74 protein-coding genes, 1 pseudogene and 1 riboswitch are annotated in these 89,913 nt (G+C 74.9%); of the genes and pseudogenes, 29 read left to right on the top strand and 46 right to left on the bottom strand.

All coding sequences use genetic code 11. The annotated features are described in order from the left end of the window. On the top strand, positions 1–857 hold an 857-nt coding region (locus LWC33_RS20955), incomplete at its 5' end, for an NAD(+)/NADH kinase (RefSeq protein WP_233306120.1). Here the strand turns inward: LWC33_RS20955 and LWC33_RS20950 are convergent. From LWC33_RS20950 to LWC33_RS20940, 3 genes are all read right to left on the bottom strand, one after another. Beyond that, on the bottom strand, positions 854–1,969 hold the full coding sequence (locus LWC33_RS20950) for an NDMA-dependent alcohol dehydrogenase (RefSeq protein ID WP_233306119.1): 1,116 nt from the start codon (positions 1,967–1,969) through the stop codon (positions 854–856). The genes LWC33_RS20955 and LWC33_RS20950 overlap by 4 nt on opposite strands. Positions 1,970–2,094: 125 nt before the next feature. Then, positions 2,095–2,835 carry a decaprenylphospho-beta-D-erythro-pentofuranosid-2-ulose 2-reductase gene (gene dprE2, locus LWC33_RS20945; protein WP_233306118.1) on the bottom strand — a complete coding sequence of 247 codons (741 nt, stop codon included), beginning with the start codon at positions 2,833–2,835 and terminating at the stop codon, positions 2,095–2,097. Between the two features lie 23 nt (positions 2,836–2,858). Beyond that, on the bottom strand, positions 2,859–3,575 hold the full coding sequence (locus LWC33_RS20940) for a hypothetical protein (protein ID WP_233306117.1): 717 nt from the start codon (positions 3,573–3,575) through the stop codon (positions 2,859–2,861). A 156-nt stretch (positions 3,576–3,731) separates the two neighbouring features. Between LWC33_RS20940 and LWC33_RS20935 the strand changes: the two genes are divergently transcribed. The 4 genes from LWC33_RS20935 to LWC33_RS20920 all read left to right on the top strand — a co-directional run bounded on the left by LWC33_RS20935 (position 3,732) and on the right by LWC33_RS20920 (position 7,472). Further along, entirely contained in the window at positions 3,732–4,583 is an 852-nt protein-coding gene (locus LWC33_RS20935; RefSeq protein WP_233306116.1) for a shikimate dehydrogenase, read from the top strand. A 151-nt stretch (positions 4,584–4,734) separates the two neighbouring features. Continuing rightward, positions 4,735–4,977, top strand: a complete 243-nt coding sequence (locus LWC33_RS20930) for a DUF3253 domain-containing protein (protein WP_233306115.1) — start codon at positions 4,735–4,737, stop codon at positions 4,975–4,977. After that, a complete protein-coding gene (locus LWC33_RS20925; protein ID WP_233306114.1) occupies positions 4,978–5,763 on the top strand; it encodes a methyltransferase domain-containing protein in 786 nt (261 codons plus the stop codon). Between the two features lie 92 nt (positions 5,764–5,855). Further along, on the top strand, positions 5,856–7,472 hold the full coding sequence (locus LWC33_RS20920; RefSeq protein WP_233306113.1) for a flavin-containing monooxygenase: 1,617 nt from the start codon (positions 5,856–5,858) through the stop codon (positions 7,470–7,472). Here LWC33_RS20920 and LWC33_RS20915 read toward each other — a convergent pair. The 3 genes and pseudogenes from LWC33_RS20915 to shbA all read right to left on the bottom strand — a co-directional run bounded on the left by LWC33_RS20915 (position 7,439) and on the right by shbA (position 10,523). Next, positions 7,439–8,014, bottom strand: a complete 576-nt coding sequence (locus LWC33_RS20915; RefSeq protein ID WP_233306112.1) for a class I SAM-dependent methyltransferase — start codon at positions 8,012–8,014, stop codon at positions 7,439–7,441. The two genes, LWC33_RS20920 and LWC33_RS20915, sit on opposite strands and share 34 nt — an antisense overlap. 1,039 nt (positions 8,015–9,053) lie before the next feature. Further along, positions 9,054–9,818 (bottom strand): annotated as a pseudogene (locus tag LWC33_RS20910) (maleate cis-trans isomerase family protein); the annotation flags it as partial. Between the two features lie 120 nt (positions 9,819–9,938). Then, positions 9,939–10,523, bottom strand: coding sequence for an RNA polymerase sigma factor ShbA (shbA, locus tag LWC33_RS20905; protein ID WP_233306111.1), 585 nt, complete (start codon positions 10,521–10,523; stop codon positions 9,939–9,941). 181 nt (positions 10,524–10,704) lie between these two features. Between shbA and LWC33_RS20900 the strand changes: the two genes are divergently transcribed. Next, entirely contained in the window at positions 10,705–11,358 is a 654-nt protein-coding gene (locus LWC33_RS20900; protein WP_233306110.1) for a DsbA family oxidoreductase, read from the top strand. A 64-nt stretch (positions 11,359–11,422) separates the two neighbouring features. Here the strand turns inward: LWC33_RS20900 and LWC33_RS20895 are convergent, their stop codons facing one another. Further along, positions 11,423–12,202 carry a hypothetical protein gene (locus LWC33_RS20895; protein ID WP_233306109.1) on the bottom strand — a complete coding sequence of 260 codons (780 nt, stop codon included), beginning with the start codon at positions 12,200–12,202 and terminating at the stop codon, positions 11,423–11,425. Positions 12,203–12,233: 31 nt separating this feature from the next. Then, a complete protein-coding gene (gene ilvD / locus LWC33_RS20890) occupies positions 12,234–13,913 on the bottom strand; it encodes a dihydroxy-acid dehydratase (protein WP_233306108.1) in 1,680 nt (559 codons plus the stop codon). 263 nt (positions 13,914–14,176) lie between these two features. Here ilvD and LWC33_RS20885 point away from each other — a divergent pair, with 263 nt between their 5' ends. Then, the gene (locus tag LWC33_RS20885; RefSeq protein WP_233306107.1) at positions 14,177–14,680 is read left to right on the top strand and encodes a L,D-transpeptidase; all 504 of its coding nucleotides are present in this window, start codon (positions 14,177–14,179) and stop codon (positions 14,678–14,680) included. Positions 14,681–14,774: 94 nt separating this feature from the next. On the opposite strand, the gene LWC33_RS20880 is transcribed toward LWC33_RS20885, so the two are convergent. Continuing rightward, on the bottom strand, positions 14,775–16,625 hold the full coding sequence (locus tag LWC33_RS20880) for a DEAD/DEAH box helicase (RefSeq protein WP_372476662.1): 1,851 nt from the start codon (positions 16,623–16,625) through the stop codon (positions 14,775–14,777). A gap of 324 nt (positions 16,626–16,949) precedes the next feature. Here LWC33_RS20880 and LWC33_RS20875 point away from each other — a divergent pair, with 324 nt between their 5' ends. Continuing rightward, entirely contained in the window at positions 16,950–17,519 is a 570-nt protein-coding gene (locus tag LWC33_RS20875; protein WP_308190978.1) for a tyrosine-protein phosphatase, read from the top strand. A gap of 61 nt (positions 17,520–17,580) precedes the next feature. Here the strand turns inward: LWC33_RS20875 and LWC33_RS20870 are convergent, their stop codons facing one another. Next, the gene (locus LWC33_RS20870) at positions 17,581–19,998 is read right to left on the bottom strand and encodes a Tex family protein (protein ID WP_233306123.1); all 2,418 of its coding nucleotides are present in this window, start codon (positions 19,996–19,998) and stop codon (positions 17,581–17,583) included. A gap of 281 nt (positions 19,999–20,279) precedes the next feature. On the opposite strand from LWC33_RS20870, the gene LWC33_RS20865 reads away from it, so the two are divergent. Further along, entirely contained in the window at positions 20,280–21,815 is a 1,536-nt protein-coding gene (locus LWC33_RS20865) for an alpha/beta hydrolase (RefSeq protein ID WP_233306105.1), read from the top strand. A 26-nt stretch (positions 21,816–21,841) separates the two neighbouring features. On the opposite strand, the gene LWC33_RS20860 is transcribed toward LWC33_RS20865, so the two are convergent. From LWC33_RS20860 to LWC33_RS20850, 3 genes are read right to left on the bottom strand one after another with little or no spacing between them, the layout of a single operon-like run. Next, positions 21,842–22,711, bottom strand: a complete 870-nt coding sequence (locus tag LWC33_RS20860) for an HTD2 family dehydratase (RefSeq protein ID WP_233306104.1) — start codon at positions 22,709–22,711, stop codon at positions 21,842–21,844. Positions 22,712–22,741: 30 nt separating this feature from the next. Continuing rightward, positions 22,742–23,953, bottom strand: coding sequence for a class I SAM-dependent RNA methyltransferase (locus LWC33_RS20855; RefSeq protein ID WP_233306103.1), 1,212 nt, complete (start codon positions 23,951–23,953; stop codon positions 22,742–22,744). Next, complete coding sequence (locus LWC33_RS20850; RefSeq protein WP_233306102.1) at positions 23,937–26,033, bottom strand: APC family permease; 2,097 nt, start codon at positions 26,031–26,033, stop codon at positions 23,937–23,939. Before LWC33_RS20850 ends, LWC33_RS20855 begins: the two co-directional genes overlap by 17 nt. Before the next feature lie 126 nt (positions 26,034–26,159). Here LWC33_RS20850 and LWC33_RS20845 point away from each other — a divergent pair, with 126 nt between their 5' ends. Beyond that, complete coding sequence (locus LWC33_RS20845; RefSeq protein WP_233306101.1) at positions 26,160–26,822, top strand: potassium channel family protein; 663 nt, start codon at positions 26,160–26,162, stop codon at positions 26,820–26,822. A gap of 22 nt (positions 26,823–26,844) precedes the next feature. Further along, positions 26,845–27,504: a potassium channel family protein gene (locus LWC33_RS20840; protein WP_233306100.1), complete on the top strand. Its 660-nt coding sequence runs from the start codon at positions 26,845–26,847 to the stop codon at positions 27,502–27,504. Between the two features lie 58 nt (positions 27,505–27,562). Here the strand turns inward: LWC33_RS20840 and LWC33_RS20835 are convergent, their stop codons facing one another. From LWC33_RS20835 to dut, 4 genes are all read right to left on the bottom strand, one after another. Continuing rightward, positions 27,563–28,348, bottom strand: coding sequence for a DUF3159 domain-containing protein (locus tag LWC33_RS20835; protein WP_233306099.1), 786 nt, complete (start codon positions 28,346–28,348; stop codon positions 27,563–27,565). Continuing rightward, positions 28,345–28,725 carry an OB-fold nucleic acid binding domain-containing protein gene (locus tag LWC33_RS20830; RefSeq protein ID WP_037051928.1) on the bottom strand — a complete coding sequence of 127 codons (381 nt, stop codon included), beginning with the start codon at positions 28,723–28,725 and terminating at the stop codon, positions 28,345–28,347. The genes LWC33_RS20835 and LWC33_RS20830 overlap by 4 nt, the downstream gene beginning before the upstream one ends. 757 nt (positions 28,726–29,482) lie before the next feature. Then, the gene (locus LWC33_RS35645; protein ID WP_308190977.1) at positions 29,483–32,950 is read right to left on the bottom strand and encodes a DUF3710 domain-containing protein; all 3,468 of its coding nucleotides are present in this window, start codon (positions 32,948–32,950) and stop codon (positions 29,483–29,485) included. Beyond that, complete coding sequence (gene dut / locus LWC33_RS20815; protein ID WP_308190976.1) at positions 32,947–33,459, bottom strand: dUTP diphosphatase; 513 nt, start codon at positions 33,457–33,459, stop codon at positions 32,947–32,949. Before dut ends, LWC33_RS35645 begins: the two co-directional genes overlap by 4 nt. Before the next feature lie 26 nt (positions 33,460–33,485). Here dut and LWC33_RS20810 point away from each other — a divergent pair, with 26 nt between their 5' ends. Next, positions 33,486–33,974: a DUF3093 domain-containing protein gene (locus tag LWC33_RS20810; RefSeq protein WP_233306097.1), complete on the top strand. Its 489-nt coding sequence runs from the start codon at positions 33,486–33,488 to the stop codon at positions 33,972–33,974. Positions 33,975–34,094: 120 nt separating this feature from the next. Here the strand turns inward: LWC33_RS20810 and LWC33_RS20805 are convergent, their stop codons facing one another. Beyond that, positions 34,095–34,397, bottom strand: a complete 303-nt coding sequence (locus LWC33_RS20805; protein WP_037051919.1) for a DUF4193 domain-containing protein — start codon at positions 34,395–34,397, stop codon at positions 34,095–34,097. A 327-nt stretch (positions 34,398–34,724) separates the two neighbouring features. Here LWC33_RS20805 and cei point away from each other — a divergent pair, with 327 nt between their 5' ends. Next, positions 34,725–35,366 (top strand): envelope integrity protein Cei, encoded by a 642-nt coding sequence (gene cei, locus LWC33_RS20800; RefSeq protein ID WP_233306096.1) that lies wholly within the window; start codon positions 34,725–34,727, stop codon positions 35,364–35,366. A gap of 124 nt (positions 35,367–35,490) precedes the next feature. On the opposite strand, the gene LWC33_RS20795 is transcribed toward cei, so the two are convergent. Then, positions 35,491–36,372, bottom strand: a complete 882-nt coding sequence (locus LWC33_RS20795; RefSeq protein WP_233306095.1) for an inositol monophosphatase family protein — start codon at positions 36,370–36,372, stop codon at positions 35,491–35,493. Positions 36,373–36,707: 335 nt separating this feature from the next. On the opposite strand from LWC33_RS20795, the gene LWC33_RS20790 reads away from it, so the two are divergent. The 4 genes from LWC33_RS20790 to LWC33_RS36595 all read left to right on the top strand — a co-directional run bounded on the left by LWC33_RS20790 (position 36,708) and on the right by LWC33_RS36595 (position 41,251). Continuing rightward, on the top strand, positions 36,708–38,084 hold the full coding sequence (locus tag LWC33_RS20790) for an RNA polymerase sigma factor (protein WP_308190975.1): 1,377 nt from the start codon (positions 36,708–36,710) through the stop codon (positions 38,082–38,084). 1,037 nt (positions 38,085–39,121) lie between these two features. Beyond that, the gene (locus LWC33_RS20785) at positions 39,122–40,534 is read left to right on the top strand and encodes an FAD-binding oxidoreductase (RefSeq protein WP_233306093.1); all 1,413 of its coding nucleotides are present in this window, start codon (positions 39,122–39,124) and stop codon (positions 40,532–40,534) included. Beyond that, positions 40,534–40,821, top strand: a complete 288-nt coding sequence (locus LWC33_RS20780; protein WP_233306092.1) for a hypothetical protein — start codon at positions 40,534–40,536, stop codon at positions 40,819–40,821. Before LWC33_RS20785 ends, LWC33_RS20780 begins: the two co-directional genes overlap by 1 nt. Further along, the gene (locus tag LWC33_RS36595; RefSeq protein WP_372476664.1) at positions 40,703–41,251 is read left to right on the top strand and encodes an aromatic-ring hydroxylase C-terminal domain-containing protein; all 549 of its coding nucleotides are present in this window, start codon (positions 40,703–40,705) and stop codon (positions 41,249–41,251) included. Before LWC33_RS20780 ends, LWC33_RS36595 begins: the two co-directional genes overlap by 119 nt. Before the next feature lie 36 nt (positions 41,252–41,287). On the opposite strand, the gene LWC33_RS20770 is transcribed toward LWC33_RS36595, so the two are convergent. Beyond that, a complete protein-coding gene (locus LWC33_RS20770) occupies positions 41,288–42,319 on the bottom strand; it encodes a tellurite resistance/C4-dicarboxylate transporter family protein (protein WP_233306090.1) in 1,032 nt (343 codons plus the stop codon). Between the two features lie 188 nt (positions 42,320–42,507). Here LWC33_RS20770 and LWC33_RS20765 point away from each other — a divergent pair, with 188 nt between their 5' ends. Continuing rightward, positions 42,508–43,752: an MFS transporter gene (locus tag LWC33_RS20765; RefSeq protein ID WP_233306089.1), complete on the top strand. Its 1,245-nt coding sequence runs from the start codon at positions 42,508–42,510 to the stop codon at positions 43,750–43,752. Here the strand turns inward: LWC33_RS20765 and LWC33_RS20760 are convergent. Next, positions 43,725–45,347, bottom strand: a complete 1,623-nt coding sequence (locus LWC33_RS20760) for a flavin-containing monooxygenase (protein WP_233306088.1) — start codon at positions 45,345–45,347, stop codon at positions 43,725–43,727. The genes LWC33_RS20765 and LWC33_RS20760 overlap by 28 nt on opposite strands. A gap of 122 nt (positions 45,348–45,469) precedes the next feature. Between LWC33_RS20760 and LWC33_RS20755 the strand changes: the two genes are divergently transcribed. Beyond that, positions 45,470–46,528 (top strand): tartrate dehydrogenase, encoded by a 1,059-nt coding sequence (locus LWC33_RS20755; protein ID WP_233306087.1) that lies wholly within the window; start codon positions 45,470–45,472, stop codon positions 46,526–46,528. A gap of 61 nt (positions 46,529–46,589) precedes the next feature. Here LWC33_RS20755 and LWC33_RS20750 read toward each other — a convergent pair whose 3' ends face one another. The 6 genes from LWC33_RS20750 to LWC33_RS20725 form a co-directional block, all read right to left on the bottom strand. Beyond that, complete coding sequence (locus LWC33_RS20750; protein WP_233306086.1) at positions 46,590–47,999, bottom strand: FAD-binding oxidoreductase; 1,410 nt, start codon at positions 47,997–47,999, stop codon at positions 46,590–46,592. Between the two features lie 100 nt (positions 48,000–48,099). Then, complete coding sequence (locus LWC33_RS20745; protein ID WP_233306085.1) at positions 48,100–51,198, bottom strand: ATP-binding protein; 3,099 nt, start codon at positions 51,196–51,198, stop codon at positions 48,100–48,102. A 154-nt stretch (positions 51,199–51,352) separates the two neighbouring features. Continuing rightward, entirely contained in the window at positions 51,353–51,847 is a 495-nt protein-coding gene (locus LWC33_RS20740) for a GNAT family N-acetyltransferase (RefSeq protein WP_233306084.1), read from the bottom strand. Next, on the bottom strand, positions 51,844–52,158 hold the full coding sequence (locus tag LWC33_RS20735) for an AzlD domain-containing protein (protein WP_233306083.1): 315 nt from the start codon (positions 52,156–52,158) through the stop codon (positions 51,844–51,846). The genes LWC33_RS20740 and LWC33_RS20735 overlap by 4 nt, the downstream gene beginning before the upstream one ends. Beyond that, a complete protein-coding gene (locus LWC33_RS20730; RefSeq protein WP_233306082.1) occupies positions 52,151–52,909 on the bottom strand; it encodes an AzlC family ABC transporter permease in 759 nt (252 codons plus the stop codon). Before LWC33_RS20730 ends, LWC33_RS20735 begins: the two co-directional genes overlap by 8 nt. Continuing rightward, on the bottom strand, positions 52,906–53,703 hold the full coding sequence (locus tag LWC33_RS20725) for a PIG-L deacetylase family protein (RefSeq protein WP_233306081.1): 798 nt from the start codon (positions 53,701–53,703) through the stop codon (positions 52,906–52,908). The genes LWC33_RS20730 and LWC33_RS20725 overlap by 4 nt, the downstream gene beginning before the upstream one ends. Positions 53,704–53,884: 181 nt before the next feature. Between LWC33_RS20725 and LWC33_RS20720 the strand changes: the two genes are divergently transcribed. Further along, positions 53,885–54,781, top strand: a complete 897-nt coding sequence (locus tag LWC33_RS20720; protein ID WP_233306080.1) for an MFS transporter — start codon at positions 53,885–53,887, stop codon at positions 54,779–54,781. Positions 54,782–54,836: 55 nt separating this feature from the next. Continuing rightward, complete coding sequence (locus tag LWC33_RS20715) at positions 54,837–56,498, top strand: RecQ family ATP-dependent DNA helicase (protein WP_233306079.1); 1,662 nt, start codon at positions 54,837–54,839, stop codon at positions 56,496–56,498. Position 56,499: 1 nt separating this feature from the next. Here LWC33_RS20715 and LWC33_RS20710 read toward each other — a convergent pair whose 3' ends face one another. The 4 genes from LWC33_RS20710 to LWC33_RS20695 are packed head-to-tail and all read right to left on the bottom strand — an operon-like array spanning position 56,500 to position 60,234. Then, complete coding sequence (locus tag LWC33_RS20710) at positions 56,500–57,528, bottom strand: alpha/beta fold hydrolase (RefSeq protein WP_308190974.1); 1,029 nt, start codon at positions 57,526–57,528, stop codon at positions 56,500–56,502. Further along, complete coding sequence (gene fmdA, locus LWC33_RS20705) at positions 57,525–58,772, bottom strand: formamidase (protein ID WP_233306078.1); 1,248 nt, start codon at positions 58,770–58,772, stop codon at positions 57,525–57,527. The genes LWC33_RS20710 and fmdA overlap by 4 nt, the downstream gene beginning before the upstream one ends. Positions 58,773–58,814: 42 nt before the next feature. Continuing rightward, positions 58,815–59,099 (bottom strand): FmdB family zinc ribbon protein, encoded by a 285-nt coding sequence (locus LWC33_RS20700; protein WP_233306077.1) that lies wholly within the window; start codon positions 59,097–59,099, stop codon positions 58,815–58,817. A gap of 49 nt (positions 59,100–59,148) precedes the next feature. Continuing rightward, the gene (locus LWC33_RS20695; RefSeq protein WP_233306076.1) at positions 59,149–60,234 is read right to left on the bottom strand and encodes a substrate-binding domain-containing protein; all 1,086 of its coding nucleotides are present in this window, start codon (positions 60,232–60,234) and stop codon (positions 59,149–59,151) included. A 102-nt stretch (positions 60,235–60,336) separates the two neighbouring features. Here LWC33_RS20695 and LWC33_RS20690 point away from each other — a divergent pair, with 102 nt between their 5' ends. Both LWC33_RS20690 and LWC33_RS20685 read left to right on the top strand, forming a co-directional pair. Next, positions 60,337–60,762 carry a MarR family winged helix-turn-helix transcriptional regulator gene (locus LWC33_RS20690; RefSeq protein ID WP_233306075.1) on the top strand — a complete coding sequence of 142 codons (426 nt, stop codon included), beginning with the start codon at positions 60,337–60,339 and terminating at the stop codon, positions 60,760–60,762. Positions 60,763–60,867: 105 nt separating this feature from the next. Continuing rightward, complete coding sequence (locus LWC33_RS20685) at positions 60,868–62,373, top strand: MFS transporter (protein WP_233306074.1); 1,506 nt, start codon at positions 60,868–60,870, stop codon at positions 62,371–62,373. A 13-nt stretch (positions 62,374–62,386) separates the two neighbouring features. Here the strand turns inward: LWC33_RS20685 and LWC33_RS20680 are convergent, their stop codons facing one another. Both LWC33_RS20680 and cobN read right to left on the bottom strand, forming a co-directional pair. Continuing rightward, a complete protein-coding gene (locus LWC33_RS20680; RefSeq protein ID WP_233306073.1) occupies positions 62,387–63,118 on the bottom strand; it encodes an oxygen-binding di-iron domain-containing protein in 732 nt (243 codons plus the stop codon). A 190-nt stretch (positions 63,119–63,308) separates the two neighbouring features. After that, positions 63,309–67,040, bottom strand: a complete 3,732-nt coding sequence (gene cobN, locus LWC33_RS20675) for a cobaltochelatase subunit CobN (RefSeq protein WP_233306072.1) — start codon at positions 67,038–67,040, stop codon at positions 63,309–63,311. A 41-nt stretch (positions 67,041–67,081) separates the two neighbouring features. After that, positions 67,082–67,274, bottom strand: a riboswitch (cobalamin riboswitch). 43 nt (positions 67,275–67,317) lie between these two features. Here cobN and cobG point away from each other — a divergent pair. The 3 genes from cobG to cobJ are packed head-to-tail and all read left to right on the top strand — an operon-like array spanning position 67,318 to position 70,849. Beyond that, positions 67,318–68,625 (top strand): precorrin-3B synthase, encoded by a 1,308-nt coding sequence (gene cobG, locus LWC33_RS20670; RefSeq protein WP_233306071.1) that lies wholly within the window; start codon positions 67,318–67,320, stop codon positions 68,623–68,625. Further along, entirely contained in the window at positions 68,622–69,257 is a 636-nt protein-coding gene (locus tag LWC33_RS20665; RefSeq protein ID WP_233306070.1) for a precorrin-8X methylmutase, read from the top strand. Before cobG ends, LWC33_RS20665 begins: the two co-directional genes overlap by 4 nt. After that, on the top strand, positions 69,254–70,849 hold the full coding sequence (gene cobJ, locus LWC33_RS20660; RefSeq protein WP_233306069.1) for a precorrin-3B C(17)-methyltransferase: 1,596 nt from the start codon (positions 69,254–69,256) through the stop codon (positions 70,847–70,849). Before LWC33_RS20665 ends, cobJ begins: the two co-directional genes overlap by 4 nt. 45 nt (positions 70,850–70,894) lie before the next feature. Here cobJ and LWC33_RS20655 read toward each other — a convergent pair whose 3' ends face one another. From LWC33_RS20655 to cbiE, 3 genes are read right to left on the bottom strand one after another with little or no spacing between them, the layout of a single operon-like run. Further along, a complete protein-coding gene (locus LWC33_RS20655; protein WP_233306068.1) occupies positions 70,895–71,629 on the bottom strand; it encodes a cobalt-precorrin-6A reductase in 735 nt (244 codons plus the stop codon). Beyond that, positions 71,611–72,360 (bottom strand): precorrin-4 C(11)-methyltransferase, encoded by a 750-nt coding sequence (cobM, locus tag LWC33_RS20650; protein WP_233306067.1) that lies wholly within the window; start codon positions 72,358–72,360, stop codon positions 71,611–71,613. Before cobM ends, LWC33_RS20655 begins: the two co-directional genes overlap by 19 nt. 60 nt (positions 72,361–72,420) lie before the next feature. Further along, positions 72,421–73,647 (bottom strand): precorrin-6y C5,15-methyltransferase (decarboxylating) subunit CbiE, encoded by a 1,227-nt coding sequence (gene cbiE / locus LWC33_RS20645; RefSeq protein WP_233306066.1) that lies wholly within the window; start codon positions 73,645–73,647, stop codon positions 72,421–72,423. Positions 73,648–73,740: 93 nt separating this feature from the next. Between cbiE and LWC33_RS20640 the strand changes: the two genes are divergently transcribed. Both LWC33_RS20640 and LWC33_RS20635 read left to right on the top strand, forming a co-directional pair. Next, on the top strand, positions 73,741–74,397 hold the full coding sequence (locus LWC33_RS20640; protein ID WP_233306065.1) for a haloacid dehalogenase type II: 657 nt from the start codon (positions 73,741–73,743) through the stop codon (positions 74,395–74,397). A 370-nt stretch (positions 74,398–74,767) separates the two neighbouring features. After that, positions 74,768–75,673, top strand: a complete 906-nt coding sequence (locus LWC33_RS20635) for an IniB N-terminal domain-containing protein (protein WP_233306064.1) — start codon at positions 74,768–74,770, stop codon at positions 75,671–75,673. Between the two features lie 209 nt (positions 75,674–75,882). Here LWC33_RS20635 and LWC33_RS20630 read toward each other — a convergent pair whose 3' ends face one another. The 10 genes from LWC33_RS20630 to LWC33_RS20585 form a co-directional block, all read right to left on the bottom strand. Continuing rightward, positions 75,883–76,128, bottom strand: a complete 246-nt coding sequence (locus LWC33_RS20630) for a hypothetical protein (protein WP_233306063.1) — start codon at positions 76,126–76,128, stop codon at positions 75,883–75,885. Positions 76,129–76,171: 43 nt separating this feature from the next. Beyond that, complete coding sequence (locus LWC33_RS20625) at positions 76,172–76,924, bottom strand: ABC transporter ATP-binding protein (protein ID WP_233306062.1); 753 nt, start codon at positions 76,922–76,924, stop codon at positions 76,172–76,174. Continuing rightward, a complete protein-coding gene (locus tag LWC33_RS20620) occupies positions 76,921–77,832 on the bottom strand; it encodes an ABC transporter permease (protein WP_233306061.1) in 912 nt (303 codons plus the stop codon). The genes LWC33_RS20625 and LWC33_RS20620 overlap by 4 nt, the downstream gene beginning before the upstream one ends. Next, positions 77,829–78,878 (bottom strand): ABC transporter substrate-binding protein, encoded by a 1,050-nt coding sequence (locus LWC33_RS20615; RefSeq protein WP_233306060.1) that lies wholly within the window; start codon positions 78,876–78,878, stop codon positions 77,829–77,831. Before LWC33_RS20615 ends, LWC33_RS20620 begins: the two co-directional genes overlap by 4 nt. A 313-nt stretch (positions 78,879–79,191) precedes the next feature. Further along, positions 79,192–81,021 (bottom strand): GAF domain-containing protein, encoded by a 1,830-nt coding sequence (locus tag LWC33_RS20610; RefSeq protein ID WP_233306059.1) that lies wholly within the window; start codon positions 81,019–81,021, stop codon positions 79,192–79,194. Positions 81,022–81,148: 127 nt separating this feature from the next. Further along, positions 81,149–82,180 (bottom strand): Ldh family oxidoreductase, encoded by a 1,032-nt coding sequence (locus LWC33_RS20605; RefSeq protein ID WP_233306058.1) that lies wholly within the window; start codon positions 82,178–82,180, stop codon positions 81,149–81,151. 10 nt (positions 82,181–82,190) lie between these two features. After that, entirely contained in the window at positions 82,191–85,613 is a 3,423-nt protein-coding gene (locus LWC33_RS36170; RefSeq protein WP_233306057.1) for an ATP-binding protein, read from the bottom strand. After that, a complete protein-coding gene (locus LWC33_RS20595) occupies positions 85,610–86,932 on the bottom strand; it encodes a sensor histidine kinase (RefSeq protein ID WP_233306056.1) in 1,323 nt (440 codons plus the stop codon). The genes LWC33_RS36170 and LWC33_RS20595 overlap by 4 nt, the downstream gene beginning before the upstream one ends. 9 nt (positions 86,933–86,941) lie before the next feature. Beyond that, positions 86,942–87,607: a response regulator transcription factor gene (locus tag LWC33_RS20590; RefSeq protein ID WP_233306055.1), complete on the bottom strand. Its 666-nt coding sequence runs from the start codon at positions 87,605–87,607 to the stop codon at positions 86,942–86,944. After that, positions 87,598–88,266: a sensor histidine kinase gene (locus LWC33_RS20585; RefSeq protein WP_233306054.1), complete on the bottom strand. Its 669-nt coding sequence runs from the start codon at positions 88,264–88,266 to the stop codon at positions 87,598–87,600. The genes LWC33_RS20590 and LWC33_RS20585 overlap by 10 nt, the downstream gene beginning before the upstream one ends. 197 nt (positions 88,267–88,463) lie before the next feature. On the opposite strand from LWC33_RS20585, the gene LWC33_RS20580 reads away from it, so the two are divergent. Beyond that, the coding region (locus tag LWC33_RS20580; protein ID WP_233306053.1) for an Hsp70 family protein at positions 88,464–89,913 on the top strand (1,450 nt) is incomplete at its 3' end.

Genomic DNA, 89,913 nt, shown 5'->3' with positions numbered 1-89,913 from the left:
CCGAACGCGTCGTCGGCCTCGCCAACGCCCACGGCGTCGAGGTACTGGTGCGCGCCGTCGACGCACGCCGGGTGCCCGGGGCGGTCCCGGTCGGTGCGGACGACCTCGCGGCGGAGGCCGACGGCGTGGTCAGCCTGGGCGGCGACGGCACCATGCTCGGCGCCCTGCGGCTCGTGGCCGACCGGCCCGTCCCGGTGCTCGGCGTGCACCTCGGCAACCTGGGCTTCCTCGTCGAGGTCCACCCGTCGGAGCTGGATTCCGCGCTGGCGCGCCTGCTCGCCGGGGACTTCGTGGAGGAGCCGCACAGCGCCCTGCGGATCACCGCCGGCGAGCGGCGGTCCGTGGCGTTCAACGACCTGGCGCTGGCCCGGCACCCCGGGCGCGGCACGGTCGACGCCACCCTGGCCGTGAGCGGCCTGCGCTACGGCTACTACCGGTGCGACGCGCTGGTCGTGGCCACGGCGGCGGGCTCGTCGGCGTACAGCTACGCGGCGGGCGGGCCGTTGGTGTCGCCCTCGGTGGGCGGGATCGTGGTCACGCCCTCGGCGCCGATGTCGGGGATCTCCCGGCCGCTGGTGCTGTCCGAATCGGACACCCTGCGGCTGGAGCTCAACCCGCGGTGCGGGGCGCTCGCCCTGGAGGCCGACGGGATCGGCCAGGGCGAGGTGGGGGCCGGCGACCGGGTGGAGATCGCCGTCCAGGCCGCGGCGGGGCGCGTCGTCCGGCTGGATCCGGACGTCCACGCCCAGCGCAGCCGGGTCAAGCTGAGCCTGCTGGACCTCCCCCTCCTCCCCGAGCAGCTGCGCGAGCTGCTGCCCGGGGAGGTGCGGGAACGGCTGGAGGCCCGCAGCGGCTAGTAGAGGATCACGCCGCGGATGTTCTTGCCGTCGTGCATGTCCTGGTAGCCCTGCTGGATCTCGTCGAGCGAGTAGGTCTTGGTGACCAGCTCGTCGAGCTTGAGGTGCCCCTGCTGGTACATCTCCAGCTGGCGCAGGATGCCGAAGCTCGGCGCCGAGGCGCCGAACAGCGAGCCCTGCAGGCGCTTCTGGAACAGGGTGAGCTCGGAGATCGCGATCGGCACGCCGACCTCGGAGATGTCGCCCAGGCCGGTGACGACCGCGGTGCCGGCCTTGCGGATCGCGGCGAAGGCCTGCCCGACGTGCTCGGGCTTGGTCACGCCCACGGTCACGATCGCCGAGTCGGCGCCCTGGCCGTTGGTGAACTGCTTGGCGAGCTCGGTGGCCTCGTCCATCGAGTCGACCGCGTGCGTGGCACCCAGCTCCTGCGCCTTCTCGCGCTTGAACGCCACCGGGTCCACGGCGATGATGTTCGACGCGCCGGCGTGCCGGGCGCCCTGCACGGCGTTGATGCCGATGCCGCCGATGCCCATGACGATCACGGTGTCGCCGGGCTGGACCTCCGCGGAGTTCACCGCCGAGCCCCACCCGGTGCCGACGCCGCAGCCGACCAGGCAGGCCTTGTCGAGCGGGATGTCGTCCGGCACCACGACGGCGGAGTCGATCGCGACCGTGGTGGTCTCGCAGAAGGTCGAGATGCCGCACATCTGGCCGACCGGCTGGCCGTCGAGGTGCAGCCGGAAGCTCTCCGGGTCGTCCCAGCGCGACCCCTGCAGCAGGGTCGAGCCGAGGTCGCACAGGTTCTGCCGGCCGGTGGCGCACCAGCGACAGCGGCCGCAGCCGGGCAGGAACGAGAAGACGACGTGGTCGCCCTCCTTGTAGCCCCGCGTGCCCGGGCCGACCTTCGTCACGATGCCCGCGCCCTCGTGGCCGCCCGCGAACGGGTAGCAGCCGACCGGGATGTCCCCGGTGGCGATGTGGTCGTCCGAGTGGCACATGCCGGACGCGACCATCTGGACCTGGATCTCGCCGTTCTGCGGGTCGTCGAGTTCGAGATCGACCACCTCGTACTTGCCGGGCGCCTGCCGAATCACTGCTCCGCGGGTCTGCACTTCGTGTTCCTCCTGGGACACCGTCGTCACATGGGGAGATGCGCACCCGACCCTATGACCGGGGTCACGGAAGGGGAAGGGGGACGTGGTTTCCCGTCACCGATCTGTCGACTGTCGGTGAAGGTTCAACGGGGCATGCGGCGCCAGAGCGCGCGGGGCGCGTGGCGGAGCAGGGCGAAGACCGGCTGCAGGACCCGCGGCACCCACACCTCGTCGCGCCCGGCACGCAGCGCGGCGACCGTGGCCTCGGCGACCTGGTCGGGGGTGCTGGAGAAGGGCGCCGGCCGCATCCCCTCGGTCATCCGTCCGAGCACGAAGCCCGGCCGCACCAGGACGAGGCGGACTCCCGAGCCGTGCAGGGCGTCGGCCAGGCCGGAGGCGAACCCGTCGAGCCCGGCCTTGGCGCTGCCGTAGACGTAGTTGGCGCGGCGCACCCGGGCCCCCGCCACGGACGAGAACACGACGATCGTGCCGCTCCCGTGCGCCCGCATGACCTGCGCGAGCTCGGTGAGGACCTGCACGTGCGCGACGTAGTCGGTGTGCACGATCTGCACGGCGTGCGCGGGCTCGGCCTCCGCGCGCGCCTGGTCGCCGAGCAGGCCGAACGCGACGACCGCGAGGTCGATGCCGCCGTGCCGGGCCACCACGTCGTCGAGCAGCGGGCGGTGGGTGGCGAGGGCGTCGGCGTCGAACTCGACGCGCTCGACCGCCGCCCCCTGCTCCCGGATCGCCTTCTCCTCGGCGTCGAGGTCACCGCTGCGGCGGGCGGCGAGCACGACGGTCGACGCCTCGCGCCCCGCCAGTCGCCGCGCCACCGCGACCCCGATCTCGCTCCGCCCACCCAGCACCAGCAGCGTCCCGGCCATGGGCGGGAGTCTGGCAGGGGCGGTCAGTCGCCGAGCGAGAGGCCGAGGCCGGAGCGGAGCTCGTCGGCGGTGCAGGTGAGCGTGCCGCGGTGCGAGACGGTGACCTGGTAGAAGTCCTCGCCGGCCGGCACGTCCGGCACCGTGAAGGCGAAGTCGCAGGTGGTCGAGCTGCTCGCGCGCCCGGTGGACAGCGCGCCGGTGGCGATCACGGCGCCGGAGGCGTTCGCGATCATCACGCCGGTGCCGGCGTGGATGTCGGAGTAGCCACCGCTGCCCGAGCACACGGACCCGGTCGTGAACGAGCCGGAGCGGTAGCCGCCGAAGCCGTAGCCGGCGTCGGTGAGCCGGAAGGTGCCGGTGACCTCCATCGCCGAGGCCGCCGACAGGGCCGTCGCCACCCCGATGACCAGCCCGAGGGCCGCCACTCCCGCCGCGATCCCGCCGAAGAACACGCCCTTGCGGGAGCGTGCGGGGACGCCGGCCGCCACGGGTGTCCCGAACATCGGCGCGCCGTAGGGCAGCGCGCCGTAGCCCGGGGGCGGCGCCACGGGCCCGAGCCCGGCGGGCGGGCCGTACGGGTCCGCGACCGGCCGCGGGTGGGGCGGCGGGACCGGCACGTACTGCCGCGGCACCACCGGGATCGCGATCGTCGGGTCCTCGGCCACCTCACCCCGGACGACGTCGTCGGGCAGCACCCCGGCCGGATCGGCGGTCGGGCGCTCGGGGTGGGTGGCGGTCATCGGGGTCCTCTCCGGCGGCGATCTCGGACACCCGGCACATCGCCGCCCGCACCTGGACCATGAACAACAGCGCAGCCGTTTCATCACGATGAGGTACACGGCGTGGGGCGACACCGGCGTTCCGGCGCCGAGGAGGCGCTGGACCATACTGGCCCGGTGACCGGCGAACGACGGGCCGCGGTGCTCGGCTCCCCCATCCGCCACTCGCTGTCCCCGGTGCTGCACCGCGCGGCCTACGACGCGCTCGGGCTGGCCGGCTGGTGCTACACCGCACACGAGGTCGACGAGGCCGGGCTGCCGGAATTCGTCGACGGGCTCGACGGGAGCTGGGCCGGGCTCTCGCTCACCATGCCGCTCAAGCGGGTCGCCCTGGAGGTCGCCGACCGGGTCAGCCCGCTCGCCGCCGCCACGGGCGCGGCGAACACGCTGGTCCTCGGGCCGGAGGGGCGGCTGGCCGACAACACCGACGTGGCCGGGATCGTCCGGGCCCTGCAGGCGGCGGGCGTCCGGGCGGTCGACCGGGCCGTGGTGCTCGGTGCGGGCGGCACTGCCCAGGCCGCGCTCGCGGCGCTGCGCGAGCTGGGCACGAAGGATCCGGTCGTCCTCGTGCGCAACGCCGGCCGGACCGGCGAGCTGGCGGACGCCGCCGAGCGCCTCGAGGTCCATCCCGAGATCCGGGCGCTGCTGACCCGTGCGGACGCGGACCTCGCGGCCGCGTCGGACCTGCTGACCGGGGCCGACGTCGTCGTCTCGACCCTGCCCGCGGGCGCGGCCGACGACCTCGGCGGGCTGCGCTGGAACCCCGCCACCGTCGTCCTCGACGTGATCTACGCGCCCTGGCCCACCGCCCTCGGTGCGGGCGCGGCCGCGGCGGGCTGCCGGGTCGCGAGCGGGCTGGACATGCTGCTGCAGCAGGCGGTCGCGCAGGTCGAGCTGATGACGGGCCGCCCGGGTCCGGTCGACGCCATGCGGACCGCGCTCGACCAGGCCGTCCTCGCCCGCTCCTGAACGCAGTACGGATCTGAATCCCCGGCCTCGGACGCAGTATGGATCCACAACGCGCTCCGGCACCGGCTCCGGGCGCAGTATGGATCCACAACGCGCTCCGGCACCGGCTCCGGGCGCAGTATGGATCCACGATGCGGCAGGAGGTGGGTCCGTGAGCGTCGACACCGAGCTGGAGGCGGCGATCGAGGAGCTGCTCGCCTCCCGCTCCGGCACCACCTGCCCGTCCGACGCCGCCCGCCGGGTCTCGCCCTCGGACTGGCGCGACCTGATGGAACCGGCCCGCGCGGCCGCCCGCCGGCTCGTGGCGGCCGGGAAGGTGGAGATCACGCAGAGGGGCGAGGTCGTCGACCCGGACACCGCCCGCGGGCCGATCCGGATCCGTAGGGTCCGCTGAGTGAGCGACACCTACACCCACGGCCATCACGACTCCGTCCTGCGCTCGCACCGCAACCGGACCGTCGAGAACTCGGCCGCGTACCTCGCCCCGCTGCTCCGGCCGGGGCTCGACCTGCTCGACGTCGGCTGCGGGCCCGGCACCATCACCCACGACCTGGCGGCGCGCGTCGCGCCGGGCCGGGTCCGCGGGATCGACATCGTCGAGGCACCCCTCGTCGAGGCGCGCGCGGCGGGCGACGGCGTCGAGTTCGCCGTCGACGACGTCTACGGGCTGGCCGACCCGGACGACTCCTACGACGTCGTCCACGCCCACCAGGTCCTGCAGCACCTCTCCGACCCGGTCGCGGCGCTGCGCGAGATGCGGCGGGTCGCCCGGCCCGGCGGGGTCGTCGCCGCCCGGGACGCGGACTACGCGGCCTTCACCTGGTTCCCGCACGACGACCGTCTCGACGCCTGGCTCGCCCTCTACCGCGGCGTCGCGCACGGCAACCGCGCCGAGCCCGACGCCGGCCGCCGCCTGCTCTCCTGGGCCCGCGCCGCCGGGTTCACCGAGATCACCCCGTCCGCCTCGGTGTGGTGCTACGCCACCCCGGAGACCCGCGCCTGGTGGGGCGGGCTGTGGGCGGAGCGGATCCTGTCGTCGTCGATCGCCGGGCAGGCGGTCGAGCGCGGCCTCGCCACCCGCGCCGATCTGGAGGACATGTCCGCGGGCTGGCGGGCCTGGGCCGCGAACGACGACGGGTGGTTCCTCCTCCCCCACGGCGAGATCCTCGCGCGGGCCTGAACGACCGTTCGGCGATTCGTACTGAACGAACGCTCAGCATTTCCCGGCGGAATCCTGCAAGCTGACGTGACCGCCGACACGAGGGAGTGCTGATGGTCGACACCGACGTCGTCATCGTGGGGGCCGGGTTCGCCGGCCTGTACCAGCTGCACCGGGTGCGCGGGCTGGGCCTGCGCGCACGGGTGTTCGAGGCCGGCAGCGGCGTCGGCGGCACCTGGTACTGGAACCGGTATCCCGGCGCGCGCTGCGACGTCGAGAGCCTCGAGTACTCCTACTCCTTCTCCCCCGAGCTGGAGCAGGAGTGGGACTGGACCGAGCGCTACCCCGCCCAGCCGGAGATCCTGCGCTACGCCGAGCACGTCGCCGACCGCTTCGACCTGGGGCGCGACATCACGTTCGGCACCCGGGTCACGGCCGCGACCTGGCGCGACGACCACTGGGAGGTCGAGACCGACGCTGCGTCGACGGTCGGCTCCGCGAGCTCCGCCGCCGAGCGGATCACCGCCACGTACTGCGTGTTCGCCACCGGCTGCCTGTCCAAGCCCAAGGAGCTCGACCTGCCGGGGGTCGAGACCTTCGGCGGCCCGACCTATCTCACGTCGAGCTGGCCCCACGAGGGCGTCGACTTCACCGGGCGCCGCGTGGCGGTGATCGGGACGGGCTCCTCCGGTGTGCAGTCCATCCCGGTGATCGCCGAGCAGGCCGCGCAGCTCACGGTCTTCCAACGCACGCCGAACTACGTCGTCCCGGCGCGGAACGCGCCCATGGACCCGGAGGCGCAGCGGGCGCGCAAGGCGGACTACCGGCGCTTCCGGGAGGAGGCGAAGCACACGCTCGGCGGGCTGCTCGGCACGCCGTCGACCGTCTCCGCACTGTCGGTGGACGAGGACACCCGGCGGACCGCCTACGAGCGGGCCTGGGCCCAGGGCGGGCTCACGGCCTTCCGCCAGACCTACGGCGACATCGCGCTGGACCTGGCCGCCAACGACACCGCCGCCGAGTTCATCCGGTCGAAGATCCGCGAGGTCGTCCACGACCCGGACACCGCCGCGGCGCTCGGGCCCACGAACCACCCGTTCGGCGCCAAGCGGCCGTGCCTGGACACCGGCTACTTCCAGACCTACAACAAGCCGACCGTCCGGCTCGTCGACCTGCAGAAGACGCCGCTCACCGAGATCGTCCCGAACGGGGTGCGCACCACCGAGGAGCTCGTCGAGGTCGACGACCTGGTGCTCGCCACCGGGTTCGACGCGATGACGGGCGCGCTGCTCGCGGTCGACATCCGGGGCCGGGACGGGGTCCGCCTGGCCGACGCCTGGGCGGACGGGCCACACACCTACCTCGGCCTGGGCGTGGCCGGGTTCCCGAACCTGTTCACGATCACCGGGCCGGGCAGCCCGTCCGTGCTCTGCAACATGATGGTGGCGATCGAGCAGCACGTGGACTGGATCACCGACTGCCTCGCGGCGCTGGACGGGCGGACCATCGAGCCCGAGGAGACGGCGCAGGAGCGCTGGACGGCGCACGTGGCCGAGGCCGGCACGAAGTCCATGATCATGCGCGGCAACTCCTGGTACCTGGGCGCGAACGTGCCCGGCAAGCCGCGGGTCTTCCTGCCCTACGTCGGCGGGCTCGGGCCCTACCGGGACACCTGCGACGACGTCGCCGCCAAGGGCTACGCAGGCTTCCGGCTCACCGAGACCGCGTAGCCGCCGCCGGTGTAGGGCTCGCGGTCCCAGGTCGCGAAGCGGTCCTCGGCCGCGAGCCCGGCGGCGGCGCACCAGCCGTCGTACTCGTCGAGGCCGGGCCAGCCCACCTGCAGGCTGAACCCGGCGATCAGCCGGCCACCCGGCGCGAGGTGCCGGGCGCTGCCGGCGACGACCCCCGCGCGCTCCCGCGCGTAGGGGATCACGTTGCCGGCCAGCACCACGACGTCGAACCGGTCGGGGATGTCCAGGTCCTCCAGCCCGCACCGGATCCAGCGCAGCTCCGGGGCCCTCGCCGTGGCGGAGGCGATCATGTCCGGGTCGGGGTCGACGCCGACCACCGCGATCCCGCGGCGGGCGAGCTCGATCCCGACGCGCCCGGTGCCGCAGCCGCCGTCGAGCACCGAGCCCGGGGAGTACGCGGCGACGAGATCGGCCTCGCCGTGCACGTTCCTGCCGGCGGCGGCAAGGGCCTCCCACCGCGCGTCGTAACGGCCGACCTCGACCGTGTCCTTCCACTGCGACCAGTTCTTCGGGAGCGGCACGCCCCCAACCCTAGGATGCGGTCACAGCGCCGCGCGCGGTGAGCCGTCTGCGCAGCCACCGGCCGAGCCGCAGGCCGCGGTGGTCCGGGTGCACCAGCAGGACCAGCTCCCCGTCGCCGCCCGGTGCCGGCCCCTCCAGCACCGCGCCGAGCCCGACGAGCGCGCCGGCCTCGTCCCGCACGAGGAGGGCCGGGCCCCGGGGGGTGACGAGGAGGTCGCGCAGCTCGCGGTCCGTCCAGCCGACGGCGTGGCTCTCCCCCGGTCCCAGCGCGGCGAGGCAGGCGCAGAGCAGGTCCTCGACGGCACCCACCTCGTCGCCCGTGGCGGGCTGGGCGACGAGCTCGTCGCCGGAGAGCAGCACGATGTCCCAGCGCGGCCGGACGGGCTCGACGGCCGCCGCGCGCAGGAACGCCTCCGCGCGGGCGTGCTCGGTGACGGTGAACGGCGCCCAGTCGCGCCGCGCGACCAGCCAGCCGCCGTTCGGCGCGGGCACCGCGAGGACGTGCGGGTGGTGCGGGGGTTCGGTCGGCCGGAGCCGGACGTCGTCGGCGTGCACCAGCGCGCCCAGACCCCTGGCCAGCGCGGAGCGGTCCCCCGCGGCCGCCCCGCCGACGGCCTGCACCGCGAGGTCGAGGGCGCGGGTGGGCGCGTCGACCAGGTCGTGCGGGTCGGCCGGGGTGACGAGCACGGCGCCGGGGTCGGTCGTGCCGAGCCCCTCGCGGAGGGCGCGGGCGAGCTCGTCGGCGCCCCGCGTGGAGCCGACGAACATCTCGTCGACCACCGAGCGCGAGTCCTGCCCGTGCACGGCGAGCCCGAGGATGTTGCCCTCGGCGCGGGCGACCGCCTCGGTGAGCCGCGCGAGTGCGCCGGACTCGTCGGGCAGCCGGACGCGGACCTTGTGCAGCACCGGCGGGTCGCCGGGCCCGCCGGGACCACGGCCGCCGGGCTCGGTGTCGGTGCCGGCGTCGTCGCGCGGCGCCGGCTGGTCCGGCACCACGCGCAGGTGCGGTGGCGGGGTGGACCCGGCCGTGCCGTGGATCAGCGACTGCCCGGGCCCGACGGCGCGGTGCCCGACGGCCCGCAGCGCGGCCCACATCGTCACCTGGTTCGCCGTGATCACCGGCTTGCCGAGCAGCCGCTCCAGCGGGGCGATCACGTCGTAGGTGGACAGGTTGGTGCAGCTGATGAACACGGCCTCGGCTTCGGGCCGGTCGGCGGCGCGGACCGCGCGCACGACCTCCTCGTAGGACACCCGCCAGATCTGGCCGAGCAGCCCCAGCCCGACGCTCGCGACCGTCGCGACCCCGTGGGCGGCGAGGAACTCCTCGAGCCGGCGGGTGAGGTCGTCGACGTACGGCGTGACGACGGCGACCCGGTCCACCTCGAGCGACCGCAGGCCCTCGACGAGCGCCCCGGCCGTGGTGAGCGCGTGCGGCGCGCCCGCCTCGCGGATCACCCCGGTCAGCGCGATCTCCCCCGCGGCGCCGTCGACGAAGCTGCCGGAGGTGCAGGCGTAGGCGACCACTCCGGGCTCCGGGACCAGCACGTCCCGGGTGGCGCGGCGCACCGGTTCCGGGTCGGAGATCGCCCGCGCCATCTCGGCGGTGACCGGCGACGGCACGAACGGCGTGCGCGTGACGTGCAGCGCGGCGTCGTCGGGCACCCAGCGCCAGAGCTCACGGTCGAGCGCGAAGTCGAACGGCACGATCACCCCGACGCCCGAGGTCGGCGACGGGCCGGCCGCGGCCAGGGCTTCCCCCGCGTGCTCACGGCCACCCACGGGGCCTGCGACGCTCTCCTGCATACCGCCACGGTGGATCTCCCGTGTGTCGGCACCGCATCCGGCGTGTTGCCGGCAGGTAAGGGGGCCGGACATCCCGGCGCGCCGCAGCTCAGCCGGCTGTGATCTCCGTGATCTCCGTGGTCACCCCGCTGATCGAGCCCGGGACCGGGCCGGGATCGCGCCGGAGGCACCCGGGGTGATCCCCTCCGCCTCCGCGTGCCGGCGCAACGTGTTCAGTGCACGGTGCTGCATCGCCCGGACCGCACCCGGCGTGCTGCCCACGACCTGCGCGGTCTCGTCGGCGGAGAGACCCAGCGCGACCCGCAGCACGAGGACCTCGCGGGCCGCCGCGCTCAGCCGGTCGAGGGCCGGGCGCAGCCGCACGAGGTCGTCGTGCACCAGGGCCCGTTCCTCCGGCCCGGCGGCGTGGTCCGGCCGGTCCGGGACGAGATCGGCCAGCTCCGGGCTGCGCGCGGCGGCGCGGTAGGCGTCGCCCACCTCGTGCACGGCGATCCGGTGCACCAGCGCCAGGAACGGCCGGCCGCGGTCCTCGTACCGGGGCAGCGCCCCGAGCACGCCGATGCAGACCTGCTGGGCCAGGTCCTCGGCCGCCAGGCCCGGCAGCGCCGTCCCCATCCGCGCGCGGCAGTAGCGCAGCGCGAACGGCCGCACGATCCGCAGGACCTCCTCGATCGCCGTCGAGTCCCCTGCCGACGCCCGGGCCACGATGTCCCGGTCCGGCCCCTCCGGCCGCCTCGCACGCTCCCCTGTTCCCCGTCTCCCCCTCAACACCACTCCTCGACCTTGGACCGAACCGCTCGCGAAGCGGTAGGACGGCGCTGAGAGGACCCTGTGAGCCGGACGGCGGAATCGCGTTGACTCCTTCCGGGTTCGACGGAGGGTGAAGGTGGAGATCTGGTCCGACGTCGTCTGCCCGTGGTGCGCCCTCGGCCGGCGCCGGTTCGCCGCGGCGCTCGCCCGCTTCCCGCACGCCGACGAGGTCGAGGTGCGCTACCGCAGCTACGAGCTGGACCCCGGGGCGCCGCGGCGGCACGAGGGCGACCGCGAGGAGCGGCTCGCCGCGAAGTTCGGCAGCGACCGCGCGCAGGTCCGCGCGATGCACGACCGCATGACGGCGATGGGGGCCGCCGAGGGCGTCGAGTTCCGGTTCGACGACGCGCAGGACGGCTCGACGGTCGACGCCCACCGCCTGCTGCACCTGGCCTGGGACGCCGGCGGCGCGGCGCTGCAGGAGACGCTGAAGGAGCGGCTGCAGCGCGGGTACTTCACCGAGGGCGAGCCGATCGGCGAGCCGGAGGCCCTGCGCCGCCTCGCCGTCGACGCCGGGCTGCCGACCGCGGCCGTCGACCGCGTCCTGGGCTCCGACGAGTACCTCGACGCGGTGCGCTCCGACGAGGACCAGGCCCGCCGCTACGGCATCACGGGCGTCCCCTTCTTCGCGGTCGACGCGACCTACGGCGCCTCCGGCGCCCAACCCGCCGACACCCTCCTGCAGCTGCTGGAGAAGGCGTGGGAGGAGGGCCGGGCGCGCTCGGCCTGACGGGCAGGGTCGTGCGATGAGCACCAGCGCTGTCCGGGGCCGTCCGAGAGCACTGGTGCTGATCTCACCCCTCGGCGGCGGGCGTGGGCAGGTAGTCGTCGACGGAGCCCTCGCCGTAGAGGGCGACCAGGCCGGCGGAGATCCACATGAGGGCGGCGAGGTAGTCGTCGCCCAGCTCCTCGGCCACCGGGCCGATCGCCTCCGCCCGGTCGGCGTCCGAGCCGACGATGCCGATCACGCGGTCGACCGCGGAGGCCGGTCCGTCGCCGAGGGTCGAACGGACCCATTCCGGCACCCGGGTGCGGGCGGACGCCGGGATCGGGCGCGGGCCGCTGTTGGCGAGCCAGCCGAGCAGCACGGCGAAGGCGAGGGCCTGGGCGGGGGCGCCGCCGGGGTCGCCCGGGGCCAGGTCGGGCGGGGCGATCTCGCCGTCCGACGCCACGAGGCAGCGGACCTCCTCGCGGGCCGGCTCCGGCGAGGAGGAGGCGAGGGTGTCCCCGACGGCCCGCCGCACCCGGTCGTCGATGATCTCGACGACCAGGTCGTCCTCCCCCGCCCCGGCGAGGGCGTCGACGTTGGCCTCCATGACCTCGAGCCACTCGGGGTTGCCGTCGTACGGCCCGACCGCGCGCACCGTGCGGATCTCCGCCACGGCGTAGCGCATCTCGTCGACGGGCTGCAGCTCCTCGACCCGGGCGGGGTCGTGGTCGTCGAGGCCGTACTGATCGACGCCGGGCAGGGTCACGACGGGACGCAGCGGCTCGGGAGACCGCCTGACCTTCTTCCGCCGCGCCGCGACCTTCGCCGCCCGCTTCTGGCCCCGCGCCTGCTGCTTCTTGCCCACACCGCTCCTCGTCCGCGTTCCGGCGCGGCGGTCAGTCCTGGGAGCAGACCGCACCCTGCGCCGCCGACCCCACGAGTCTCGCGTACTTCGCCAGCACGCCCCGACGCCGCCCCGGGTCGCGCGGGGTCCAGCCCGCCCGCCGCTTCTCCAGCTCCTCCTCACCGACGTCGAGGTCGAGCGTCTTCGTGGCCATGTTCAACACGATCGAGTCGCCGTCCTGCACCAGTGCGATGGTGCCGCCGTCGGTCGCCTCGGGTGCGACGTGGCCGATGCACAGCCCGGTCGTCGCCCCGGAGAACCGGCCGTCGGTGACCAGCAGCACCTCCTTGCCCAGCCCGGCGCCCTTGATCATCCCGGTGACGGCGAGCATCTCCCGCATCCCGGGCCCGCCGCGCGGGCCCTCGTACCGGATCACCACGACGTCGCCCGGGACGACCGTGCCGTCCGCGACGGCGTCGAGCGCACCCTGCTCGCCGTCGAACACCCGGGCCCGCCCGCGGAACTCGGCGGCGTCGAAGCCCGCGGACTTGACCACGGCGCCGTCCGGGGCCAGCGAGCCGCGCAGGATGGTGAGCCCGCCCGTCGGGTGGATGGGGTCGCTCAGGGCGCGGATCACCGTGCCGTCGAGTCCCGGCGGGTCGATCTCCGCGAGGTTCTCGGCGACGGTGCGCCCGGTGACGGTGAGGGCGTCGCCGTGCAGGAGGCCGGCGTCGAGCAGTGCCTTCATCACGACGGGCACGCCGCCGACCTGGTCGACCGTGCTCATCACGTGTGCGCCGAAGGGTTTGACGTCGGCGAGGTGCGGGACGCGGTCGCCGATCCGGTTGAAGTCGTCGAGCTCGAGCGGCACGCCCGCTTCGGCGGCGATCGCGAGCAGGTGCAGGACGGCGTTGGTCGACCCGCCGAACGCCAGGACGACGGCGATCGCGTTCTCGAACGCCTCGCGGGTCAGGATCTGCCGGGCGGTGATCCCCCGCTCCAGCAGCCCGATCACGGCCTCCCCGGAGGCCCGGGCGATGCCGTCGCGCCGGCGGTCGACGGCGGGCGGGCTGGCCGAGCCCGGCAGCGCCATGCCGAGCGCCTCGGCGGCGCTGGCCATCGTGTTCGCCGTGTACATGCCTCCGCACGCGCCCTCGCCGGGACAGATGGCCCGCTCGATCTCGGTCAGCTCCTCGCGGCTGATCAGGCCGCGCGCGCACGCCCCGACGGCCTCGAAGGCGTCGGCGATGTTGACCTCGCGGCCGTCGACGTGTCCCGGCAGGATCGACCCGGCGTAGACGAACACGCCGGCCAGGTCGAGCCGGGCGGCGGCCATCAGCATCCCGGGCAGGGACTTGTCGCAGCCGGCGAGCAGGACGGTGCCGTCGAGCCGCTCGGCCTCCACGACGGTCTCCACGGAGTCGGCGATGATCTCGCGGCTGACCAGCGAGTAGTGCATGCCGACGTGCCCCATGGAGATGCCGTCGGACACCGAGATCGTGCCGAACTCCATCGGGTAGCCGCCCGCGCGGTGCACGCCCTCCTTCGCCGCCTGCGCCAGGCGTTGCAGGGACAGGTTGCAGGGGGTGATCTCGTTCCAGCTCGACGCGATGCCGATCTGCGGCTTGGCGAAGTCCGCGTCGCGCATCCCGACGGCGCGGAGCATGCCGCGGGCGGCCGTGCGCTCGATGCCGTCGGTGACCTGGCGGGACCGGGGCTTCAGATCGGGCATGGCAGGCGCTCCTCGTCGATCGCGGTGTGGTGGGCTCGGTGTGGTGGGGCTCGGTGTGGTCCGGCTCGGTGTGGTCCGGCTCGGTGGTGATCCGCCGCTCATGGTGCTCCTTCGCGCCCGTCTCGGCAGGCCTCACGAGGACCGGGACCGGCGGGGACGATCCGGACTCCGGGCGCGTCCGGTCGAGTTGCGGTCACGGCCCGTCACCTGTACCGCGCGCGGTCGTTGCGGCCTTCGGGAACGGGCGAAGGGACGACGAGAAGATGGCACGACACGCCTGGCGCGCCGAGGGCGGCCGGCGACGCATCACGGGGCTCGCCGCGGCCGGCGCGCTCACCGCGCTGCTCGGCGGCGCGGCCCTCACCGGCGCGGCGTTCGCCGACGACGGGCACGGCGGGCACTGGAACCAGACCGACGGCACGCCGTGCTCCAAGCAGGCCCGGGCCTGCGTCGACCTCGCCCACAACCAGGCCTGGCTGATCCACGACGGGAAGATCACCCGCGGCCCCGTCGGCATCTCGCACGGCGGGCAGGGCAAGGAGACCCCCACCGGGGACTTCGAGGTTCAGTGGAAGGACATGAACCACAGGTCGGCGGAGTTCAACAACGCCGCGATGCCCTACTCGGTGTTCTTCGCCGACGGCGGCATCGCCTTCCACGAGGGCAACCCGCAGAACCCGTCCGCGGGCTGCGTGCACCTCGCCCACGACGACGCCGTGGCCTGGTACGACGACCTGGAGGTCGGCGACCCGGTGGAGATCCACTAGGGAACGCCCGGAACGCGGAAGGGCCCCGCACCTCGACCGAGGTGCGGGGCCCTTCGCCGTGCGCGGGTCAGTCCGTGGCGCCCGCGGGGGGCGCTCAGTTCGTGGCGCGGTCCCGGCGGACGTTGGCCCGCCGGCCCTTCAGCGTGGTGACGCCCCGCAGCGAGCGCAACACGTCGTCGGCCGCGTGCTCGGGGATCTCGACCAGCGAGTGCCGCTCGTGGATCTGGATGGCCCCGATGTCCCGGCCGGACAGCCGCGACTCGTTGGCCAGCGCGCCCACGATGTCCTGCGGGCGGATGCCCGCGGCCCGGCCCGCGGAGACGAACAGCCGCGTGGCGCCGGCCCTCGGCGGGCGGGCACCCTGGCCCCGGCCGCCCGGACGGCCCTCGCGCGGACCGCGGTCACGGTCGCGGGGACCGCGGCCCTCGCGGGGCGCGGACAGCGTCGGGATGTCGATCTCGTCGTCCGCGGTCGTGCTGCCGGCGCGGGCGATCCGCACCGCGGCGGCGGCCACGTCGAGCGCGTCGAACTCCCCGGCCAGCGACTCGACCATGGCCCGGACGCCGTCCGGGTCCGCGTCGCCCGAGTTCAGTGTCACAGGGGCGCGCAGGTCCGCCACGAGCTGCTCGCGCAGCTCGGTGCGGGTGCGCTCGAGGCGGGCCTGCTTGAGGTCCGCGACGGTGGGCACCGGGGCGACCGGCACGCTCTTGCCGATCAGCCGCTCGATGTTGCGCAGGTGGCGGATCGCACCGGAGGGCACCAGCGTGATCGCGACGCCCTCGCGACCCGCCCGGCCGACCCGGCCGATGCGGTGCACGTAGGCCTCGGGCGACTTCGGCACGTCGTGGTTGACCACGTGCGTGAGCTGCTCGATGTCCAGCCCGCGGGCCGCGACGTCCGTCGCGACCAGCAGGTCCGTGCGACCCGAGCGCAGCCGCTCGACGACGCGGGTGCGGTGCTCCTGGTCCATGCCGCCGTGCAGGGCCTCGGCCCGCAGGCCGCGGGCGGTGAGGGTCTCGGTGACGGCGTCGACGTCCGCCCGGGTGCGGCAGAACACGATGGCGGCGGTGGGCCGCTCGAGCTCCAGGATCCGGCCGAGCGCGGTGGTGGTGTGGGTGCGCGGCACCATGTAGGCGGTCTGCCGCACGCGCGGCGCCTCGCCCGCCGGAACCTCCTCGCGCGCGATGCGCACGGTCACCGGGTTCTGCAGGTACTCGCGGGCCAGCGACTCGATCCGGCGCGGCATGGTGGCGGAGAACAGCACCGCCTGCCGGTCCGCCGGGGTGGCCTGCAGGATCGTCTCGATGTCCTCGGCGAAGCCCATGTCGAGCATCTCGTCGGCCTCGTCGAGGACGACGGTCGCGAGGGCGTCGAGGGAGAGCGCGCCGCGGTTCATCAGGTCGATCGCGCGGCCCGGGGTGGCCACGACGACGTCGACGCCGCGCTTGAGCGCGCCGAGCTGCGGGCCGATCGGGGCGCCCCCGTACACGGCCAGCACGCGCGCGCCGATCGCGGAGCCGTAGCGGGTGATCGCCTCGTTGACCTGCATGGCCAGCTCGCGGGTGGGGGCGAGGACCAGGCCGTAGGGGCGGCGCTCGCCGCCGCGGTCGGTCTCGCTCAGGCGCTGCAGCAGCGGCAGCCCGAACGCGGCGGTCTTGCCGGTGCCGGTGGCGGCCTGACCCAGCAGGTCGCGCCCCTCGATCAGCGAGGGGATCGCCTCGGCCTGGATCGGGCTGGGGCTCTCGTAGCCGAGCTCGGCGAGCACGCCGAGGATGCCGGGCGCGAGGCCCAGCTCGGCGAAGCCGGCGCCGGTGTCGTCCGCGGTGTCGTTGTCGGTGTCGTTCTCGGCGGCGTCCTGCGTCTCGTCGCCGTCCTCACGCCCGGAGGCGAGGTCGTTCTCGAAGTCGTCGAAGTCGTTCTCGGGCAGGTCCAGCAGAGTGCTCACTCATGTCCTCGTCGCAGCGGGGTGGCCGACCGACATCCGGACGGACGGCGCACCCGCGGGGAAGCCCGCGGGCCCGGAGCGGCTCGGTACCGCCGAAAAGGACCATGGGGCTCTCGGCTGACGTCATCGCTGACAGCCGACGGCACCCATTGTCACACGGTGGGTCGCGGGAGATCGCAGCGGGCCGGGGTCCTGCCCGCCTACAGGGGGATCAACACACGTCGGCGCCCACGTGTTCCCGGTTCGTTCACCCTGTTCACGGCCGTGATCGGGCCGCCACGGTGATCCGCAGGGAACCGGACGTGCCTCCGGTCACCATTCCACCTGGCGTTCACCGACCGCGGGGACCCTCGGTCGGGTGAGCATCTCGCTGCCCTGGAACTGCGCACCCCGGCCAACCCCCGCGACGTCGGCGGCCTGCCGACCACCGACGGGCGCCGCGTGCGCGCCGGCGAGTACCTCCGCAGCGACGCCCCGCAGCCCGGCGACCGCGCGACGTTCGTCCCCCGCACGGTCGTCGACCTGCGCTCGCGCGACGAGACCCGCGGCCTCGACCACCCGCTCGCCGCGGTCGCCGAGGTGCACGAGGTGCCGCTCGGCGTCTCGCTCGCGCCCGACGTCGTGGCCGCGACCCCGGCCGGCGAGCGGGACCTCGCCTGGGCCTACCGGCTGCTCGTGACCGAGGCCGCCAGGGCCGGTTCGGGGTCGACCGCGCGGCCCTGGAGGCGGTGCTCGACGACATGGAGGCCCACCCGGGCGGCCTGCGCGGGCACCTGCTGGCCCACGGCACCGACCCGGACGACCTCGACCTGCTCACCCGCCGCCTCGTCGGCTGATCCGGCGGCGGTGACGACAGCGACGACAGCGACGACCGTGACGACGGTGACGCGGTGACGGCGGCGACGACAGTGACAGCGGCGGCCGCCGGAGCGACCGCCGCCGTCGGGCCGTCCGCCTACTTGAAGCCGGCGCGCTTCAGGGCATCGGCCATGGCGTTGTTCAGCGGGGCCGGCTTGTCCTGCCGGTTGCGCTGCCCGCCCTGCCGGCCCTGGCCGCCCTTGCCACCCTGGCCGCTCTTGCCACCCTGACCGCCCTGCCGGTCGCGGCCCTTGCCGCCGCCCTGGCGGTCGCGCGGGCCCCGGTCCCCGCGGTCGCCCCGATCCCCGCCACCGCGGTTCTGCCGGCCGCCGGCGCCACCCTTGCCGGGCTCGTCGTCGAGGCGCAGGGTGAGCGAGATCCGCTTCCGGTCCTCGTCGACGTCGAGCACCTTGACCTTGACGACGTCGCCGGACTTCACGACCTCGCGCGGGTCCGACACGAACTGGCTGGACATCGCCGAGACGTGCACGAGCCCGTCCTGGTGGACGCCGACGTCGACGAACGCGCCGAAGGCCGCCACGTTGGTGACCACGCCCTCGAGAACCATGCCCGGCCGCAGGTCCGCGATCTTGTGCACGCCCTCGGCGAAGGTCGCGGTGCGGAAGGCCGGGCGCGGGTCGCGGCCCGGCTTCTCCAGCTCGGCGAGGATGTCGCTGACCGTCGGCAGCCCGAACCGGTCGTCGACGAACCGCTGCGGCTGCAGGTTCTTCAGCTTCGTGGTGTTGCCGAGCAGCTCGTCGATGCCGACCTTCGCGGCCTCGACCATCTTCCGGACGACCGGGTACGACTCGGGGTGCACGCCGGAGACGTCGAGCGGCTCGTCGCCGCCGCGGATCCGGAGGAAGCCGGCGCACTGCTCGAAGGCCTTCGGGCCCAGCCGCGGGACGTCGGCCAGCGCGGTCCGGGTGCGGAAGGGGCCGTTGGCGTCCCGGTGGGACACGATCGCGGCGGCCAGCGACTCGCTGATGCCCGACACCCGGCGCAGCAGCGGCGCCGAGGCCGAGTTCAGGTCCACCCCGACGGCGTTCACACAGTCCTCGACCACCGCGTCGAGCGAGCGGGACAGCGACGTCTCGGGCAGGTCGTGCTGGTACTGCCCGACGCCGATCGACTTCGGGTCGATCTTCACGAGCTCGGCGAGCGGGTCCTGCAGCCGGCGCGCGATGGAGACCGCGCCGCGCAGCGAGACGTCGAGCTCCGGCAGCTCGGCCGACGCGTACGCCGAGGCCGAGTAGACCGACGCGCCCGCCTCGCTGACCATCACCTTGGTCATCTTGAGCCCGGGGTTCATCGCCACGAGCTCGCCGGCCAGCTTGTCCGTCTCGCGGGAGGCGGTGCCGTTGCCGATGGCGATCAGGTCCACGGAGTGCTCGGTGGCCAGCTTGGTGAGCGTGACCAGCGCGCCGTTCCAGTCCTTGCGCGGCTCGTGCGGGTAGATCGTGTCCGTGGCGACGACCTTGCCGGTCCCGTCGACCACCGCGACCTTCACGCCGGTGCGCAGGCCCGGGTCGAGGCCCATCGTCGCCCGGGTCCCGGCGGGCGCGGCGAGCAGCAGGTCGCGCAGGTTGGACGCGAAGACGCCGATCGCGCCCTCCTCCGCGGCGGTGCGCAGCCGCACCCGGATGTCGATGCCCAGGTGCAGCAGGATGCGCGTGCGCCAGGTCCAGCGCACGACGTCGTTGAGCCACCGGTCGGCGGGCCGGCCCTCGTCGGAGATGCCGACGTGCGCGGCGATCAGGGTCTCCCAGTCGGTCCGGACGCCCGGCTCGGCCGGCTCGGTGTCGGGCTCCAGCGAGACGTCGAGGACCTCCTCCTTCTCGCCGCGGAAGACGGCGAGGATGCGGTGGCTCGGCAGCGAGGTGAAGGGCTCGGAGAAGTCGAAGTAGTCCGCGAACTTGGCGGCCGCGATGTCACCGGCCTCCCTGCCCGGGCGGACCTTCGACACCAGCACGCCGCGGCTCCACATCCGCTCGCGCAGGCCGCCGATGAGGTCCGGCTCCTCGGAGAAGCGCTCGACGAGGATCGCGCGGGCGCCCTCGAGCGCGGCGGCGGCGTCGGCGACGTTCTCGCCGAGGTACTTCGCCGCCTCCTCCTCGGGGGTCAGCGAGGGGTCGGCGAGCAGGGCGTCGGCGAGCGGCTCGAGGCCGTTCTCCCGGGCGATCATGGCCTTGGTGCGGCGCTTGGGCTTGTAGGGCAGGTAGACGTCCTCGAGCCGGGCCTTCGACTCGGCGGCCAGCACCTGCTGCTCCAGCTCGGGGGTGAGCTTGCCCTGCTTGCGGATCTCCTCGAGCACGGCGGTCCGCCGCTCCTCCAGCTCGCGCAGGTAGCGCAGCCGCTCCTCGAGGGTGCGGAGCTGGGCGTCGTCGAGCCCGCCCGTGGCCTCCTTCCGGTAGCGGGCCACGAACGGCACGGTCGACCCCTCGTCGAGGAGGTCGACGGCCGAGGCGACCTGGTGCCGGCGCACGCCCAGCTCGTCGGCGATGCGCTGCTCGATCGACGGCTGGGGGGTGGTCTGGGCCGAGGACTGCGGAGCCGACGCCGCCCCGGTGGGGGCCGCGGGGGCCGCTGCGGGAACCGAACCTGTCACTCCCCCATCCTCCCCGGACGGCCCCCCGGCGGGTACGGGTGGGGTGGGGTGGGGTCGCGCGAACCGGAGGCCGTCGCCGGCGGTGCGGGAGGGAACCGCCCCGGCGGGTACGCGATCCGGCGCCGATTCACAGCGGGTCCACAGCCTTCTCCGGGCTCGTCCCCAGCCGGCGCGGCAACGGTGCCCGGGTGGGTCACTACGGCCACGGCCTGTCCCTGCTGACCGGCTGGCTCCCTGTCGCGATCCCGGCGGTCACGGCCGCCGTCCTGCTCGCGGTCCTGGTGCGCCGCGCCGGGCGGCGGTGGTACCTGGTGTGGCTGCCGGTGGCCGCGGTGGTCGGCCTCGGAGCGAGCCTGCTGGTCCGCGAGCAGGTCACCGCCGACGGGCTGACGGACGACCCGGCGCCCGTCGTGCTCTGGATCTGGATCGGCGTGACGGTCGGCGCGGCCGTCGTCGCGGTCGCCGGCTGGCGGCGGACGCCCTGGTGGCGGCGGGCGCTGTCGATCATCGCGGTGCCGCTCGCGGTGCTCTGCGTCGCCTCGGTCCTCAACCAGTGGGTCGGCTACTACCCCACCGTGCAGGAGGCCTGGGGCGCCGCGACCGCCGGTCCGCTGCCGGACGAGGTCGACGACGCGCAGCTGGCGAGCCTCGCCGCCGCACCGACGCCGCCCGCGCACGGCGCCCTGGTCGGCGTGGACATCCCCGCCACGGCCAGCGGGTTCACGCACCGCGAGGAGTATGTCTACCTGCCGCCGGCCTGGTTCACCGGGAGCGACCACCATCCCGCCCTGCCGGCGCTGATGATGGTCGGGGGCGAGTTCAACACCCCCGCGGACTGGATCCGCACCGGCAACGCCCTGGACGTCGTGGACGGGTACGCGGCCGCGCACGGGGGCCTCACGCCGATCCTCGTCTTCGTCGACTCGGGCGGGTCGTTCAACAACGACACCCAGTGCGTGAACGGGCCCCGGGGCAACTCCGCCGACCACCTGACCGAGGACGTCCGGCCCTACGTCGTGTCCCGCTTCGGCGCCTCCGCCGGACCCGCGAGCTGGGGGGTCGTGGGGTGGTCGATGGGCGGGACCTGCGCCGTGGACCTCGCCGTGATGCACCCCGAGCTCTTCGGCACCTTCGAGGACATCGCGGGTGACCTCGGCCCGGCCGTCGGCGGCAAGGACGAGACGATCAGCCGATTGTACGGCGGGAACGCGGCGGCGTGGGCCCGGTTCGACCCGCTCACCGTGCTGGCGGCGCACGGCCGCTACGCCGACACCGCCGGCTGGTTCGAGAACTCCTCCGGCGGCGGACCGGGGTTCGGGCCCGGCGGACGGGCCGGCTTCGCGTTCCGCGGCGGACCGCGCCTCCCGACCGGCTCCGGGTTCGGCGGGCAGGCCGACCCGGGCGCGGACGGGAGCGAGCCCCAGGAGGCGGCGCAGCTCTGCACCGCGATGACGGCGCAGGGCATCGCCTGCACGCAGCACACCACGCCGGGCGGCCACACCTGGCAGGTGGCCGCGACCTCCTTCGCCGACGCCTTCCCCTGGCTGGTGGACCGGGTGCAGGGCGGCACCGCGCCGGGGACGTCCACGGCCGCCGCTACGCCCGCCACCACCGCTCCGTCCGCGGCCGCGGGGGTGACCCCGGCCGCGGCGAGGGCTCCGGCCGCCGGGGTGGCTCCGGCCGCGGCGGTGGCTCCGGCCCCCACCGGGCGCACGACGTCCTGAGGCCCGTCCGCCGACGGCCCGCGCGATCAGGCGAAGGTGACCTGACCGGTGATGCTCGGGTCGGCCCCGGGCACCCCGCAGACGAGGTCGGAGCCGTCGGGCTTGCCCGTCGCCACCACCGGCGCGCCGGCGAAGGCCGGCCGGCGCAGGCGGTAGGAGAACCCGGCGACCTGGCGGTCCGGCGCGAACCGGCGGGGCAGCTCGAGCAGCATCAGCGCGAGCAGCGGCCCGTGCACCACGAGCCCGGGGAAGCCCTCGACGTCGCGGGTGTAGGGCAGGTCGTGGTGGATCCGGTGGGCGTTGTAGGTCAGCGCGCTCATCCGGAACAGCAGCACCTCGTCGGGACGCAGCACCGCCTGCCACTCCCCCGGCGCCGCCGGCTCGGGCTCGCGCGGCTCCGGGGCCGTCGGCGTCGCGGCGCGCGCCGCCCCGGGCTCCTGCTCCCGGTAGACGACGTCGTGCTCCTCGACCTGGGCCACCTCGCCGTCGCGCAGGTACTCGTGGGACAGGGTGACGAACAGCATGTCACCGGACCGCCCGGACTTCGGGGTGATCGAGCTCAGCGCACTGCGCCGGGTCACCTCGTCGCCCACGCGCAGCGGCGCGCGCACGGTGAGCCGGCCGCCGGCGAACATCCGCCGGCGGTTCGGGATCGGCGGCAGGAAGTGCCCCTCGCGGGGGTGTCCGTCCTCGCCGAGCTCGGAGGTGGCGGGCCGCTCGAGGAAGTGGAAGGCCGTCCACAGCGGCGGGAGCGCGGTCGACCCCTGCCCGGTCGCGTCGATCGGCGAGGGCTGGTCGAGCAGGCCGGCGAACGAGTCCGACGGGACGCGGTCCAGGACCTCCCGCACCTCGACCGCTCCGGGCTCCCACCCCTCGACGTACTCGGCGATGCCCATGGTCCTCCTGTCTGCCGTCGTTCGTGCGGATCAGCTGCGGTCGCGCTCGGGTTCGAAGAGCGCGACCGACTCCATGTGGTGCGTCATCGGGAAGGCGTCGAAGGACCGCAGCGCGGTGAGCGCGTAGCCCCGCGCGGCGAAGAGCCTCACGTCGCGGCCCAGCGCCGCCGGGTCGCAGGCCACGTAGACGACCCGCTCCGGGCCCCGCCCGCACAGCTCCTCGACCATCGCCTTGCCGAGCCCCTTGCGCGGCGGGTCGGCGACGACGACGGCCGGGTCGGGCAGCCCGGCGACCACGCGTTCGACCCGACCGGACCGGAAGGTCACCTGCGGCAGGTCCCGCAGTGCCCGCTCGCCGTCGGCCACGGCCTGCCGCGCCGACTCGACGACCGTCACCGAACCCGTCGGCCCCACCTGCCTGGCCAGCACCGCGGCGAACAGCCCGACCCCGCCGTAGAGGTCCCAGGCCGCGCCGCCCGCGGGCGCCGCCGCCCACTCCCCCACGAGCCCGGCGAGCGTGTCGGCCAGCTCCGGGTGCACCTGCCAGAAGGCGCCCGGCGAGAGCTCCCAGTCGCGGCCGGCCGCGTGCTGCACCGAGGCGCTGCGCTCCGCCGGCGGCACGCCCGAGCCGAGGTGCCGCTCGCCCCGGGCGTCGACGGCCACCTCGATCTCGTCGCCGGGGCGCCAGTGCCGCCGGAGCAGGTCGTCGAGCAGCCCGGCGGGCGCGAGCAGGCAGTCCGAGATCGGGACGACCTCGTGGCTGTGGTGGGCGCGCAGCCCGGCCCGGCCCTCGTCGTCGACCGCGAGGCGCAGGCGCTGCCGCCAGCCGAGCGGGCCGCCGGGGAGCTCCTCGACCTCGACCGAGGCGGCGAGCCCGCCGGTCAGGCCGCCGAGGCGGGTGAGCTGCTCGCGCAGCACGGTGGTCTTGAGGGCGCGCTGCGCGGGCGGCGCGACGTGCTGGAAGTCGCAGCCGCCGCAGCCGCCGGCACGCGCCCACGGGCACGGCGCCGGCACGCGGTCCGGCGAGGGCTCCGGCACCGAGATCGTGTCGGCCAGGCAGAACGACCCGCCCTGGTCCTCGGTCACCACCGCCCGGACCCGCTCGCCGGGCAGCGCGTGCCGGACGAAGAGCACGCGGCCCTCGTGCCGGGCCACGCAGTGCCCGCCGTGGGCGACCGGGCCGACCTCCAGCTCGAGCACGCGGTCGGTCCAGTCGAGGGTGCGCTCAGCGGACCGGGTCACCGCTGTCCTTCCGGGTGTCGGAGCCGGGTGTGGTGCGGGTGCCCGCGCTGCGGGTGGCGGTGGCGCTCGGGGTCTGGTCGCCGGGCAGCTGCTCCATCGAGGGGTAGCCGCGGCGCGAGGCGCCCGGGGCGAAGTGCGGCGAGAGCGGCTGGGCGGCGGCCGAGGAGGCCAGCTGCCAGGGCACGCTCGTGACCATCACCCCCGGCTGGAACAGCAGCCGGCTCTTCAGCCGCAGCGCGGACTGGTTGTGCAGCAGCTGCTCCCACCAGTGCCCCACGACGTACTCCGGGATGTAGACCGTCACGACGTCCCGCGGGGTGTTCGAGCGGATGCGCTTCACGTAGTCCAGGACCGGTCGCGTGATCTCCCGGTACGGGGACTCGACGACCTTGAGCTTGACCGGGATCTTCCGCTTGCCCCAGTCCGTGATCAGTCTCTTGGTGTCCGCATCGTCGACGTTGACGGTGAGCGCCTCCAGCACGTCCGGCCGTGTCGCCCGGGCGTAGGCGAGGGCGCGCAGCGTGGGCTTGTGCAGGGTCGACACGAGCACGACGGCGTGGTTGCGGCTCGGCAGCACGGCGTCGGACTCGCCGGCCTGCAGCTCCGCCGACACCCGGTCGTAGTGCTTCTGGATCGCGACCATCAGCACGAAGAACCCGGCCATCGCCACGATGGTGATCCACGCGCCGAGCACGAACTTGGTGACCAGGACCGTGAGCAGGACGAGCCCGGTCATGATCGCGCCGAACCCGTTGATCGTCTGCGAGCGGCGCATCCGGCGCCGCTCTCTCGGGTCGGTCACCGTCCTCAGCTCGCGGTTCCAGTGCCGCACCATGCCGGTCTGGCTCAGCGTGAACGACACGAACACGCCCACCGTGTACAGCGGGATCAGGCGGGTGACCTCCGCCTGGAAACCGATCACCAGCACGACGGCGAAGGCCGCGAGGATCAGGATGCCGTTGGAGAAGGCGAGCCGGTCGCCGCGGGTGTGCAGCTGGCGGGGCAGGAAGCGGTCCTGGGAGAGGATCGAGCCCAGCACCGGGAAGCCGTTGAACGCCGTGTTCGCCGCGAGCGCCAGGATCAGCGCCGTCATGATCACCACGAAGAAGAACCCGGGCCGGAAGCCGGAGAAGACGGCGTCGGCCAGCTGGGCGACCATCGTCTGCTGCTGGTAGCCCGGGGGCGCGTCGGGGAACTGGGTGGCGGGGTCCCCGGCGATCTGGACCCCGGTGAGCCGACCCAGGGCGAGCAGGCCCAGGAACATGGACACCGAGATCACGCCCATGATCAGCAGCGTGGTGGCGGCGTTGCGGGACTTGGGCTTGCGGAAGGCCGGCACGCCGTTGGAGATCGCCTCGACACCGGTCAGCGCCGCCGCGCCCTGGGTGAAGCTGCGCAGGATCAGCAGCACCAGAGCCAGCCCGGTGAAGGTGTCGCCCTCGGCCACGAGGTGCAGGTTCGTGCTGGCCGTCACGACGTCCTGGCCCAGGACCAGCACCCGGGTCAGACCCCAGAGGATCATCGAGCCGATGCCGATCATGAACAGGTACACCGGCACCGCGAAGGCGGCGCCCGCCTCCCGGATCCCCCGCAGGTTGATCGCCGTGAGCACGACGATCGCCAGCACGGCGAACAGCACCTTGTGCTCGGCCACGAAGGGCACCAGCGCGCCGATGTTCGCCGCGGCCGCGGAGATCGACACCGCGACGGTGAGCGTGTAGTCGACGAGCAGCGCGCTCGCCACGGTGAGCCCCGCCTTGCGCCCGAGGTTGACGGTCGCCACCTCGTAGTCGCCGCCGCCCGACGGGTACGCGTGCACGTTCTGCCGGTAGCTCGCCACCACCGTGAGCAGCACGATCGCCACGGCGACGCCGATCCATGGGGACAGCGCGTAGGAGGTGACGCCCGCGACCGACAGGGTCAGGAAGATCTCCTCCGGCGCGTACGCGACCGACGACATGGCGTCGGAGGCGAAGACCGGCAGCGCGATCCGCTTGGTCAGGAGCGTGCTGTGCAGCCGGTCGCTGCGCTGTGGTCGACCGACGAGAATGCGCTTGACGGCGACGCCGAGCTTGGACACGTCGGAAGCCTATGCTCTCCGTGGTGGACCCACGCGATAGCGTGCGCCGACGACGAGCCCGGCCCCGTTCGCAGGCGCCGCGGCCGTCGGAACGTGAGACCGACCGAGCCCGGGAGGGCCCATCCGATGTACGTCGTGATCATGGGATGCGGCCGCGTCGGCGCGTCCCTCGCCGCAGGGCTCGAACGCCTCGGCCACGAGGTCTCCGTCGTCGACCGGGACGTGCAGGCCTTCCGCCGGCTCGGCACGGACTTCCGCGGCCGCCAGGTCGTCGGGTTCGGGTTCCACCGCGAGGTGCTCATCGAGGCCGGGATCGAGAAGGCCGACGCGTTCGCCGCCGTCTCGTCCGGTGACAACTCCAACATCCTTTCCGCGCGGGTCGCCCGGGAGACGTTCGGCGTGGAGCGGGTGGTCGCCCGGATCTACGACGCCAAGCGCGCCGCCGTCTACGAGCGGCTCGGCATCCCCACCGTCGCCACGGTGCCGTGGACCACGGACCGCTTCATGCGGATGGTGCTGCCCGACGGCGTCGCGACGGCCTGGCGCGAGCCCGCCGGGACCGTCGCGATCCTGCCCCTGCCGCTGCACGAGGACTGGGTCGGGCGCCCCATCCGCGAGCTGGAGGAGGCCACCGGATCCCGGGTGGCGTTCCTCGTCCGGTTCGGCACCGGCGTGCTGCCCACCCGCGAGACGGCCGTGCAGGCCGACGACACCGTCTACGTGGCGGCGGTCTCGGGCACGGTCTCCGACGTCACGGCCGCGGCGGCCGCGCCGCCCGCCGACTCCTGAGAACCCGAGAGGGCGTGAGGTCATGAGGGTCGCCATCGCCGGGGCCGGAGCCGTCGGCCGCTCCATCGCGCGGGAGCTCGTGGAGAACCAGCACCAGGTCATGCTCATCGAGCGCGACCTCAGCCACATCGACCCCGCCGCCGTCGAGGAGGCGGAGTGGGTGCACGCCGACGCCTGCGAGCTGCAGACGCTCGAGGACGCCGGCATCGAGAGCTGCGACGTCGTGATCGCCGCGACCGGCGACGACAAGGTCAACCTCGTCGTCTCGCTGCTGGCCAAGACCGAGTTCGCGGTGCGCCGGGTGGTCGCGCGGGTCAACGACCCCCGCAACGAGTGGCTGTTCGGCGAGAACTGGGGCGTCGACGTCTCGGTCTCCACCCCGCGGCTGCTCGCGGCCCTGGTCGAGGAGGCCGTGGCCGTCGGCGACCTGGTCCGGCTGCTCACCCTGCGGCAGGGTCAGGCGAACCTCGTCGAGGTCACCCTGCCCACGCACACACCGCTGGCCGGACGCCCGGTGCGGGACCTGGCGCTGCCGCCGGACTCCGCGCTGGTCACGATCCTGCGCGGCGGCCGGGTGCTCGTCCCGCAGGCCGACGACGCGCTGGAGCCGGGCGACGAGCTGCTCTTCGTCGCCACCGCGGCCGTCGAGGAGGAGATCCGGGCGGCGGTCGTCGACGCCTGAGGCCGGCTCCGGGACGCGCCGCGCCTCGGCCCGGCGGCCCGTCCGCGGCGTGCGGCCGTCAGCTCGGGGCGGGGGTGCGCTCGGCGCGGCGGACGGCGACGACCGTCCCGACGATCGCGAGGCCGAGCAGCGGGTAGCCCATGCCCAGGCGGGCGATGCCGAGCCAGGTCTCCTCGTCGGCGTTGTACAGCCAGCCCTGCACCACGAGGCGGGCGGCGAACACGAGCGCCCAGAGCGCGCTGGCCCAGCCGTACGCCCTCAGCATGCGGGGGTTGCGGCGCCAGTCCTGGCCGTGCCCGTTGACGGCGTGCCAGATCACCCCGGCGAGCGGCCACCGCACGACGATCGAGACGAGGAACGCGAGCCCGAGCGCGGCGCTGTAGAGCAGGCCGGGCAGGTAGAACCCGCGGGCCTCGCCGGTGCGGTAGGCGATGAACGCGCAGACCGCCACGCCGAACAGCCCGGAGATCGCGGGCTGCAGCGGCTGCCTGCGGGCGATGCGGAAGAGCGCCACCAGCACGCCGGCCACGACTGCGGCGATCAGGGCGGGCTTGAGCGAGAACAGGACGTTGGCGACGACGAACACCGCGACCGGGACCGTCGAGGCGATGATGCCGGGGATGCCGCCCATCTGCTCGAGGAGCGTGGGGCGGCGCTCGGACTCCGCGGGGTCGTCGTCCGGGTCCCCGTCCGGGTCCCCGTCGGTCTCCCCGGCGGCGCCGCGTGCGGTCTCCTCGACCGGGACGCGCGGGATCGGCCCCGTGGCCGAGTCGTGGTCCGCCGGCTCGCCGGCCACCCGCGGGATCCGGGTGGTCGGCTGGTCCCCCTCGGGACCCGGCGTCACTGGGCCTGGCAGATCTCGTAGTACGGGTTGTACAGGACCTTCCGCCCGTCGCGGACCGAGATCCTGCCGCGCACCCGCATCGTCCGGCCGGGCTCGATGCCCGGGATCCGGCGTCGACCCATCCAGACCAGCGTCACTCCCTCGGTGCCGTCGTACAGCTCCGCCTGGAGCTGCGCGCTGCTGTCGTCCTCGGGGCAGAACTCCACACTCCTGAGACGACCCAGCATGGTCACCTCCTGGCCGCACGCACACTCGCTCGCGCGCTGCGCGCCGGAACGCTCGGAATCCTCGGACAGGTCGTCCGCGTCCAGGACGTCGACGTCGCTGGTGAGCTTGCGAAGCATGCGGCGGAACGCCCCACCGTCCGTGCTGCCCATCTCTCTCCTCGGCTGCTCGGGCGCGGGCCGTCTCTGCTGATCCGGCCGCTGCCCGTGCAAGGGTAACGCGGGGGAAACCGGAAGTGTGCCCCGGACGAGCGGGTTCATGCGCCCGGGGGCGGTCCCGATCTTCTCCGTCGGTGAGCGGCGCGATCACCGCGCCGACACGCAGCCGCCCGGACGGGTGAAGCCCCCTTCCACACCCGGATCCTGCCGATCTGCCCGGATTCTGGGACCGGGGTCCCGTTCGGCGTCTCGGCGGGTGGTCGTGACGCTGCTCGCATGCCGTTCGGCGTGCCGGTGGCCGAGATACCGCCGCCCCATTTTCGGGGTCCGCCCGGTGGGGCTTCGCCTCCGCACAGCTCATCGGCACTTCGCACACATGCTCTGCGGTGTGCGGGGAGCGGGGCGTGGGTGCGGGCGAGCTCGTGGATGCGGCAGCGGGGTTCGCTGGTGCCGGGGTCCCTCCGTGCACCGGGGTCGTTCCCGCTCGTGAGGGGAGAGGGAAGCGGAGCGGACTCGGGCGCGCGGGAGGGGCGTCGAGGCGGAGGGGCGCCGAGGCGGAGGGGCGCCGGGGCGGAAGTGGCGTCGAGGGGCCGGAGCAGCGTCGGGCGGAAGCGGCGGCCCGGCCCCCGGAGCGGTGTCGGACGCGCGGGTCGCACAACCGAGGGAGCGCGGCACATCCCGTCGACGGGGTGTGCCGCGCTCCTCGGTCGTGAGCCGGCCGGTCGCCACGGCTGTGGCGGACCGGTGCGGCCTACTCGGGCCGGCGGTGGCGGCCGCGGTCGGGGTCGCCGCCGTTCAGCGGGTCGCCGTCGAGGAACGACAGCGCCGGCCGGGCGCTCGACCCCTCGCGGTGGCGGCGGTATCCACCGGGACCGGGCTCGCCCTGTCCGGGAGTCGTGCCGGGCTCGGGCGCGCCATCGCCGTTCGGGCCGCCGTAGCCGCCGGGGCTGTTCGGGCCGGCGTACCCGCTTCGGCCGGTCGCGCCGCCGTAATCGTTCTGGCCGTTAGGCACGCCATGCCCGTTCTGGCCGTTCGGGCCGGCGTAACCGTTCTGGCTGTTCGGGCCGCCGTAGCCGTTCTGGCCGTTCGGGCGGCCGTAGCCGTCCGGAGCGCCGTGCCCGTCCGGAGCGCCGTGACCGTTGGGGGCGCCCTGACCATTGGGGGCACCGTGACCGGTAGGGGCGCCGTGGCCATTGGGGCCCCCGTGGTCGTTGGTAGCGCCGTAGCCATTCGGAGCGCCGTAGCCGTTGGAGCCACCGACACCGGGGGCGCCGAAGCCGTTCGGCCTGCCGGGGCCGTGACCGTTCGGGCCACCCCAGCCGTTGGAGCCACCCCTGCCACTGGAGCCGCCCGAGCCGTTCGGACCGCCGTGACCGTTCACGCTCCCGTGGACGGCGTGTCCGTTGAGCGGGCCCTGGCCGTTGACCGGGCCGTGTCCGTCGGGCGAGCCGTTGCGGGGGGCGGAACCGTGCTCCGCGGCGCGGTCGGACGACTCGGCCATGAGCGCGTCGAACAGGCTGGTCGGGACGTCGGCCGGCGACCCGGGGCCCGTGCGGACCCCAGCGAACCCGGTCATCTGGCGACCGCCACTGTGCGCCGACCAGCCCGACGCGGTGTACCCGTACTGCGGCAGCCGGCCCGAGTCGCGGTCGACGGTCTCGTAGCCCGGACCGGGCGGCTGGTGCACGGTCGGCGTCCAGCCGTCCGGCCGGCCGTCGGCGGTGGGACCGCCGTGCGGCGCCCCGTACAGGTCCTCCCGGGATCCGTGACCGCCCTGCTGCTCCGGCGTCCCGGCCGGCTGCCCGGCGGCGTCCGCCCAGCCGCCGCTCGGCTGCTCGGAGGCCCAGGCCGGACGCGGTGCATCCGGTCCCGGGAACTGCGGGTCGGGTCCGGGACGGGCCGATTCCGCCGACCCGGTCGCCCAGCCGTTCTGCCGGTCGGCCCAGCCCGAGGGCGCCGGGTCTGCGCTGCGGCCGCCGGTCGCCCACGTACCACTTGCCTGGTCGGCCCGCGGCTCCGCGTGGCGTGCACCGCCGGTCGACGCACGCGGCGCCGATTTCGGCCCACGATCGGCCGGCTCCTCGTCGGACCAGTCGGGTCGGTATTCCGCTGTCGCCCAACCACCGCCGTGCGGGGCGGACCGCGGAGCGGACGGGGAAGCGGCGTCGACGGCATGGTCGGCCCGCGGCTCGGCTCCGGCCGCGCCCGTTCCGACGATGGGCAGGGCCCGTGTCTCGCCGGCGCTCGCCGGGCCGCCCCGGCCTGCGCCCGCGGCGTCCGTGGGCGACGGGGCACCACCCGGTGCGAACCCGCCCGGGCCCGCGTACGCACCCGTCGAGGGCGCGGCGGGGCCACCGAAGAGCGGGTCCGGGCCGGCACCCTGGGAGCCCCGCTCGCCCGACTCTCCGGGCTGGCGGCCCGCGCCGTCGGGTGCGGACGGCGAATCGATCGCGAAGGAGCTGCCGGTACCGGGGCCGTACGCGCCGGACCAGCCGGTCGCGGGAGCACCACCCGGAGCACCGGGCGCGCCGCCCGGCTCGGCCCCGGGCCCGAAGCCGCCACCGGGCCCGAAGCCCCCACCGGGCACCGCTCCACCGGGGACGCCGTACCGGCCGCTCGGGCCGCCGAACGTGCCGGGCCCGCCGGCACCAGGGGCGGGCGCGCGCCCGCCCGGGCCGGCCGGGCCGCCGAACGGCGCGGGGCCCGCCGGGCCGCCGAACGCCGCGGCGCCCGTGCCCGGGCCACCGAACGCCGCGGCACCCGTGCCCGGGCCGCCGAAGCCGCCCGACGCCTGGCCACCTGCTATGGGGCCACCGGTTCCGTGGCCACCAGGACCGCCGAGCACCGGGCCGCCGAAGGTGGGCCCGCCAGCAGCCGGGCCACCGCCCGCGGGGCCGACCGGACCGCCCGCTCCCGGGCCATCGGCCGAGGGCGCACCGAAGCCGTGCCCACCGAAGCCGGGTCCACCCGCGCCAGGCCCGCCCGGGCCGTGCCCACCGAAGCCAGGTCCACCCACGCCGGGACCATCCACGCCGGGACCGCCGAAGCCGCGACCATCCGTCCCGGGTCCACCGAAGCCACCCCCGGGCATACCGAAGCGACCGCTCCCGGGCCCACCGCCCGCGGGGCCGCCGAACTCCGGACCACCGAACTCCGGACCACCGGGCTGCGGACCCCGCACGCCGGGCTGCGGCGCACCCGCCGCACCGGTACCACCGGGTCCACCGACGCCCGGCCCACCGAGACCAGGTCCACCGAAACCAGGCCCACCGAGACCAGGCCCGCCGGCACCGGCTGCACCGTGACCAGGCCCACCAACACCAGGCCCACCAGGACCAGGCCCACCAACACCAGGCCCATCGGCAGCGGGCGCGCCCTGCGCCCCCGCCGAGGCCGCCGGCGCCATGGGCCGGGCGCCGCCCGGAGCGCCGACCTGCCCGGCCCCGGCAGGAGCCGAAGCGGTCGCAGGGTCGGGCTCCGCTCCGACCGACTCCCCCGCCTCCCCGGTGGGGGTGACCGAGCGGGTCCGCAGGGTGAGCGTGGCCTTGGGCTGCGGGGCCTCGGCGTCGGGATCGGGGGCCTCGTCGACCGCCGACGGGAGCGTCAGGGGCAGCACCGTCCGCGGCGGGTACGGCGACTTGCCGCGCACCACGATCGTGCCGCGCAGCATCCGCCGCATCTCGGCGTCGAGCCGCTCCGCCTGCTCCTCCGGGCCCGCCGCGACGCCGTAGACCATCCAGCGCTCGCCGTCGATGCCCACGAACACCGAGGAGGCGATCTGCGTGGTCGCGCGCAGCTCCCGGCCCCACTCGCCGGTGTAGGAGCGCACGGTCGCGCCGCCCTCGCGCAGCGACTCCGCGATCTCTTCGCAGAGGTCCTTCCACAGCCCGCCGGAGCGGGGCGCGGCGAGGGCGGACAGCGACAGCCGCCCACCACCCGGCATCGAAATGTGCACCGCGGACAGCCGCGCGCCGTCCTCCGGCTCGACGACGCTGCCCTGCGGCGGGATCGGCACCTGCACGGCGCCGAAGTCCATCCGCGTGAGCGCGTCGGTCATCTCGGGATCGAGCTTGGCCACGTCGAACGGGCCGAAGTCCGGCCCGTCGTAGTCGCTGTCGTACTCCTCGTCGAACTCACCGTCGTACTCGCCGTAGAACCCGGGTTCCACCGAGCCGTCGGCCTCCAGGTCCTCGAGGTCCTCGCCGTAGCGGACGCTCACGGTCCGTCCCCTCCTGCCAGCCGGTCGTGCCCGCCCGTCGAGCCGTGGCCGCCCGGTCCCCGGTCGGAGGCCGGGAGCTCGGACACCTCGACGAAGCGCGCGTACTCCACCTTCTGAACGACCAACTGGGCGATCCGGTCACCCCTGCGCAGCGAGATCTCCTCGCGAGGGTCGTGATTGATCAGACACACCTTGATCTCACCGCGGTATCCGGCGTCGATCGTGCCCGGCGCGTTGACGACCGACAGCCCCGCGCGGGCGGCCAGCCCGGAGCGCGGGTGCACGAAGCCGGCGTAGCCCATGGGCAGCGCGATCGCGACCCCCGTCCCGACGACGGCGCGCTCGCCGGGGGCGAGGACGAGGTCGGACGTGGTCGCGAGGTCCGCCCCCGCGTCGCCGGGCCGGGCGTACGCGGGCAGGGGCATCTCGGGGTCGAGGCGGGTCAGCAGCACGTCGACGAGCGGCGTGACCGTCGGCTCGTGCGGGGGAGCATCGATCGGGCCGGGCACAACGGGCGACGTTACAGTGGGTCGTCGTGAGTGAGCACCCGTCCAGCACCGGCCCTGCGACGTCCGGCCGTCCTGGGTTCGACGAGCGGTTGAGTACGCCGCTCTGGTGGTTCCTGTTCGCCGGCGGCGTCGCCGTGCTGCTGGGCGCCGAGATCCACATGGGCTATCCGGGAGTGCGCTCCTGGATCGGCTACGTCGTGCTGATCCCGCTGGCCCTGCTGGTGGTGTGGCGGCTCGGCAGCGTCCGGGTCCGGGTGACCGGCACCGAGCTGGTCGCCGGCGACGAACGGATCGCGCTGGAGCACATCGGCCGTACGCAGATCGTGTCCAAGAAGGACAAGCAGCAGGCGCTGGGCCCCGAGCTGGACCCCGTCGCCTACGTCCTGCACCGCGGCTGGATCGGTTCGGTCGTGCGGATCGAGACGCGCGACCCCGCGAGCCCGGTGCCGTACTGGGTGGTCAGCAGCCGCCGCCCGGAGGAGCTGGTGGCCGCGCTGAGCGCCGCGCGGACCTGACCGGCCCCGAGAACGCCGAAAGGGGCGTCCCGGGCACCCGGGACGCCCTCGTCGGTCCGCGTCACATCCGTGCGCCGGATGTGTGTCGTGTCGCTCCGGTCGGGCCGGCGGCGCCGTCCGTCAGGCCGCGCAGTCGCGGCAGATGAACAGGTTGCCGCGGGTCTCGGCCAGCCGGCTGCGGTGGTGCACCAGGAAGCAGCTGCCACAGGTGAACTCGTCCGCCTGCTTCGGCAGGACCTTGACCGTGAGCTCCTCGCCCGAGAGGTCCGCCCCCGGGAGCTCGAAGCTCTCCGCCGTGTCCGACTCGTCGACGTCGACCGCGGACGACTGCGCCTCGTTCCGACGGGCCTTGAGCTCGTCGAGCGAGTCCTCCGCCATGTCGTCGGCCTCGTTGCGCCGCGGTGCGTCGTAGTCGGTAGCCATCGTTCCCACCCTCAGTACTGTTCGTCTTCGGTCGTGCCGCTGCACAACGTCCCGGCCACGGGCGTTTGTGCCCGGCGCCGGAGTGACGCCGGTCTCACCCGTTTGCGGAAGAGCGCAGGCCGGTCGGGACCCTGCGCGGACCCGCCTTCCCGGCCCGCGGCCGGGCCCCGCGAAACGTCGTGGCTCCCCCGTCGGCGCGCAGAGGGTAGCCGAGCGGTCAAGCCCCCGGCATCGGGCCCACCCGTGTCGTCCACCCGTCGCCGCCCGCCGGGGGCGTTAGGGTTCCGCCGTGCTGATCCACGGGGTGTCTACGGCTGGGGTGGGCGCGTGAGCGCGGGGCTGCGTCCCTACCGGCGGCGCCGGCCCCGGCCGGTCGCGATCACGGTCGGCGCGCTCGCCGTCGCGGCCCTGGTGACCTGGACGATCGTGTTCGTCAACTCCTCCGCCGACTCCGGCCTCGCCGCGTGCAACGCGCCGGCCTCGGGGTCTGCGGGCAGCGTGCTCGACGCCGACGCCCTGGCCTCGGCCGCCCCGACACCGCCCGCGAACGTCCGGGCGACCGTGCTCAACGCCGGCGGCCAGCGCGGCCAGGCCAACCTGGTGGCCGCGCAACTCGGCGACCTCGGCTTCGGCGAAGCCCGCCAGCCGGACAACGACTCGCTCTACCCGACCGGCAATCTCGACTGCCACGGCCAGCTGCGGTTCGGGCAGTCGGGCCAGGGTGCCGCGGCCACCCTGCAGCTCGTCCTCCCCTGCCTCGAGCTGGTCCAGGACGAGCGCGGCGACGACTCGGTCGACGTCGCCGTCGGCACTGCCTTCACCGACGTCAACCCCGTCCGCGCCGTGCGCGACGCGCTGGAGCAGCTGGGCGCCCCGGGTTCCGGGGAGACGGGCGAGGGCCAGCAGGTGGCCACGCCGCAGCTCGACCCGCAGGTCCTGGCCGAGGCGCGCGACGCCGCGCGCTGCTGACCCCGACCGCCCGGGACGGTCGGTGCCGGCCGCCCCGTGCGGCCAGGTCGGACCCAGCGGCCAGGTCGGGCCGAGCGGCCACGTCGGACCCAGCGGCCAGGACGGACCGCCCCGAGCAGCCGGGTCAGACCTCGGCCGCACCCGCCTCGCGCAGGAGCTCCGCGAAGGCCGCCGCGACCCCGGGCGCGGCGGCGACCGTCACGTCCTCCCCCAGTTCCCTGCCGTCCGTGCGGGGCCGGCCGGGCGCGGGCCGCACCTGGACGACGGCCCCGGCCTCCCGCGCGACGAGTGCCGCGGCCGCCCAGTCCCACCAGTGGATGCCGTGCTCGACGTAGGCGTCGAGCTGTCCGGCGGCGAGCCCGCACAGGTCCAGCGCCGCCGACCCGGTCCGCCGCAGGTCACGGACCCGCGGGAGCACCGCCGCCATCATCGCGGCCTGACGGGCGCGGCGGCCCGCGTCGTAGGAGAAGCCGCAGGCGACCAGCGCCTGGGAGAGCTCCGTCTCCGTGGTCACCCCCAGCGGCACGCCGTCGCAGGTGGCGCCGGCCCCGGCCGCCGCGCTCCACACCCGCCCCGACGCCGGCTCGACGACCGCCCCCGCCAGCGACACCCCGTCGCGCACCGCGGCGACCGAGACGGCGTACCAGGGCATCCCGTAGAGGTAGTTCACGGTGCCGTCGATGGGGTCGACGACCCAGCGCGCGGCCGCGGCGTCGCCCGCGGCCTCCTCGCCGTACACCGGCTCGCTCGGCCGCAGCTGCGCCAGGCGGTCCCGGACGAGGCGCTCGAGGGCCTGGTCCGACTCCGTGACGACGTCGGTGGGTGTGCTCTTGGTGTCGACCGCGCCGGTCTCCCGGGGCGCGGGCAGCGTGCGCAGGTGCGCCGCCGCCTCCCCCGCCACCTGCTCCGCGACACGCCGGAGCTCGGCGAGCTCCGCGGCGTCCGGAAGGGTGGTCGTGTCCGTGCCGGGTACTCCGGCCGTACCGGGAGGGCTGCTGGGGACCATGTCCCCCATCCGACCACAGCCCGCAGGTCGGCGAGGGGTTCGGCAGGGGTTCCGCCCGGCCCTCCGGGTGCCGCCCGGCGCAGCGGGGCGTCCGTCCGGCCCGCCCGGGCCCTCTCTGAACCGATGCGGGTGCTCTGAAGAGGGCTCGACCGACGAGCACCTGGCCGGGGCGCAGTTACAATGGCTGAGAACTTCACCCCCGGGACGCGCGCCGACCCCACGAGAAACGGCGGCGACCGGCGAGGCGAAGTCACTCGAAGCCAGCCGGACCGGAGCGCCCGCCGCGTTCTCGGCAGCTCCGGCGGACCGCAAGCGCACGCAGCGAGAGGGCCTAGGTGGCAGCCGCAGACTCCGCAACCCGAACCGACTCGACCGTGGACGAGACGGCGGCCGCACCCGCCCGTCGTGGCCGCGGGGCGGGTACCGCGACGAAGTCCCGGCCGGCGCGCCCACGTGGGGGCGCGAAGTCCGGCCCGAAGACGTCGGCCAAGAAGAAGGCGACCTCGCCCGAGGGTGACGAGGAGGCCGTCGAGCTCGACGACGCCGAGCTCGGTGAGGACGTCGAGCTGGAGGACGTCGAGATCGACGAGGTCGAGGAGGACACGGCCGAGGCGGCCGACGACTCCGCCGACGACGAGGACGAGGACGACGAGGAGGAGGAGCCGGCCAACACCGGCGCCAACCGTCGCGCCCCGACCACCCGCTCGTCCCAGCAGAAGTCGACCGAGTTCGTCTGGGACGAGGAGGAGTCCGAGGCCCTGCGCCAGGCGCGCAAGGACGCCGAGCTCACCGCCTCGGCCGACTCGGTCCGCGCCTACCTCAAGCAGATCGGCAAGGTCGCGCTGCTCAACGCGGAGGAGGAGGTCGAGCTCGCCAAGCGGATCGAGGCCGGCCTCTACGCCGCCGAGCGGCTGCGCCGGGCTATCGAGGCCTCGGAGAAGCTCTCCCCCCAGCTGCGCCGCGACCTGCGCTGGATCGTGCGCGACGGGGAGCGGGCCAAGAACCACCTGCTCGAGGCGAACCTGCGCCTCGTCGTCTCGCTGGCCAAGCGCTACACCGGCCGCGGAATGGCGTTCCTGGACCTGATCCAGGAGGGCAACCTGGGCCTGATCCGCGCGGTCGAGAAGTTCGACTACACGAAGGGCTACAAGTTCTCGACGTACGCGACGTGGTGGATCCGCCAGGCCATCACCCGCGCGATGGCCGACCAGGCCCGCACCATCCGCATCCCGGTGCACATGGTCGAGGTCATCAACAAGCTCGGCCGCATCCAGCGCGAGCTGCTCCAGGACCTGGGCCGCGAGCCCACCCCGGAGGAGCTGGCCAAGGAGATGGACATCACCCCGGAGAAGGTGCTGGAGATCCAGCAGTACGCCCGGGAGCCCATCTCGCTGGACCAGACCATCGGCGACGAGGGCGACTCGCAGCTCGGTGACTTCATCGAGGACTCCGAGGCCGTCGTCGCGGTCGACGCGGTGAGCTTCACGCTGCTGCAGGACCAGCTGCAGTCGGTGCTGGCCACGCTGTCCGAGCGCGAGGCGGGCGTCGTCCGGCTGCGGTTCGGCCTCACCGACGGCCAGCCCCGCACGCTCGACGAGATCGGCCAGGTCTACGGCGTGACCCGGGAGCGGATCCGCCAGATCGAGTCGAAGACCATGTCCAAGCTGCGCCACCCCTCGCGGTCCCAGGTCCTGCGCGACTACCTGGACTGAGACGGATCACTTTCGGGCCTGTGACCTGCACGTATGCGGGTCGCAGGCCCGAACTTCGGACAAGCACGCCGGTCCCGCGCGTGGACGTCCGTGAGGAGATTGCGTCGACGTGCCGTTGGGGTGCCAGGCCGGGCAGTATCGCCGCCGGGGATCAGACCCCGGCGGTGAACGTGACCGTGACGAAGCCCGGCGGGGTCGCCCGGATGCCTCCTCTCTCGGTCATGATCATTGGTCGTGGACCGGCACGGTCGTATTCCGACCCTGCGCGTCCATGACGGCTGATCAAGCGACCCGGCTCTGGACATGATCATTGGTCGTGGACCGGCACCGTCGGATTCCGACCCTGCGCGTCCACGACAGCTGATCAAGCGACCCGGCTCTGGACATGATCATTGGTCGTGGACCGGCACGGTCGTATTCCGACCCTGCGCGTCCATGACGGCTGATCAAGCGACCCGGCTCTGGCATGATCATTGGTCGTGGACCGGCACGGTCGGATTTCGACGCTTCGCCTCCATGAAAAGTGATCTTGTGGGCCACGTTCTCCTGTCGTGAGCCGAGGGCCGGAGCCCGCGCCGTTGATCAGCTGTCTCGGACCCGTACAGGTTGATCACCTGTGATGGACCGGCAAGCTCCGGCTCGTCCACGGCAGCGGCGTAGGTCTGCATCCCGGGCGCGGCGCTGACTGCGTCGGCGGGTCCGCGCCGTTCGCACGCGATCGTGGTCGAAGAGCGGCCGTAACGCCGACCCTCTCCCGATCGAGCGGTTCGACAGAGCTCCGCGAACGTTCGACAGCGGCCCTTCCCGGACAGGACACAGTCCTCGATCTCCACGTGCTCGGCGGACCAGACCCTTCCCGACGCGCGGCCCCGGGCCCTCCGCCCGGGGCCGTCGTCGTTCTCGGAGTAGGCCGCGGGGCGGTACGTACGCACCTGCCCGCGCCGCAGCCCGTCCCCAGCTTTGACGACGGGCGTTAACGGGACCCCTGATCCATACGTGCTCGATCACGGACGATCGATCACGCACAGGAGCAGCGCATGAGCCTCACCACGGACATCCCCGAGCTCGGCTCGTTGGTCACGGGCGCGGTGCTCGCGCCCGCCGACCAGGGCTACGCCGACGCCGCCGTCGGCTTCAACCTCGCGACCGAGCACCGCCCGGACTACGTGGTCCGCGCGGCCGACGCGCAGGACGTCGTCGCGACCGTCGGGTACGCCCGCGCCACGGGCCGACGGGTGGCGGTGCAGGCCACGGGGCACGGGGCCGCGGCCGCAGGGCCCGGGACGGTGCTGGTCGTCACCTCCGACCTCGACACGCTCACCGTGGACCCCGCGTCCCGGACCGCCACCCTCGGCGCCGGGGTGCGCTGGCAGCAGGTCCTCGACGCCGCGGCCCCGCACGGCCTCGGCGGGTTGTGCGGCTCCTCGCCGGGCGCCGGTGTCGTCGGCTACACCCTCGGCGGCGGGCTGAGCCCGATCGGCCGGACCTTCGGCTGGGCGGCGGACAACGTCCGGTCGATCGACGTCGTGACGCCCGACGGCGTACTGCGCACCGTCGACGCCGGGCACGATCCCGAGCTGTTCTGGGCCCTGCGCGGCGGCGGCGCGGCGTTCGGGATCGTCACCGCGATGACCATCGACCTCGTCGAGGTGCCCGCGCTGTACGGGGGCGGGATCTTCGTCGACGCCACGACGGCCGACGTCCCGCGCGTCCTGCGGATCTGGCGGGACTGGGCGGAGGCGCTGCCCGAGACCGCCAACCCCTCCGTCGCCCGGCTCAACCTGCCGGACCTGCCGATGGTGCCGGAGCCGTTGCGCGGCAAGGCCGTGGTGCACGTCCGGTTCGCGTTCGTCGGCGACGTCGCCGAGGGCGAGCGGCTGATCGCGCCCCTGCGCGCCGCGCTGCCCGAGCCCCTGCTCGACGCGGTCGGTCCGCTGCCGGTCCCCGCGTTCGCCGCGATCCATGCCGACCCGGTCGACCCGATGCCGTTCGTCGACCGCGGGGTCCTGCTGGCAAAGCTGCCCGACGCGGCCCTCGACGCGTTCGCCGAGGCCACCTCCCCCGCCGCCGGCCTGCCGTTCGTGCTGAGCGAGATCCGGTTGCTGGGCGCGGCCTTCGCCCGGCCGCCGGCGGTGCCCAACGCGGTGGCCGGGCGGAGCGCGCCGTACTTCCTGGACTCCGTCGGGATGCTGGTGCCGCCGATCGCGGAGCACGTGTCCGGCGCCCTCGCCACCATCGTCGAGCGGATGCTGCCGTGGTCGACCGGCGGCACGACGACGAACATCGCCGGGGGCGTCGACCCGGAGGCGGTCGAGCGGTTGCGGGCCGGGTTCGGCCCGGAGACCGTCGCCCGGCTCGACGCGCTGCGGGCCGAGGTCGACCCGGACGGCCTGCTCGACCCGGCCGCCCGCTGGACCAGCCCGCCGCTGCTGCCGCTCCACGGCGTCTGATGGCGCCCGGCCCGGGCGTGGCCGCGTCGAACGCCGAGCAGTGGGCGCAGTGGGGCGGGGACCTGGGGCCGCTGTGGGCGGCCCGGGCCGCGCAGTTCGAGGCGTCCGCCGCCGGCTACGACGCGGCGCTGCTCGAGGCCGCCGCGCTCGGCCCGGGCCTGCCCGGCGCTGCGGTCGAGGAAGCCGACGCCGGTCAGGGCCGAGGAGCGCGAGCCGGTCGGGCGGGCGCGGGCCCTGCGTTCGCTGCGCCCGGGTGGGCCCGACCCGATCGACGGGCTGACCGGTGACCTCGGGCTGGCCTACCGGTCGTGCACGGTCGCCACCGACGCCGCCGACGGCGCCGTCCACGTCGGGACCGGGTCCGCTCGGCCCGGCGAGCGCCTCCCGCACGTCTGGGTGCGCGACGAGGGCGGCCGCCGCGCCGCCCTGGACCTGCTGGGGCCCGGGTTCACGCTGTTCACCGGAGCGGGGGACGCCGACTGGCGCACCGCGGCCGCGCACCTGCCGGTGCCCGTCACGGTCCCGGCCGTCGGCGACCGGATCGCCCGTCGCTGCGGGCTCGGGCCGCGCTCGGCGCTGCTGGTGCGGCCGGACGGCGTGATCGCCTGGCGGCACGACGCCGTCGCGCGGGAGACCGCCGGCGACCACGCCCGGGCGCTGGCCCGCGCCGTCGGCCGGGCGGTCGGCCTGGAGCCCGCCGTGGCGTCCGCCGCCTGACGGCCGCATCGGCGGGCGCGTAGCGCGAGGGAAGGGTCAGCGGAGGTCGGGTCGTGCCGCCCGCCTGATGCGGAGCAGGCGGTCGGCGCCCTGGTGGAGGAGCCCGCCCGCCACGATGGCCCAGAGCGCCAGCGCGTTCCAGAACATCACCAGCGACAGGGTGGTGAGCGGCGCGAGCGGCCAGGTGCGGGCGGTCGCGGCCGAGGCGGCGGAGAACATGCCGAGCGGGAACACGGCCGCCCACCAGGACCCCCGGTAGGACAGGAAGCCCGGGATCCTTCCCGCCGTCCACACCTCGGCGACGAGCAGCGGGACGATCCACGCCATCGCCGCGATCTGCGCGGCCACGGTGAGCCCGTGCGCGGCGGCCGCGCCCGGGGTGGCGCCGAACGCGGCCAGGGCCGCCTGCACGTGGTTGCCGGTCAGGGCGCTGATCGCGAGCGCGCCCATCAGCACCCAGCTGTCCGGGGTGACCTCGTCCGGCGTCAGCGGTTCGCTGGTCAGCCGCCAGATCACCAGGGCCACGAGCAGCAGGTAGAGCAGGACGGCGAGGATCCACAGCGCCGCGGCGGCGGCGACCAGCACGCGGACGTGCAGACGCACGGCGAGGTCCGCGGCGGCCGTGGCGAGCCCCGACGTGCCGACGGAGACGAGCAGCCACGCGCCGTGCACCTGGTCGCGCAGCTCCTGCAGCCGCCGCGCCCGCACGTCGGACACCGCGAGCGGCAGCAGGACCAGCCAGACGGCGAACCCCGCCGCCGCGAGCAGCTCCACCGCCCAACCCGGGCCGCCGAAGAGCTGTTGCACGGCCGCCGCGAGCACCGTCGCCCCCGCCACGAAGGTGAACGACCGCAGCGCCACGTCCGGCGTACGCGCCTCCTGCCTGAGCCGTCGCGCCCCGCCGGGCGCACCGACGGCGACCCAGCCGAGCAGCACGACGAACGCGGCCGCCGCGATCCAGAACAGGACCAGCGCGAAGGGCCGGTAGCGCTGCGCGGTCGCGGCGACGGCGAGGATCCCGGTGGCCATCACCACCGCGAACGCGTCCGGCGGGGGTCCGTGCCGCATCACGTCACGAGCAGCGCCCGTGGCGCCCTCCGCTGCGGGGTACCGACCCGGTCGGTCATGGTTCCGGGCTACCCCCTCACCTGGTCTCGAAGCGGCCTCGAGGCGACAGGAACCCCGCCGTGACGTCCGCCGCCCCACCGCCGAACCGGCAGGCGGAACCCCCGTCCCGTTCCGTACGCTTCCTCCCGATGGCGAGCGGCACGACCGGGGACACCGGCACGACGAGACCGGGGCGGACGGAGCGGCGGGCGCGGATCGCGGTCGCCGCCGTCTTCCTCACCAACGGGGCGGTCTTCGCGAACCTGCTGCCCCGCTACCCCGAGATCAAGGCCTCGCTCGACCTGAGCAACGCGCAGCTGGGCACGGCCGTGGCCGCCTTCCCGCTCGGGGCCCTGCTGGCGGGGCTGACGGCGTCGGCCCTGGTCCGGCGGTTCCGCTCTTCGCGGGTGGCGAGCTTCGGCATGGTCGTGGTGGCCGTCGGCATCCTGCTCGCCGGGCTGGCCCCGAGCTGGGGCCTGCTGGCCGGGGCGCTGTTCGTGGCGGGAGCGGCGGACGCGGTGGTCGACGTCGGGCAGAACGCGCACGCCCTGCGCGTCCAGCGCCGCTACGGCCGCTCGATCTTCAACTCCTTCCACGCCACCTGGAGCGCCGGATCGGTACTGGGCGGGCTGATGGGGTCCGCGGCGGCCGGGCTGGCGCTCCCCCTCGGCCTGCACCTGGGCGTCTCCGCCGCGGTCTTCGTGACGGTCGCGCTGGTCGCGTACCGCTTCCTGCTCCCCGGCGCGGACGACGCCGAACGCGAGCCCGCCGCGTCGCCGGCGCGCCTGAGGTCCCGAGCGGGCGGGCGCGCCCTGCTGGTCGTGCTGGTCCTCGGGGTGATCGCCTCGGCCGGCGCCCTGGTCGAGGACTCCGGCGCCTCCTGGGCGGCCGTCTACCTGTCCGGCAGCCTCGGCGCGGCCGCCGCGGTCGCGGGCCTCGGGTTCGTGGCCCTGCAGGCGCTGGAGTTCCTCGGCCGGGTGGTCGGCGACCGGCTCGTCGACCGCTTCGGCCAGCGGGCGGTGGCGCGGGGCGGCGCGGCGATCGTGGTCGTGGCGATGGGGCTGGCCCTGGCCTTCCCGACGGTCCCGGGCACCATCGTCGGGTTCGGCCTGGCCGGGCTCGGGGTCGCGACGCTGATCCCCGCCGCCATGCACGCGGCCGACGAGCTGCCGGGGCTGCCCACCGGGGCCGGCCTGACGGTCGTCAGCTGGCTGCTGCGGATCGGGTTCCTGGTGGCGCCGCCGGTCGTCGGGCTGGTGGCCGACGCGACCTCGCTGCGCGCCGGCCTGCTCGTCGTCCCCCTCGCCGGGCTGGTGATCATCGCGGGCGCCGCGGCGCTCCCCACGAGAACGCCGCGCCGCGCCGATCAGGCGGAGAGCACGAAGCCCTCGTAGCCGTTCTCCGCGACCTCCGCGCAGGTCCGTGCGTAGGCCGCGAACCCGCCCGCGTAGGGCATGAACACCCGCGGCTTGCCGGGGACGTTCGCCCCCAGGTACCACGACGTCGACGCCTGCGGCAGCAACGTCCGGTGCGCCACCTCGTTGACGTGCGCCACCCAGTCCCGCTCGGCCTCCTCCGTGGTCTCCATGCGGGAGATCCCCTTCTCCCGCAGGTGCATGAGGCAGTCCGCGATCCACTCCACGTGCTGCTCGATCGCGGTCGGCATGTTGCACAGCACCGACGGGCTGCCCGGCCCGGTGATCGTGAACAGGTTGGGGAAGCCGGCGACCTGCAGCCCGAGGTGCGTCACCGGGCCCGCGGACCACTTGTCCCGCAGCGGGATCCCACCCGCGCCGCGGATGTCGAACCCGAGCAGCGGGCCCGTCATCGCGTCGAAGCCCGTGGCGAAGATGATCACGTCGAGCGGGTGCTCCTCGCTCGTGCGGATCCCGGCCGGGGTGATCTCGCGGATCGGGTCGGCGCGCACGTCGACCAGGGAGACGTTCGGCCGGTTGTAGGCCTCGAAGTAGTCCGTGTCGATCGGTGGGCGCTTGGTGGCGAAGCCGTGGTCGCGCGGGGTGAGCTTCTCCGCCGTCCCCGGGTCGCGGACGACCGCGCGGATCTTGTCCCGGATGAAGTCCGACGCCGTGTCGTTGGCCTCCCGGCTGGTCAGCAGGTCGGCGAAGGAGGCCCGGAACTTCAGGCTCCCTCGCTCCCAGGCCTGCTCGTAGATCGCGGTCCGCTCGGCGTCGTCGACCTCGAGCGCCGAGACCTCGCTGATCAGGAACGGGTGGCCGTTCGTCGACTCCCGCTGGATCCGCCGGATCTCGTCGTAGCGCGCCTTCACCTCGGCCCGCTCCGCGGCGGAGACGGGGCCGTTGCGGGCGGGGATGCTGTAGTTCGCGGTGCGCTGGAACACGGTCAGGTGCGCGGCCTGCTCCGCGACCACCGGCACCGCCTGGATCCCCGTCGAGCCGGTCCCGACGATCCCGACCCGCTTCCCGGCGAGGTCCACGCCCTCGTGCGGCCAGCGCCCGGTGTGGAACCACTCGCCGGCGAAGGTGTCCAGCCCGGGGATGTCCGGGACGTTCGCCGTGGACAGGCAGCCCACGGCCGTGACCAGGAACCGGCAGGTCAGCGTGCGCTCACCGGTGCGCACCGTCCACGTGGTGGTGGCGTCGTCGAACTCCGCGGACTCGACCCGGGTGTGCAGGTCGATGTCGCGGTACAGGTCGAAGCGCTCGGCGACGTGCTCCAGGTAGGCACGGATCTCGAAGTGTTCCGGATACCGCTCCGTCCACTCCCATTCCTTCTGGAGCTCCTCGTCGAACGAGTACGAGTAGTAGTAGCTCTCGGAGTCGCACCGCGCGCCCGGGTACCGGTTCCAGTACCACGTGCCGCCGACCCCGCCGCCCTGCTCGAGCAGCCGTACCCGGAAGCCCTCGCCGCGCAGCCGGTGCAGGGCGTAGAGGCCGGAGAACCCCGCGCCGATCACCACCACGTCGAGCTGCGTGTCCGGGTCCGTCCCCGAACCGTTGCGAAACGTCATCGTTCCCTCCCGACACCCCACTCTGCGCGACGCCGCGGTGATCCGCCAGATGCACCTGCCTCAAAGCCGAGGTGCGGTCGGCTCCCCCAGCGCGGCGGGGGGCGGGCTGCCAAGGTGAGGGCATGGCGGGAACGACCTACCGGATCGCGCTCATCCCCGGCGACGGAATCGGGCAGGAGGTGCTCCCGCCGGCGACCGCCGTGCTCGACGCCGTCGGCCGCCGGCACGGGATCTCCTTCGCCTACGACGGGTTCGACTGGTCCTGCGAGCGCTACGCGCACGAGGGCGCGATGATGCCGGCCGACGGCCTCGACCGGATCCGGTCGCACGACGCGATCCTGCTCGGAGCGGTCGGCTGGCCCGGCGTCCCGGACCACGTGTCGCTGTGGGGCCTGCTGATCCCGATCCGCCGCGCGTTCGCGCAGTACGTCAACCTGCGGCCGATCGCGGTGCTCGACGGCGTGCCGTCCCCGCTGTCCGGCGCGAAGTCCGGCGAGGTCGACTTCGTGGTCGTCCGGGAGAACGCCGAGGGCGAGTACTCCGAGATCGGCGGCCGGATGAACCGCGGCCTGGCCTCGGAGCTGGCCGTGCAGGAGGCGGTGTTCACGCGGGCCGGGATCACCCGGATCGCCGACTACGCCTTCGGCCTGGCCGAGTCCCGGCGCGGGCACGTGACCTCGGCGACCAAGTCCAACGGCATCGTGCACACCATGCCGTTCTGGGACGAGGTGGTGGCCGAGCGGGCGGCCGCGCACCCCGGGGTCGCGCTGCGCAGCGAGCACATCGACGCCCTCGCCGCCAAGCTGGTGCTCCGGCCCGCGGACTTCGACGTGATCGTGGCCTCGAACCTGTTCGGCGACATCCTGTCCGACCTCGCCGCCGCGGTCGCGGGCTCCATCGGGATCGCGCCGTCGGGCAACCTGAACCCGGAGCGGGAGTTCCCGTCGATGTTCGAGCCGGTACACGGCTCCGCCCCGGACATCGCCGGCAAGGACCTCGCGAACCCGTTGGGCGCCATCTGGTCCGCCGCGATGCTGCTCGACCACCTGGGGCACCCGGAGGCGGGCGCCGAGGTGGTCGGCGCCATGCGGGCCCAGCTCGCCGACGGCGTCCGCACCCGGGACCTCGGCGGCGCGGCCGGCACCGCGGAGTTCACCCGCGCCCTCCTCGACCGGCTCTGACCCGGCTCCGAACGGCGGGCGGGACCCCTCGCCCCGCCCGCCGCAGCGGCCGACGGGCCGGTCAGGCGTCCGTGGCGGGCGCGATGTTCTGGTTGAGGTGGAAGACGTTGCCCGGGTCGTAGCGCCGCTTGACCCGCGCGAGCCGGTCGTGGTTGCCCCGGTAGGACGCGCGCACCCGGTCCTCGCCCTCCTCCATGAGGAAGTTGACGTAGGCGCCGCCCGCGGAGGTCGGGTGCAGCTCCTCCCAGTACTCGCGGGTCCACCGGGTGATCGCCTCGGCGTTGGCCGGGTCCGGGTCGACCCCGACGATGATCCCGGCCCACCCGCCGTCGCGGTAGGCGAAGGCGGTCTCGTCCTCGCCGACGCGCGCCGCGGCGCCGTCGATCGGGTACAGGTGCATCGTGGAGTGCCCGGTGGGCAGCCGCGGCCCGAACTTCTCGTGCACGGCGATGCCGGCGTCGGAGATCTCGTCGAAGAAGTCCGCCCGCCAGTACCACTGCAGACCGGGCGGGTAGAGGCCGTCGAAGGTGCTCTGCAGGACCGTGAACGGCATGGGCTGCAGGCCGACGAGCAGCGGCGAGCCGAACTCCCGGACCGGGGCCAGCACCTCGTCCGCCCGGTCGTGCGGGCCGGTGTAGCACCAGACGATGCCGCAGGCCTTGCGACCCCACAGCTCCTCCGGGAAGGGCGGGGCGGGCGGGACGGTGAGCAGCGCGAACCAGCCGCTCAGCTCCTCCGGCAGGGACGGCACGACGGTGCCGTACCACCGCAGCACCTCGGCGGTGTCGGCGATGTCGTAGAACACCGGGCCGGCGACGACGGTCCCGCGGTCGCCGATCTCGTGGCAGCGGAAGGTGAAGGAGGTGACGATCCCGAAGTTGCCGCCGCCGCCGCGCAAGGCCCAGAACAGGTCCGGGTGCGAGGTGGCGCTCGCCGTCACCACGCGCCCGTCGGCGAGCACGACCTCGGCGGAGACGAGGTTGTCGACCGTGAGGCCGAACCGGCGCGTGAGGTAGCCGATGCCCCCGCCGAGCGCCAGGCCGGCGACGCCGGTCGAGGCGATGAAGCCCGACGGCGTGGCCATGCCGACGGCCACCGTGGCCTGGTCGACATCGCCCCACGTGCATCCGGCGTCGACCCGGACCGTGTGACCGCCGGCGTCCACGGTGGTGCTCCGCATCGCCGACAGGTCGATCGTCAGCGCGCCGTCCCGCACTCCGAGGCCGGCGGCGTGGTGCCCGCCGCTGCGGACGGCGATCTCCAGGTCGTGGGCGCGGGCGAACCGCACCGCCGCGACGACGTCGGTGGTGTCGTGGCACCGGGCGATGGCCGCCGGCCGCTGGTCGATCATGCCGTTGTAGACGGCGCGGGCGGCGTCGTAGCCCGGATCGCCGGGCAGGATCAGCTCGCCGCGCAGGGCGGCCGCGAGGTCGGGATACGGGGCGGTGGTGCGCGCAGGCGTGGTGGTCACGCTGGCTCCTTCTCGATCGGTGCCTCCGACGTGCTCGGACGCGACACCCACCGATGCTCCGACTGTGCCGTTCACCCTCCGTTCGGGCCGCGCGCCGGGCTCAGGTGGCCGGGCGAACGCCGAACGCCGCGGCCGGAACGCCGCGCGCCTCGAGGTCGGCGCGGCACCGCGCGAGCAGGGCGACGCTCCCCTGCTCGGCGGCCAGGTCGGCCGCGGCCCGCAGGCGCGCGACGCCGCGCACGGCACCGTTCCCGCGGTCGTCGTACGCCGCCCGCCTCCGCATCACCTCGGGGGTCCACCACAGGTCGTCGTGGGCCCGGCCGGCCGCGAGGGCGGCGTCGAGGGTGGCCACGGCCTCGTCGCGCCGGCCGTCCCGGTCGTAGCGGTCGGCGAGCAGCGAGAGCCAGTACGGCATCCGCGCGAAGGCGTCGTGCGCCTCGAGGCTGGCGATCCCGGCGCGCACGAGCTCGGTGCCGGAGGCGTCGGTCCGCGACCACCCGTCGAGCACCAGGCCCCAGTCGCCGTAGTAGGCGAACCCGTAGCGGTCGCACAGCCCCCGCAGCTCGTCGACGACGCGGTCGAGCTCCGCCCGGTCGTCGCGGAGCTGGTGGGTGATGGCCCCGTAGGCCAGCGCGACGGCGAGGACGTAGGCGTTGCCGGTCGTGCGGGCCAGCGCGATCGCGTCCGCGCTGCTGGTCAGGGCGGCATCGGGCTCGCCGAGCAGCCAGTGGGCGTGCGCCGCGAACGCCCGCCCGTGCACGTCGGAGCGGGTGCCGATGCTGAGCGGGTGGAACCCGCCGAACCCGGCGGACAGGGTGAGGTGCTCGAGGGCCTCGGCGGGCCGGCCCAGGCTGAGCACCGAGCCCCCGTAGGCGAAGTGCGCGGGCCCGCTCAGCTCGGAGCCGGGCTCGACCAGGGTCAGCGCGCGCCCGGCCGCCCGGTGCGCCTCCTCGGTGTCGCCGTGCACGAAGAGCGAGGCCCACAGCCCCACCAGCCCGTTGAGCAGGGAGTCCCGGCGGCCGAGCGCCTCGGCCCGGTCGATCGCCTCCTCGAGGGTCGCACGCACCCGCGGCGCGGAGTACCCGAGCTGCGCGTTCAGCGGGGCGGCCAGCGCCTCCAGCAGGGTCAGCTCGCGCCGGGTACGGTCCCCGCCCTCGGGCAGGGCGCGCACGATCGCCAGCGCCTCGTCCAGCAGCCGGACGGCCTCGCAGTGCGCGAACATCCCGGCCGCGACGTCGGCGGCGCGCCGGTAGCACGCGACGGCCCGCTCGCTGTTCCCGCTGCGGGCGTACTGCTCGGCGAGCTGGGCCGAGATCCCGTCGGGATCGGCGGCGTGCAGGATCTCCAGACCCTGCGCGACCCGCCGGTGCAGCAGCCACCGCCGGGGCGGGCTGACCTGGGCGTACGCGGCGTCGCGCAGGAGGTCGTGGGAGAAGTCGTACCCGTCGGCCGTCTCGCGCAGGATCCGCGCACGCCAGAGCTCGTCGACGGCCCCGACCACGGCGTCGGCGTCGTGGTCGGCGGCCTCGGCGAGCAGGTCGAGGGTGAAGTCCCGGCCGACCGCCGCCGCCAGCCCGGCGATCTCGCGGGCGGCCTGGCTCGTCTGCGCCAGCCGCCGGACGAGCACGGCGGTGACCCGGCCGTCCGGGGCCGCGCCGGACCCGTCGCCGGCCCGCGCCGTCTCGACGATGTAGAGCGGGAACCCACCCGTGGTGGCCTGCAGCAGCGCCGCGGCGCCGGGCTCCGGGGCCCGCCCGGTGATCGCCTCGACGAGCGTCGCGGTGTCGGCGGCGTCGAACGGCGGCACCCGGATCTCCGTGAGGAGACCGGTCGCCCGCATGCGGGTGATCCACTGCGCGAGGCCCGGTTCGTGGTCGTCCGGGTCGTCGCGGACCGTGGCGACCACGAGGATCGGGGCGTCCGGGGTCAGCGCGAGGCAGAACGTGACGAACGCGAGGGTCTCCGGGTCGCACCAGTGCAGGTTGTCGATGGTCAGCAGGACCGGGCGGCCGAGGTGCAGCAGGGCGCGGGTGATGCCCTCGTGGAACCGGTGCCGCTGCCAGGCGTCGACCATGGCCGGCGGCCCGGGGTCGGCCCGCGTCCGCGTCGCCGGGACCAGCCGTTCCACCTCCGTGCGCCAGACGTCGTCGAGGCCGGTCAGCGCCGACCGGATCGCCGGGGTGCGCAGCCAGTCCGCCACCGGTGCGAGCGCCAGCCGGCCCGCGGTCCCGAAGCACTGTGCGCCGGTGACCACGCCGCCGCCGCGACGGACGCGGTCGGACAGCTCGGTCATCAGGCGCGTCTTGCCCACCCCGGCGTCGCCGTGCAGGAGGACCAGGCCCGGGTGGCCGGCCGCGGCCGCGCGCCAGCGGTCCTGCAGGAGCCGCAGCTCCCGGACCCGCCCGACGAGCTGGGTGCCGGCCCGGCCGGCGCGCGCGGGGGCCGTGGTCGGTGCCGGTGCGGGGCCGCCGCGGGCCAGCACCCGGTTGAGCGTGGTGCGGGTGAGCGGGTCGGGCGACACGCCGAGCTCGCGCTCGAGGACCGACGCGCAGCGGTGGTAGGTGCCCACCGCCCCGGCCCGGTCCCCCGCCTCGGCCTGCAACGCCATGAGCGTCCGGTAGCCGGCCTCCTCCAGTGGCCGCAGCTGCACCCGGCGCTTCGCCGGCCCGACGGCCTCGGCGGGGTCGCCGGAGCGGGCCCGCACCTCCACTACGCGGTCGAGCAGCTCCACGCACTGCTCCTCGAGCGCCGCGCGCGCCTCCAGCACCCAGTCCTCCGTGCCGCCGGGCAGGAACTCGCCGCGGTACCGGTCGAGGGCGGTGCCGGCGTGGGCGAGGAACTCGTCGGTGTCGCCCCGCGCCCGTGCGGCCAGCGCGGCGGTCCGCGACCGGGCGAACTCCCGGACGTCGACCCGGCAGTCGGGGGCGTCCTGCCAACAGAGGTCCCGGGGGGTCACCACCAACGACGCCCCGTCGTCGAGCAGGCTGCGCAGATGGTGGAGCTCGCGCCGCAGGTTGGTCAGCGCCTGGTCGTCCGTCGAGTCCGGCCAGAACAGCGGGGCGATCCGCTGCCGGGGCTGCGGGGAGCCCGCGTGCACGACGAGGAACGCGACCAGCAGCAGGCTGCGCGACGACCGGACCCGGACCGCGCCTCCGGTGTCCCGGACGACCTGCTCGCCCAGGAGGGTGACCTGCAGCATCGCGGCGTCACCTCCGCACGGCCGACCGAGCCGGGCACCTGCCCGTCAGCGTCCCGGCCGGGCCCGGCCGATGTCAGGGCCGGGCGGACGACCGGACGACGACCGAACGGGCCAGCGAGGGCCTGGGCGGGACATATCGGACAGACAAGACGGTTCAGGCCGCACACGGCACCCGCGGGCCCGCCAGCTCCGCCGCGAAGCCGACCTCGTGCGCGCCCGACACGGCGATCGCCGCCGGGAACACGGTGAAGAACAGCGCCTGGGCCGCGACGTTCTCCGCGAGCACGTCGGCGTGCACCGCCCGGTGCCCGGCCGCGCGGCCGAGCTCGACCACGCTCCGCACCAGCCGCGCGCCGATCCCCTGCCCCTGCCACTCGTCGACGACCTCGACGGCGAGATCGGAGGGGCCGTCGGCGACGGCGACCAACCGGGCGATCCCGACCGGCCGGCCGTCCTCGGTGAAGGCCGCGACGGCGATGTGCGAGCGCCCGTCGACCGCCGCGAGCGCCTCCCGCACGTCCGGGGTCGGCCGCGGGGCCGGCGTGTGGAAGCGGAGGTAGCGGCTCGTCGGCGACAGCGCCTCGAGGACGGCGTCGAGCACGTCGAACCGGCCGGGCCCCAGCTCGGTGATCCGGACCCCGGCGTTCACCGGAACACCGCCGTGGTCAGCAGGGCCAGGGCGAGGGCCCCGAACAGGGCGATCGGCAGGTTCCGCGTCCGGCGCCACAGCACCCAGGCCCCGGCCGCGGCCACGAGGGCCGGCACCGTCCCGGCGACGGTGACCGCCCCGTGCGGGGCGAGCAGCGCCGGCACGACGATGGCGCCCAGGACCGCGGGGCCGACGTGCAGCAGCACCCGCGCGAGCGGCGCCGGCGGCTCGGGCCGGGCCAGCACCAGGAACGCCGTCCGCATCACGTAGGTCCCCGCGCCGATCGCGACGAGGACGAGCAGCTCACGCATCACGCACTCCCTTCGGTCGTGACGTCCGCGCGCGCCACGCGTCGACCGCGACGCCCGCGGCGATGCCCGCCGTGGCCCCGACGACCAGGCCGAGACCGAGGGGCAGGGTCATGGCGCTCACCGCGGCCGCGCCGGCGGCCGCCGCGGCGGCGTACGCGGCGCGGCCGGTGAGCATCGGCAGCAGCAGGAGCAGGAAGGTCAGCGGCGCGGCGAGCTCGACGTGCAGCCACTCGGGCAGCAGGCCGCCGAGCAGCACCCCGGCCCCGGTCATCAGCTGCCACGCCGTGCAGAGCGTGACGCCGACGGTGAGGTAGTAGACGAGCCGCTCGCGCGACCCGCCGCCGCGGTCCGGGCGGCCGAAACGCCCGATCGCCAGGGCGTACACCGGATCGGTCAGCACGTACCCGCCGATCCACCGCCAGCGGCGCGGCCACTCCGCCGCGTACGGGGCGAGCGAGGCCGCGTACAGCAGCATCCGCGCGCTGACCACCAGCGCCCCGAGCACCACGACGACGGCTCCGGCGCCGCCGTCGAGCAGGGTGACCGCCACGAGCTGGGCCGCCCCGTTGAACAGCAGCGGCGAGGAGGCCCAGGCCACCCACGCGGGCAGCTTCGTGGCGGCCAGCGTGGCGCCCAGCGTCAGGCCGAACGGGAGGTAGGCCACGATCACCGCGGCGCAGTCCGTCAGGGCCCGCCGGGCCGGCGACGTCCCGGCCTCCGCGGTCGCGGGTTCGCTCCGGCAGGTGCTCATGCCGCCACCCGCCAGGTTCCCCACTCGCGGGCCCGGGCGGACACGGACTCGGCGGCCACGAACGCCTCGGTCGACCACCACTGCCGGAACCGCTCCTCGCCGACGGCGGCGATCAGCCCGCCGGTCTGGGACGCCTGGGCCCGCAGCGCGACGATCTTGCGGTCCACCTCCGCGGGCGTGAGGCGGAGCTCGGCGGCCAGCGCCGAGGCCGGGGTGCGCAGCGGCAGGCCGTCGACGAGGAAGACGTCGAAGGCCTCCCGCGCCGGCTCCCAGCGCTGCACGAACTCCTCGGTGGTGGTCGCGTACAGCAGCCGGGCCCGGGGCGCGGCGAGCGCGCGGGCCTCGGTCGCCCACGCCGAGACCGTCTGGTGGTCCTCGTGCCCGGTCATGCCGTCCGGGCCGAACGTCACGATCGTGTCCGGGGCGACGGCGCCGACGATGCCGGCGAGCCGCCACACCAGGGCGTCGTGCGGCTGGGCGGCGCAGGTCCCGTCGACGAGGCCCAGCAGGTGGTGCTCCGTGACGCCCGCGACGGCCAGTGACGCCCGCAGCTCGTGCGCGCGGACCGCGGCCAGCCGCTCCGGGGGCCAGCGCTCCGGCTCGGCGGTGCCGTGCTCGCCGAGCGTGGCGGTCACGCAGACCACCCGGTTGCCGGCCTCCGTCGCCGCGGCCATCAGGCCGGCCGAGAGGAAGGCCTCGTCGTCGGGATGGGCCCAGACGCCGAGCACGGTGCCGAGGTCGGCGGCGTCGGTGATCGCCGGGGCCGGGCGGAGGGAGGACGGCGTGCGCGACATGTCTGCTCCTGGGAGGTCGAGGGTGGACCGGTGTCCGAGCGAGTACGGACCCGACGCTAGGAACGGCCCGTTCGGCTCTCGTTCGGCAGCGTTCGGCGGTGGGGTTCGGCGGTGGAGCGGGTGCCGAACGCCCGGGAATCCCGCTTGACCTCGACCGCGGTTCAGCGTGCAAGGTCGCGTCGTGACCACGCCGCCCAACCCGCTGCCGGGCCCGGCCCCGACCGTCCGCGACGAGCTGTTCGGGCCCCGCCGGCGGGCGGTGACCCTCGGGATCGTGCTGCTGATCAGCCTCGTCGCGTTCGAGCAGATGGGCGTCGGCACCGCGATGCCGGCCGTGGTGGCCGACCTCGGCACCCTCGCCGACTACGCCTGGCCCTTCGTCGCCTTCATCGCGCCGACGGTCGTGGGCACCGTCCTCGGCGGCCGGTGGAGCGACGCCCGCGGTCCCCGGCTGGTGCTGCTGCTCGCCCCGGCCGTGTTCGGGCTGGGCCTGCTCGTGGCGGGCACCGTGGCGGCGGCGCTGGGCGTGGCCGCGCTGAGCTGGGCCGGCCAGCACCCGACCGTCCTCGGCGCGCTGCTCGCGGTGGCGGCGCTGGTCGTGCTCGTCCCCGCGCTGCGGCGGCTGGTCCCGACGGGGACCGTCCGGGCGCGGCGCGGGATCGCCGCCGTGGTCGCCGGGCGCGGGCTGATCGCCGGGGCGTACTTCACGGTGACCGCCTTCCTGCCGCTGATGCTGACGGCGACGCACGGCTGGTCGCTGTCCGCGGCCGGGCTGCCGCTGATCGTCGGCTCACTGGGTTGGTCCGGGGCGGCCGCGTGGCAGGGCCGGCGGCCGGACCTCCCACGGCCCCGTCTGCTGCGGGTCGGGATGCTGCTGATCGCGGCCGGGACCGCCGGGCTGCTGGTCGTGGCCCCGGCCTGGGGTGTCGCCTGGGCGGCGCTGCCGCTCTGGCTGGTCGCCGGGGTGGGCATGGGCCTGGGCTTCTCGTCGCTCTCGGCGCTGCTCCTGGTCGTGCTCGCCCTGACCGGGGCGGCGATCGCGCCCCGTACGGCGCCGCACCCGGCGTGCGATCGGTGATCTCCCGGGTCATGCGACCGGGTTGCGACGACGGGGCCGTGGGTAGCACCCGCCGGTGACGACAGCACGTGAGCGGCTCCAGCAGGCAGCAGCGGACCGGTTCGACTTCCCCGAGCTGCACCCCGACCAGCTCGAGGGCATGGAGCACCTCCTCGCGGGCCGCGACGTCCTCGCCGTGCTGCCCACCGGCGCCGGCAAGTCCGCGATCTACCAGGTGCCGGCCGTGCTCCTCGACGGCCCGACCGTCGTCGTGTCGCCGCTGATCGCGCTGCAGCACGACCAGCAGCAGGGACTCGCCGAGCGGGACGTCCCCGAGGCCGTCACCGTGAACTCCGCCCAGCCCGCCGCGCGCACGGACCACGCCTGGGAGGCGCTGGCCACGGGCGAGGCCGAGTACCTGTTCCTCGCGCCCGAGCAGCTCGCCAAGGACGACGTCGTGGAGCGGCTGATCGAGGCGGGGACCAGCCTCTTCGTGGTCGACGAGGCGCACTGCGTCTCCGAGTGGGGCCACGACTTCCGCCCCGACTACCTGCGCATCGGCGCGACGATCGCGCGCCTCGGCCACCCGCCCGTGGTGGCCCTGACCGCCACCGCCGCGCCGCCCGTGCGCGCGGACATCGTGGAACGTCTGGGCCTGCACGAACCGCGCGAGGTCGTCGCGAGTTTCGACCGGCCCGAGCTGCACCTCACCGTGCACGTCTACGCGGACGACGACCTCCGCCACCGCGAGATCGTCGAGCGGGTGCGCGAGCTGCCGAAGCCCGGCCTGGTCTACGTCGCCACGCGCAAGGAGGCCGAGCGCTACTCCGAGGCCCTGTCCGCCCTCGACCTCCGGGCCGCGCCCTACCACGCGGGTCTGAACCGGACCCGGCGCGAGGAGGTCCACGACGGGTTCCTCGACGGCACCGTCGACGTCGTCGTCGCCACCTCGGCGTTCGGGATGGGCATCGACAAGCCGGACGTGCGGTTCGTGCTGCACGCCGCCTCACCCGGCTCGCTCGATGCCTACTACCAGCAGATCGGGCGGGCCGGCCGGGACGGCGAGCCCGCCACGGTCGAGCTGCACCACCACCACGACCTGCGCCTGCAGCGGTTCCTGGTCGCGCGCCGCCCCAAGCCGGAGGCGTTGCGCGCGGTGCTGAGAGCCCTGGAGCAGGGTCCGGCCACCGGGAAGGAGCTCGGCGAGCGCTCCGAGCTGTCCCCCCAGCGCCGGACCAACGCGGTCAACCTGCTCGAGCAGGTCGGCGCGGTGCGGGTGGAGGAGGGCCGGGTCTCCCGCGCCGACCTGTCGGCGCAGGAGGCGGTCGACGCCGCCATGGAGGCCGCCGAGCGGCACCGCAGGCTCGTCCGCTCCCGCATCGACCTGGTGCGCGAGTACGCGGAGACCGGCGGGTGCCGGCGCCGCTATCTGCTCGGCTACTTCGGTGAGGAGATGAAGCTCGCGGAACCGACCATCGGCGAGCGGCTCGGCGGGCCGTGCGGGAACTGCGACACGTGCGACTCGGGGTCGGCCGGCGAGCACGTGCCGGCCGACGTCGGGGACGAGGATGCGGAGCTCACGCCCAGCACCCCCGTCCGACACCCCGAGTGGGGCGACGGCGTGGTGCTCGCCACCGAGGCCGACCGGCTCACCGTGCTGTTCGACGAGCGCGGTTACACCACGCTCTCCCGGGAGGCCGTGGAGGACAACGATCTCCTCGACGTCCGCGAGGCGTGACTCACCGGTCGAGCAGCTCCTTCACCGCGGCGTCGATGAACGCCGTGTCCACCGGGTTCGCCCCGCCGCCCGCGAAGTGCCCCCACACCCCGGGGATCACCCGCAGCTCGGCGTCCTGCATGTGCGAGACGGCCCACTCCTCGTCCTCCGGCGGGAAGTACAGGTCCTTCTCCGCCGGCATCACGATCGCCTTCGCCTGGATCGAGCCGAGGGCCTCCTCGGTCGAGGAGAACCCCCCCGTCTTGCCCACGTCGCCGTTCCACCAGGTGTCGAGCATCGTGAGCAGGTTGTTCGGGTCCCGGCCGTCGAGGAAGAACCTCTCCCAGAAGTCGACGACGAAGTCCTCCAGCGAGGAGTGGCCCAGCTCCCGCCACACCTCGTTCCAGTAGAAGGCCTGCGAGAAGCCCCAGCCCGCGTAGATCCGGGCGAAGGCCCGCAGCCCGCCGACGGGCCACTCGTCCGGCGGGTACCAGCCGCCGTCGAAGCCCACCGACGTGGTCAGCGCCGCGCGCAGCGAGTCCAGGAAGACCTTGTTGTGCGGGGCGGTCCGCGGCGAGCCGCAGAAGGGCAGCATGCGCTGCACCATCTCCGGGTGGCTGACCGCCCACTGGTAGGTCTGCCCGGCGCCCATCGACCAGCCGAGCACCAGCGGCAGCGTGTCGACACCGAACACCTCGGTGACCAGCCGGTACTGCGCCTCGACGTTGTCCCGGACGTTGATCTTCGGGAACCGGGCCCGGTCCCACGGCGGCGGGGTGTTCGACGGCGACGACGACAGCCCGTTGCCCAGCATGTTCGGCACCACGATGAACCATCGGGCCGGGTCGAGCGCCATTCCCTCGCCGATGAGCCACTCGTTGTCCCAGTGCCGCCCCGAGTACCAGGTCGGGTACAGGACCAGGTTGCTGCGGGCGGCGTTCAGCTCGCCGTAGGTCTGGTAGGCGATCCGGGCCGGCCGCAGCGTCACGTCCATCTCGAGCGGCAGCTCCGGGATCTCGTGGACCTCGTACGAGGCGTCCGGCCCCGTCACGAGCTCACCGCACAGCTCCCCCGGTCCTTGCGCACCGGGCCACTCGCCGACGGCCGCACGTCGTCGTCGAAGATCGCGGTCGGCAGGTAGAGCGAGCAACAGGCGTTCGGGATGTCGACGACGCCGGAGACGCGGCCCTCGATCGGCGCCGACCCCAGCAGCAGGTAGGCCTGGGGGCCGGAGTAGCCGAACTTCTCCAGGTAGGTGACCGCGTTGAGGCAGGCGTTGCGGTAGGCCTCGGTGGCGTCGTTGTAGAGCTGGGTGTCGGTCTCGTGCTGCACGCCGATGCCGATGAAGGTGAGGAACTCGGAGTACCGCGGCTCGACGTTGCCCGGCATCAGGATCGGGTTGGTCGTCACGCCGTAGGTCTCCATGCCGCCCTTGATCAGGTCGACGTGGAAGTCGATGAACCCGCCCATCTCGATGGCGCCGCAGAAGGTGATCTCGCCGTCGCCCTGGGAGAAGTGCAGGTCGCCGCCGGAGAACAGGGCGCCCGGCACGTGCACCGGGTAGAAGACGCGGCTGCCGCGGGTGAAGTTCTTGATGTCGTGGTTGCCGCCGTTCTCGCGGGCGGGCACCGTGCGGGCGCCGTCGCGGGCGATCTCGCGGAGGACGTCGCCGGTCGCGCTGCCGCCGAGGGTGGCCTCCTCCAGCGGGGGCAGGGCCAGCGGCGGGACGCGGTCCGGGTCGGTGGCGATGAGCGCCCGTTCCCGGGCGTTCCACCGGTTGAGCAGCTCGTGGCTGGGCGCGGTGCCGAACAGGCCGGGGTGGGTGATGCCGGTGTACTTCACGCCCGGGAGGTGGCGGGACGTCGCGACCTGCCCGGAGAAGTCCCAGATCGCCTTGTAGGCGTCGGGGAAGCGGTCGGTGAGGAAGCCGCCACCGTTCTGCTTCGAGAAGATGCCGGTGTAGCCCCAGCCCTGGCCGGGCGCCGGGCCCGTCTCCTGGGGCACCGGGCCGAGGTCGAGGATGTCGACGACGAGCAGGTCGCCCGGCTCCGCACCCTCGATCGCGATCGGTCCGGAGAGCATGTGGGCGCAGGTCAGGTCGACGTCCCGGACGTCGTTCGCCGAGTCGTTGTTGCCGATCTGGGCGTCCGTCCACTCCCGGCACTCGACGCGGATCGACGAGTCGGGGGCGACGGTCACCGCCGGCGGGATGCTCGGGTGCCAGCGGTTGTGGCCGGGTGCCTTCTGGTCGCGCATGGACTTCGCCTGGTCCACGGTGAAGACGACGTCGGGCATGGCGGTACCTCCTGGTCGGCGGTGCGTTGAGCCGGACTTGCGTCAGGGACGGGGCAGCCGGGCGTGCCGCGGGTCCCGGCTGATCGGGGTGGCCTTCGGGTTGCGGCCGGGCAGCGAGGAGACGACGGCGGGTTCGTCGGCGCTGCGCTCGGAGGCGTCGAGGGCGCGGCGCATCGCCGGATTCCCCGCGCGCAGCGCCGGCGACTCGAAGACCCGCCGGGCCGCGGTGCCGCACTCGGGGCAGGTGGCGGGTGCCCCCGCCTCGCGCATCGGCCGGATCACGTCGAACCCTCCGCAATGGGGGCAGCGGAACGCATAGGTGGGCACGGACACCTCCCCGATTACTGTCATGTGAAACTATGTCGAGCGACAGCAATCAGGTCAAGCGGGCCAGCACGTCGAACTCGAGACCGTCGGCCCGAGCCAGGTAGACGTCCTGCCGGAGGTGGTTGTGCACCAGCGCGACGTCGCCGCGCGGGCTCTCGTAGGCGATCCCCTCCCCCGCCCCCGACACGGCGTCGACGTCGAGCGAGCGGGCCCGCTCGGCCAGCCGCGCCAGCAACGTGAGGCCCTCGAAGCAGGACTCGGCGAGCGCGCCGGGCACCGGGGCACGGGGCCCGAAGCGCTCGACGTAGCGACGCGAGAAGTCCAGCCCGGCCGCCGTCGGCAGGCTCTCGAACCAGGCCGCGGCGGAGTACAGCTCGCGCGAGGGGCCGCTCGCGAGCAGCATGTTCTCCTCCATCAGCGGGCTGAACCGAACGCACCGGCGGTCGGCGCCCGCCGCGGCGAAGGCCCGGTTGAAGCGCACCGCGTCCGAGCCCACCAGGAACATCAGCACGCCCTGGGCGCCGGAGCGCAGCACCCGCTCGAGCGCGGCCGCGAAGTCCTCGGTGCCGAGCGGGACGAAGACCTGGTCGAGGATCCGCACATCGGGCGTGGTCCGCGCCCAGGTCCGGGCGGCCCGCGCGGACACACGGGGCCACACGTAGTCGTCGCCGACGATGCACCAGGTCCGTACGCCCAGCTCGGCGGCCATCCAGCGCAGCCCGGGCAGCACCTGCCGGTCGGGGGTCTCGCCGGCGAGGAACACCCCGGGGGTGCGCTCGCCGCCCTCGTAGAGCGGGGCGTAGACGTAGGGCACCCGGCCGCTGACCCGCGGCGCGATCTCCTGCCGGACGGCCGAGATGTGCCAGCCGGACACGGCCTGCACGGAGCCCGCCTCGACCAGCGCCCCCACGTCCGCGGCGACCTGGGCCGGCTCCCGGCCGCCGTCGACCGCACGGAGCCGGACCTCGCGGCCGAGCACGCCGCCGGCCGCGTTCAGCTCGGCCGCCGCCAGGGCACCGCAGGACTCGCAGGCGGGGCCGAACAGCCCCGCGGGACCGCTGCGGGGCACGACGAAGGCGACGTCCACGACGTCACCGATCTCGCTGCGGTCCCCGCCCCTGCCGGCCGTGCGCATCGCGGACCTCCCCGGTCGCGTCCGCCGTCGGAGTCCTCCCCGTGAGAGTCTTGACCAGGACGCCCCTCCCCGTCACCCCTCCCCGCAGGAAGTGGACCCGCCGTGAGCACTGCACCACCGTCGGTCACGGACACCGGCCTCCTCGACGCGCTCGCCGGCGCCGCGCACCGGGTGGAGCGGCGGATCGAGGAAGCCCTCGGCCCCGACGGCCCCGGCCTCGACCGCTGGCGCGTGCTCGATCTGCTGGCCGACGGCGAGGGGCACCCGATGAGCGGGATCGCCGCGGCCGTCCGGGTCCCCGCCCCGACCCTGACCAAGATCGTCGACCGGCTCATCGACCAGGGTGTCGTGTACCGGCGGGTCGACGAGACCGACCGCCGCCGCGTGCTCGTCCTCCTGTCGGACCGCGGGCGGGAGCTGCACGGGCAGCTGGCGCCGGCGGTGCGGGAGGTCGAGGCGTCGCTGGTGCGCGAGCTCGGGCCCGCGGCGGGCGAGCTGCGTCGGCACCTCGGAGGGCTGGCGCGCTGAGCCGTTCGGGCGGTCGGAACCGGATGTTCGGGACGCACCGCACGCGCGTTGCATAGCGCAATGACCTTTCGGGTAGCGCGGTGATCGCACTCCGAGGAGGTTCTCGTGACGATCGCCGACAGGCCCGCGGGCACGGTCCGTAGCCTCATCCCGGCCCGGATCGACCGGCTGCCGTGGTCGCCCTTCCACACCCGCATGGTGATCGCGCTCGGCGTCGCGTGGATCCTCGACGGCCTCGAGATCACGGTGGCCAGTGCGATCACGGACGTGCTGACCGAGCCGAACACCCTGCACCTGTCCTCGGCCGCGGCCGGCGCGATCGCGTCGGTCTACCTGGGCGGCGAGGTCGTGGGCGCGCTCTTCTTCGGCCGGCTCTCGGACAAGCTCGGCCGCCGCAACCTGTTCATGATCACCCTGGCCGTCTACCTCGTCGGCAGCGGGCTCACCGCGCTCACCCTGGGCTCGGGCGCGGGCTGGGTGGCCTTCCTCTACGCGACCCGCTTCGTCGCGGGCATGGGCATCGGCGGCGAGTACGCGGCGATCAACTCCGCGATCGACGAGCTGATCCCGGCGCGCTACCGCGGTCGCGTCGACATCGCCGTCAACGGCACCTACTGGGCCGGCTCCCTGATCGGGACGCTGGGCACGCTCCTGCTGCTGCACGTGCTCGACGTCGGCATCGGCTGGCGGATCGGCTTCCTGCTCGGCCCGGTGCTCGGACTGATCATCCTGGTGGTGCGGCGGCACCTGCCGGAGAGCCCGCGCTGGCAGATCATGAACGGCCGTGCCGAGGAGGCCGAGCAGTCGATCTCCTACATCGAGCACGAGGTCGAGCAGAGCGGCCGGACGCTCGAGAAGGTCCCGGACAGCAAGGCGATCGACCTCACCCCCGCCTCGCAGATCGGCTACCTCGCGCTGACCCGGGTGCTGTTCAAGCAGTACCCGTCCCGGGCGATCCTCGGCGCCACGCTGATGATCACCCAGTCCTTCCTCTACAACGCGATCTTCTTCACCTACACGCTCGTCCTGGGCAAGTTCTTCGGGGTGCCGTCGGCGTCGCAGCCGATCTACCTCATCGCCTTCGCGGTCGGCAACCTCGCCGGGCCGCTGGTGCTCGGCCGCCTCTTCGACACCGTCGGCCGCCGGAAGATGATCTTCTCGACGTACGGCGTCTCCGGCGTCCTGCTCGCGATCACCGCGTGGCTGTTCGAGGCGGGGGTGCTCAACGCGGTGACCCAGACGATCGCCTGGGGCGTCGTGTTCTTCTTCGCCTCGGCCGGCGCGAGCTCGGCCTACCTCACGGTCAGCGAGAGCTTCCCGCTCGAGGTGCGCGCCAAGGCGATCGCGGTCTTCTTCGCCATCGCCCAGTGCTTCGGCGTGCTCGGGCCGGTGATCTACGGCGGCCTGATCGGCGACGGTTCGGAGCCGATCCGGCTGTTCTGGGGCTACATCCTCGGGGCCGCGGTGATGGTCGTGGGCGGCATCGTGGCCTGGTTCCTCGGGATCGACGCCGAGGGGAAGTCGCTCGAGGACGTCGCCAGCCCGCTGGCCGCCGCCGGCCGGCGCGGCACCACCCGGGCGGAGGGCGCCGCCCGCCCCGCCAGCCCGTAGGGTCCCTCGCCGCTCACACCGGTGCCCGCGCGGCCAGCGCCTCGTCGAGCAGCTGGTCGTAGGAGGCGGCCAGTCCGGTCAGCGCCGCGGTCGTGTCCCCGCGGAACGCCGGGCCGTGCATGAGGCCGAGCGCCTCGGGACGCAGGTCGGCCAGCGCCCGGATCGCCGGCCCGGTGGCCGGGGTCAGAGCGGTCGCGTGGAACATCGACTCGGCCGCGAGGGCCGGCCCCACCGGGTCGGCCTCGGTCAGGGCGGGTGTCCGGCCCGTCGCGGTGAACAGGTCCCCGCAGAGCAACGTCCCGGTCGTCTCCTCGTAGAGCAGCCCGGACTCCCAGCCGTGCGGGACGTGCGACGTGTCGATCCACCGCACCCGCCGCCCGCCGAGCTCGAGCGTCTCGCCGTCGGCGAGGGCCCGCGGCGGGCGGTCGGCGAGGTCGTTCAGCGAGACCATCACGCCGAGGATGCCGTGCACGACCTCGGCCCGCGGGGCCGCCGCGAGCCAGTCGTTCATCGACCCGCACTCGTCGGACTCGACGTGCCCGAAGGAGATCCAGCGCAGCCGATCGACCGGGAGCACTCGCGCCACTGCCCCGCTGACCAGCGGGAACATCTGCCGCGGGCCGCAATGGAAGAGCAGCGGGTCCTCCCCCGCCACCAGGTACTGGTTGAAGGGGAGATTCACCGGCTCCACATAGGTGGACAGCCGGTAGAGGTCGGGCGCGATCTCGTCGACGACGGTCTCCATCGGTGGCCTCCTCGGGACGCGGGACCCGAGTGTCCGGCCGGCGACGGGCGAGGGTCGATACGTAGTTCGGGTACCGCTCAGGGAGCGGCCCCGCCACGTTATGGATCCATAACGCGCTCCAAGATCCGCCCCGCAGGCGTTATGGATCCATGACGCGCTCGACGCCCCAGCGGTCGGGCGCCGCCGTCGGTCACTCGGCCTCGAGGTCGCCCTCGGTCTCCAGGTAGGCCTGCCGCAGGGCGTCGAGCGTGGCCTGCTCCGGAGCCTCCCAGAGCCCGCGCTCCACCGCCTCGAGCAGCCGCTCGGCCATGCCGTGCAACGCCCACGGGTTCGACTCGGACAGGAACTTCCGGTTGTCGGGGTCGAGTACGTAGGACTCGGTGAGCTTCTCGTACTGCCAGTCCGCCACCACGCCGGTCGTCGCGTCCCACCCGAACAGGTAGTCGACGGTCGCGGCCATCTCGAACGCGCCCTTGTACCCGTGCCGGCGCATGGCCTCGATCCAGCGCGGGTTGACCACGCGGGCGCGGAAGACGCGGGCGGTCTCCTCGTGCAGCGTGCGGGTCCGGACGGCCTCGGGCCGGGTCGAGTCCCCGACGTACGCCTCGGGCGCGGTGCCGGTCAGCGCGCGGACGGTCGCGACCATGCCGCCGTGGTACTGGTAGTAGTCGTCCGAGTCGGCGATGTCGTGCTCGCGGGTGTCGGTGTTCTTGGCCGCCACCGCGATCCGCCGGTAGGCCGTCTCCATGTCGTCGCGCGCGGGGGCGCCGTCGAGCCCGCGGCCGTAGGCGTAGCCGCCCCAGGTCGTGTAGACCTCGGCGAGGTCGGCGTCGTCGCGCCAGTTCTTGGAGTCGACGAGCTGGAGCAGGCCCGCGCCGTAGGTGCCGGGCTTGGAGCCGAAGATCCGCGTGGTGGCGCGGCGCCGGTCGCCGGTGCGCTGCTCGTCGGCCGTGACGTGCGCGCGCACGAAGTTCTGCTCGGCGGTCTCGTCCAGGTCGCTGACGAGCTGGACGGCGTCGTCGAGCAGGGCCAGGACGTGCGGGAACGCGTCCCGGAAGAAGCCGGAGATGCGGACGGTGACGTCGATGCGGGGCCGGCCGAGCTCCTCGAGGTCGATCACCTCCAGCTTCGTGACACGCCGGGACATCTCGTCCCACACCGGCCGGACGCCGAGGAGCGCGAAGACCTCCGCGATGTCGTCGCCGCTGGTGCGCATGGCGCTGGTACCCCAGACGGACAGCCCGACGGAGCGGGGGTACTCGCCGTCGTGGTCGCGGCGGTAGCGGTCCACGAGCGACTCCGCCATCGCCTGCCCGGTCTCCCAGGCCAGCCGCGACGGGACGGCCTTGGGGTCGACCGAGTAGAAGTTCCGGCCGGTCGGGAGCACGTTGATCAGCCCGCGCAGAGGGCTTCCCGACGGCCCTGCCGGAATGAAGCCCCCGTTCAGCGCGTGCAGGATCCGGTCGATCTCGTGCGCGGTCTCCGCCAGCCGCGGCACGATCTCGCTCGCCGCGAACCGAAGGATCTTCTCGACGGTCTCGTGCTGAAGCTCAGAGCGCGACTCACCGGAGCCCACACCCCGACTCGCGGGATCGGGGGTGCCTGTTCCGCGAGTCGCGCTCTCGGCTTCGGTGAGTCGCGCCGTGGGCTTCGGGATCCGCGTGGCGACGACGCCCGACGCGGCGTCGGGGTCCCAGCCCGCAGCCTCCATGTCGGCGACCAGGGCCTGAGCCAGCTGCTCGACCTCGTCGACCCGGGCCTTCTGCTCGGAGCCGTCCTCGACCAGACCGAGGGCTTCGCGCAGGCCGGGGACGCTCTGCTCGCCGCCCCACATCTGTCGGGCCCGCACCATCGCGAGCACCAGGTCGACCCGGGTGTCCCCCTCCGGAGCGGCGGCGAGCACGTGCAGGCCGTCCCGGATCTGCACGTCCTTGATCTCGCACAGCCAGCCGTCGACGTGCAGGAGCATGTCGTCGAACTCGGCCTCGTGCGGGCGCTCGTCGAGCCCGAGGTCGTGGTCCATCTTCGCCGCGGTCATCAGCGTCCAGATCTGCTGGCGGATCGCGGGGAGCTTGGCCGGGTCGAGCGCGGAGACGTTCGCGTGCTCGTCGAGCAGCTGCTCGAGGCGGGAGATGTCGCCGTAGGACTCGGCGCGGGCCATCGGCGGGATCAGGTGGTCGACGAGCGTGGCGTGCGCCCGGCGCTTGGCCTGCGTGCCCTCGCCCGGGTCGTTGACCAGGAAGGGGTAGATCAGCGGGAGGTCGCCGAGGGCAGCGTCCGTGCCGCACGACGCGGACATGCCGAGGGTCTTGCCCGGCAGCCACTCCAGGTTCCCGTGCTTCCCGATGTGGACGACCGCGTGCGCGCCGAACCCCCCGTCGCTCTCCTGGGCGGCGAGCCACCGGTAGGCGGCCAGGTAGTGGTGCGACGGCGGCAGGTCCGGATCGTGGTAGATCGCGACCGGGTTCTCGCCGAAGCCGCGGGGCGGCTGGACGATCAGCGTGACGTTCCCGGACCGCAGCGCCGCGACGACGATGTCGCCGTCCTGCACGTAGTGCTCACCCGGCGGCTGCCCCCAGTGCTCGACCACACCGGAACGGAAGTCCTCCGGCAGGGTGTCGAACCACTGCCGGTACCGCGCGGCGGAGATGCGGATCGGGTTGCCCGCCAGCTTCTCCTCGGTCAGCCAGTCCGGGTCCTGGCCCCCGGCCTCGATGAGGGCGTGGATGAGCGCGTCGCCGTCGCCCGCCACCACGCCGGGGAACTCGCCGACGTCGTAGCCCGCGCGGTCCATGGCCTGAAGCAGGGCGACCGTCGAGGCGGGGGTGTCGAGGCCGACCGCGTTGCCGATCCGCGCGTGCTTGGTCGGGTACGCGGACAGCATCAGCACGATCTTCTTGTCCGCGTTGGGGATCCGCCGCAGGTCGGCGTGCCGCACCGCGATCCCGGCGACCCGGGCCGCGCGCTCCTCGTCCGGGACGTAGACGGACAGGCCGTCCGCGTCGACCTCCTTGAAGGAGAACGGGACCGTGATCAACCGGCCGTCGAACTCGGGCACGGCGACCTGGGTGGCGACGTCGAGCGGGGACAGCCCGTCGTCGTTCTCGTCCCAGGCGGCGCGGCTGGAGGTGAGGCAGAGGCCCTGCAGGATCGGGACGTCGAGCGCGGCGAGCTCCGCGACGTCCCACTCCTCGTCCTCGCCGCCCGCCTGCGCGTGCGCGGGTTTGGTGCCGCCGGCCGCGAGCACGGTGACCACCATGGCGTCGGCCTGCTCCAGCGTCTCCAGGAGCTCGGCCGGGGCCTGCCGCAGCGAGGCGCAGAAGATCGGCAGCGGGGTGGCGCCCTGGGCCTCGATCGCCCGACAGAGGGCCTCGACGTACGCGGTGTTCCCGGCGATCTGCTGGGCGCGGTAGTAGAGCACCGCGACGGTGGGCCCCTGGACGGGGGCGGCGTTGTCGGTTCGGGGACGCTCCAGCACTCCCCATTCGGGCAGGGCGACCGGCGGCGCGAATCCCTCCCCGGTGAGCAGCACCGTGTCGGACAGGAAGGCGTGCAGCTGGCGGAGGTTGTCGGCCCCGCCCTGCGCGAAGTAGGTGTGCGCCTCGGCCGCGACGCCGGCGGGGACGGTGGACAGCTCCATCATCTCGGCGTCGGGCGCCATCTCGCCGCCGAGCGCTACGAGCGGTGTCCCGGAGGCGCGCAGGAGGTCCAGGCCCTCCTCCCAGTACCGGTAGCCGCCCAGCACCCGGACCACGACGACGGCCGCGTCGGCGACCATCGCCGCCAGCTCGTCGAGCAGGACGCGGTTGGGGTTGGCCAGGCGGAAGTCGGCGCCGGAGGCCCGGGCGGAGAGCAGGTCGGTGTCGGAGGTCGAGAGCAGCAGGATCCGCCCCGGGCCGCCGGAGGTCGGGGCAGCAGTCATCGATCGTCCTCTCCTGCGGGATCCGCGTCCCGGGTCGGTGGGTGGTGCGCGGCGTGCGGGTCAGTGTCCTGGCTCCCGGATCCGCGCTCGCCCCGGCCTTCCAGGTCTCCCCGTGGCCTCCGTGCGGGGTCTGCTCCCCGGTGACAGTGGCGGGACCGCGCCGGACTCGCACCGGTCTTCCTGGGTCCCGCTCGCCGTATGCGGTTGTCTCGGGCCCACTCTCCGCAACGGGATCACTCCGCGTCAAGCCGCCCGGTTCGTGTTTACAGTGCCTGCTGTGCCCACCCCTCCTCCGGCCGCCCGCACGCGCGCCGACGCCTGCCCCGGCGTGCTCGCCCCGCACGACGCGGCCGACGGCGCGCTGGCCCGCGTCCGCCTGCCCGGCGGGGTGGTCGCGTCGGCCCAGCTGCGGGTTCTCGCGGCGTGCGCCGAGGAGCTCGGCGACGGCGCCGTGCACCTGACCTCACGGGGGAACCTGCAGCTCAGGGGCCTCGACCGGGAGGATCCGCGGCTCGTCGCGCGGCTCGCCGCCACCGGCCTGATCCCGGCGCCGACGCACGAGCGGGTGCGCAACGTCCTGGCCTCGCCACTGTCCGGCCTGACCGGTGGACGGGCCGACGTCCGGGGCCTGGCCCGCGCCCTCGACGAGGCCCTCTGCGCCCGGCCCGCGCTCGCGGACCTGCCCGGCCGGTTCCTGTTCGCCCTGGACGACGGGAGAGGTGACGTCGCGGCCGAGCGGCCGGACCTCTGCTGGGTCGCCACCGCTGCCGGCGAGGGGTTCCTGCAGGTCGCCGGGGTGCCGACGCCCGTCGCGTGCCCCCCCGCCGTCGCCCCCGCCCTGCTCGTCGCGGCCGCTGAGGTGTTTCTCACGCTCCGCGCGCAGGAGCAGGCCGGCTGCGCCGGGGCCTGGCGCGCCGCCGAGGTCGCGGACGCCCCCGCCCGGCTCGCCGCCGCCCTCCTGTCCCGCGAGTCGGGAGTTCCGGCAGCGCGGGTCGCGAGCTCCGACGCGAGTCGCGAGCTCCGGCGCGAGTCGGGAGCTTCCGCACCGCGAGTCGCGAGCTCCGGCAGCGCGAGTCGCGAGCTCCCGCACCCCGGGTCGCGCGCTCCGATCGGCCCGATCCCCCGCGACGACGGCGGCGAGGCCCTCGGCGTCGCCCCCGTCCTGGGTGAGCTCTCGGCCGCGCAGCTGCGCGGGCTCGCGGCCGCGGCGCCCGAGACGGTCGTGACGCCCTGGCGCACGCTGGTGCTGCCCGATCCCGCGCCCGACGCCCGGCAACGCCTGCGCGCCCACGGTCTCGTGCTCGCAGCCGATGCGCCCGCCCTCGCCGTAAGCGCCTGCGCCGGGCGCCCCGGGTGCGCGAAGTCGCACGCCGACGTCCGGGCCGACGTCCGGGCCGTGCTCGCGGAGGCCGGTCCCCTCCCCCGCGCCCACGTCGTCGGCTGCGAGCGACGGTGCGGGGCACCGCACGAGGCGCACCTCGACGTCGTCGCCCTGCCCGACGGCACCTACCGCCTCGACGACCGGACCGTCCCCGACCTCTCCACCGCCCTCACGCTGACCCCCGCAGGAGACACCCCCGCATGACCAGCGACTACATCCGCGACGGCGCGGAGATCTACCGGCGCAGCTTCGCCACGATCCGGGCCGAGGCCGACCTGTCGGCCTTCCCGCCCGAGGTGGCGTACGTGGTGGTCCGGATGATCCACGCGTGCGGCCAGGTCGACCTGACCGGCGACGTCGGCTTCTCCCCCGCCGTCGTGACGGCCGTGCGCAAGGCCCTGCAGGACGGCGCCCCGATCCTCTGCGACGCGATGATGGTCGCCTCCGGCGTCACCCGGGCGCGGCTTCCGAAGGACAACGAGGTCGTCTGCACCCTGCGGGATCCGCGGGTGCCGGACCTGGCCCGCGAGCTGGGCGACACCCGCTCCGCCGCGGCGCTGGAGCTGTGGCGCGACAAGCTCGACGGCGCCGTGGTCGCGATCGGGAACGCGCCGACCGCGCTGTTCCACCTCCTCGACATGATCGACGCCGGCGCGCCGCGCCCCGCCGCGATCCTCGGCATCCCCGTCGGCTTCATCGGCGCCGCGGAGTCCAAGGAGGCGCTCGCCGCCCGCACCGACCTCGAGTACCTGGTGGTCCACGGCCGCCGCGGCGGCTCGGCCATCACCGCGGCGGCCCTGAACGCCCTCGCCAGTGAGCAGGAGATCCAGGCATGAGCCAGCTCGCAAGCGAATCCTCGGTCCGGCCCGGGACCCTCTACGGGGTGGGCCTCGGCCCCGGCGACCCCGACCTCGTCACGATCAAGGCCGCCCGGCTCATCGGTGCCGCCGACGTGATCGCCTACCACTCGGCCCGGCACGGCCGCTCGATCGCACGGCGCATCGCCGAGCCGCACCTGCGCGGCGACCAGATCGAGGAGGCGCTGGTCTACCCGGTCACGACCGAGACCGTCGAGCACCCGGGCGGCTACCAGGGTGCGATCGACAAGTTCTACGCCGAGGCCGCCGAACGGCTGGCCGCGCACCTCGGGGCCGGCCGGGACGTGGTGCTGCTGGCCGAGGGCGACCCGCTCTTCTACGGCTCCTACATGCACATGCACAAGCGCCTCGCGGGCCGGTTCCGCGCCGAGGTGGTGCCGGGGGTGACCTCGGTGAGCGCCGCCGCGGCCGCGCTCGGGCAGCCGCTGGTGGAGCGCGACGAGGTCCTCACGGTCCTGCCCGGCACGCTGCCCCGCGAGGTCCTGGCCGAGCGCCTGCGCGCCACCGACTCCGCGGCCGTCATGAAGCTGGGCCGGACCTTCGGGAACGTCCGCGGGGCGTTCGCGGACGCCGGGAAGCTCGACCGCGCCCAGTTCGTCGAGCGGGCCACGATGGACGGGCAGCGCACCGGCGCGCTCGCCGACATCGACCCCGGGTCGGTGCCGTACTTCTCGATCGCGGTGCTGCCCGGCGAGGTCGCGGCGAGCATCCCGGACGACGCCGACCTCCGGGCCGACCAGGGCGCCGACGCGGAGACCGGGATGGGGACCGAGCCCGGGACCGAGCAGGAGGAGCGGGTCATCGGGCGCGGCGAGGTCGTCGTCGTCGGGACCGGGCCGGCGGGGCGGGACTGGCTGACCCCGCAGGTCGCGGCCGCCCTCGCCGCCGCCGACGACCTCGTCGGCTACGGCCCCTACCTGGACCGGGTCCCGCCGAACCCGCGCCAGACCCGGCACGCCAGCGACAACCGCGTCGAGGCCGAGCGGGCCGCGCACGCGCTCGACCTCGCCGCGTCGGGTCGGAACGTGGCCGTGGTCAGCGCGGGCGACCCGGGGGTCTTCGCGATGGCCACCGCCGTGCTCGAGGTGGCCTCGGAGCAGAAGTACCTCGACGTCCCGGTGCGCGTGCTGCCCGGACTGACCGCCGCCCAGGCCGTCGCCGCGGCGGTCGGCGCGCCGCTCGGCCACGACTACGCGATGATCTCGCTCTCCGACCGGCTCAAGCCGTGGGAGACGGTCGTCGACCGGCTCGTCCACGCCGCCCGGGCCGACCTGGCGATCGCGATCTACAACCCGCGGTCCAAGGCGCGGCCGTGGCAGGTCGGCGCCGCCCGGGACGTCCTGCTGGAGCACCGGGCGCCGGACACCCCCGTCGTGCTCGGTCGCGACGTCGGCGGCTCCGGCGAGCGCCTCACGATCACCACCCTCGGCGAGCTCGACCCCGAGCAGGTCGACATGCGCACGCTGGTGATCATCGGCTCGTCGACCACGCGGGTCGTGGTGCGCGGCGGCCGCCCGACGGTCTTCACCCCGCGGCACTACGGCGGCTGAACCCCAGGGCGCAACTCACCGAAGCCCACAGCCCGACTCGCGGCATCAGAGGCGGGCGGCGGCCTCCGCGGGCGTCGCCACCACGGGGACGCCGGGCGGGAGTGCGGGCCGGTCCACCATCACCACGGGCACGCCCAAGGTGCGCGCGGCCACGAGCTTGGCCGCGGTGTCAGCGCCGCCCGAGTCCTTGGTCACCAGCACGTCGACCGCGTGGTCGCGCAGGATCGCCGTCTCGCCGTCGACGGTGAACGGGCCGCGCGCCAGGATCGAGCGCATCCGCCGCGGCACCGGCGGGTCGGGCGGATCGACGGACCGGACGAGGAACCACAGGTCCAGGCCGGCGAACGCCGCCAGGTCCTGCCGTCCGGTCGTCAGGAACGCCCGCGAGCCCACCTGCGGCAGCACCCCTGCTGCCTCCACCAGGGACGCCACGCGGTGCCACCGGTCCCCGGACCGCTCGGTCCAGCCGGGGCGGCGCAGGATCGTCAGCGGCACGCCGGTCTGCGCGCAGGCCGCCGCGGCGTGCGCCGTCATGCCGGCGGCGAAGGGGTGCGTGGCGTCGACGACGTGCGTGACCGCCTCGTCCCGCAGGTAGGAGACCAGCCCGGCGATCCCGCCGAACCCGCCGATCCGCACCTCGCCGGGGGGCAGCCGGGGCGAGCGGACCCGCCCGGCCAGGGACGAGACGACCGACATCGACGGCCCGATCGCGGGCCGGAGGAGCTCCGCCAACGCCCGGCCGTCGGACGTCCCGCCCAGGATCAGGACCCGGCGCGGCACCTGGTGTCCGAGTACAGGTGGCTGTCCGGGAACTGCTCGGCGGCGAGCGCGGGCCCGACGATGATCACCGCCGTGCGCTGTATGCCGGCCTCGTGCACCGCGTGGGCGATGTCGTCGAGCCGCCCGCGCAGCACGATCTCGTGCTCCCGGCTGGCGTGGGCGACCACGGCGGCCGGGCAGTCGGCGCCGTACGACGGGGCCAGCTCCTTCACCACCTCGTCGATGCGGTGCACGGCCAGGTGCAGCACCAGCGTGCCGCCCGCGGTGCCCAGCGCCTCGAGGGACTCCCCCTCGGGCATCGGGGTGGCGCGGGCCGCGATCCGGGTCAGCGTGACGGTCTGGGCGACCGTCGGGACCGTCAGCTCGCGCTTGAGCGCGGCCGCCGCGGCGGCGTAGGCCGGCACCCCGGGGGTGACGTCGTAGGGCACGCCGGCGGCGTCGAGCCGGCGCATCTGCTCGGCCATCGCGGAGAAGACCGACGGGTCCCCGGAGGCCAGCCGCGCGACGTCGAGGCCGTGCTCGTGCGCCCGCACCATCTCGTCGACGATCTCGGCCAGCGTCATCAGCGCGGTGTCGACGGTCCGGGCGTCGGCCGGGCAGAGCTCCAGCATCTCCGGCGGGACCAGCGAGCCCGCGTAGAGACAGACGGGCGAGGCCGCGACGAGGTCGCGGGCGCGGATCGTCAGCAGGTCGACGGCACCGGGGCCGGCCCCGATGAAGTGCACGGTCATGATTCTCGCTCCGACAAGCTCCGCTCGGTCATGATTCTCGCTCCGACAAGCTCCGCTCGGTCACAGGTCGCAGCTCCAGATCGTCACGGGCATCGCGGGCTTCCAGCCGAGGAAGCCGCCCACGGGTTCGGCGCGCGCGACCTGCAGCCGCACGAGCGTGCCGCCGAACCGGTCGCGGGCGGCGGCGAGCGCGGCCTCGGACTCCACGGTCACGCCGTTGGCGACCAGCCGGCCGCCCGGGGGCAGCGCCTCCACGCACGCCTCCAGGACGCCCGCGCGGGTCAGGCCGCCGCCGATGAACACCGCGTCGGGCGGGGGCAGCTCGGCGAGGACGGCGGGGGCGCGGCCGGTCACGACCCGCAGGGCCGGCACGCCGAGCGTCGCGGCGTTGTGCCGGATGCGTTGTGCGCGTTCGGGATGCGCCTCCACGGCGATCGCCCAGCAGGAGCGGTGGGCGCGCATCCACTCGATCGCGATGCTGCCGGCGCCGGCGCCGACGTCCCACAGCGTCTGACCGGGGCGCGGGGCGAGATGAGCGAGGGTGACGGCGCGGACCTCGCGCTTGGTGAGCTGCCCGTCGTGGACGTAGGAGTCGTCGGGCAGGCCGGGGACCTCGCCGAGCACCCGCGCGCCGGGCGCGGCCGCGCACTCCACGGCGACGACGTTGAGCGCCTCGCCCTCCGGGTGCAGCCAGTCCCGCGCGGTCCCCGAATAGCTGCGCTCCCCCGGCCCGCCGAGCTGCTCCAGCACGGTGAGCCGGCTGGGGCCGTAGCCGTCCGCGGTGAGCTGGGCGGCGATCAGCGCGGGCGAGGCGGCGCCGGCGCTGAGCACCAGGATCCGCCGTCCGGGGCTCACCGAACGGCGCACCCGCTCCACCGGCCGCCCGACGACGCTCACCACCTCGACGTCCTCGCTCGGCCAGCCCAGCCGCGCGCAGGCCAGGGTGACCGACGACGGGTGCGGGATCACGTGCATCCGCTCGGCCCCGACCGTGCGGGCCAGCGTCGCGCCGAGGCCGAAGAACATCGGGTCGCCGGAGGCCAGCGCGCACAGCCGCCGCCCTGCGTAGGTGTCCAGCAACCCCGGCAGGGCCGGGACCAGCGGCGACGGCCACGCCACCAGCTCGGCCTCGACCTTGCCCGCCACCAGGTCCAGCTGGCGCGGCCCGCCGAGGATCACGTCGGCCGCGGCGAGGGTCTCCTGGGCCGAGCCGGCGAGCCCGGACCAGCCGTCCGCCCCGATCCCGACGACGGTGACCGCCGGTCCCTCGTGCGCACCCGTGTCCACGGGTGCAGACCATACGTGGCGGCCGGGTGATCGCGGCCGGAGTCGTGGGCGGAAGCACGGCAGGACGGGCCCCCGGGTGCCACGATCGCCCACATGGCACCCGCGACGCTGGTCTTCGACGTCAACGAGACCCTCTCCGACCTGCGCCCCCTCGCCGACCGGTTCGTCGAGCTCGGCGCACCCGACCACCTCTCGACCCTGTGGTTCGCGAGCACCCTGCGCGAGGGGATCGCGCTCGCCGCCGCGGGGGACTACCGGCCCTTCGGCGAGGTGGCCCGGGAGACCGCGCAGGACCTCCTGGCGCCCTACACCTCCGACGAGGACGCACCCGACCATGTGATCAGGGGGTTCCTCGGGCTCCCCCTGCATCCCGACGTCGTCGAGGGGGTGCGGCGGCTGCGGGCGGCCGGGTCGCGGCTGGTCACCCTGTCCAACGGCGCCACCTCGGTCGCCGAGCGGCTGCTCGCCGAGGCGGGGATCCGCGGCGAGTTCGACCACGTCCTCTCGGTCGACGACGCCGGGATCTGGAAGCCGGCCCCGGGCGCGTACGAGTTCGCCGCCCGGGTGTGCCGCAAGGAGCCCGGCGAGCTGCTCATGGTCGCCGTGCACCCGTGGGACCTGCACGGTGCCGCGGCCGCCGGGATGCGCACGGCGTGGATCGACCGCGACGGCCGCCGCTACCCCGGGCACGTGCGGGCGCCGGACCACCGGGTGCCGACCGTCGGGGCGCTCGCCGAGCTCCCGGGTTGAGCCCCCGCACCCGATCGGGGCACGGAACGGGGGATCAGGACAAGTCCGGGTCAAGAGCGACCCGGCCTTTCCCCGCGCTCTGCGAACGTTTTCTCATCAATAGGTAAAGTCGACCGGAGAAACGCGCGTTCGGACCGGCTCGCCGCCTTCTTCCCGCATCGTCCGATTGCGTTCGAATAATGGAGTCGTTGCAGCTCGGATGCGTGGATCAGGCGCGTCCCTGCCCCATTGCCGGAATTGCCGCACCGTCCCCCCACGGCCACCGCGGGAAACGGGGATCACGCCCGATCCCCTCGGCGGCCCCCGTTCCTAACGTCGTCGCCGAACCGCCCACCGAGGGCGAACCCCACGACGACTTCCGGGAGACCACGTGGCCACCACGACGCTGCTCGACCTGCTCATGAACCTGCTGAAGGACCCCGCCGCGCAGCAGGCGTTCCTCGCGAACCCGACCGGCTACCTCCAGGAGTGCGGGCTCGCCGACCTGTCGCCCGAGGACATCAAGGACGCCGTGACCCTCGCCGCCGACAGCCCGCACCACGACTGGGACGGGCACGGCCACCACGAGCTGCCGCCGGCCCCGCCCGTGCACCACCACCACGCCGACGACTCCGACTCCGACTCGGGCCACCACGACCCGCACACCGAGGCGGCCAACTACCTGAAGACCTACATCACCAACACCTTCGTCGACGACCGCCGGACGTTCATCGACCAGTCCTTCCACCAGGACATCGACACCCACGGCGGCGACGTCGACCAGCGCATCGACCTGCACCAGGCCAACGCCACCGGCGACGGCGCCGTCGCGGTCGGCGGCGACAACCGGGCGCCCGTCGCGACGGGTGACCACGCCGTGGCCGGCTGGGGCAACGACGTCGTGAACGGGAACGACAACGCCGCCTCCTTCGGCACCGGCTCGGCCGTCAACCAGTCCGGCGCCACCGCCGACCACGGCGGCGCGATCTCCGGCACGAACTCCGCGACCGGCAACTTCACCGACAGCAACGACCACCTGTCGAACTTCGGCTCCGGCTCGCTGGCGGACAAGGGCGGCAACGCGAGCCAGACCAACGCCCACAACTCGACCGACAGCCACAACGACTCGCACAACGACTCGCACACCGACAGCGGGCACAACGACACCGACACCCACGTCACCGACGACCACTCGTTCACCGACGACCACACGATCACGACGGCGGACGACCACACGGTCGACAACCACCCGACCGACGACCACTCGATCGACCACTCGTTCGACCTGCACGTCTGATCGGACGGGTGCGGAGCGCCGCCAGGACACTCCGCACCGGACCGGGACCCCGACCGCCGCGCCCGGCGGTCGGGGTCCCGGCCTGCCCGCCCGTTCCCGCGAGTCGCGCTGTGGGCTCCCGCGAGTCGCGCTGTGGGCTTCCGCGAGTCGCGAGCTCCAGCCCCGCGAGTCGGGGCGCAGGCGGCGGTGGTCGCCCGCGCGGTGGAACCTCAGCCGGCTCGGTGGTCGCGGTGCAGGTGCCCGTAGTGCTTCGGCCGCAGCCGCATCGCGTGCACCACCCGGTCCCCCGCGGGCCCGCGCTCGACCACGACCTCCAGCAGGTTGCGGTCGCCGTCGGGCCCGATGCACAGCGTGCGCCCCGGATGCTGGGGCACCCGCCACAGCGGGGCGGCCACGACCGCCCGGATGGCGTCGGCCGGGATGCCGTGCTTGAGCGCCCCGGGCGTGATGTCCACGCGCCCAGGGTAGGGCCGGGGCCGGAGTAGGGCCGGGAAGGGACTAGAGCCGGGTCCCGCCGCGCAGGGTGTCGAGCAGCTCGGCCTCGGCGGCGGCGAAGGCGGGATCGGTGAGCACCCCGACCTCGCGCGGCCGCGGCAGGTCGATCCGCACCTCGCGGGCGACGTGTGCCGGGCGGGGGGAGAGCACCAGGACCCGGTCGGAGAGGAACACCGCCTCCCGGATGTCGTGGGTGATCAACAGGACCGTCCAGCCGAACCGGCCGCGGACGTCCTCCAGCCACTCCTGCATCGCGGTGCGGGTGAGCGAGTCGAGAGCGCCGAAGGGCTCGTCGAGCAGCAGCACCTCACGGTCCTGCACCACCGTGCGCAGCAGCGCCGCCCGCTGGCGCATCCCGCCGGAGAGCTCGGCCGGCCGGGACTTCTCGAAGCCGACCAGTCCGAACGGCCCGAACAGCTCCCGCGCGCGCTCCCGGGCCTCCCGCCGGCGCATCCCGCCGACCTCGAGCCCGAGCGTCGTGTTGTCCAGCACCGTGCGCCACGGGAAGAGCAGATCCTTCTGCGGCATGTAGCCGAAGGTCTCCCGGCCCGCGGGCGCGCCGTCGACCAGCACCCGGCCGCGGAACGGCGCCACGAGCCCGGCCAGCACGCCGAAGAGCGTGCTCTTGCCGCACCCGCTCGGTCCGAGGATCGAGACGAACTCGCCCGGCGCCACGTCGAACGACACCCCGTCGAGCACGGGCAGGTCGCCGAACGCGAGCTCGACACCGTCGACGGTGATCTTCAACAGGGTCACGACCGCGTCCTCCGGATCCACGGCGCCACGACCCGCTCGACCAGGTAGGTCAGCCCGAACAGCGCGACGCTGACCAGCGCCGCCACGGCCACGGCCGCCAGGACGAGGTCGGTGCGGAACGAGTTCTTCTGCTGGGCCATGTAGATCCCCAGCCCGGCTCGCGCCCCGACGTACTCCGCGAAGATCGCCCCCGTGACCGCGTACGTGATCGCGATGCGCAGCGCGGTGAAGAACGACGGCAGCGCCCCGGGCAGCCGGACGTACCGGAACTCCGCCCAGCGTCCGCCGCCCATGCTCCGCAGGAGGTTCGACGCCTCGGGATCGGCCCGCGAGAAGCCCTCGATGAGCCCGACGGCGATCGGGAAGAAGGTCACCAGCGCGATCACCAGCACCTTCGGCAGCAGCCCGAAGCCGAACCAGATGATCATCAGCGGGGCGATGGCGATGATCGGCAACGTCTGCGAGGCGACCAGCAGCGGCACCAGCGCCCGGCGCAGCCACGGCGAGAAGTCGACGACGACGGCCAGCACCCAGCCCACCGCGAGCGAGACCGCGAAACCGACGCCGGTGACCTGCAGCGTCGGCACGGTGTTGGCCCACAGCACGTCGCGGAACGCCCAGCCCTGCTCCACCACCCGCAGCGGCGACGGCAGCACCTGCGGGCGCACGTCGAGTGCCGTCACGGTCCACTGCCACACCACGAGCAGGAGCAGCACCACCAGCACCGGCGGGGCGACCCGGCCGAGCAGCGAGGTGCGCCCGCGGGCCGGTCGCCGCGCGGGCGAGCGGTCGGTGCGTCCCGTGCGTCCCGGTAGGGCTGGCGACGGCGTCACCCCGGGCTCGGTGCCGGCCCGGTGGTCGACGCGGTGGTCGGCGCGGTGGTCGGCGCGGTGGTCGGCGCGGGTCACGACGTGGCCCCGCCCGGGGCCAGGTAGTCGTTGGTGAACCACGTCGAGAAGTCCGGCCGGGTGGTGACGGGCTTCCCGGACGCGTCGGTGACCGCGCCGGAGTCGACGAGGAAGCCGGAGAAACCCTGCCAACGATCGAGCGTCTGCGTGCCGACCTTGCCCGCGTCGTCCTTCAGGTAGTCCTTCGCCAGCATGTCCTGGCTGCGGGTCACGAGCTCGGGCTCGGTGAAGGCGCCGGGGTTGGCGTCCTGCAGGTCCTTGGCCGCGCGGGCCGGGTCGTCGGCGGCCAGCTGGTACCCGCGCTGCGCGGCCTGCACGAACTTCCGTGCCTGGTCCGGGTGGTCCTTCAGCCAGGGGGAGTTGCCGATCAGCAGGACGCTGTAGGCGTCCGGGAAGCCGTAGTCGGTGTACTTGAAGGTCTTCAGCGGCTCGTTGCGCAGCTGGGCCTCGATGCCCTCCCACGCCACGAACGGCTCGGTGAAGTCGACCTTCCCGGCGTAGAGCGCCTCGTAGGCACTGGTCCCCAGGGTGACGGTCTGGAAGTCGCCCTTCCCGCCGGCGTCCTGGATGACCTTGCGCATCTTCGGCTGCTCGCCGGGGTTGCCGAACCCGCCGTAGATCTTGCCGTCGAGGTCCTTGGGGGAGGTGATGTCGCTGCGGTCGGCCTTCACGGCGATCTCGGTGGCCCAGTGCTGCAGGATCGCCATCACCGAGGTGATCTCGGCGCCCGCCGACCTCGAGAAGGTGAACGAGTCCTGGAAGCTGATGCCGAACTCGGCGGCGCCGTTGCCCACGAGGGTGTCCGGCGAGGTGTCGCTGTACGGGAGGAACTGGACGTCGAGCCCCGCGTCGCGGAACCAGCCCTCCTGCTGCGCGACGTAGAGGCCGCTGTGGTTCGTGTTCGGGGTCCAGTCCAGGGCGATCCGGATGGTCTGCGGCGAGCCCTGCTGCTGCCCGGCCGCCCCGCCACAGCCGACGAGGAGCAGGGCCAGGCCCACGACGAGGGCGCCCAGCCGAAGCGGAACGCGTGACAGGGACGGCGACATTCGCGACACGGTCCTCCCTACGCCGGTGCTAACCGGGTCAGGTGCGAACGGTCGACGGCCGGTCCTGCCGCCCTCTCAGCCTCGGATCGTGAGTGCTCCCGCGGTTCGGCTCCAGACCCTACGTCGCCCCGCCGCCGCGTGCCACCGCCTCCCCCGTCCGCGTCGTGTGACGTCCGCGTGACGGGCAGGAGGCCGCGAGGGGTCCGGCGGGTCAGGTGATGTCGGCGGGCCGGCGCTCAACCGGGGGCGGCGAGGGTCCGGCCGGGTCAGGCGATGCCGGCGCTCAACCGGGGGGCGGCGAGGTTCGGCCTGGTCAGGTGATGTCGGCGCGCCGGTGCCGGGCGCGCGGGGCGCCCGACCCAGGGACGGGCGGGACCGCGGGGTCGGCGGGGCGAGGACCTGCGTACTCGTCACCGGCGGGCTGTCCGTCGCGGCGCTGCTGCGGGACCCGCGGCGCGTCGGGCCGGTCCTCGGCGCGACGACGGCCGCCGGACCGCTGCGGCCCGCCCGGCCCGGGGAGCGCAGCCTGGTCGAGGTCCCAGGGGTCGCGCCCCGGCAGGACGTCGCCGCCCTGCGCCGGACGGTCCGCAGGCTCGCGCAGGCGCCGCTTGCCGCCCGACGGCGGCGCGGGCGGCCGTGCCTCACCGTGCCCGGACCTGCCGTCCGGCATGGGGGCGGTGCCCTGCCGGGGCTGCGGCACCCCGGTCTGGCGGCCGGACGGCATCCCGGCCGGCCTGTCGGAAGGCACCCCGGTCGGCGCGCCGGGAGGCGGCGTGGAGGACCCGGCCGACCGGACCGCGGGAGTCGCGGCCGGCGGCACCGCGGACGGGACGGACGGCGGTCCGGCCGGCCCGGCCGGCGGGAGGGCGCCCGGCGCGACGGGACCCCGCGTCGCGCGCTGCTCCGGACCCCACGGCTGCCGGCGGCCGGCCCGCGGGTCCGCGCCCTGAGGACCACGGGCCTCCGAGCGGGATCCGCGGGACCGCTCGGCGTCGGGCTGCGGGCGGTCCGGCCGGCCCGGACGCTCGGCGGGGACCGGACGCTCGGCGCGCACCGGTCGCTCGACGTGCTCCGGTCGCTCGGCGCGCACCGGTCGCTCGACGTGCTCCGGACGCTCGGCCCGGTCCGATCGCTCGACGTGCTCCGGACGCTCGGCCCGGTCCCGACGGTCAGCCCGGTCCGAGCGCTCGACGCGGTCCGGTCGCTCGGCCTGGTCCGGACGGTCAGCAGACTCCGGACGGCGGAAGGCCTGCGGGTCGGTCCCCTGCGGGCCCCGCGCCCCGGGATGGTCCGCCGCGAGCCGACGGCGACCGCCGGTCGAGCGGCTGCGTTCCTCCGCCGGGTCGCGCCGCTGCGTCGGGACCGCCCCGGCCGGGAGCGCCACGCTCGGTGGCCACCCGTCCGCGCCGCGGCCCGGGGGCACCGCCCCGAACACCTGGGTGGGCGTGTCCTCCCCGGGCGCGGGCGGGGCGTCGGTCCGGTCGAGCACCGCCTGCGCGGCCTCCGCCGGCTCGACGCCCGTCTTGCGGGCCCGGCTCGCCAGGTAGCGCCCGGCCTCCTCGACGTCCGTGCGGTACCGCTCCGCGAGCATCCCGGTGGCGTGCGCGACCGGCAGCGCCGTCTCCTGCTCCGCGGTCAGCCGGGCGACGGTGGCCGTGAGCCGGCGCAGCGCGCAGACGTCCGAGAGCCGCGCCGAGAGGACGTCGGCGAGCCCGGCGACCGCGTCGACGTGCCCGTCCCCGACCGGCCGGCCCGGGTGGCCGAACAGCTGCAGTCCGCCGACGGGCTCGCCGTCGACGAGCAGCGGGACGACGACCGAGCAGGTCAGCCCGGTGTCCGCGGCCGCGGCCGCCAGCTCCGGCGGGCCGATGCGGGTGAGGTCGGGGGTGACCATCGGACGCCCGGACCGGACCGCACCCTGCACGGGCCCGGTGCCGGCGCGCAGCTCCATCTCGCCGAGCCGCCCGGCCGCGGTGTCCGACGCCGAGACGCCGGCGAGCCCCGCCGCCGACCGGTCCGGCTGGTCCACCAGCACGATCGCGGCGCCGGAGACGCCGAGGGTCGCGGGCAACGCCGTGCAGACCGAGGAGAGCAGCGAGCCGAGATCGGCGCCGGCCACCGCCGTGCGCCCCACCTGCAGCATCAGCCCCATGATCCCGGGATCGTCCGGATGCATCGCCCCAGCCCCCTCCACGCACGCGCTACCGCGCGTAGTCAACCATCGGCCGTCCGTGCGACGACACGGACGATCATGGGCTGGGCCGAACGGATCAGCGGGCGCGGAGCGCGAGCACCTCCGCCCAGGTGCCCTCGTCGACCGGCACCCCGCGGAAGCGGTTGCGGGCGCGCACCTCCTGGGCCCGGTCGCCGGGCACCTGGACCCTCGTGTGCCCGGGCGCCGGCGGAAGGGTCCGCAGCTCGTCGAGGAAAGCGGCGACGGCCGGTGCCGTCCGCCCCACGCCGAACGTCCCCGGCGCGAACGCGATCAGCAGGTCGCCCTTGGTCACCGGGTCCGTGGTGTCGAGGGTGCCCCGGACCTCCCGGCCGAGCGCGGTGCCCGTCAGGGAGGCGACGAGCAGCTCGAGGACCAGCGACAGTGCGTAACCCTTCGGGCCGCCCACGGGGGTGATGGCCCCGTCGAGGGCGGCGGTCGGGTCCGTGGTGGGGGCGCCCTCGGCGTCGACGGCCGCGCCCTCGGGCAGCGGCTCGCCGCGGGCGGCGTGGTCGAGCACCTTGCCGCGGGAGATCTGTCCGGTCGCCATGTCGAGCACGACGGGCTGCCCGCCCGTCGGGATGGCCGCGGCGATCGGGTTGGTGCCGAGCATCGCCGGTGCGGCGCCCCAGGGGTGGACGAGGGCCTCGCTGGTGGTGGTCGCGAGCCCGGCGAGCCCGGCCTCGGCCAGCCGCTCGACGTACGGCGCGAGCATGCCGAGGTGGCTCGCCCGGCGGATCGCCGCCACGGCGACACCGGTGGTGGGCACCCGTGCCACCAGGGCCTCCACCGCCCGGTGGGCGACGGGCGGCCCCAGCCCGGTGCGACCGTCGACGGTCAGCACCGAGTCGGTCGTCCAGCGCAGCTCGGGCTCGGCCGCGGGATCGAGGACCCCGTTGACGATCCGCCCGGCCAGCACCGGCAGCCGCCGGATGCCGTGCGACGCGTGTCCGCGCAGGTCGCCCTCGAGCAGCATCCCGGCCTGGTCGCGGGCCGCCCGGTCCGGTGTTCCCAGGCCGGTGAGGACCTCGGTCGTCAGCGCCAGGTGCTCGTCGACGGAGACGCGGTGCACACCGTCGGCGTCGATCATGCGGGCGACCCTACCGGCCTGCGCCGACCCCGGCGGGGGGCGTCGGCGACGGTGCGGCCCCGACCGGGGCGTCCGCGATCGGGGTCGGCGTCTCGGCCAGCATCCGCTCGCACGTCCGGACCAGCACCGCGGCCGCGGCGCGCTGGTCCCGCGTCGAGACCGGGTGCTCGGCGCGCCGCTGCCAGCGGCCGAGCTGCGCCGCCGCGGCGAGGCGGATCTCCTCGGGGCCGGCGTCGGGCGGGAGGCCGAGCCTGCGGTGGGTAGCGGTGCCCTCCGCGCCCAGCAGCAGCTCCGCCGCGGCCCGCTCGTCGGTGGACAGGGCCGGGGTGCCGGCGCGCAGCGCGTCGACGAGGTCGAGCTCGGCGAGCTCGTGCGCGGTCGAACGGAGGCGTTCGAGCTGGTAGCGCAGCTCGCCGTCGTCGCGCGCGTGGTGCGCGACGACGATCTCGTCCAGCTCGCGGAGCACGGCGCGGGCCCGCAGCGCGTCGGCCCGATCGGCGAGCCCGCGCTCGATCAGCTGCCGCAGCCGTGGCACGCCGCTGCGCCGGGTCAGCTCGGCGGCCACCTCGTCCGGCCGGCCCCCGTTCGCCGCGAGCTCGGCCACCAGCGCCGAGCCGGTCCTCCCCCGGGTCAGCCCGGCCGCCACCGGGACCACGATGTGGCAGCGTCGCCGGACCGCGGGCTCGGCGGCGAGCCGCCGGGCCTCGCTCCACGGGTCGGCGGCGAGCTCGTCCGCACGGGCGAGGACGCCGATCGCGGGCGGACCGTCGGGCAGCGCCCCGTCGACGGTGGGCAGCACGAGCAGGGGCACGTCCGCCTCCGTGCCCTCGACGATCTCCAGGTCGACCTCGCCCGGGGTCGCCGCCAGCGCCGCGACCAGCGTCGACACACCCGAGCCGGGCGGACCCGAGACCGCGACCCGCAGGGGCCGGTCGAGGTCGGCCTCCAGGGCCCGCAGCCGGTCGTGCAGGTCCCCGTCGCCCAGGTCGGCGGCCGCGGCCAGCGCGCGGCGGACCTGCCCGGGCAGGGTCGTGTCCGGGCCCCGCTCCGGGTGCTCGACCGGGACCGCGGGTACGGCCCCGGTCTCGACGACGAGCCCGGCGACGTCGAGCGCGGTGGTGTCCGCCTCCCCGTCCGGCCCCGCGTCGGCCGCCGTGGCCGGTGGCCCGTCCGCCGGCACCTCGGCCTCCGGCACCGGGACCGAGCCCTCGACCGTCGTGCCCTCGCCCGGCGCGGACCGGAGGTCGACCCGCCCGCCGGCCGCGACGATCCGGGCGGCGACGTTGCGCAGCCCGCGCCCCGCCGTCGCCGCCCCCGGACCGACCACCGCCGGCTCGGGCACCACGAAGCCGGGCCCGCTGTCCCGGATGGTGAAGTGCAGTCGCCCGTCCTCCTCCGCGAACCGGATGACGACGTCGGCGCCCGGCGCGTGCTTGTGCGCGTTGTTCACCGATTCGAGGCAGCAGAAGTAGACGGCCGCCTCGAGCTCCGGCGGGTACCGCCGCCCGGCGGCGAGCTCCGACTCCACCTGCACCGGCGGCGGTCCGGCCAGCTCGGCCTCCAGCGCGGCGACCAGCCCCCGCTCGGCCAGCGCGATGGACCGGACCCCGCTGGCCGTCTCGGCGAGCACGGACTCCGCGGTGTCGAGCTGCCCGGCCAGCACCCCGAGCCGTTCCCGGGCCTGCTCGATCCGCCCGGTCTCCACCTCGTGCTGCACCAGCCCCAGCACCAGCCGCAGCGAGACGAGCTGGTGCTGGGCGCCGTCGTGCAGGTCCCGCTCGATCCGCCGGCGCTCGGCGTCCATCTCCGAGACCGCCTCGCGGCGGGACACCGCGATCTCCGCCGCGTGGGCGAGCGCCGCGCGCAGCTGCCGCTCCAGCTCCACGCCCAACCGGCTGGCGGTGACCACCACGCCCAGGCTGTCCGCGAGGTCCTCCAGCAGGTGCCGGCGGTCGGCGTGCAGCCCGGCGACCGCGGCCCGGTCCACCTCGAGGGTGCCGAGGTGCTGCTCGCCGCCGCGGACCGGGACGCCGACGAGTCCGGTGCCGTCGTCCCGCGCGGTGGCCCGCCGGGAGGCCCACTCGTAGGTGCGGTCGCGCAGGCCGGGGCGCACGACGGTCAGCCGGCAGCGCGAGGAGCCGAGGGCCCGCCCGACCGCCTCGGCGACCCGGGCGAGGTCGGGCGCGTCGGACGCGGCGGTGCGCGAGAGCGCCGCGATCTCGGCGAGCGCGCTGTACGGGGTGGGCCTGCGGCCGTAGAGCAGGCGGTCGGTGAGCCCTTCCACGGCCCGGTACACGGGGAGGAACGCGATCGCGGCCAGCAGCGAGGCGGCGAGCGAGGACCAGAGCGGCCCGAAGCCGACCCGCCACCCGACCGCCTCGAAGACGATCACCCCGCCGCCGACGACGGCCACCGCCAGCACCGCCGCCAGCACCCGGCTGAACCGCGCCTCCGCCGACCACAGGCGCTCGGCGCGCACCGCGACCAGCACCGCGACGGCGATGGCCGCCGAGCCCACCCGCGAGGCCCAGAACAGCAGGGCGACGGGCTGGCCGGCCGCACCGGACGTCATCGAGTCGTGCGCCGTCGGGTCGTAGAGCTCCAGGCCGGGCACCCCGAGCAGCCAGAGCACGACCGTGCAGATCCCGAGCACGACGATCGCCGCGAAGGCCGCGACCAGCAGGCTGAACACCAGCCGGGCCTGGGTGCGCAGGGCCGCCGTCTCGCCGCGGCGGATCCGCCCGGGCAGGACCGCCACCCCGACCAGCGGCACCAGGAAGCCGAAGAACAGCACGCAGCTGGTGGTGTGTCGCAGCAGTGCCGTGGCGAACCCGACGAGGCCCAGGACGACCACGGCGAACGCCGCGAGGGTCACCCGGCCCGGGCGCCCCCACCGGGTCGGCCACGCACCCTGCGCCGTCGGGAAGACCAGCAGCGCCAGGACGTAGGCCGCGCAGGCGACGCCGTGCAGCACGATCTGGTGGAGGGGACCGGCCGCGATCCCGGTCGCGGTTCCCACCGCCGTCGCAGCGGCGTGCGCCTGCAGGTTGAAGGCTCCGCCGGAGCCGAGCATGGCCAGTGCGAGCAGCCGGATCGGCCAGCCCGTCCCCCCGCGGACCAGCAGCACCACGGCGATCGCGACCGCGCCCAGGCTCAGCGCGTAGTCGACGACGAGCTGGTCCAGCGGCTCGGTCGCCGGCGCGGCGGCGGCGACCGCCCGGGCCCACACCGAGTCGCCCGCCCCGAAGCCCGGCACGTACCAGGCGAGCGCGACGTACGCGCCCACCGCCAACCAGCCGAGCGCCACGACGGCGCAGACGACGAGGACCGCGACGTAGACCGCGACGGCGAGCCGGTGCAGCCCGGTCCGGTCGTCGGCCATCCGCCCGACGGTCGGGCCGGTCGCCGGGGCGGTGAGGGGCGTCGCGCTCACACTCGCACCTCCCGGGCGACCTCGACGGCGGGCTCCAGCCGCTCCGGCAGGCTCGCGGTGAGGACCAGCCGGCCGTCCTCGTCCGTGCTCAGGCCGGCCTCGCCGCCCAGCGCCACCAGCCGCTCGAGCTCACCGGCCAGCGCGGCCCGCAGCTCCCCCGGCGCGAACCCGGGCCGCGGATCGACGACGCGGACGGCCAGCCGGCCGTCGGTGTGGGTGAGCTCCACCTCGAGCTCGGGGCCCGCGGCGGCGGACAACCACTGCAGCGCCGAGGCGGCCACGTAGTAGACGCCGGACTCGACCTCCCACGGCAGCCGGTCCTCGGGCGCGCCGATCAGCCGGACCGGCCGGTCCAGGTCGGCCGCGACCTCCTCGAGCGCACCGACGGGCCCCTGGTCGCGCAGGACCTGCGGATAGACGCCGCGGGCGATGAGCCGGAACCGGTCGAGCAGCTCGTCGAGCTGGTCGCCCGCGCGGCGCAACGCGGATCCCGCCCGGTCGGGGTCCGGTGCGCTCCCGCCCAGGTCCTGACGGGCCCCGTCGAGCACGATCCGCAGCGTGGCGAGGCGGTCGGTGGTGGCGTGCGAGAGCTCGCCGACGAGCCGGCGCCGCTCGACGTCGCGGGCCGTCGCGAGGCGCTCCCGGGACCGCTCGAGCTCGGCGGCCAGCTCGGCGGCCCGCCGGACGCGGTCACGCAGCTCGGTGTTCATCGCGACGCCGCGCAGGAGCAGGCCCGCCCCGCCCGCGAGGTCGCGCATGAGCTGCTGGTCGGCGGGGGTGATCGCGGTCGTCTTGCGGATGGCGAGCACCGCCCGCAGCCGCTGCCCCTCGACGATCGGCACGACGTGGTCCGCCCGCTGCTCCGGGTCCTCCCCGCCGAGCAGCACCGCGAGGTTGGGCACGGTCTCCCCGGTGACCGCCCGCGGCGGGTGGACCGCGGCCGTCACCAACCGCTCGGAGACCGCGAGCCAGACCCGTGCCTCCCGCGCCGCGGTGCCCTTGGCCAGCATCTCCGCCACGCCGGGCAGGGCCGAGTCCGGGGTCCCGCTGCGGATCCGGGCGGACGCCTCCGCCAGGGCCGAGTACGGGGTGGTGGCGCGGGTGTGCGTCACCCGCTCGACGAACCGGTCGACGACCGGCAGCAGCCGCGCCGCCCCGACCGCGCAGACCAGCGCCGCGAGGAACGGCAGCAGTACGCCGATCTGGCCGAGGCCGGTGTGGAACACGAGCTGCGGCACCACGACGAGGACCGCGAACACGACGAGGACCGCGCCGCCGACCAGTGCGGCGCGCAGCCCCAGCGCGGCCCACCTCTCCATACCGGTCCGTCAGTCGCCGTCCCGCTGCGAGCGGAGATAGGTGAGGACCGCGAGGACCCGGCGGTGGCTCTCGGTCTCGTCGGTGTGCAGGCCGAGCTTGGCGAAGATGCTGGCGATGTGCTTCTCGACGGCCTTCGGCGTGACGTACAGCTGCCCCGCGATGCCGCCGTTCGACCGCCCCTCGGCCATCAGCTTGAGCACGTCGAGCTCGCGCTCGGACAGCGAGGCGACCTCGTTCTTCTTCTCCCCGCGCGGCCGCTCGACCAGCCGCTTCGCCAGCACCGGCTCGATCACGATCTCGCCGTCGGCGATGCGGGTCAGGGTGTCGGTGAGCACCTCGACGCTGCCGACCTTCTCCTTGAGCCGGTAGCCGATGGCGTCCGTGCCGATGTCGAGGATCTTCATCAGGTAGTGCGACTCGGCGTAGTGCGAGAGGAACAGCAGCCCCATCGTCGGCCACTTCTCCCGGATCCGCTCCGCCGTGACCAGCCCGCCGTCGGGCTCGGGCGGCATCCGGATGTCGAGGACGGCCACGTCGCACTGCGTGCCGGCCAGGAGGGCCAGGAGCTCGTCGCCGCCCGCCGCGACCGCCACCACCTCGTGGCCCGCGGCCTGCAGGAGCATCAGCAGCCCCTCCCGGAACAGGGCGCCGTCCTCGGCCAGTGCTACTCGCATGGGATCCTCGCAACGATCGTGCCGGTACCGACGGTCTCGTCCGGCGGGGCGGAAACGTCACACACTCCTTCGCGGACCGTGCCGCCGAGCGGGCGGGCCCGGTCCCGCAGCAGCTCCCCCAGCCCGGGCACCGCGCCGGTCACCGTCACGACGAGCTCGCCGGCGGAACCCGCGACGGTCACCTCCCGCGGCGACCCCGGATCCGCGGTCAGCGCGTCGGCCAGGGCGAAGTACACGGCGCCCTCGGCGGACGGGCCGAACCGCATGCCGTCGTCGTGCACCCGCAGCGGGGCGTCGAGCCGCTCGGCGAGCTCGCGCAGCGCCGGGCCGAGGCCGGCCTCGTCGAGCAGCGGCGGGTAGATCTGGCCGGCGACGTCGCGCAGCTCCTGCAGCACCGCGTGCAGCTCGTCCTGCAGCATGCCGATGGCCGCGCGCAGCTCGTCCTCACCCTCCGGCACGCGGTGCCGGAACAGGCCCAGCTGCAGGACCAGGGCCGACGCCCGCAGTGCGGCGCCGTCGTGCAGCTGGCGCTCCAGCCGGCGGCGGCCCTGCCACTGCGCACGCTCGCGCCTGCGGCGCGCCTCCGCGACGGCGGACGCGCTCGGGACGGCCGTGGGGGCGGCCGGCACGTCCCCGGGTGGCGCGGGCTCCAGCCTCATCGGGGCATCGTCCCGCCGCGTGCCGGGCTCGGGAAGGGGGTCGGCCCCCTCGGCGGGTAGGGACAGCCCCCGCTCACCGAAACGGTAATGACAGCGTGACCTGGGACGAGTATCACTCCAGAGCACGATGTGCTCGTACGGTCGGCAGTGCTCATATGCGCGGGTCCGACGGTCCCGCGCCTCCGAGAGGGGCCGGAGTGTCCTACAGCCTGGGTGTGGACCTGGGGACGACGTTCGTGGCGGCGGCCGTGGCGAACGCCTCCCGGGTGGAGATGTTCACCCTCGGCGACCGCAGTGTGGTGACACCGGCCGTCGTCTACCTGCGGGAGGACGGCACCGTCGTCACGGGCGACGCCGCCGGCCGGCGGGCGGTGAGCAATCCCGACCGGGTCGGGCGCGAGTTCAAACGCCGCCTCGGCGACCCCACCCCGGTGATGCTCGGCGGGGCCCCGCACGCGGTCACCGCGCTGCTGGCCAGCCTGCTCTCCGACGTCGTCGCCCGGGTCTCGGCCACCCAGGGCGCCGCCCCGGACTCGATGGTGCTGACCCATCCGGCCAACTGGGGCCCGTTCCGCCGGGAGCTGTTCGACGAGGTCCCGCAGCTGGCCGGGGTGGCCATGCCGCGGATGGTCACCGAGCCCGAGGCGGCGGCCGCGCACTACGCGGCGTCGCGGCGGCTGGAGAACGGCGAGATCGTCGCGGTCTACGACCTCGGCGGCGGCACCTTCGACGCCACCGTGCTGCGCAAGCGCCCGGAGGGCATCGAGATCCTCGGTTCGCCGGAGGGCATCGAACGCCTGGGCGGGGTCGACTTCGACGAGGCGATCCTCGCCCACGTCAACTACGCCGCCGGCGGGGCGCTGTCCGAGCTGGACATGAGCGATCCGCAGACCACGGTCGCGCTGGCGCGGCTGCGCCAGGACTGCGTGCTGGCCAAGGAGGCGCTGTCGATCGACACCGAGACCACCATCCCGGTGTTCCTGCCCCACCGGCACTTCGACGTGCGGCTGACCCGCTCCGAGTTCGAGGACATGATCCGCGCGCCGATCGAGTCGACGATCGGGGCGCTCAACCGCACGCTGCGCTCGGCCGAGGTCACCCCGGACGAGCTCAGCGCCGTGCTGCTGGTCGGCGGGTCCTCCCGGATCCCGCTGGTCGCGCGGATGGTCTCCGAGGAGCTCGGCCGGCCCACGGTCGTCGACGCGCACCCCAAGTACGCGGTCGCGCTCGGTGCCGCCGCACTGGCGGGCGGGCCGGACGGGGTCGCGGGCGGCGACGGGTCCGCCGCCCCGACCACGGCCTTCCCGGCCGTCGACGCGGGTGCGAGGGGTGCCGCTGCCGGGGGTGCGGCGGGTCTCGCGGGTGCCCTCGGTGGTGCGGCGGGTCTCGCCGCCCGCGGCGGGGCGGCGGTCGGGGCCGCCGGGTCCGCGCCGGAGGCCGCCGCCGCGCCGTTCTCGCTGCCCTCCGGATCCGGGCTGCCGACCTTCGGTCCGCCGACCACCGCGCCGCCCGCTCCGGCACCGGCCGGTGCCGCGGTTCCGGCGGCGATGGCCGCACCCCCCGCCGCGCCGCCCGCGGCGACCGCGGCGGCCGCGGCGGCCGCGCCCCCGGCCCCACCACCCGCGCCGACGCGGCCCACCGGTCCTC

Source organism: Pseudonocardia terrae (assembly GCF_021343995.1).
In the GTDB taxonomy this organism is placed as follows: domain Bacteria; phylum Actinomycetota; class Actinomycetes; order Mycobacteriales; family Pseudonocardiaceae; genus Pseudonocardia; species Pseudonocardia terrae.
This window is presented reverse-complemented; position numbering and strand designations above follow the sequence as displayed.

Bases quoted from the DNA above. Each gene is read 5' to 3' on its own strand.
- dprE2 (WP_233306118.1), bottom strand. From the start codon at position 2,835: ATGGCCGGGACGCTGCTGGTGCTGGGTGGGCGGAGCGAGATCGGGGTC.
- LWC33_RS20940 (WP_233306117.1), bottom strand. From the start codon at position 3,575: ATGACCGCCACCCACCCCGAGCGCCCGACCGCCGATCCGGCCGGGGTG.
- LWC33_RS20920 (WP_233306113.1), top strand. From the start codon at position 5,856: ATGGTCGACACCGACGTCGTCATCGTGGGGGCCGGGTTCGCCGGCCTG.
- ilvD (WP_233306108.1), bottom strand. From the start codon at position 13,913: ATGCCCGATCTGAAGCCCCGGTCCCGCCAGGTCACCGACGGCATCGAG.
- LWC33_RS20885 (WP_233306107.1), top strand. From the start codon at position 14,177: ATGGCACGACACGCCTGGCGCGCCGAGGGCGGCCGGCGACGCATCACG.
- LWC33_RS20860 (WP_233306104.1), bottom strand. From the start codon at position 22,711: ATGGGCATCGCCGAGTACGTCGAGGGGTGGGAGCCCGGAGCGGTCGAG.
- LWC33_RS20845 (WP_233306101.1), top strand. From the start codon at position 26,160: ATGTACGTCGTGATCATGGGATGCGGCCGCGTCGGCGCGTCCCTCGCC.
- LWC33_RS20840 (WP_233306100.1), top strand. From the start codon at position 26,845: ATGAGGGTCGCCATCGCCGGGGCCGGAGCCGTCGGCCGCTCCATCGCG.
- LWC33_RS20830 (WP_037051928.1), bottom strand. From the start codon at position 28,725: ATGGGCAGCACGGACGGTGGGGCGTTCCGCCGCATGCTTCGCAAGCTC.
- LWC33_RS20805 (WP_037051919.1), bottom strand. From the start codon at position 34,397: ATGGCTACCGACTACGACGCACCGCGGCGCAACGAGGCCGACGACATG.
- LWC33_RS20795 (WP_233306095.1), bottom strand. From the start codon at position 36,372: ATGGTCCCCAGCAGCCCTCCCGGTACGGCCGGAGTACCCGGCACGGAC.
- LWC33_RS20785 (WP_233306093.1), top strand. From the start codon at position 39,122: ATGAGCCTCACCACGGACATCCCCGAGCTCGGCTCGTTGGTCACGGGC.
- LWC33_RS20780 (WP_233306092.1), top strand. From the start codon at position 40,534: ATGGCGCCCGGCCCGGGCGTGGCCGCGTCGAACGCCGAGCAGTGGGCG.
- LWC33_RS20770 (WP_233306090.1), bottom strand. From the start codon at position 42,319: ATGCGGCACGGACCCCCGCCGGACGCGTTCGCGGTGGTGATGGCCACC.
- LWC33_RS20765 (WP_233306089.1), top strand. From the start codon at position 42,508: ATGGCGAGCGGCACGACCGGGGACACCGGCACGACGAGACCGGGGCGG.
- LWC33_RS20760 (WP_233306088.1), bottom strand. From the start codon at position 45,347: ATGACGTTTCGCAACGGTTCGGGGACGGACCCGGACACGCAGCTCGAC.
- LWC33_RS20755 (WP_233306087.1), top strand. From the start codon at position 45,470: ATGGCGGGAACGACCTACCGGATCGCGCTCATCCCCGGCGACGGAATC.
- LWC33_RS20745 (WP_233306085.1), bottom strand. From the start codon at position 51,198: ATGCTGCAGGTCACCCTCCTGGGCGAGCAGGTCGTCCGGGACACCGGA.
- LWC33_RS20735 (WP_233306083.1), bottom strand. From the start codon at position 52,158: ATGCGTGAGCTGCTCGTCCTCGTCGCGATCGGCGCGGGGACCTACGTG.
- LWC33_RS20730 (WP_233306082.1), bottom strand. From the start codon at position 52,909: ATGAGCACCTGCCGGAGCGAACCCGCGACCGCGGAGGCCGGGACGTCG.
- LWC33_RS20725 (WP_233306081.1), bottom strand. From the start codon at position 53,703: ATGTCGCGCACGCCGTCCTCCCTCCGCCCGGCCCCGGCGATCACCGAC.
- fmdA (WP_233306078.1), bottom strand. From the start codon at position 58,772: ATGCCCGACGTCGTCTTCACCGTGGACCAGGCGAAGTCCATGCGCGAC.
- LWC33_RS20695 (WP_233306076.1), bottom strand. From the start codon at position 60,234: ATGCGCACGGCCGGCAGGGGCGGGGACCGCAGCGAGATCGGTGACGTC.
- LWC33_RS20680 (WP_233306073.1), bottom strand. From the start codon at position 63,118: ATGGAGACCGTCGTCGACGAGATCGCGCCCGACCTCTACCGGCTGTCC.
- cobN (WP_233306072.1), bottom strand. From the start codon at position 67,040: ATGACTGCTGCCCCGACCTCCGGCGGCCCGGGGCGGATCCTGCTGCTC.
- LWC33_RS20665 (WP_233306070.1), top strand. From the start codon at position 68,622: ATGACCAGCGACTACATCCGCGACGGCGCGGAGATCTACCGGCGCAGC.
- cobJ (WP_233306069.1), top strand. From the start codon at position 69,254: ATGAGCCAGCTCGCAAGCGAATCCTCGGTCCGGCCCGGGACCCTCTAC.
- cobM (WP_233306067.1), bottom strand. From the start codon at position 72,360: ATGACCGTGCACTTCATCGGGGCCGGCCCCGGTGCCGTCGACCTGCTG.
- LWC33_RS20640 (WP_233306065.1), top strand. From the start codon at position 73,741: ATGGCACCCGCGACGCTGGTCTTCGACGTCAACGAGACCCTCTCCGAC.
- LWC33_RS20615 (WP_233306060.1), bottom strand. From the start codon at position 78,878: ATGTCGCCGTCCCTGTCACGCGTTCCGCTTCGGCTGGGCGCCCTCGTC.
- LWC33_RS20610 (WP_233306059.1), bottom strand. From the start codon at position 81,021: ATGCTGCAGGTGGGGCGCACGGCGGTGGCCGGCGCCGATCTCGGCTCG.
- LWC33_RS20605 (WP_233306058.1), bottom strand. From the start codon at position 82,180: ATGATCGACGCCGACGGTGTGCACCGCGTCTCCGTCGACGAGCACCTG.
- LWC33_RS20595 (WP_233306056.1), bottom strand. From the start codon at position 86,932: ATGGAGAGGTGGGCCGCGCTGGGGCTGCGCGCCGCACTGGTCGGCGGC.
- LWC33_RS20590 (WP_233306055.1), bottom strand. From the start codon at position 87,607: ATGCGAGTAGCACTGGCCGAGGACGGCGCCCTGTTCCGGGAGGGGCTG.
- LWC33_RS20585 (WP_233306054.1), bottom strand. From the start codon at position 88,266: ATGAGGCTGGAGCCCGCGCCACCCGGGGACGTGCCGGCCGCCCCCACG.